114 protein-coding genes, 4 tRNA genes and 1 other RNA gene (2 of these 119 only partly in view) are annotated in these 115,343 nt (G+C 32.1%); 54 read left to right on the forward strand and 65 right to left on the reverse strand.

The features are described 5' to 3' along the window. Positions 1 to 429 carry the 3' portion of a ribonuclease D gene (locus HA151_RS08600; protein WP_209107028.1) on the forward strand. Its footprint begins 207 nt before the window's first position, so only the last 429 of its 636 coding nucleotides appear in the window; its start codon lies beyond the left edge, outside the window; it ends in the stop codon at positions 427 to 429. Positions 430 to 433: 4 nt separating this feature from the next. Here HA151_RS08600 and HA151_RS08605 read toward each other — a convergent pair whose 3' ends face one another. Then, positions 434 to 700 (reverse strand): hypothetical protein, encoded by a 267-nt coding sequence (locus HA151_RS08605; RefSeq protein ID WP_209107029.1) that lies wholly within the window; start codon positions 698 to 700, stop codon positions 434 to 436. A gap of 35 nt (positions 701 to 735) precedes the next feature. Then, a complete protein-coding gene (locus HA151_RS08610) occupies positions 736 to 1,965 on the reverse strand; it encodes a lipid-A-disaccharide synthase-related protein (protein WP_348535627.1) in 1,230 nt (409 codons plus the stop codon). Positions 1,966 to 2,007: 42 nt separating this feature from the next. On the opposite strand from HA151_RS08610, the gene HA151_RS08615 reads away from it, so the two are divergent. Then, positions 2,008 to 2,078 (forward strand) — tRNA-Cys (locus HA151_RS08615). Between the two features lie 205 nt (positions 2,079 to 2,283). Here HA151_RS08615 and HA151_RS08620 read toward each other — a convergent pair. The 3 genes from HA151_RS08620 to purM form a co-directional block, all read right to left on the reverse strand. Continuing rightward, on the reverse strand, positions 2,284 to 2,451 hold the full coding sequence (locus HA151_RS08620) for a hypothetical protein (RefSeq protein WP_209107030.1): 168 nt from the start codon (positions 2,449 to 2,451) through the stop codon (positions 2,284 to 2,286). Next, positions 2,438 to 3,082, reverse strand: a complete 645-nt coding sequence (locus tag HA151_RS08625; protein ID WP_209107031.1) for a histidine phosphotransferase — start codon at positions 3,080 to 3,082, stop codon at positions 2,438 to 2,440. The genes HA151_RS08620 and HA151_RS08625 overlap by 14 nt, the downstream gene beginning before the upstream one ends. Positions 3,083 to 3,214: 132 nt before the next feature. Continuing rightward, positions 3,215 to 4,258, reverse strand: a complete 1,044-nt coding sequence (purM, locus tag HA151_RS08630) for a phosphoribosylformylglycinamidine cyclo-ligase (protein WP_209107032.1) — start codon at positions 4,256 to 4,258, stop codon at positions 3,215 to 3,217. A gap of 98 nt (positions 4,259 to 4,356) precedes the next feature. Between purM and HA151_RS08635 the strand changes: the two genes are divergently transcribed. Continuing rightward, positions 4,357 to 5,889, forward strand: coding sequence for a bifunctional pantoate--beta-alanine ligase/(d)CMP kinase (locus HA151_RS08635; RefSeq protein ID WP_209107033.1), 1,533 nt, complete (start codon positions 4,357 to 4,359; stop codon positions 5,887 to 5,889). 2 nt (positions 5,890 to 5,891) lie between these two features. Here the strand turns inward: HA151_RS08635 and HA151_RS08640 are convergent, their stop codons facing one another. From HA151_RS08640 to HA151_RS08660, 5 genes are read right to left on the reverse strand one after another with little or no spacing between them, the layout of a single operon-like run. Beyond that, positions 5,892 to 6,365 carry a low molecular weight protein-tyrosine-phosphatase gene (locus tag HA151_RS08640; protein WP_209107034.1) on the reverse strand — a complete coding sequence of 158 codons (474 nt, stop codon included), beginning with the start codon at positions 6,363 to 6,365 and terminating at the stop codon, positions 5,892 to 5,894. Positions 6,366 to 6,397: 32 nt separating this feature from the next. Beyond that, positions 6,398 to 7,159, reverse strand: coding sequence for a phycoerythrobilin:ferredoxin oxidoreductase (locus tag HA151_RS08645; protein ID WP_209107035.1), 762 nt, complete (start codon positions 7,157 to 7,159; stop codon positions 6,398 to 6,400). Then, positions 7,160 to 7,870, reverse strand: coding sequence for a 15,16-dihydrobiliverdin:ferredoxin oxidoreductase (locus HA151_RS08650; RefSeq protein WP_209107036.1), 711 nt, complete (start codon positions 7,868 to 7,870; stop codon positions 7,160 to 7,162). It abuts the gene before it with no gap. A 3-nt stretch (positions 7,871 to 7,873) separates the two neighbouring features. Next, entirely contained in the window at positions 7,874 to 8,587 is a 714-nt protein-coding gene (locus HA151_RS08655) for a heme oxygenase (biliverdin-producing) (RefSeq protein WP_209107037.1), read from the reverse strand. Between the two features lie 57 nt (positions 8,588 to 8,644). Beyond that, on the reverse strand, positions 8,645 to 9,076 hold the full coding sequence (locus HA151_RS08660; protein WP_209107038.1) for a hypothetical protein: 432 nt from the start codon (positions 9,074 to 9,076) through the stop codon (positions 8,645 to 8,647). Positions 9,077 to 9,286: 210 nt separating this feature from the next. Between HA151_RS08660 and HA151_RS08665 the strand changes: the two genes are divergently transcribed. Continuing rightward, the gene (locus HA151_RS08665; protein WP_209107039.1) at positions 9,287 to 10,711 is read left to right on the forward strand and encodes an NADP-dependent isocitrate dehydrogenase; all 1,425 of its coding nucleotides are present in this window, start codon (positions 9,287 to 9,289) and stop codon (positions 10,709 to 10,711) included. A gap of 2 nt (positions 10,712 to 10,713) precedes the next feature. Here HA151_RS08665 and HA151_RS08670 read toward each other — a convergent pair whose 3' ends face one another. From HA151_RS08670 to HA151_RS08685, 4 genes are read right to left on the reverse strand one after another with little or no spacing between them, the layout of a single operon-like run. Next, positions 10,714 to 12,063: a four-carbon acid sugar kinase family protein gene (locus tag HA151_RS08670; RefSeq protein WP_209107040.1), complete on the reverse strand. Its 1,350-nt coding sequence runs from the start codon at positions 12,061 to 12,063 to the stop codon at positions 10,714 to 10,716. A gap of 13 nt (positions 12,064 to 12,076) precedes the next feature. Then, on the reverse strand, positions 12,077 to 12,931 hold the full coding sequence (locus tag HA151_RS08675) for a galactose mutarotase (protein ID WP_209107041.1): 855 nt from the start codon (positions 12,929 to 12,931) through the stop codon (positions 12,077 to 12,079). A gap of 9 nt (positions 12,932 to 12,940) precedes the next feature. Beyond that, positions 12,941 to 13,840: an alpha/beta fold hydrolase gene (locus tag HA151_RS08680; protein WP_209107042.1), complete on the reverse strand. Its 900-nt coding sequence runs from the start codon at positions 13,838 to 13,840 to the stop codon at positions 12,941 to 12,943. A gap of 44 nt (positions 13,841 to 13,884) precedes the next feature. Continuing rightward, on the reverse strand, positions 13,885 to 15,252 hold the full coding sequence (locus HA151_RS08685) for a cation:proton antiporter (RefSeq protein WP_025893630.1): 1,368 nt from the start codon (positions 15,250 to 15,252) through the stop codon (positions 13,885 to 13,887). Positions 15,253 to 15,401: 149 nt separating this feature from the next. On the opposite strand from HA151_RS08685, the gene HA151_RS08690 reads away from it, so the two are divergent. Further along, complete coding sequence (locus HA151_RS08690; protein ID WP_209107162.1) at positions 15,402 to 17,948, forward strand: glycogen/starch/alpha-glucan phosphorylase; 2,547 nt, start codon at positions 15,402 to 15,404, stop codon at positions 17,946 to 17,948. Here the strand turns inward: HA151_RS08690 and HA151_RS08695 are convergent. The 3 genes from HA151_RS08695 to HA151_RS08705 form a co-directional block, all read right to left on the reverse strand. Then, entirely contained in the window at positions 17,941 to 18,396 is a 456-nt protein-coding gene (locus HA151_RS08695; RefSeq protein WP_209107043.1) for a hypothetical protein, read from the reverse strand. The two genes, HA151_RS08690 and HA151_RS08695, sit on opposite strands and share 8 nt — an antisense overlap. Before the next feature lie 32 nt (positions 18,397 to 18,428). After that, the gene (locus tag HA151_RS08700; RefSeq protein ID WP_209107044.1) at positions 18,429 to 18,761 is read right to left on the reverse strand and encodes a hypothetical protein; all 333 of its coding nucleotides are present in this window, start codon (positions 18,759 to 18,761) and stop codon (positions 18,429 to 18,431) included. 77 nt (positions 18,762 to 18,838) lie between these two features. Then, positions 18,839 to 18,912, reverse strand: a tRNA-Arg gene (locus tag HA151_RS08705). A 38-nt stretch (positions 18,913 to 18,950) separates the two neighbouring features. On the opposite strand from HA151_RS08705, the gene rnpB reads away from it, so the two are divergent. Further along, positions 18,951 to 19,329: RNase P RNA component class A (gene rnpB / locus HA151_RS08710), an RNA gene on the forward strand. Positions 19,330 to 19,350: 21 nt separating this feature from the next. Beyond that, on the forward strand, positions 19,351 to 20,100 hold the full coding sequence (locus HA151_RS08715) for a ribonuclease III family protein (RefSeq protein ID WP_209107045.1): 750 nt from the start codon (positions 19,351 to 19,353) through the stop codon (positions 20,098 to 20,100). 16 nt (positions 20,101 to 20,116) lie between these two features. Here HA151_RS08715 and HA151_RS08720 read toward each other — a convergent pair whose 3' ends face one another. Then, positions 20,117 to 20,302 (reverse strand): NAD(P)H dehydrogenase subunit NdhS, encoded by a 186-nt coding sequence (locus HA151_RS08720; RefSeq protein WP_025895090.1) that lies wholly within the window; start codon positions 20,300 to 20,302, stop codon positions 20,117 to 20,119. Between the two features lie 24 nt (positions 20,303 to 20,326). Between HA151_RS08720 and rimM the strand changes: the two genes are divergently transcribed. Further along, positions 20,327 to 20,866 carry a ribosome maturation factor RimM gene (gene rimM / locus HA151_RS08725; protein WP_209107046.1) on the forward strand — a complete coding sequence of 180 codons (540 nt, stop codon included), beginning with the start codon at positions 20,327 to 20,329 and terminating at the stop codon, positions 20,864 to 20,866. A 30-nt stretch (positions 20,867 to 20,896) separates the two neighbouring features. On the opposite strand, the gene glmS is transcribed toward rimM, so the two are convergent. After that, positions 20,897 to 22,792 carry a glutamine--fructose-6-phosphate transaminase (isomerizing) gene (gene glmS, locus HA151_RS08730; RefSeq protein ID WP_209107047.1) on the reverse strand — a complete coding sequence of 632 codons (1,896 nt, stop codon included), beginning with the start codon at positions 22,790 to 22,792 and terminating at the stop codon, positions 20,897 to 20,899. An 80-nt stretch (positions 22,793 to 22,872) separates the two neighbouring features. Beyond that, positions 22,873 to 23,118, reverse strand: coding sequence for a photosystem I iron-sulfur center protein PsaC (gene psaC / locus HA151_RS08735; protein ID WP_025954930.1), 246 nt, complete (start codon positions 23,116 to 23,118; stop codon positions 22,873 to 22,875). 133 nt (positions 23,119 to 23,251) lie between these two features. Here psaC and acpP point away from each other — a divergent pair, with 133 nt between their 5' ends. Genes acpP through tkt form a run of 3 tightly spaced genes read left to right on the forward strand, consistent with a single transcriptional unit; the run spans position 23,252 to position 26,793 of the window. Continuing rightward, on the forward strand, positions 23,252 to 23,491 hold the full coding sequence (acpP, locus tag HA151_RS08740) for an acyl carrier protein (protein ID WP_209107048.1): 240 nt from the start codon (positions 23,252 to 23,254) through the stop codon (positions 23,489 to 23,491). A gap of 7 nt (positions 23,492 to 23,498) precedes the next feature. After that, complete coding sequence (gene fabF / locus HA151_RS08745) at positions 23,499 to 24,743, forward strand: beta-ketoacyl-ACP synthase II (RefSeq protein ID WP_209107049.1); 1,245 nt, start codon at positions 23,499 to 23,501, stop codon at positions 24,741 to 24,743. A gap of 43 nt (positions 24,744 to 24,786) precedes the next feature. Beyond that, the gene (tkt, locus tag HA151_RS08750; RefSeq protein WP_209107050.1) at positions 24,787 to 26,793 is read left to right on the forward strand and encodes a transketolase; all 2,007 of its coding nucleotides are present in this window, start codon (positions 24,787 to 24,789) and stop codon (positions 26,791 to 26,793) included. Between the two features lie 13 nt (positions 26,794 to 26,806). On the opposite strand, the gene thiC is transcribed toward tkt, so the two are convergent. From thiC to ruvB, 5 genes are all read right to left on the reverse strand, one after another. Then, a complete protein-coding gene (gene thiC / locus HA151_RS08755; RefSeq protein ID WP_209107051.1) occupies positions 26,807 to 28,177 on the reverse strand; it encodes a phosphomethylpyrimidine synthase ThiC in 1,371 nt (456 codons plus the stop codon). 195 nt (positions 28,178 to 28,372) lie between these two features. Next, entirely contained in the window at positions 28,373 to 28,588 is a 216-nt protein-coding gene (locus HA151_RS08760; RefSeq protein WP_209107052.1) for a DUF3188 domain-containing protein, read from the reverse strand. Continuing rightward, positions 28,585 to 29,769 carry an amidohydrolase gene (locus tag HA151_RS08765; protein ID WP_209107053.1) on the reverse strand — a complete coding sequence of 395 codons (1,185 nt, stop codon included), beginning with the start codon at positions 29,767 to 29,769 and terminating at the stop codon, positions 28,585 to 28,587. Before HA151_RS08765 ends, HA151_RS08760 begins: the two co-directional genes overlap by 4 nt. A 3-nt stretch (positions 29,770 to 29,772) precedes the next feature. After that, complete coding sequence (locus tag HA151_RS08770; protein WP_209107054.1) at positions 29,773 to 30,561, reverse strand: tetratricopeptide repeat protein; 789 nt, start codon at positions 30,559 to 30,561, stop codon at positions 29,773 to 29,775. Continuing rightward, the gene (ruvB, locus tag HA151_RS08775; protein ID WP_209107055.1) at positions 30,548 to 31,606 is read right to left on the reverse strand and encodes a Holliday junction branch migration DNA helicase RuvB; all 1,059 of its coding nucleotides are present in this window, start codon (positions 31,604 to 31,606) and stop codon (positions 30,548 to 30,550) included. Before ruvB ends, HA151_RS08770 begins: the two co-directional genes overlap by 14 nt. 52 nt (positions 31,607 to 31,658) lie before the next feature. Here ruvB and smpB point away from each other — a divergent pair, with 52 nt between their 5' ends. Next, entirely contained in the window at positions 31,659 to 32,153 is a 495-nt protein-coding gene (smpB, locus tag HA151_RS08780; RefSeq protein WP_209107056.1) for an SsrA-binding protein SmpB, read from the forward strand. Between the two features lie 23 nt (positions 32,154 to 32,176). Here smpB and HA151_RS08785 read toward each other — a convergent pair whose 3' ends face one another. From HA151_RS08785 to HA151_RS08810, 6 genes are all read right to left on the reverse strand, one after another. After that, complete coding sequence (locus HA151_RS08785; protein ID WP_209107057.1) at positions 32,177 to 32,425, reverse strand: hypothetical protein; 249 nt, start codon at positions 32,423 to 32,425, stop codon at positions 32,177 to 32,179. 28 nt (positions 32,426 to 32,453) lie between these two features. Continuing rightward, positions 32,454 to 33,986 carry a lysine--tRNA ligase gene (lysS, locus tag HA151_RS08790; protein WP_209107058.1) on the reverse strand — a complete coding sequence of 511 codons (1,533 nt, stop codon included), beginning with the start codon at positions 33,984 to 33,986 and terminating at the stop codon, positions 32,454 to 32,456. Positions 33,987 to 34,036: 50 nt separating this feature from the next. Then, a complete protein-coding gene (gene rpaB / locus HA151_RS08795; protein ID WP_075536992.1) occupies positions 34,037 to 34,783 on the reverse strand; it encodes a response regulator transcription factor RpaB in 747 nt (248 codons plus the stop codon). Positions 34,784 to 34,965: 182 nt separating this feature from the next. After that, positions 34,966 to 35,481 (reverse strand): hypothetical protein, encoded by a 516-nt coding sequence (locus tag HA151_RS08800; RefSeq protein WP_209107059.1) that lies wholly within the window; start codon positions 35,479 to 35,481, stop codon positions 34,966 to 34,968. Then, positions 35,481 to 36,230 carry a rod shape-determining protein MreC gene (gene mreC, locus HA151_RS08805; RefSeq protein ID WP_209107060.1) on the reverse strand — a complete coding sequence of 250 codons (750 nt, stop codon included), beginning with the start codon at positions 36,228 to 36,230 and terminating at the stop codon, positions 35,481 to 35,483. The genes HA151_RS08800 and mreC overlap by 1 nt, the downstream gene beginning before the upstream one ends. A 4-nt stretch (positions 36,231 to 36,234) precedes the next feature. Then, positions 36,235 to 37,287, reverse strand: a complete 1,053-nt coding sequence (locus HA151_RS08810) for a rod shape-determining protein (protein ID WP_348535628.1) — start codon at positions 37,285 to 37,287, stop codon at positions 36,235 to 36,237. A 133-nt stretch (positions 37,288 to 37,420) separates the two neighbouring features. Here HA151_RS08810 and HA151_RS08815 point away from each other — a divergent pair, with 133 nt between their 5' ends. Then, positions 37,421 to 37,792 (forward strand): single-stranded DNA-binding protein, encoded by a 372-nt coding sequence (locus HA151_RS08815; RefSeq protein WP_209107061.1) that lies wholly within the window; start codon positions 37,421 to 37,423, stop codon positions 37,790 to 37,792. Here HA151_RS08815 and HA151_RS08820 read toward each other — a convergent pair. After that, positions 37,789 to 38,448 (reverse strand): DedA family protein, encoded by a 660-nt coding sequence (locus tag HA151_RS08820; protein ID WP_209107062.1) that lies wholly within the window; start codon positions 38,446 to 38,448, stop codon positions 37,789 to 37,791. The genes HA151_RS08815 and HA151_RS08820 overlap by 4 nt on opposite strands. 2 nt (positions 38,449 to 38,450) lie before the next feature. Next, positions 38,451 to 39,869 (reverse strand): adenosylhomocysteinase, encoded by a 1,419-nt coding sequence (ahcY, locus tag HA151_RS08825; protein ID WP_209107063.1) that lies wholly within the window; start codon positions 39,867 to 39,869, stop codon positions 38,451 to 38,453. Between the two features lie 51 nt (positions 39,870 to 39,920). On the opposite strand from ahcY, the gene tsaE reads away from it, so the two are divergent. Beyond that, complete coding sequence (gene tsaE, locus HA151_RS08830; protein WP_209107064.1) at positions 39,921 to 40,358, forward strand: tRNA (adenosine(37)-N6)-threonylcarbamoyltransferase complex ATPase subunit type 1 TsaE; 438 nt, start codon at positions 39,921 to 39,923, stop codon at positions 40,356 to 40,358. Here the strand turns inward: tsaE and HA151_RS08835 are convergent. Further along, the gene (locus HA151_RS08835) at positions 40,316 to 41,314 is read right to left on the reverse strand and encodes a carbohydrate kinase family protein (protein WP_209107065.1); all 999 of its coding nucleotides are present in this window, start codon (positions 41,312 to 41,314) and stop codon (positions 40,316 to 40,318) included. The two genes, tsaE and HA151_RS08835, sit on opposite strands and share 43 nt — an antisense overlap. 91 nt (positions 41,315 to 41,405) lie before the next feature. Here HA151_RS08835 and HA151_RS08840 point away from each other — a divergent pair, with 91 nt between their 5' ends. Beyond that, positions 41,406 to 42,320 (forward strand): alpha/beta fold hydrolase, encoded by a 915-nt coding sequence (locus tag HA151_RS08840; protein ID WP_209107066.1) that lies wholly within the window; start codon positions 41,406 to 41,408, stop codon positions 42,318 to 42,320. Here HA151_RS08840 and HA151_RS08845 read toward each other — a convergent pair. From HA151_RS08845 to gyrB, 6 genes are all read right to left on the reverse strand, one after another. After that, positions 42,305 to 43,306 (reverse strand): RpoD/SigA family RNA polymerase sigma factor, encoded by a 1,002-nt coding sequence (locus HA151_RS08845; protein WP_209107067.1) that lies wholly within the window; start codon positions 43,304 to 43,306, stop codon positions 42,305 to 42,307. The two genes, HA151_RS08840 and HA151_RS08845, sit on opposite strands and share 16 nt — an antisense overlap. A gap of 101 nt (positions 43,307 to 43,407) precedes the next feature. After that, positions 43,408 to 44,814, reverse strand: coding sequence for a magnesium transporter (gene mgtE, locus HA151_RS08850; RefSeq protein ID WP_209107068.1), 1,407 nt, complete (start codon positions 44,812 to 44,814; stop codon positions 43,408 to 43,410). A gap of 43 nt (positions 44,815 to 44,857) precedes the next feature. Continuing rightward, the gene (locus tag HA151_RS09385) at positions 44,858 to 45,187 is read right to left on the reverse strand and encodes a CrcB family protein (RefSeq protein WP_348535629.1); all 330 of its coding nucleotides are present in this window, start codon (positions 45,185 to 45,187) and stop codon (positions 44,858 to 44,860) included. Beyond that, positions 45,184 to 45,555: a fluoride efflux transporter FluC gene (locus HA151_RS08855; RefSeq protein ID WP_209107069.1), complete on the reverse strand. Its 372-nt coding sequence runs from the start codon at positions 45,553 to 45,555 to the stop codon at positions 45,184 to 45,186. The genes HA151_RS09385 and HA151_RS08855 overlap by 4 nt, the downstream gene beginning before the upstream one ends. Positions 45,556 to 45,558: 3 nt before the next feature. Next, positions 45,559 to 45,888, reverse strand: coding sequence for a hypothetical protein (locus HA151_RS08860; protein WP_209107164.1), 330 nt, complete (start codon positions 45,886 to 45,888; stop codon positions 45,559 to 45,561). Then, positions 45,885 to 47,852: a DNA topoisomerase (ATP-hydrolyzing) subunit B gene (gyrB, locus tag HA151_RS08865; protein WP_209107070.1), complete on the reverse strand. Its 1,968-nt coding sequence runs from the start codon at positions 47,850 to 47,852 to the stop codon at positions 45,885 to 45,887. Before gyrB ends, HA151_RS08860 begins: the two co-directional genes overlap by 4 nt. A 150-nt stretch (positions 47,853 to 48,002) precedes the next feature. Between gyrB and miaA the strand changes: the two genes are divergently transcribed. The 4 genes from miaA (at position 48,003) to cysE (ending at position 51,335) form a co-directional block, all read left to right on the forward strand. Further along, positions 48,003 to 48,902, forward strand: coding sequence for a tRNA (adenosine(37)-N6)-dimethylallyltransferase MiaA (gene miaA, locus HA151_RS08870; protein ID WP_209107071.1), 900 nt, complete (start codon positions 48,003 to 48,005; stop codon positions 48,900 to 48,902). 54 nt (positions 48,903 to 48,956) lie between these two features. Next, positions 48,957 to 49,529 (forward strand): translation initiation factor IF-3, encoded by a 573-nt coding sequence (infC, locus tag HA151_RS08875; RefSeq protein ID WP_209107072.1) that lies wholly within the window; start codon positions 48,957 to 48,959, stop codon positions 49,527 to 49,529. Between the two features lie 78 nt (positions 49,530 to 49,607). Further along, a complete protein-coding gene (locus tag HA151_RS08880) occupies positions 49,608 to 50,594 on the forward strand; it encodes a GntR family transcriptional regulator (protein ID WP_209107073.1) in 987 nt (328 codons plus the stop codon). Between the two features lie 6 nt (positions 50,595 to 50,600). Then, entirely contained in the window at positions 50,601 to 51,335 is a 735-nt protein-coding gene (gene cysE, locus HA151_RS08885) for a serine O-acetyltransferase (RefSeq protein WP_209107074.1), read from the forward strand. A gap of 8 nt (positions 51,336 to 51,343) precedes the next feature. Here cysE and secA read toward each other — a convergent pair whose 3' ends face one another. Beyond that, positions 51,344 to 54,175 carry a preprotein translocase subunit SecA gene (gene secA / locus HA151_RS08890; protein ID WP_209107075.1) on the reverse strand — a complete coding sequence of 944 codons (2,832 nt, stop codon included), beginning with the start codon at positions 54,173 to 54,175 and terminating at the stop codon, positions 51,344 to 51,346. A gap of 170 nt (positions 54,176 to 54,345) precedes the next feature. Between secA and HA151_RS08895 the strand changes: the two genes are divergently transcribed. After that, complete coding sequence (locus tag HA151_RS08895) at positions 54,346 to 54,801, forward strand: GNAT family N-acetyltransferase (protein ID WP_209107076.1); 456 nt, start codon at positions 54,346 to 54,348, stop codon at positions 54,799 to 54,801. 22 nt (positions 54,802 to 54,823) lie between these two features. On the opposite strand, the gene HA151_RS08900 is transcribed toward HA151_RS08895, so the two are convergent. From HA151_RS08900 to psbZ, 4 genes are all read right to left on the reverse strand, one after another. Beyond that, positions 54,824 to 55,255 (reverse strand): nuclear transport factor 2 family protein, encoded by a 432-nt coding sequence (locus HA151_RS08900; protein WP_209107077.1) that lies wholly within the window; start codon positions 55,253 to 55,255, stop codon positions 54,824 to 54,826. A gap of 45 nt (positions 55,256 to 55,300) precedes the next feature. Continuing rightward, positions 55,301 to 55,372: transfer RNA gene (locus HA151_RS08905), tRNA-Gly, on the reverse strand. A 61-nt stretch (positions 55,373 to 55,433) separates the two neighbouring features. Beyond that, the gene (gene ribH, locus HA151_RS08910) at positions 55,434 to 55,910 is read right to left on the reverse strand and encodes a 6,7-dimethyl-8-ribityllumazine synthase (protein WP_209107078.1); all 477 of its coding nucleotides are present in this window, start codon (positions 55,908 to 55,910) and stop codon (positions 55,434 to 55,436) included. Between the two features lie 49 nt (positions 55,911 to 55,959). After that, positions 55,960 to 56,157 (reverse strand): photosystem II reaction center protein PsbZ, encoded by a 198-nt coding sequence (gene psbZ / locus HA151_RS08915; RefSeq protein WP_002807211.1) that lies wholly within the window; start codon positions 56,155 to 56,157, stop codon positions 55,960 to 55,962. Between the two features lie 141 nt (positions 56,158 to 56,298). Between psbZ and mutS the strand changes: the two genes are divergently transcribed. Continuing rightward, positions 56,299 to 59,040 (forward strand): DNA mismatch repair protein MutS, encoded by a 2,742-nt coding sequence (gene mutS / locus HA151_RS08920; RefSeq protein WP_209107079.1) that lies wholly within the window; start codon positions 56,299 to 56,301, stop codon positions 59,038 to 59,040. Between the two features lie 30 nt (positions 59,041 to 59,070). Here the strand turns inward: mutS and HA151_RS08925 are convergent, their stop codons facing one another. Further along, positions 59,071 to 59,694, reverse strand: coding sequence for a precorrin-8X methylmutase (locus HA151_RS08925; protein WP_209107080.1), 624 nt, complete (start codon positions 59,692 to 59,694; stop codon positions 59,071 to 59,073). A 58-nt stretch (positions 59,695 to 59,752) separates the two neighbouring features. Between HA151_RS08925 and holA the strand changes: the two genes are divergently transcribed. Both holA and HA151_RS08935 read left to right on the forward strand, forming a co-directional pair. Beyond that, positions 59,753 to 60,754, forward strand: a complete 1,002-nt coding sequence (holA, locus tag HA151_RS08930; RefSeq protein ID WP_209107081.1) for a DNA polymerase III subunit delta — start codon at positions 59,753 to 59,755, stop codon at positions 60,752 to 60,754. Between the two features lie 39 nt (positions 60,755 to 60,793). After that, positions 60,794 to 62,554, forward strand: coding sequence for an aspartate kinase (locus HA151_RS08935; protein ID WP_209107082.1), 1,761 nt, complete (start codon positions 60,794 to 60,796; stop codon positions 62,552 to 62,554). Positions 62,555 to 62,561: 7 nt separating this feature from the next. Here HA151_RS08935 and uvrB read toward each other — a convergent pair whose 3' ends face one another. Both uvrB and HA151_RS08945 read right to left on the reverse strand, forming a co-directional pair. Then, on the reverse strand, positions 62,562 to 64,601 hold the full coding sequence (gene uvrB, locus HA151_RS08940) for an excinuclease ABC subunit UvrB (protein WP_209107083.1): 2,040 nt from the start codon (positions 64,599 to 64,601) through the stop codon (positions 62,562 to 62,564). A 29-nt stretch (positions 64,602 to 64,630) separates the two neighbouring features. Then, positions 64,631 to 65,407 carry a DUF561 domain-containing protein gene (locus tag HA151_RS08945; RefSeq protein ID WP_209107084.1) on the reverse strand — a complete coding sequence of 259 codons (777 nt, stop codon included), beginning with the start codon at positions 65,405 to 65,407 and terminating at the stop codon, positions 64,631 to 64,633. A gap of 85 nt (positions 65,408 to 65,492) precedes the next feature. Here HA151_RS08945 and tilS point away from each other — a divergent pair, with 85 nt between their 5' ends. After that, complete coding sequence (gene tilS / locus HA151_RS08950; protein ID WP_209107085.1) at positions 65,493 to 66,509, forward strand: tRNA lysidine(34) synthetase TilS; 1,017 nt, start codon at positions 65,493 to 65,495, stop codon at positions 66,507 to 66,509. Here the strand turns inward: tilS and HA151_RS08955 are convergent. The 3 genes from HA151_RS08955 to HA151_RS08965 all read right to left on the reverse strand — a co-directional run bounded on the left by HA151_RS08955 (position 66,499) and on the right by HA151_RS08965 (position 70,495). After that, positions 66,499 to 68,484: a ribonuclease J gene (locus HA151_RS08955; protein ID WP_209107086.1), complete on the reverse strand. Its 1,986-nt coding sequence runs from the start codon at positions 68,482 to 68,484 to the stop codon at positions 66,499 to 66,501. The genes tilS and HA151_RS08955 overlap by 11 nt on opposite strands. Before the next feature lie 80 nt (positions 68,485 to 68,564). After that, on the reverse strand, positions 68,565 to 69,467 hold the full coding sequence (gene dapA, locus HA151_RS08960) for a 4-hydroxy-tetrahydrodipicolinate synthase (RefSeq protein ID WP_209107087.1): 903 nt from the start codon (positions 69,465 to 69,467) through the stop codon (positions 68,565 to 68,567). Next, positions 69,464 to 70,495, reverse strand: a complete 1,032-nt coding sequence (locus HA151_RS08965) for an aspartate-semialdehyde dehydrogenase (protein ID WP_209107088.1) — start codon at positions 70,493 to 70,495, stop codon at positions 69,464 to 69,466. Before HA151_RS08965 ends, dapA begins: the two co-directional genes overlap by 4 nt. A 124-nt stretch (positions 70,496 to 70,619) precedes the next feature. Between HA151_RS08965 and tig the strand changes: the two genes are divergently transcribed. From tig to HA151_RS08985, 4 genes are all read left to right on the forward strand, one after another. Then, the gene (tig, locus tag HA151_RS08970) at positions 70,620 to 72,053 is read left to right on the forward strand and encodes a trigger factor (RefSeq protein ID WP_209107089.1); all 1,434 of its coding nucleotides are present in this window, start codon (positions 70,620 to 70,622) and stop codon (positions 72,051 to 72,053) included. A 65-nt stretch (positions 72,054 to 72,118) separates the two neighbouring features. Next, on the forward strand, positions 72,119 to 72,763 hold the full coding sequence (gene clpP / locus HA151_RS08975) for an ATP-dependent Clp endopeptidase proteolytic subunit ClpP (protein ID WP_373922060.1): 645 nt from the start codon (positions 72,119 to 72,121) through the stop codon (positions 72,761 to 72,763). 105 nt (positions 72,764 to 72,868) lie between these two features. Then, a complete protein-coding gene (gene clpX, locus HA151_RS08980; protein ID WP_209107090.1) occupies positions 72,869 to 74,236 on the forward strand; it encodes an ATP-dependent protease ATP-binding subunit ClpX in 1,368 nt (455 codons plus the stop codon). Positions 74,237 to 74,292: 56 nt separating this feature from the next. Next, positions 74,293 to 76,056 (forward strand): DNA polymerase III subunit gamma/tau, encoded by a 1,764-nt coding sequence (locus HA151_RS08985; protein WP_209107091.1) that lies wholly within the window; start codon positions 74,293 to 74,295, stop codon positions 76,054 to 76,056. Between the two features lies 1 nt (position 76,057). On the opposite strand, the gene HA151_RS08990 is transcribed toward HA151_RS08985, so the two are convergent. Together HA151_RS08990 and HA151_RS08995 are read right to left on the reverse strand one after the other, a co-directional pair. Further along, positions 76,058 to 77,359 (reverse strand): glycosyltransferase family 2 protein, encoded by a 1,302-nt coding sequence (locus tag HA151_RS08990; RefSeq protein ID WP_209107092.1) that lies wholly within the window; start codon positions 77,357 to 77,359, stop codon positions 76,058 to 76,060. A 27-nt stretch (positions 77,360 to 77,386) separates the two neighbouring features. Beyond that, entirely contained in the window at positions 77,387 to 78,925 is a 1,539-nt protein-coding gene (locus HA151_RS08995) for a SpoIID/LytB domain-containing protein (protein ID WP_209107093.1), read from the reverse strand. A 91-nt stretch (positions 78,926 to 79,016) separates the two neighbouring features. Here HA151_RS08995 and rpmI point away from each other — a divergent pair, with 91 nt between their 5' ends. The 6 genes from rpmI (at position 79,017) to HA151_RS09025 (ending at position 83,506) form a co-directional block, all read left to right on the forward strand. Further along, positions 79,017 to 79,214 (forward strand): 50S ribosomal protein L35, encoded by a 198-nt coding sequence (rpmI, locus tag HA151_RS09000; protein ID WP_209107094.1) that lies wholly within the window; start codon positions 79,017 to 79,019, stop codon positions 79,212 to 79,214. Between the two features lie 28 nt (positions 79,215 to 79,242). Beyond that, positions 79,243 to 79,590, forward strand: a complete 348-nt coding sequence (rplT, locus tag HA151_RS09005; RefSeq protein WP_025895195.1) for a 50S ribosomal protein L20 — start codon at positions 79,243 to 79,245, stop codon at positions 79,588 to 79,590. 36 nt (positions 79,591 to 79,626) lie between these two features. Continuing rightward, a complete protein-coding gene (locus HA151_RS09010) occupies positions 79,627 to 80,184 on the forward strand; it encodes a tetratricopeptide repeat protein (protein ID WP_209107095.1) in 558 nt (185 codons plus the stop codon). A gap of 2 nt (positions 80,185 to 80,186) precedes the next feature. After that, entirely contained in the window at positions 80,187 to 80,981 is a 795-nt protein-coding gene (locus tag HA151_RS09015; RefSeq protein ID WP_209107096.1) for a thiazole synthase, read from the forward strand. A gap of 170 nt (positions 80,982 to 81,151) precedes the next feature. Then, positions 81,152 to 82,345, forward strand: coding sequence for an NAD-dependent epimerase/dehydratase family protein (locus tag HA151_RS09020; RefSeq protein WP_209107097.1), 1,194 nt, complete (start codon positions 81,152 to 81,154; stop codon positions 82,343 to 82,345). A gap of 27 nt (positions 82,346 to 82,372) precedes the next feature. Beyond that, on the forward strand, positions 82,373 to 83,506 hold the full coding sequence (locus tag HA151_RS09025) for a glycosyltransferase family 4 protein (protein WP_209107098.1): 1,134 nt from the start codon (positions 82,373 to 82,375) through the stop codon (positions 83,504 to 83,506). Positions 83,507 to 83,518: 12 nt separating this feature from the next. Here the strand turns inward: HA151_RS09025 and HA151_RS09030 are convergent, their stop codons facing one another. From HA151_RS09030 to HA151_RS09050, 5 genes are all read right to left on the reverse strand, one after another. Next, positions 83,519 to 83,767, reverse strand: a complete 249-nt coding sequence (locus HA151_RS09030) for a hypothetical protein (RefSeq protein WP_209107099.1) — start codon at positions 83,765 to 83,767, stop codon at positions 83,519 to 83,521. A 128-nt stretch (positions 83,768 to 83,895) separates the two neighbouring features. Further along, entirely contained in the window at positions 83,896 to 86,805 is a 2,910-nt protein-coding gene (gcvP, locus tag HA151_RS09035) for an aminomethyl-transferring glycine dehydrogenase (RefSeq protein ID WP_209107100.1), read from the reverse strand. Positions 86,806 to 86,850: 45 nt separating this feature from the next. Further along, on the reverse strand, positions 86,851 to 87,240 hold the full coding sequence (gcvH, locus tag HA151_RS09040) for a glycine cleavage system protein GcvH (RefSeq protein ID WP_209107101.1): 390 nt from the start codon (positions 87,238 to 87,240) through the stop codon (positions 86,851 to 86,853). 2 nt (positions 87,241 to 87,242) lie between these two features. Next, positions 87,243 to 88,535, reverse strand: coding sequence for an aminotransferase class I/II-fold pyridoxal phosphate-dependent enzyme (locus HA151_RS09045; protein WP_209107102.1), 1,293 nt, complete (start codon positions 88,533 to 88,535; stop codon positions 87,243 to 87,245). 17 nt (positions 88,536 to 88,552) lie between these two features. After that, positions 88,553 to 89,251: a hypothetical protein gene (locus tag HA151_RS09050; RefSeq protein ID WP_209107103.1), complete on the reverse strand. Its 699-nt coding sequence runs from the start codon at positions 89,249 to 89,251 to the stop codon at positions 88,553 to 88,555. Positions 89,252 to 89,326: 75 nt separating this feature from the next. Between HA151_RS09050 and HA151_RS09055 the strand changes: the two genes are divergently transcribed. Genes HA151_RS09055 through HA151_RS09075 form a run of 5 tightly spaced genes read left to right on the forward strand, consistent with a single transcriptional unit; the run spans position 89,327 to position 94,787 of the window. Next, positions 89,327 to 90,265: an acyl-CoA desaturase gene (locus HA151_RS09055; RefSeq protein WP_209107104.1), complete on the forward strand. Its 939-nt coding sequence runs from the start codon at positions 89,327 to 89,329 to the stop codon at positions 90,263 to 90,265. A gap of 20 nt (positions 90,266 to 90,285) precedes the next feature. Next, positions 90,286 to 90,741 carry a 50S ribosomal protein L9 gene (rplI, locus tag HA151_RS09060; RefSeq protein WP_011863768.1) on the forward strand — a complete coding sequence of 152 codons (456 nt, stop codon included), beginning with the start codon at positions 90,286 to 90,288 and terminating at the stop codon, positions 90,739 to 90,741. A 58-nt stretch (positions 90,742 to 90,799) separates the two neighbouring features. Beyond that, positions 90,800 to 92,182 carry a replicative DNA helicase gene (gene dnaB / locus HA151_RS09065; protein WP_209107105.1) on the forward strand — a complete coding sequence of 461 codons (1,383 nt, stop codon included), beginning with the start codon at positions 90,800 to 90,802 and terminating at the stop codon, positions 92,180 to 92,182. A 13-nt stretch (positions 92,183 to 92,195) separates the two neighbouring features. Next, a complete protein-coding gene (gene mnmG / locus HA151_RS09070; RefSeq protein WP_209107106.1) occupies positions 92,196 to 94,163 on the forward strand; it encodes a tRNA uridine-5-carboxymethylaminomethyl(34) synthesis enzyme MnmG in 1,968 nt (655 codons plus the stop codon). Between the two features lie 48 nt (positions 94,164 to 94,211). Continuing rightward, entirely contained in the window at positions 94,212 to 94,787 is a 576-nt protein-coding gene (locus HA151_RS09075) for a chorismate lyase (protein WP_209107166.1), read from the forward strand. Here HA151_RS09075 and HA151_RS09080 read toward each other — a convergent pair. Further along, positions 94,767 to 95,330: an RNA helicase gene (locus HA151_RS09080; protein WP_209107107.1), complete on the reverse strand. Its 564-nt coding sequence runs from the start codon at positions 95,328 to 95,330 to the stop codon at positions 94,767 to 94,769. The two genes, HA151_RS09075 and HA151_RS09080, sit on opposite strands and share 21 nt — an antisense overlap. 83 nt (positions 95,331 to 95,413) lie before the next feature. After that, positions 95,414 to 95,941, reverse strand: a complete 528-nt coding sequence (locus HA151_RS09085) for a SprT family zinc-dependent metalloprotease (RefSeq protein ID WP_209107108.1) — start codon at positions 95,939 to 95,941, stop codon at positions 95,414 to 95,416. 84 nt (positions 95,942 to 96,025) lie between these two features. Here HA151_RS09085 and HA151_RS09090 point away from each other — a divergent pair, with 84 nt between their 5' ends. From HA151_RS09090 to HA151_RS09100, 3 genes are all read left to right on the forward strand, one after another. Then, positions 96,026 to 96,445, forward strand: coding sequence for a hypothetical protein (locus HA151_RS09090; protein WP_011819289.1), 420 nt, complete (start codon positions 96,026 to 96,028; stop codon positions 96,443 to 96,445). Positions 96,446 to 96,469: 24 nt separating this feature from the next. After that, positions 96,470 to 97,783, forward strand: a complete 1,314-nt coding sequence (locus HA151_RS09095) for an RNA ligase family protein (RefSeq protein ID WP_209107167.1) — start codon at positions 96,470 to 96,472, stop codon at positions 97,781 to 97,783. A gap of 114 nt (positions 97,784 to 97,897) precedes the next feature. Beyond that, on the forward strand, positions 97,898 to 98,050 hold the full coding sequence (locus HA151_RS09100; protein ID WP_209107109.1) for a hypothetical protein: 153 nt from the start codon (positions 97,898 to 97,900) through the stop codon (positions 98,048 to 98,050). Between the two features lie 4 nt (positions 98,051 to 98,054). Here HA151_RS09100 and HA151_RS09105 read toward each other — a convergent pair whose 3' ends face one another. From HA151_RS09105 to HA151_RS09120, 4 genes are all read right to left on the reverse strand, one after another. Next, positions 98,055 to 98,651, reverse strand: a complete 597-nt coding sequence (locus HA151_RS09105; protein ID WP_209107110.1) for a TVP38/TMEM64 family protein — start codon at positions 98,649 to 98,651, stop codon at positions 98,055 to 98,057. A gap of 2 nt (positions 98,652 to 98,653) precedes the next feature. Further along, positions 98,654 to 101,407 (reverse strand): valine--tRNA ligase, encoded by a 2,754-nt coding sequence (locus HA151_RS09110; protein WP_209107111.1) that lies wholly within the window; start codon positions 101,405 to 101,407, stop codon positions 98,654 to 98,656. 97 nt (positions 101,408 to 101,504) lie between these two features. After that, positions 101,505 to 101,846 carry an AIR synthase gene (locus tag HA151_RS09115; protein ID WP_209107112.1) on the reverse strand — a complete coding sequence of 114 codons (342 nt, stop codon included), beginning with the start codon at positions 101,844 to 101,846 and terminating at the stop codon, positions 101,505 to 101,507. A 15-nt stretch (positions 101,847 to 101,861) separates the two neighbouring features. Then, positions 101,862 to 101,933: transfer RNA gene (locus tag HA151_RS09120), tRNA-Val, on the reverse strand. A gap of 98 nt (positions 101,934 to 102,031) precedes the next feature. On the opposite strand from HA151_RS09120, the gene mazG reads away from it, so the two are divergent. The 10 genes from mazG (at position 102,032) to HA151_RS09170 (ending at position 112,834) form a co-directional block, all read left to right on the forward strand. After that, positions 102,032 to 102,877, forward strand: a complete 846-nt coding sequence (mazG, locus tag HA151_RS09125) for a nucleoside triphosphate pyrophosphohydrolase (RefSeq protein ID WP_209107113.1) — start codon at positions 102,032 to 102,034, stop codon at positions 102,875 to 102,877. Positions 102,878 to 102,884: 7 nt separating this feature from the next. Beyond that, positions 102,885 to 103,736, forward strand: a complete 852-nt coding sequence (gene speE, locus HA151_RS09130; RefSeq protein WP_209107114.1) for a polyamine aminopropyltransferase — start codon at positions 102,885 to 102,887, stop codon at positions 103,734 to 103,736. 1 nt (position 103,737) lies between these two features. Beyond that, positions 103,738 to 104,619 (forward strand): agmatinase, encoded by an 882-nt coding sequence (gene speB / locus HA151_RS09135; RefSeq protein WP_209107115.1) that lies wholly within the window; start codon positions 103,738 to 103,740, stop codon positions 104,617 to 104,619. Positions 104,620 to 104,669: 50 nt separating this feature from the next. Further along, positions 104,670 to 105,782, forward strand: a complete 1,113-nt coding sequence (gene gcvT / locus HA151_RS09140) for a glycine cleavage system aminomethyltransferase GcvT (RefSeq protein ID WP_209107116.1) — start codon at positions 104,670 to 104,672, stop codon at positions 105,780 to 105,782. 55 nt (positions 105,783 to 105,837) lie between these two features. Beyond that, a complete protein-coding gene (aspS, locus tag HA151_RS09145; RefSeq protein ID WP_209107117.1) occupies positions 105,838 to 107,634 on the forward strand; it encodes an aspartate--tRNA ligase in 1,797 nt (598 codons plus the stop codon). A 75-nt stretch (positions 107,635 to 107,709) separates the two neighbouring features. Then, positions 107,710 to 109,320: a CTP synthase gene (locus HA151_RS09150; RefSeq protein ID WP_209107118.1), complete on the forward strand. Its 1,611-nt coding sequence runs from the start codon at positions 107,710 to 107,712 to the stop codon at positions 109,318 to 109,320. Between the two features lie 24 nt (positions 109,321 to 109,344). Continuing rightward, complete coding sequence (locus HA151_RS09155) at positions 109,345 to 110,016, forward strand: 7-carboxy-7-deazaguanine synthase QueE (RefSeq protein ID WP_209107119.1); 672 nt, start codon at positions 109,345 to 109,347, stop codon at positions 110,014 to 110,016. Positions 110,017 to 110,022: 6 nt separating this feature from the next. Next, positions 110,023 to 110,697, forward strand: a complete 675-nt coding sequence (gene queC / locus HA151_RS09160; RefSeq protein WP_209107120.1) for a 7-cyano-7-deazaguanine synthase QueC — start codon at positions 110,023 to 110,025, stop codon at positions 110,695 to 110,697. Next, entirely contained in the window at positions 110,694 to 112,010 is a 1,317-nt protein-coding gene (locus HA151_RS09165; RefSeq protein ID WP_209107121.1) for an anthranilate synthase component I family protein, read from the forward strand. Before queC ends, HA151_RS09165 begins: the two co-directional genes overlap by 4 nt. Next, positions 112,007 to 112,834 carry an aminotransferase class IV gene (locus tag HA151_RS09170; RefSeq protein WP_209107122.1) on the forward strand — a complete coding sequence of 276 codons (828 nt, stop codon included), beginning with the start codon at positions 112,007 to 112,009 and terminating at the stop codon, positions 112,832 to 112,834. Before HA151_RS09165 ends, HA151_RS09170 begins: the two co-directional genes overlap by 4 nt. Here HA151_RS09170 and cobA read toward each other — a convergent pair. Further along, entirely contained in the window at positions 112,807 to 113,610 is an 804-nt protein-coding gene (cobA, locus tag HA151_RS09175) for a uroporphyrinogen-III C-methyltransferase (protein WP_209107168.1), read from the reverse strand. The genes HA151_RS09170 and cobA overlap by 28 nt on opposite strands. A gap of 57 nt (positions 113,611 to 113,667) precedes the next feature. Here cobA and HA151_RS09180 point away from each other — a divergent pair, with 57 nt between their 5' ends. Continuing rightward, entirely contained in the window at positions 113,668 to 114,936 is a 1,269-nt protein-coding gene (locus HA151_RS09180) for an MFS transporter (RefSeq protein WP_209107123.1), read from the forward strand. Then, a protein-coding gene (gene ppk1, locus HA151_RS09185) for a polyphosphate kinase 1 (RefSeq protein WP_209107124.1) crosses the window boundary here: on the forward strand, positions 114,936 to 115,343 show its start. 1,671 nt of this gene lie beyond the right edge of the window; only the first 408 of its 2,079 coding nucleotides appear in the window; its start codon is at positions 114,936 to 114,938; the stop codon falls past the right edge of the window. Before HA151_RS09180 ends, ppk1 begins: the two co-directional genes overlap by 1 nt.

Consider the following 115,343-nt stretch of genomic DNA (forward strand, 5'->3'; position numbering starts at 1 on the left):
CCTCATTTAAAAGCACTTCTCGAAGATGAGAAAATTACAAAAATTTTTCACTATGCTAGGTTTGATGTAGCAGCGCTAAAATGCAATCTTGGAATAAATACAAAAAATATTTTCTGTACAAAAATTGCTAGTAAATTAGCCAGAACTTATACAAATAAACACGGTTTAAAAGATTTAATTAATGAATTGTTAGGCATAGAATTGGATAAAAGCTCACAAAGCAGTGATTGGGGTAGCAAGGAAGATTTAACAAAAGATCAATTATATTATGCAGCAAATGATGTTAGATATTTAATTGAAGCTATGCATAAATTAAAAGTTATCTTAGAAAGAGAGAATAGATATGAATTAGCTAAAAAATGTTTCGAAACAGTTCCTGTTCATGCTGATTTAGACATACTTAAATTCTCAAATATATTTGAACATTAAAAAATCAATCTTCAGTTAAAAAATTATCTTCACCATCAAGAGTTTCCATTAGCTTATCAAGTAATCTTGAAGAACTTAATTTATCTCCATCATTTTTTTCACAAATTTCTAATACTTTTTGCGCAACTTGTATTTTTTCTTGAATAGTTTTCGAGCCTTCTTTTGCAATTTGAATTTCTACTTTCTTCTTTGCAGAAGATAAGCTTATACTCATAATTTTTGCAATTTCTGCGCAAATTTTTAGATATTGCCGATCATTTATTGGATACATAAAAAAATTAATAATTAATACGCTAGTCCCATTTACTAAGATAACAAATGCAGGTTTATATAATCTACAATTTTCTTACTAGCGCCGGATTCTCCCATTCTCTTCTTTCCAATTTTTGCTTGTTCTAACCTATCAACTTTTTCTTTCAAAAGTAAACTTAAACGTCTTAAAAGGATTTTTTTATTCTTACAGACTAAAACACTACCTCCCAGTAATCTTGATTGCCTTTTTGCAAATGATTTTGTAAATTGTGGTCCAGATCCCGGTAGAGAAAGAGATGGAATTCCAAGGCCAGTAATTTGCTCTGTAGCAGTTCCTGCATTAGACAAGCCAACTTCTGCCATATTGGCCCATAAATTGAATTTTCCTTTTCCAATCAATATGTATTGACCTTCCCTTTTCCATACTGAATCTTCATCAATTAGAAATTTAACTTTACTCTGTTTTTTAAAACCATATTTATTTAAATAACTTTGAATTTTAATTACATTGGCATTAATGCTCAAAGGCAAAAGTATTACCAAATCCTTTGATAAATATAAATCTTGCAAACAACTTAGAAAATTATCAAGATTTTTAAAAGCCTCAGGGTATCTACTTCCAACTAATAAAATAATTCTATTAAAAGAAATAATCTTTGATAAATTCTCATTTTTTGTATTAACAAAATCCATCATCGGATTACCCAAATATTTTGCATCAATATTTTTTCTTTTCAAATTACTAGCCGTGATTTCGTCTCTCATAATTAAATTTTTACATCTTGGAGATGTCATTAAAAACATTTCCCATGGATCCCATTCAGAACCTTTTAACTTATGATAAAAATCGCTTAAATCCCAACCGGGGCCACTACTCCAAGTATGATCACTTTTGGGAGTTCCAATAAAACTAAATTCGCATTCTGAACTCCAGGCATAAAGTAATGGCAAGAAATCGCCTACTGCAACAATTTTGTAGTTATGTTTTGACTTTTGTTTTACAAGTAAAAAATTCCTTAAATTATCAATTAAAAATCCTGCAAACAAATCAAGCAAAAATCCCTTCAGACTTTGATTACTAAAACCTCCACTAGGTAGCTCTTTTAAATATCCTATTTTACGAAAATTCTTTGATTTAATTGAATTAAATACATCTCCATTCCCTACTAACGGTAAAACTTCAATACTTTTATTTTTTATTTTTTTTAGTAATCTTTTGATTATTTCCAATGCTATTACATCTTCTCCATGACCATTACATATAAATAATAGAGAATGAGACACCTTACTGTTAAGATCATAAAAAGATTCAATCGAATCTTTTTCGGCGGCATGGCCAAGTGGTAAGGCAGAGGATTGCAAATCCTTTATCCCCAGTTCGAATCTGGGTGCCGCCTTATTTAATTTTTTTACGCTCTTAATTATGAAGTTTTCGAAGAACTTCAATTTCAAATAAAGGGTATCAAGTTTCAATTACTTATTGATATAAAAAAATAATCTTTTTTATTATTGATAAATAATACCTTATATCCATTAATAAATAAAATTAAATGAAATTATTAATTATTTAATCAGATTATTTATATATAAATTTGAATTATTTTAGTAATCATTATCTGCTACACACATTCCTAAACATCTAACACCATTTGATGCAGTCCTTTTGCAATGATTACATAAAATGGGTTCTTTCTCTGAAGTAAGGTTAATTTTTGAATTATTTTTGTCCTTAAATCTTGTTAACTCTTGTGTTGAATCAAATAGAGTCATTCTTGGAATCATCACTTGAATCGATACTAACAACAAGTGAAGCATTTGTGTTGGAAGAGGGTATATCCATAATTTTTACAGTTTCTTTAGGCTCATTAATAACTTGATTTTCTTCAGAACTCTCATCAACTGCACAAGCTTCGAGAGCCTCCCGAAGTAGTGAATCAAAAGTTGCTCCAGGCAATCTATGTCTAGCAACCTCAAGAAAAGTTCTCGGTAACGATTCAGATGCAGCATCTCGTAAAGCAGGATTATTCTTTCTATGTTCTTGTTCTTCTTCTATTGATTTAATAAACCTCAGTGTGACATCTCTTTTGGTAGAGGCTTTTATCAGAGTATCATTTTCAGGATTACTAACACTAGGTTCATTTTCAAGATCATTCAGTCTTTTTTCCAAACTATTTAAAACTTCATTAGCTTCCTTACTAATATGAGCTAATTGACCATCGGACAAATTGGGTAAATCAGCGACAAAAACTTTCCCATGATCTCTTAGTGTCAAGAAAGTTGGTCTTGGGCCTTGAGCCTGCCTACCAAATGATTCAGAATTATTAGCTATTGGTCTTTTTGGAGGTGTAGGGCCAGCTGAACTCCTTCTACGTGTAATTCTTTGATTATTTGCAAAGGGCATTGAATAAAGGTTAAATCTTAATACTTAAACTTCCGATATAATTCGGCGGTAATCTTATTATATTACACCTAACTTTTTCATTTGGGTATAAAAAATAATTTTTTAAAACTCATTTAAAAAAGATAAAAAAATTCAAGTTAAAATTTCTGGCAAAAATTTACTAATTTTTGAATCATTTTTTCGCACTATCTTTCCAATTTCCCAACTATCTAAGTCATGATCTTTACAAATACTTAATACCGCATCCTTAAATTGATTATCAATAATTAGACAAAATCCAACTCCAAGATTGAAAGTATTCCAAAAATCTTTTTCAGGAATCGATCCTTTATCTTTCAGGAATTTAAATAAAATAGGTATTTCCCAAGAACTAGTATTGATATAAGGAATAAAATCAGGCGGAATACATCTCGGTAAATTTTCTGGGATTCCTCCTCCAGTAATATGCGACATTGCTTTAATTTCTACATTTTCAGATAACATTTGGTTAATTACATTATTGTAAATTTTTGTAGGTTTCAGTAACTCATCATAAAAATTTAAGTGAGAAACTTTTTCAAATTCTTTATCTATTTGATTATTTTTTTGAATAATTTTTCTTACTAAACTAAAGCCATTACTATGAACTCCATTACTTTTTAAAGCAATTATTAAGTCATTTTCAGATACTTTTTTACCATTAATAAGCTTATCCTCATCAACTATCCCAACACAAAATCCTGCAAGATCATACTTATTTTTTGAATAGAATCCAGGCATTTCAGCAGTTTCTCCGCCGAGTAATGAACAGTTATTTTCTCTGCAGCCATATGAAATTCCCTGAACAACCCTCAATAGTTGTTTCTTATCAAGTTTACCAGTAGCAATATAATCCAGAAAAAATAAAGGTTTTGCCCCACTTGTAATGATATCGTTCATGCACATAGCAACTAAATCTATACCAACTTCAAAGTGAAAGTCTTTACTTTGGGCTAATTCTAATTTTGTTCCAACACCATCAGTTCCTGAAACAAGAACTGGTTTTTTAAAACTATCGATAGGAATTCTAAACAAACCTCCGAAACCACCAATACCCTCAATCACATTAGATGTATGAGTTCCTTCAACTGCCTGTTTAATTTCGGAAACAAATTCTCGCCCAGCTTCTATATCAACACCTGATGTTTTGTAATCCATAAAATAAAAATGATAGACTTTCCCTATATAGATATTCCTCCTAAGATTGCTTTTGTCCAGTAATTATTTATCAAATAGATTTATTTTTTAAAAACAAAGTGAAGAAAGTAATCATAAGGAAAACTGAAGATATAGAAAATTGGAGGAGAAATTTAAATAGTGAAATTAACTTTATTCCAACAATGGGTAATCTTCATAATGGACATATAAAACTAATATCAACAGCAAAAAATGACAATTCTAATGTTAATTTAGTAAGTATTTTTATTAATCCACTTCAATTTGATAACAAGTTAGATTTAGAGAATTACCCTAAAACAATTGAAAATGATATAAAAATCTCCTTTTCAAATGGCGCAGATGCCATTTTTATCCCAAGTAATGAAGATATATATCCGCAGGATGATAAAAATATTAAATTCCTAAAAGCTCCAATAGAATTAACTTCTGCATTATGTGGATTAAATCGAATTGGACATTTTGATGGAGTTTGTACAGTAGTTTATAGATTTCTTAATCTCATCAAGCCAAAAAATCTTTACTTAGGAGAAAAAGATTGGCAACAACTTTTAATTTTAAAAAATCTTGTCCTAAGCAAAAAATTAAATGTTGCTATTAGATCTATTCCTACACAAAGAGATTTTGATGGAATTCCTTTCAGTTCACGTAATGTACATTTATCAAAAAGCGAAAGAAAATTGATTCAGTTTTTTTCAAGTGAATTATTAGAAGCCAAAAAAATTTTTCAACAAGAAAAAAAGATCAATTTAAACAAAATAATTAAAAAGCTATCAGCAAAAAAAATTTCAATTGAATATTTAGAACATTTACACCCTTATACACTCCAAAAAGCAAGACTTGAGGATAACATTTCGTTACTGGCTGGTGCGATAAAATGTGGAGAGACAAGATTAATTGATCACGTTTTTCTTATGAAAAGAAGGCCGATTATCGCAATTGATGGTCCTGCAGGGTCAGGTAAAAGTACTGTAACAAAGTTAATAGCGAAGAAACTTAATCTTTTATATTTAGATACTGGAGCAATGTATAGGGCATTGAGTTGGCTTATGCTAAAGGAAAATATTGATTATAAAAAAGAAATAAAATTACAGAATATTCTTAAAGATATATCTATTGTTTTCAAGTCGAATACAAATTCACATCAGGATGTTTATGTAAATAACTACTGTGTTACTGAAGAAATTAGATCGCAAAAGATAAGTTCCATCGTTTCAAAAATTTCCTCAATAAAAGAAGTAAGAAAATTCTTAGTAGAAGAACAAAGAAAAATTGGAGAATCAGGCGGACTTGTAGCTGAGGGAAGAGATATAGGAACTACTGTTTTTCCTCATGCAGAACTTAAAATATTTTTAACTGCTAGCATCGATGAAAGAGCGAAAAGAAGAAAATCTGATAAAAATAGTAAAGACTCCCAAGAAATAGACCTCCATACATTAAAAGAACTTATAAAGAAAAGAGATTTTGAAGATTCAAATAGGGAAATTTCACCTCTAATAAAAGCGAATAACGCAATAGAAATTATTACGGATGGATATTCAATTAATGAGGTGGTAGATAAAATTATTGATCTTTATAATGACAAGATTCCTAAAGAGACTGAGATCAAATAAATTCAAGAAATACTTTCTAAAAAACCATTTACAGAGTCTTCTAAAATATCAAGGACATAATCAAAGCCCTCATCACCTCCAAAATATGGGTCAGGAACTTCTTGCTCATTAAAAACTGATCTAAAATCTTGTATTTTTTTTATTGATGCAAAATCAGTTGAATCTGTTCTATTTTTTAGATCTTGAATATTTCTAAAATTTGAGTCGTCCATCGCAAGAATATAGTTAAATTTTTCAAAATCTTTGATAGTAATTTGACGAGCCCTGCTTAAGATATTAATATCTCTTCTTTCTGCCGCAATTCTCATCCTAGAGTCAGCTTTTTTTCCAATATGCCAACTCCCAGTTCCTGCAGAATCGACAATAAAGCCATCTGTTAATCCCTTACTTTCAATTAGACTTATAAAGATAGCTTCTGCTGCAGGAGACCTACAAATATTTCCCAAACATACAAAAAGAACAGAAATTTTTTTCATATGATTTCAAATTTCAATAAATTATAAGACTTTTAAGTAGTAAATAATACTTCTTCTATTAAAGATTCAGTAAATTCTTTACCAAACAAACTCGATAACATTGGCCTTGCTGGATCGTTATCTCTTCTATATTTCAAATAATTATTTTGACCATTTATTAATTCTTGTTGTAGTTCTATATTGGCTTCTTTGCTTTCGAAAAGAATTTCCAAATACAAATCAAAATATTCCTTAAATGAGTTATAAAGCTGATTGTCAATTAAAAAATCACTTCTTTCTTCTTTTGGTAATTTTGACCAGATTACTCCTGGAGAAAAAAAACTAGCTACATCTGCAGACATTTTTTTAGCTAATGGAAGTGATAAATGACAATTATTTTTGAGTTTTATAAGTTTTTCTAATAACTCATCATTGTATTGATTTTGTATTTTTAATGAAGGCTGAAAATCTAATACTAATAAATGACTATTAGGAAGAGAAACAAAATCTACTCCAAAAAATGGAACATTATAAATAGTTTTAGGAATAATTAAAAAATTTAAAACAGAATAATTTGGACTATTTATGCACACTGCTCTTGCGAATTGAATTCTTTTTTTATGCGTTACACCCCAAGTAGAGAGATTCACATTTTTTTTTGATTTTTTTGAACCATAAGTTGATTCTTTATAACAATATTCCGAGGGAATTTTTTTTTCTAAACAGTTATGCTTACATAAATTATTAGTTAAATATTTTAGAAAATTATGCCATCTCCAATCTGGCCTGTAAAAAATAGAATCCTTTATTAACATTCAGTGAATAATCTCATTGTTTAATGTAAAAAGAAATTTATTAATAAATTTTTTTGTCCATTTTTCTCCAAAAAAAGATTTAAACAATTTATCTGCAGGGTCTTTTTCAAAACTGTACTTATCATATTTAATTTGATTAATCTTTATTTCTTCTGCATTTAAAAATTGATTAACAGGATTCGATTTATAAATGTTTAAATAGTTCTTTACAAATGAATGGAAAATATTATTTAAATCTTTATCAAGATTTAATTTACTTCCTCTACATATAATCACCCACGGGGAAAAATACTTTTTTGAATCATATATCTTCTTCATTTTATTATTATCAAATGCAGAATATTTTTTCTTAATACTACCTAAACTTGAACAATATTTTTCAAGATATTTGCCTTCTTGAATTAAAGGTTGATAATCAAGTATTGCTAATAACTTTTGAGAAGTTCCAAACCATAAAATATCAGCTCCTAAAATAGGCATTTCACTATCAAAATTTGGATATGCGACCGTATTAAACACTTGCAGTTTTTTACCTCCATCTAATCTTGTTATTCGCCACTTTCTATATTCTGGAGATGAATAAAGCCAATTTTTAATAATATATTTTGAGTCTTCATTATGATGTTCTTTAAATTCGCTAGATATTTCTAATTCATGACCACTTAATTCATCAATATTGGTTTTAAGGAAATCAACTAATGAATCAAACATAAATTACATGGTCTCTGTGCTTCCTTTTCTTACTTTTTTTGTAATGTAATTAAATACAATCTTGCCTAAAACAGCAATCAAGTTACCTTCAAGCTCCTTAAACATTTTCATATTGTAATTAAAAGCTTGATTAGCTTCATCAATAATTTGATCAGCAGTCTTTTGATTTATTGGAAGTTGATTCAAAGTAAGGGAATATTCTTCCTTGAATTTCTTTTCATCAGCAATTAATTCAAACTCATAAAAATTTAAACCATCATTTCCCTGCAAATTTAATGCTTTTTTAGCGATCGTTTTCAAAATTTGCCCTCCAGATAAATCTCCTATATAGCGAGTATAGTGGTGACCAACCAATAGCTCTGGTGTATTTTTTGCGACCTCTCTGATTCTGTCAACATATTCTTTTGCTGAGTGAGAAATATTAATTTCATTCTTCCAGTTTTCACCAAAATAAAATTTAAGATCTTTTACAAGAGTTTCTTTTCTGAATAATGATTTAAAACCTATAGGTTTTATTATGGGATGTTCCTCATTGACCAGTCTTTCAATTTCTTCTTCCATAGCTTCATAAACAAAATATAAATCACTAATTAATTTTCTATAAGATTTTTTTTCAACAACTCCTTTTAAAAAACAAGCCACAAAGCCGGTATTTTCTGCCATAGTATGGGATTTTTTTGTCCCTTCTCTTAATTGTCCTGCAAGAGCGACTGCCATATTTTTTGAATTTTTTTTGTAAGTGTATTTAATCTACAAGGAAAATACATAAAACAGCTAATTTTTGTTACCAGCGGATGTTGTAGAGAATAGCTTATAAAGTTCTTTACAAACCAAAAAAAGGTTATCTTTTTGTTCCTTTTGCGGGAGATGAGTGCCAGTCATTTCCCAATCACCGATGGTAGCCACTCTCCATCTTTCGGAGGGAACAATCATACCTCGCATTATTATTCCCAACAATTTCGGGACTCTATCATTATTATCGTTTTCAATTCTTAGTTGTAAGAGTATTGCTCTACATTCAATAAGAGGGCTCCAACCAGGGAAATGAAACGCAAAATCAATACTGTCTTGCATGAATTCTTTATTTGAATTATCCCAAGGGCTAAAATTTACACTTGCATCTGGAAAATATTTCCGAAACAAAGCTGCAGTAGAAGCAATTTTATTAGCTATTTCAACATTACTTACATTTGAACTTGCATTCATAAGTAGCTGAGTATTTTTTTGAAAATGACATAATTTGCTTTAACTTGCTTATTAACTACTTTTTCTTTTAATAAAGATGTTGAAATGCTGATCAATAAAGTATTCTCTATTCACATTTGAATAATAAATTTCTAGGTTTTAAAGAAAAGAACTCATCGCAAATTAAAATACGGGGAACTTCAAGGAGTTATCTTTTATTAATTCAATGCTATGCCAAAATTTGAAAAATTAACTTTACCTAATGAAGGCGAGATAATAACATTTAATAAAGGCAAACCAAATGTTCCGAATAATCCAATTGTCCCATTTATTAGGGGTGATGGGACTGGAGTTGATATTTGGCCTGCCACTCAAATCGTTCTCGATTCAGCGATTAAAAAAAGCTATGGGGATGAAAGAAAAATTAATTGGTTTAAAGTCTATGCAGGCGATGAAGCTTGTGAACTTTATGGAACATATAATTATCTCCCTCAAGATACTATTGAAGCAATTAAACACTATGGTGTAGCCATCAAAGGTCCTTTAACGACACCCATCGGTGGAGGTATTAGATCTCTTAATGTTGCATTAAGACAAATCTTTGATTTATATAGCTGTGTTAGACCATGCAAATATTATTCAGGAACTCCAAGCCCTCACAAAAATCCCCAAAATTTAGACGTTATTGTTTATCGAGAAAATACTGAGGATATCTACATGGGAATTGAATGGGCAGCGGAGGATAATGATTGTCTTGAATTAATTAATCACTTAAATAACGTTGTCATACCAAAAAGTAAAAATTTAAAAAATAGATCCATACCAAACGGATCAGGTATTGGAATAAAACCGGTGAGTAAATCTGGTAGCCAAAGGCATATTAAAAAAGCTATTGAGCATGCTAAAAGATTATCAGGAGATAAAAGGCATGTAACTCTTGTACATAAAGGCAATATTATGAAATATACAGAAGGTGCATTTAGGGATTGGGGATATGAATTAGCAGTAAATGAATTTAGAGAAGATTGCATTACAGAAAGAGAAAGCTGGATTTTAGATAATATTCAGAAAAATCCAGAAATTACAATTGAAAATAATGCTCGAAAAATTGAACCAGGGTTTGACAAGCTTACAAATAACAAAAAAGCATTCATCTGCGAAGAAATTAAAGAAGTTATTGCATCAATATCAAATTCTCACGGAGATGGAAAATGGAAAGAACTTATTCTTGTTGATGATCGTATAGCTGATAGTATATTTCAACAAATTCAAACCAGACCTCAAGAATATTCAATTCTTGCAACATTAAACCTTAATGGAGACTATGTTTCTGATGCAGCTGCAGCAATTGTTGGAGGCCTAGGTATGGCTCCCGGTGCAAATATTGGAGATAATGCAGCAATTTTCGAAGCTACGCACGGTACCGCTCCAAAACATGCAGGCTTAAATAAGATTAATCCAGGTTCAGTAATTCTCAGTGGTGTAATGATGCTTGAATATTTTGGTTGGGATGAAGCAGCTAACTTAATTACTAGTGGTTTAAGTAAGGCAATTGAGCAAAAAAAAGTCACCTATGATCTAGCACGCTTAATGGAACCAAAAGTAGAACCCTTATCCTGCAGCAGTTTTGCTGAAGAAATTATTTCAAATTTCTAATTTTAAAAATTATTTTTATTTTCAAAAACCTTCCAAATATTAACCAGTGAATCTTTAGTGCCAATGTTTCCAGGATGGGTAACAATAGGAAGTTTTTCGCCATTTTTTAGGTTGTAAGTCACCACTGAAATACCTGAAAAAATCTGTCCTTCAAGATGAACATAATCTGCATTAAGTCCATTACTAAGAATCAAATTAGTTGTTATTCCACCTTTTGAAATCAAATATCCTATTTCATACTTTAAATCTGCGACTAATTCAGCAATAAAACAAGCAACCAAATTATAAAAACTAAATAGTTTAGAAGAATCTAAAGACATAAATTTTCTTGAAGTAAACAAAACAGGAGTTTTTCCTTTTTCAAAAGAATATCTAATTTCTTTCAAAAATTTATTTTTAAGTAAATTCCTTCGCTTCTGATTATTATCTGATGAAGAAATTCTAAAAAATTCAAAAACATCTAATTCAACTGGATTGCAATTACTTATCTCTAATAAATTATTCAATTGTATTGTTGAAAGTTCTACATAAGATCCAACAATTATCAGTCCTGGAAGAAAACTATTTGCTTTATTTCTTATTCTTAAACTAGAGAAAAATATTTCACTCTGAGGAACACTTTTTTTATCAGAAATTGAACTTATAAAACTTGCTGCAGTTCGAAAAAGGAACTTTTTGTGTTTAATTAATTTTTTAATTACTAAAGAAAATTTTCTTAGTTGAGAATAATTTTCTACATCTACAATTACATGTTTATTATTCTTCAACTTCTTTAATTTTTGAAAAACAATATTATTTTCATCATCATTTAGCATTTCGATATCTGACAATAAAAGATTTTGAATATCTTCGAAATTTATTTGAGATTTACTCTGCTGAAATAAAAGATTCTTGACATTACTTGTCTCATATCCAAAAATTTTATCTGTTGCAAAAATTGTTTGACTTATAGGGACTTTATCAACAAAATGAGATCCATTAATTGTTAATCTTTTACCCTCTATGAAAGCTGGAATATGAAAAGTAGCATCAAAAGGACCTAAGTAACTATTTAGAGAACTTGGCTCTAAAAAGTTATGTCCTCGAAGAGTAGAGTCTCCTCTACTTATAAAAATAATTTCTTCTTCATAGGCTTGGGAAGTAATAACAGTCTTAAGATTTTTGCAAATTTTCTCTATTGTTAATTTCGCATCATTTTCCGATAGTGACCTTGTATTAGCCAAAATGAAAAATAAATTTGATTTAGATTCAAAACCTTTGACTAAAGTTGAGCAGTCCCACTTAAGCAGTAATAAGCAATCCTGAACAGTTTGAGAGCCTGTTGGATCATCATCTATAACGACAAATTTCATAAGTATTGTATATTTACTTCAAAGATTTTATTTGTATTGAGGCATTAAACCTTTTACAATCATTTGAAGGAATCATAATGTTTCTAAATCCATCAACAAAAGAATTTCGAGGACTAGTCCAAGGTTCGAGACATATCATTTTTCTTGGAGGATCACTCCAAATAACACCTAAATCAAAAGGATATGGATGATTTAAAGTTACCTCTCTTTTAAAAATTTTATCTCGAAAAGAGCTTCTACCGGAAGTATACATAAGCAGATCAACTCCTAAATTAATTTTGTTTAATTCATCCAAAGTATTACTTATAGTATTTCTCTCTTGATCCTGACAATTAAGTGGATAATCTATAAAATCTAAATTTTTGAAATCTGAAACATTAAAATAAGGATGCAAACCAAAATTTACAGGCATAGCTAAGTCTGTTTTGTTTTGGATTGTAATTTTAAATTCTAAAAAGTTAATCTTTAAGTTAACTTCTATTCTTAGTTCGAAATCGAAAGGATAATATTTTTTAGTTTTTTCAGATGCATTTAAGAATAAGCATAAAAAATTTTCATTTTCATTGAAGGAGTATTGCCATTGCAAATCTCTAGCGAAACCATGCTGTGGTAATTGCAAATAACCATTTCCAAATACTGAACTTGAGTTCTTGAGATTTCCACATATTGGAAACAAGATTGGAATACCTCCCCTAATACTTTTTGTCTTGTCCATAAATCTTTTTTCATCGAAATAAAGTATTTCATTACCATCGGAAACCCAATTTGTTATGACTCCTCCTCTTTCAGGACAAAATTTAATGTAGTTATTTTTATCTAATTGAAATACAAAAATCCCTTGGTCTTTATTGGATAATACAAGTTTCACAGTTGTTACTTAAAGAGAATCAACCCAATCCAATATATGCTGATTAACTAATTCTGGTATCTCATCATGAGGACAATGTCCTGCATCAAGAATAATTTCTTTTGTATTCTTTGGTGTAAATTTTTTATATAGATTTCTTTTTTTTGGAGTGTTCATCCATGGATCTTTCCCTCCCCAAAGAAGTAATAATGGTGCATTTAGCTTTGCGAATAACTTATCCAACGGCAATCCCTGAGGACCTGATGGGTTAAATACACTTCTAAAAACATTAAAAGCTCCGAAATCTAGCGAAGGCTTCCTTATAGACTCAACTAAAAAGTCATCAACATTTTTTTTATCAACATAAACTTGATTCAAAGTTTTTTTTATATTTTTTGGATTTCTCATATTCTCAAAAATCAAACGTTGAAGAACAATATTTTTCAAAAATATACCAGCAATTGTTTCAATTGAAGTCTGCAACATATTCTTTTTAATAGTTTTTTCTTCACTAAAATATCCAGCAGCATTAAGTAATATCACTCCTGCGTTTAGCTCATTTAATTCTGCTCCAGCTGCTAATGCTGCATAACCACCTAATGAATTTCCAACAACAATTGTAGGTTTTTTTATTTTCTCTTTTACATAAGCGACAACCTGATCTTTCCATAAAGATCCTGAGTATTCGACGTCTTGAGGCTTAGGACTTTTTCCAAAACCTAGTAAATCCATAGCATGGACTTCGTATTTTGTACTCAAAACAGGGATATTAAATCTCCAATGCTCCGTAGAAGCACCAAAACCATGAATTAATAAAATTGCGTAATCTTTTGATGTTTGTTCAGGATTAGCTGAAACAGTATGTATTGGGTAATTTAAAAAATTCCAGTCATAATTCACATCACTATTTATCAGAGCTGATTTTTCCATTTATTAAAAATCTTTTTGTTATTTGATTCTAATAAACTTATTTCCTAAAGAAGACCCACAGGATCAGCTGCAACATCATCTGAAATTTTATTGCCATCGTTAGGGGGCTTATCTTTTAAAACAATTCTCAAGAGAACAGGTGCAAGAAATGTAGTTCCAATAACCATTAACAAAATAGCTGCTTCAAGAGAAGGAGTTAACAACTTAGCGCTTGTTCCTAATCCTAGAAAAATTAAACCAACCTCTCCTCTAGGCATCATACCCAAACCTACAACTAATCTATTTGTAGGTTTATCACTTGAAAATACCCATCCTGCTGCAATTTTTCCAATAATTGCTACAACTAATAAAAATCCTGCGACTACCAGAGCTGATCTACTTGTTGGATCAAGTGGATTGATAACTGATAAATCCATTCCAGCTCCCACTAATACGAAGAAAATTGTTGCGAATAGGGATACTAAAGGTAAAACAGATTGTTGAATTGCGTGATTATTTTTAGAACTACTAAGAATTAATCCAGCTGCAAAAGCACCTAAAGCTGCTTCCAATCCAATTGCTGTTGCTACAAAACAACACAAAACTAGTATCACAAAAGAGGCTACTACTACGGCTCCTGGGGCCTTTAATCTATCTAATAACCAATCAAAACCTGGGGCTGCTGTTCTACTTAATGCGATAGCAGCAATAACAAATACTACAGCTGCAGCAACTAATTTGACGATAGGAGCAATTTCTAAGGAACCTCCTGCAGCAAGGGCGACTACAACAGCAAGAATCACAATACCCAAAATATCATCCAAAACAGCCGCTCCAATAACAATCTGTCCTTCTCTAGTTTTTAAATATCCCAACTCACCAAATACACTTGCAGTAATTCCTATACTTGTTGCCGTCATAGATGCTCCAGCAAAAACTGCTGGAATTAGATCTACTTGGAAAATAAACATTAATCCAAGAGTTCCAAAGGCAAACGGTAAAATTACACCAGCCATAGCAACTGTGAAAGCCTGAGCTCCCACGGCTACTAATTCCTCTAACTCACTTTCTAATCCAGTTAAAAATAAAAGAGCATATAACCCGAGAGTTGCTACTGCTTGGAGAGATGGAAAACTTTCAAAATAAACATCAGGTACAGCTTCTGGGGGGATTGACGCTAATGAACTAATAACATTGACAAGTCCTTCATTTAATTCAGTTCCAGCTGAGGGCGGTATCAATAAATGGAATCCTGATGCTCCTATTACAACCCCTGCAAGAAGCTCACCTACAATAGTTGGTAAACTTAGTCTTACTAATACTTCTGCTAATGCTCTTGCTGCTAAAAAGATCATTAGAAATCTTATAACTCCTATCAACGTTTCAGCAACTTCTAAATCATGTGCACTTAATTCAGCAAGTAAAGAGTACATTTAAGTGTAAAAATAAACTATCTTATTGGAAGATAGTTTATTGAGGGCCCACTTTAAGAAATATGTAAGAAAAAAGCAAAAATACTCAACAAGTGTGGATCTGAAGTTACAACAAAGAAATTTTCTAAAAAATGGCTATTGTCTGTTATATGGCTAATCCAACGAACTCCAACGAACCCTTTGATCTACGTTTGCCTACTCCAGGGTGCTACCTAGATCCTGAGAAAGCTGGCATGGATTCTGATGCTGTTTTTCAAGGAATGACAGCCCACCTCTTTTACACTCTTGGAAAGTTAGCTACTTCTGCAAGTCATCATGACTTATATATGGCTTTAAGTTACGCAGTTAAAGATAGGCTAATGACAAGATATTTAGCCAGTCAAGAAGTCATTAGAAAAAAACCACAAAAAACAGTCGCCTACCTTTCAGCTGAATTTTTAATAGGCCCTCAATTAAGTAATAATCTTCTCAATCTTGGAATAACTCAAGAAGCAGAAGATGCTTTAAAGAGATTTGGCATTGAATCATTATCAACAATACTTGAAGTTGAAGAGGAGCCCGGATTGGGTAATGGTGGACTTGGGAGACTTGCAGCGTGTTACATGGAATCATTAGCTTCTCTACAAGTTCCAGCAGTTGGTTATGGTATTAGATATGAATTTGGCATATTTAATCAGTTAATTAGAGATGGTTGGCAGGTTGAAGTAACTGATAAGTGGCTTAAAGGTGGATGGCCATGGGAACTTCCACAACCGGACGAATCATGTTTCGTCGGATTTGGAGGCAGAACCGAAAGCTACAGAGATGATAGAGGAAACTATAGATCACGGTGGATCCCCTCAGAACATGCAATTGGAGTACCTCACGATGTTCCAGTTTTAGGATATAGAGTAAATACATGTGACAGATTAAGATTATGGAGAGCAGATGCAACAGAAAGTTTTGATTTTTATGCATTCAATATTGGTGATTATTACGGTGCCGTAGAAGAAAAAGTTGCATCTGAAACTCTTTCAAAAGTTCTATATCCAAATGATGGAACCGACGAAGGTAGAAGATTAAGACTCAAACAACAACACTTTTTTGTAAGTTGTTCTCTTCAGGATATGTTGAGAAGCCTGGAAAAAAGATCGATACCAATAACTGAATTTTCTAAGCATTGGACAGTCCAACTGAATGATACTCATCCTGCTATTGCAGTTGCAGAGTTGATGAGACTTCTTATTGACCAATATCAAATAGGTTGGGATAAAGCATGGAACATAACAACTTCCTCAGTTGCTTATACCAATCACACCTTACTACCAGAAGCTTTAGAGAAGTGGGATTTAGGTTTATTTAATGATCTTCTTCCTCGTCATCTAGAAATTATTTATGAAATAAATTGGAGATTCCTACAACAATTAAGACTACGTTATCCTGGTGATGACAAAATCCTCCAAAAACTCTCGATAATTGATGAAGAAGGCTCCAAATCAGTTCGTATGGCTCACTTAGCGACAATTGGTGCACATCATATTAATGGTGTAGCGGCTCTTCACTCAGATCTTATAAAAAGACAACTTCTTCCTGAATTCGCAGAGCTATGGCCTGAAAAATTTACAAATGTAACTAATGGTGTTACTCCAAGGAGATGGGTTGCGTTATCTAATCCATCATTATCTAACCTTCTAGAAGAAGAAGTTGGTCCCAATTGGATAACAAATATGGAACTTCTTAAGAAATTAGAAGAGAAAAAAGATGACAACAATTTTTTACACAAATTTGAGGAAACTAAATTAAATGGCAAAAGAAAATTAGCTAGTTTTATTCATTCAAAAACTGGAATACTTGTAGATCCGTCAAGTTTATTTGATGTTCAAGTAAAAAGAATCCATCAATATAAAAGGCAACATTTAAATGCTCTACAAATTATTGCTCAGTATTTAAGAATCAAAAATGGTACAAACACTTATGAAGTCCCAAGAACAATAATCTTTGGAGGTAAAGCTGCACCAGGTTATTTTATGGCGAAGCTAATGATTAGATTCATTAATGGTATTGCTGATGTAGTTAATTCTGATCCAGATATGGAAGGTTTATTAAGAGTTGTTTTTCTTCCAGACTACAACGTTAAACTTGGTGAAATAGTTTATCCTGCAACTGATCTATCAGAACAAATTTCAACTGCTGGAAAAGAAGCATCAGGAACTGGAAATATGAAGTTTGCTATGAATGGAGCATTAACTATTGGCACCTTAGATGGAGCAAATGTGGAATTAAGAGATCTTGTAAAAAAAGAGAATTTCTTTCTTTTTGGTAAAACTGAAAGCGAAATTATGAATTTAAAAAATAATAATTATTCACCCAGGGCTTTTATTGAACAATGCCCAGAGCTTAAAGAGGTTATTCGCCTAATTGAAATTGGACATTTTAGCAATGGAGATAAAGAATTATTTAAACCTTTATTAAATAGCTTGACTGGACATGACCCGTTTTTTGTTATGGCTGATTTTGAAGATTACTTAAAGAAGCAGGATGTAGTTAGTGAATGCTGGAATAATAAAAAATCTTGGAATAAAATGGCATTATTAAATACTGCTAGATCAGGATATTTTTCTTCAGATAGATCTATTAGAGAGTACTGTAAAAGTATTTGGAAAGTCTCTCCAATGCCAGTAGAAATTACTTGCGATGTCGAAGAATTAACTAATTAATATTTTTCTTATCTGGTGAATCTGGAGTTTGATGAAATAATCTATTTAAAATTAATCGATCCATATTTAATGGATCTGGTGCTAATTCGTTCGCAATTTCTTTAAATTTTGATTCAATATTGTTTGAAATTTTTGTATCAAATATTCTTTCCATTAATGCTTCAATTGAATATAAATAAGCATTTACAGTTTCAAGTTCATCTAAAGCTTCAGTAATATCTGTATCAGAAATATGTTTTTCTTCTTGACTGTTATCTTCATGTAATTTTTTTTCAGATAATTTTGTCTGCAACTCTTCAGTAACTTTGCCACATAGAGTTCTAAAAGATTGAATTGATGCCCAATTTAATTCCTGTTGCTGTTTGAATGTTGGAAATTCTCTAATCAGACGATCATGCTCTTTATAAAATCTCTGACAATCAGGGCATTGGCATGGTTCTTCAGTCAAAAGAAAAAAATAACTCTCGTAATATCATCTCATTATTTAGGCAAAATTGTAGGACCATCCAATAATTCGTCATTTTCATCAAGCGAATCTGGACTTTCTGGTAAAGGTATTTCAATACTAGTTACTAAGTTTATAACGTCTCTTAATCTCATTGAATCAGCAAACCATCCCATTGCTTGTTCGGCATCTCCTCTCTTTTCTGCATCATTTGCTTGGTCTTCATGAGCTTCTGCCAACAAAGCAAGCCAGCATAAGCATCTTGCTTGAACTATTGAAAGATCTAAATCATTAGGTTGGGATTTAGAAATACGTTCATGCTCTTGTTGTATTAAGAGCTTTAAACGTGCATCATGCAACTTAGCCATAAAAGATTTATTACTAATTATACGCTAGCTAGAGAGTAGTAGGTTTGCACACGTACTACATATAGTTTATTACTTTACGGGACTGGCGGGAGTCGAACCCACGACCTACGGTTTAGGAAACCGTTGCTCTATCCTGCTGAGCTACAGCCCCAATAGATGATTTTTGGACTAATAAGCACTATGCTAAATGAAAGCAGGAGAGGCAATCGCAAAAAAGTTTTGTTTTGAAAAGAAAACAAAACTTTTTTGAGGAAAGTCCGGGCTCCCATATGGTCAGGCTTGCTGGGTAATTCCCAGTGCGGGTAACCGTGAGGATAGTGCCACAGAAACATACCGCCTAATACTATTTGTATGGTAAGGGTGCAAGGGTGCGGTAAGAGCGCACCAGCAACATTGAGAGGTGTTGGCTAGGTAAACCCCGGCTGGGAGCAAGGCTAAGTAGATTTATGACCATTACACAATCTACTTTTAAGCGCCGCTTGAGACTGCGAAGTAATTCCAGTCCTAGATAGATGATTGCCCATCTTTTTTAGATGAACAGAACCCGGCTTATGACCTGCTTTCTAATTGTTGTGATTATTTCAATCAAATGAATAACACTATTGACGGAAACAGAATTAATCAAATAATAAATTTTTTAAAATCTTTAAAAATTAGATCAAAAAGGTTTTCTGAAATAACTAATAAAGAAAATATTTCAATAATTCAAAATTTTAATCAAGCATTAATCCACTCCTCAGATGACAATGAAATAAATTATGAGACATTAGAGTTCTTTGGAGATGCAGTTCTCAGATTAGCCGCTTCAAATTTTATTGAAAATAAATATCCGCAAATGAGTGTTGGAGAAAGATCAGAACTAAGATCACAAATTGTAAGTGATGCATGGTTAACTAAATTAGGGAAAAAAATTGGCATAGAGAACCTAATAATTAAAGGTCCTAAAGCTCTTGGTGATGAAAATTCAAGAAATACCATTATTGGGGAAGCTACAGAAGCATTAATTGGTGCCCTTTATAAGTCCTTTAACTCAATTCATGAAGTTAATTTATGGCTAGATGATATTTGGGAAGAAGATGCAGAGATCTTTTTAAAAGCCCCATATAAATTCAAACCTAAAACAGTATTACAAGAGTGGTGTCAAAGGAAAGGTTTAGATTTGCCGGTCTATCAGTTGATTGAGGCCTCTAAAGTGAATGGAGACCCAAAAAGATTCTTTTGCGATATATTTATCGATGGATTAAAAGAATCATCTGGATTTGGGAAGTCCCACAAACAAGCAGAAACAAATGCAGCTAGGGAATTAATAGAAAAATTTAAAACCCTAGGCAAAATTTAACAATAAGAACTAGTTTTTAAACTATTTCTAAATTAGTTATTTGAAATGTTATGAGTTTATCCCAATTACCACCTTCAAATAAAACAGCCGCTCTTTTTTTTGTAACTCTTTGTACAAAACCTTTATATCCTCTGTATATGGAGTTAGTGTCTTTTACAACAACAAAAGAACCGGGCAATATGGGTTTAGTAGATAATTCCATAAAAAACACTTTCTAATACAATATATGATAAACAAAGATGAATGGTTGATTATTGGATTGATAACATCATGTCATGGAATTAATGGACAGGTAAAAGTTAAATCTCTAAGTGATTTTGAAGAAAGATTTTTAAAACCTGGAATGCGATGGTTGCAAAAAGATAATGAACCTCCTTCAAAAATAGAACTTTTATCTGGTTTTAAACAGCCTGGTAAAGAAACCTTTATAGTTAAGTTCCAGGGAATTAATACAAGAAATAATGCAGAGCAACTGAAGAATTCTAAAATTCTTGTCAAAACCGATAAACTACCCAAATTAAAAAAGGAAGAATTCCACTTCTTGGAACTTATAAACCTAGAGGTCAAGACTCTAGAAAATGATGAATTAAAAACAATTGGGAAAGTTATAAATCTAGAAAATGAAAAAAATAATTTACTTGTTATTGAACTATTTAAAAATCAAAAAGAAGTTTTTATACCATTTGTTAAAGAAATAGTCCCATTAATAGATATAAAAAATAATTTTATAATAATTAGTCCACCAAATGGACTTTTAGAACTATAAATTTAAAAATAAAAATTTGTTAGAAACTCATCATTCCACAGTTACACTTTTAGCTAAATTTCTTGGTTGATCCACGTCAAGTCCTCTATGAGCTGCAATATGGTAACTCAATAATTGTAGAGGCACTATGTTAAGTAAAGGTGAAATCCATTCATTAGAGGAAGGAACTTTCATTAAATAATCAAAAATTTCAGTTCCATTACATTCAGGGGCAATCCCAATTAAAAATGAATCTCTAGCTTTTGCTTCTTGAGCATTACTGATCACTTTATCGAAAACTTCACCAGGAGAAGCAATAGAAATAACGGGGACTTTTTTATCTAACAAAGCTATTGGGCCATGTTTCATCTCACCAGCTGGATATCCAGCCGCATGAATATAACTAATTTCTTTGAGTTTTAACGCTCCTTCAAGAGCAATAGGATAATTAATACCCCTTCCTAAAAAAATAACATCTTTAATATTAAAAAAATCATGTGCTAGCTTTTCTGAAGATTTATTATGTTGCTCTAAAAGATTTTCTATTAATGGAGGCAGTTTTATAAGATCAGTTATTAAATTATTTATTTCATTTAGGCTTCGACTACCTTTAATTTCTGCAAATTTTATAGCTAAGCCATAAAAAGAAAGTAATTGAGCAAAAAAAGTTTTTGTAGCTGCAACTCCCACTTCTATTCCTGCACAAATATCAATTAAATTTGAAACCTGCCTTCCTATCGAGCTCTCTTTTCTATTTGTTATAGCAATAAGATTAGGTTTAAAATTTTTATCTTCAATCGAAGACCGTCTTTTAATTTCCATATCAATAGCTGCAATTGTATCAGCAGTTTCTCCAGATTGTGTGACTCCAATAGTTAATGTATTTGGCAGCAATGGAGGTGGTGAATATCGAAATTCACTTGCGTAAAAAACATTCGTGGGAATACCTGAAAATTGTTCTAGTAAAAAACTACCAACCATTGCAGCATGTTTACTTGTACCACAAGCGATAATTTCAATTCTTTCTATTGATTCTAAAAACTTTGTATCAAAAGGATAATTAATTTGATATTTGCCATCTTCTAAGTTTTGAATTAAATAATTTTCCAACCAGTTTTTTACGGTCTGTGGTTGATCATATATCTCCTTTAACATGTAGTGTTTAAAATTCATCTTATCCATTATTTGCTCTGAAACTTTGAGAGAAACTGGATTTCGATATTGCCTCTCATTGTTCGTGTCATATATTTCTATTCCAAGCGGAGTCAACAAAGCTATTTCTTCATCCTCCATAGGCAAAATAATATTTGTGAAATTAGCAATAGCTGGAGTATCACTTGCACAAATAAATTCACCTTCACCCAAACCAATAATCAAGGGTGCTTGTCTTCTTGCAACTACCAAAGAGGTTGGAGCATCAGCCCATAAAACGGCTAGGGCATAAGATCCTTCCAAATCAGATATTACATTTCTCACAGCAACTAATAATGTTGAGCCATTATTTTCAAGGTTAAGTTTACTTAATGTATTTAATTCTCTTTTTATTAGATGAGGAATTACCTCAGTGTCTGTATCAGAGTTAAAAATAATGCCTTCTTGTTCTAATTTATTTTTTAAATCTTGAAAATTTTCAATAATTCCATTTTGAACAACTGCTATATTTCCTGAACTATCAGTATGAGGATGTGCATTTTTAACCTCAGGTTTACCATGAGTTGCCCATCGTGTATGACCTATACCCACAGTTCCAGGTATATTGTGATCTTTAAGATTACTTATTAAATTCTTGAGTTTTCCTTCTGCTTTGTTACAAGATATAGAATTTGTTTCGGAATTTATTATTGCAATACCTGCAGAATCATAACCTCTATATTCAAGTTTTTCTAAACCATTCATTAATAATGGTAAAGCTTTTTTATATCCAGTAACAGCAACTATTCCACACATACGAACTTTTTTTTCAATTATATTGAAATAAATTGCGTATTTATTAAAACATGGACTCTCTTAAAACTGCACTATAAAAATCAATATGCTAGGCCCATACTCCTTGAAGTCTCATCCCCTAAATAAACACGAATACTTAAGAAATCAGTTGGACAGGCTGTTTCACATCTTTTGCAACCTACACAATCTTCTGTTCTAGGAGAAGAAGCTATTTGTCCAGCTTTACAGCCTTCCCAGGGAACCATTTCTAAAACATCAAGTGGGCAAGCCCTTACGCATTGGGTACAACCAATGCAAGTGTCATAAATTTTAACTGCGTGTGACATGTAAAAATTGTCTTTTGAACCTCGTTTTATAATACTATTGTCTTACAAAGAAATTAAAAAAATTAAGATATGCTTCACTCTTGTTAACTCTAGGGCATAAAATCAGATAGATAATTAGTAATTTCCATAAACTATGTCACAAGAAATCCTTGAAAAAGTCTGTTCTATTGTTTCAGAACAATTAAGTGTTGAATCAACAGAAGTAAAATCAGATTCAAATTTCCAAAATGATTTAGGAGCAGATTCTCTAGATACAGTTGAACTCGTTATGGCTTTAGAAGAAGCATTTGACATTGAAATTCCAGATGAGGCAGCTGAAGGAATCGCAACTGTTGGCGATGCTGTAAAATTCATCGAAGAAAAAAAAGGTTAATTAAAGAATGCCAAATTTCCATCGAGTAGTTATTACTGGTATCGGAGCAGTAACTCCAATTGGTAATAACATTGATGAATATTTAGTCGGTCTTCAAACAGGTACTAATGGGGTCTCAGATATTACTCTCTTTGATCCTGTACAACATCCGTGCAAATTTGCTGCAGAAGTAAAAAATCTTCAATCTGAAAATTTTATTGAAGCTAAAGAATCCAAAAGATGGGATCGTTTTTCCCAGTTTGGAGTTATTGCTGCAAAGCAAGCCTTTAATGATTCTGGACTAGAAATTACAGAAGCTAATGCTTCAAGAATTGGAGTGATTATTGGTTCTGGTGTTGGAGGCTTGCTAACTATGGAAAGTCAAGCTCAAATATTAAGTCATAAAGGACCTAAAAGAGTAAGTCCATTTACAGTCCCAATGATGATTCCAAATATGGCAACTGGATTGGCTGCCATCGCTTTGGGTGCAAAAGGACCAAGTTCCGCTGTTTCAACAGCTTGCGCTGCCGGTTCAAATGCAATTGGTGATTCTTTTAGATTACTCCAACTTGGAAAGGCAGATGCAATGATCTGTGGAGGAGCAGAAGCAAGTATTACGCCCCTTGGAGTAGCTGGTTTTGCTAGTGCTAAAGCTCTTTCATTCAGAAATGACAGCCCTCAAACAGCTAGCAGACCTTTTGACGCTGAAAGAGATGGATTTGTTATTGGAGAGGGATCTGGAATTCTTGTTTTAGAAACTTTAGAAAATGCGCAAAAAAGGAATGCGAGAATTTATGCAGAAATAATTGGATATGGAACAACATGTGATGCACATCATATTACTGCTCCATCTCCAGGCGGTGTAGGAGGAGCCGAAGCTATCAAATTAGCAATTGAAGACGCTTGTCTCAGCCTTGAAAAAGTTGATTACATAAATGCTCATGGAACAAGTACATCAGCTAATGATAAAAATGAAACTTCTGCAATTAAATCTATTTTTAAAGACAGATCTTACCTCATTCCTGTAAGCTCTACTAAGTCGATGACTGGTCATCTCCTAGGAGGCTCAGGAGGTATAGAGGCTGTAGCTTGTATACTTTCTTTGACACATAATTTTATCCCTCCTACAATTAACTACGTCAATCCAGATCCTGAATGTGATCTTGATTATGTACCAAATAACGCAAGAGAAGCTCAAGTAGGAGTTGCTCTTTCTAATTCTTTCGGCTTTGGTGGTCACAATGTTTGTCTTGCTTTCAGCAAAATGAATTGAAGACAACCAATTCTATATTTCCAACTTAACTTACTTAAAAACAATGGTCGCTGCATCTGTCTCATTAGAATCACTTTGTGTAAATAGTATAAGAATGCTTGCTGTAGATGCAGTAAATAAATCTAATAGTGGACATCCTGGATTACCGATGGGGTGTGCTCCTATGGGTTATGCATTATGGCAAAACATACTAAATCACAACCCCAATAACCCAAAATGGTTCAATAGAGATCGTTTTGTATTATCAGCTGGTCATGGCTGCATGCTGTTATATTCTTTGCTGCATTTGACAGGATATAAATCAGTTTCTATAGAAGATATTAAAGAATTCAGACAATGGGGATCAAAAACTCCTGGACATCCAGAAACATTCGAAACTGAAGGTGTTGAAGTCACAGCTGGGCCTCTTGGAGCCGGGATTTCAAACGCTGTTGGTTTAGCAATAGCTGAAACTCACTTAGCAGCAAAATTTAATAAGCCCGATTGTAATATCGTTGATCACTACACCTACGTAATAATGGGTGACGGATGTAATCAAGAGGGTATCGCATCAGAGGCTTGCTCATTAGCTGGTCATCTAAAGCTTGGAAAATTAATTGCGCTCTATGACGATAATCAAATTACAATTGATGGGCGAACCGATGTTTCTTTCACCGAAGATGTTTTAAAAAGATATGAAGCTTATGGATGGCACGTACAACATGTTGAAGATGGTAATCATGATGTCAAAGGAATAACTGAAGCTATCGAAAAAGCAAAATTAATAACAGACAAACCTTCAATTATAAAAATTTCTACAACCATAGGTTATGGTTCACCCAATAAATCAGATACTGCTGGAATTCATGGAGCAGCTGTTGGAGAGGAAGAAGCTGCATTAACTAGAGAGTTTCTAAATTGGGAATACCCTCCCTTTGAAATACCAGATGAAGTTTATACGCATTTTAGAAAATCAATTAATAAAGGAGAAAACTTAGAGAAAGATTGGGATTCTAAATTTGAAGAATATCAGAAAAAATATCCCTCTGAAGGAGCCGAGTTAAAAAGAATGTTGGAGGGTAAATTACCAGAGAATTGGGATTCAGATCTCCCCTCTTATACACCTGATGATAAAGGGTTAGCCACCAGAAAGCATTCACAAATATGTTTAGGTGCTTTAGGACCTAACCTGCCTGAATTAATTGGTGGATCAGCAGATTTAACTCACTCTAACTACACAGATATCAAAGGAGAAACTGGATCATTCCAGCCTCATAGTCCTGAAAAAAGATATTTGCATTTTGGCGTACGTGAACATGCAATGGCAGCCGTACTTAATGGTATTGCCTATCACAATAGTGGTCTTATTCCATACGGTGGAACTTTCCTTGTTTTCGCTGATTACATGAGAGGTTCAATGAGGCTTTCAGCACTCAGCGAATTAGGAGTAATCTATGTATTAACACATGATTCAATTGGTGTAGGAGAAGACGGTCCAACCCACCAACCTATTGAAACTATCCCCTCTCTTCGTGCCATGCCTAACATGCTAGTTTTTCGACCAGGAGATGGAAATGAAACGAGTGGTGCTTATAAGCTTGCAATTAAAAACCGAAAAAGACCCTCTGCCCTTTGTTTAAGCAGACAAGGTATGCCTAATCAAGAAAATACTTCAATTGACAAAGTTGCATTTGGCGGATATGTAGTTTCTGATTGCGAAGGAACACCAGATTTAATTTTTATTGGCACTGGAAGCGAACTAAATCTTTGTATTGAAGCAAGTAAGCAGATTTCAAACTTAGGTAAAAAAACTAGGGTTGTCTCTATGCCTTGCGTAGAACTGTTCGAAGAGCAAGACGAATCTTACAAAGAAAGTGTTTTACCTAGTAGTGTTTCCAAGAGAGTTGTAGTAGAAGCTGCTCATTCATTTGGTTGGCATAAATATACAGGTTTTGATGGGATTTGTATTACTATGGATAGATTTGGTGCATCAGCACCGGGTGGAGAGTGTATGAAAAATTTTGGATTTACAGTTGAAAACGTTGTTAATAAGACGAAGGAAATTCTATAAATTTATTGAATAACTAAACTGAAGTATTACATTCTTCAAGTTTATCTTTTAACTGATCGAGAGATTCATTAGAAATTTTTGAATTCATTGGACAATGTTTAGGGCCGCACATTGAACAAAATTCAGCCTTTTTGAAGATTTCTTCAGGTAGTGTTTCATCATGATATTGCTTTGCCCTTTCAGGATCTAATGAAAGTTCAAATTGTTTATTCCAATCAAAGTTATATCTTGCATGGCTAAGTTCATCATCTCTGTTACGAGCTCCAGCTCGATGCCTTGCAATATCAGCAGCATGTGCAGCTATCTTATAAGCAATTAATCCTTCGCGTACATCTTCTGCATTTGGAAGACCTAAATGTTCTTTTGGAGTTACATAACATAACATTGAAGTCCCATACCATCCTGCCATTGCTGCACCAATAGCACTGGATATATGGTCATAACCAGGAGATATATCTGTTACCAATGGACCAAGTACATAGAAGGGAGCTTCTGAACATTCTTCCATTTGTTTTCTCACGTTAAACTCAATTTGGTCCATAGGTACATGGCCAGGGCCCTCAACCATTACTTGAACATTATGCTCCCATGCTCTTCGAGTAAGCTCTCCTAAAGTCTTCAATTCAGCTAGCTGAGCATCATCAGAGGCATCATGCAAACATCCAGGTCTTAGGGAATCTCCTAGAGAAAAAGTACAATCATATTTCTTAAAAATCTCACAAATATCATCAAACCTTGTATATAGGGGATTTTGCTTAAAATGATGCAACATCCATTGAGCTAAAATACCTCCCCCTCTACTTACAATTCCAGTGATTCTTCCTTTAACTTTTGGTAAATGCTCTATTAATAGCCCAGCATGAATAGTTTGATAATCTACGCCTTGCTGGCAATGTTTTTCAATAATGTGAAGAAAATCGTCTTCAGTTAGTCTATCTATTGAACCATGTACACTTTCTAAAGCTTGATAAACAGGAACTGTGCCTATAGGAACAGTAGATTCTTGAATAATTGCTTGCCGCACTTCATCTAAATTTACTCCTCCTGTAGAAAGATCCATAACTGTATCAGCGCCATATTTAACGGCTAGCTTAAGCTTCTCTACTTCTTCATTAATATCACTTGCATTAGGGGAAGCACCAATATTTGCATTAACTTTGCATCTAGAAGCAATACCTATAGACATTGGCTCAAGATTCAAATGATTAATATTAGCTGGAATAATTAATCTTCCTCTTGCCACCTCTTCCATTATTAAAGAAGCAGGTAGATTCTCTTTTTTAGCAACAAAATCCATTTCTTCAGTGATATAGCCATTTCTCGCAAAGTTCATCTGAGTTACATTTTCTTTCCCAAGGCGAGGCTTAATCCAGGAACTTCTCATAAATTTAAAAATTTCTAAAAGTGGTATAACTAAAAGTTGATCAAATCTCCACTTCCCTGGACCAGGATTTATGATTCAGGTTCAAAGGGTATGATCTCAGCCAAGTTAAATGTCTCAGCACCCCTAGTATTAATCTTATTAATAGCTATTTTCTAAAAAATAGTCATCACATATTTCGTAAAAGTTAAATAAAATTTATTTAACTTTTTTATAAGTCTTTATTTTTTTTAAAATATTTTTCCTTTCCAATCTTCTTCTTATATCTTTCTCCAGAATAACTGAAACGCCCACTAAGCCAACAGGTAAATAAAAAATCTTCCTAGAATTATCTCTCAATATCAAGCCAATAGCAGAAATAAGGATCATGAAAGGAGCCACAAAAGACAAAATAAATCTTTTATCAATTTTCATTTATCAACTTTATTAACTATTTCATTATTTAATTTTACTATGGATTCTGTTATCACTTTAATTCCAACAGCAATAGCTTTTTCATCTGGATCAAATTTGGAACTATGTAAAGGTGCGCATCCATTTGAACTAGAAACGCCAAGCCTAAACATAGCCCCTGGGATCTCATTCAAGAATTCTGCGAAGTCCTCAGCACCCAATGATGGTTTTTGTAATTCGATAACATTTTCTTTACCCAAAACTTTAATTCCTGAATCTCTGAGGACTCTATTAATTTCAGAATTATTATTAACTGGTGGAGTAATCTCTCTAAATATTACTTTTGCATCAGCTCCGCAACTATTAGCTAAAGAAGTGATGTTTTCATTGAGCCAATTACCCATTTTCTTAAATAATTTAAAGTTTGTGCATCTAACCGTACCAATTAATGAAACTTTTTCAGCAAGAATATTGAAGGCATTACCACCATTAATTTTCCCAAAAGTTATTACTACGGGATCTAAAGGATCTAACTTCCTTGTTATTGATTCTTGAACTCCTGAGATAATTTTAGAGGCAACCCATATAGCATCAACCCCTTCATGAGGTCGAGCACCATGTCCTGATTTTCCTTGGATCTCCACCTTGAGTTCTCCAGCTGCTGCAGTTAAACTTCCCTCTTTAATTCCAATAGTCCCTACAGATAAATCAGGGTAGACATGAACGCCTAAAATATGGGTTAAACCATTAGTTGCTCCATCCTTAATCATCCATCTAGCTCCGCTTGCGATCTCTTCAGCAGGCTGAAAAATTATCCTAGTCCCAAAATTAAGTTTCAAATCCTTAACAATTTTTGCTACACCCAAACCAATCGATATATGTAAATCGTGACCACACGCATGCATAACACCATCTACTTTTGAAGAAAATGTAAGTTTAGTTTCCTCATGTATTGGTAAGGCATCCATATCCACTCTTAATCCTATGATGCCTTTATCTAAGGGACCTAATTCAGCTACAACACCAGTTCTACCTATAGATTCTCTGACATTCCAACCAATATTTTTTAAAAAACCACTTATCAAAATCGCTGTTTGATTTTCTAGTCCGCTTAATTCCGGATGTGCATGGATATGTCTTCTTAAATTAATTAACTCATCACTAAACGAATCAATTTTTTTAAAAAGCTGATCTTTACTCATTACTTATTTTAAATCAATAAAGTTCATCAATTCTTTAATTGGTCTTGGAGGCCATCTCCTTATTTTTTTTAACCACTCTTCATCACTATACCTAGAATCTAATTCAGTTACTGCTATCCAATTACTCTCTGCTTTACCAGATTCGCCTTTGGACCAATTTAATGCTGTTAAAGCAGCCCTAGCATCTGCAAAAGTGGGATAACGTCTGATTAATTTTTTTAATTCTTCTTCAGATTCATCAATATTCCCCAACTGAAAATCTGCTAAAGCCATACTTGACCTTGCCATAGCAAATCCAGGATTATAAAAAGAAGCTTTTGAAAATAAATCTCTTGCTTTTTCCCATTGTGATGTAGAACCTTCAACGTTTGCCAAATTATATAATGCAGAAAAATTATTACTATCTTGCGAAATAACAAACATATAATCTTTTTTCGCTTGCGACCATAGACCCAATGCTTCCTCAGCTATACCTCTATTAATGTAAGGATCTATTTCACTTGGATTTAGATTTATTGCCTTGTTTTGGTCTTCTATTGATCCTTTTATATCTCCAATTACAAGTCTTATATTTCCCCTATTGCTCAAACCTGCAGCATCATCGGGATATGAATCAAGATAGCGATTCCATTCTTTCAAAGCGAGATCAAATTTTCCGCTTGAACTTAAATTTAAGGCATTTTCAAACAAATCCTCTCTTAAAGAAGATGAAAAGCATGGTGCAATATAAAAAATATTGGCAACAACAAAAAGCAATATAAAGCAAACCTTAATTTTTTTAAAAGTTACCATTTTTTGCATCAATGTACTTTTTACCTGAAGCAGTAAGCAATCTTCCTCGAGGAGTTCTTGTAATGAAACCAATTTGGATTAGATATGGCTCAACTACAAATTCTAACATTGCAGAATCATCCCCCAATCCAGCTGCAATCGAATCCAGGCCAGTTGGAGAGTTATTGTTTTTGTTTAGAAAAGATAAATATTGTCTATCTAAAGAATCCAATCCTTTTTGGTCTATTTGATAAGAATTTAGAGCTTTTTTTATTAAGTTCATAGAGATAACATTTGTGTCTTTTACAACTTGAGCATAATCTCTAACACGTCTCAATAGCCTTAAAGCAATTCTTGGAGTACCACGGGATATCTTTGCCAAATCATATGATGCGTTTTCATCTAAATGTAGGTTTATTAATACTGAGAAATTAACAATTATTTGTTTTAATTCATCAATTGTATAAAATTCAAATTTATGAGATATACCAAATCTATCTCTTAAAGGGGCGCTAATCGAGGCTAATTTAGTGGTCGCTCCAATCAGAGTAAATTTGGGAAGATTAATTGTTCTGCAACGTGCTCCTCTATTTGCTCCCATTGTTAAATCTAGTCTAAAATCTTCCATTGCAGAATATAACAATTCTTCAGTCAACCTATTTAAGCGATGTATCTCATCTATAAATAAAACTTCACCTTCTTTTAATCCAAGCAGTAAGCCAACAATATCCCTAGGTCTTTCAATTGCCGGTGCAGTAGCTATCCTGCATTTTGTATTCAATTCATTAGCAATCAGAAATGCCAGTGTGGTTTTACCTAAGCCCGGCTGTCCATATAAAAGAATATGTTCCAAAGGTTCTTTTCTGTAAATTGAAGCATCTATAGCTATTCTTAAAGAGGACATAAGTTGTTCTTGGCCAATAAATTCTTGTAAACTTACAGGCCGAGCTAAATTAAGATTATTTTTTCTTTTTTCTTCTGGTGTGATTTTTGAATCAACTAACCTAAGCTCTTTTTTACGAAGAGAAAAATCATCATCGCTTATATTAGAGGAAATTATTGCCATAATAAAAGGTTAATTGTAATTGTTATGAGTAGAAAGATTTTTTACATCTAAAATGGCAAAAAATTCAAAAAAAGTTCAAAAAAATACTGAAAAGGGAAATAATTTCAAACGTCTAGCTGATAATAGATATGCAAAATTTCAATACACTATAAATGAAACAATCGAAGCTGGTATTGAACTTTTAGGTACTGAAGTAAAGTCTATTAGAAACGGAAAAGCAAATTTAAGAGATGGATACTGCTCATTCAGAGATGGTGAGATTTTATTATTAAATGTTCACATTTCACCACACACTAATGTAGGTTCTTTTTTTAATCATGATCCATTAAGAAATAGAAAGTTGCTTCTACATAAAAAAGAAATCATAAAACTGAAATTCAATACTGAAAAAAAAGGAATGACTATTATTCCACTATCTCTTTATCTAAAAGGCTCATGGATAAAAGTAACTATAGGAGTCGGCAAAGGAAAAAAATTACACGACAAAAGACAATACGAAAAGGAAAGGAGTATAAATAAGGAAATCAATTCTGCACTAAAAAGGTAAAAATATCACTCAGATTTATTCAACTATGAATCTAAACTTACTGAACTTGGAGGAGGAGAAGGGTCTGGATCTGCAATTAACATATGCTGTAACACTGTTTCAGGTCTCTCACTGTCTCTCCAGCGAATTTTATAAGCAGGCATTTTTGTACCTCTACTGGTAGTTTGTTCTACTGGTTCAATAACCCATCCTCTCCTTGATCGGCCTTGAGGATTTCTTTTAACTATTGCATCCGCGCGTTTAAAACGGAAACCAACACGTTCACCACTCATTTAAAAATTTCGTATTGGATCAATTCTCCTATTTTACTTCATTCAAGGGTAATTTTTCATTTTTATTTGAATTTTTTTCTGGTTTTAATAACGGGAAAGGTATTACATCTCTAATTGACGGGCTATTAGTAATTAACATAATAAGTCTGTCAATTCCTATGCCTAATCCTCCTGTAGGAGGCATTCCAATTTCTAAAGCATTCAAAAAATCTTCATCTATACAATGAGCTTCCAAATCTCCTTCATCTCTAAGAGATTGCTGTAATTGCATTCTTTCTCTTTGATCTACTGGATCTATCAATTCGCTAAAAGCATTTGCGAGCTCCCGACCAACAATAAATAATTCAAATCTCTGAACCATTTCTTTGTTATCTTGATGAGCCCTAGCTAGGGGAGAAATTTCAACAGGATAATCGAAAACAAAAGTGGGTTCTATAAGCTCTGACTCTACTTTTTGCTCAAATACCTCATTAAGAAGTCTTCCCATAGTATTAACTTTAGTTGGAAATTCAACATTTATCCTTTTAAAAGCTTTTTTTGCAGCTTCAAAGTCTCCACTGAAAGAATCAAAATCAATCCCTGTATATTTCTTGACTATTTCTTTCATAGATACTCTTGACCAAGGTTTAGAAAAATCAATTTCTCTATTTTGATAATTTATAACTAAAGATCCACATGCATCAACTACGATGTCTTTTATAAGTTCTTCTGTGAGGTCCATCATATCAACATAATTTGAAAAAGCTTGATAAATTTCAACTGAAGTAAATTCTGGATTATGTTTTGTACTTATTCCCTCATTACGGAAGATTCTTCCTAATTCATACACTTTCTCAAATCCTCCAACAACCATCCGTTTCAAATGTAATTCTGTTGCTATTCTTAGATACAGCGGGATATCTAAAGTATTATGGTGAGTAATAAATGGTCGCGCTTCAGCTCCACCTGCTTCAGATTGCAGAATTGGAGTCTCTATCTCTAAAAAATTTCTTTTATCTAACCATTTTCTTATAAAGCTTATACATTTTGCTCTTGTTTTAAATACATTTTTAGAGAGAGGATTGACTATTAAATCTAGATAACGTTGTCTATATCTTTTTTCAATATCAGTTAATCCATGCCATTTATCAGGTAAAGGCTGTAATGATTTGGATAGCATTTCCCATTTTTCTACTTTAATTGAAAGCTCACCCTTATTAGTTTTTTTAATAGTTCCACATACACCTATCCAATCACCAATATCTACTAATTCCTTAATATCATCGAAAGAAAGTAATTTTTGGTTTTCAAAATTTATAATTCTTTTATCCAAATAAAGCTGAATCTGACCTTCTTGATCACTTATTGTAAAAAAGGCAATTTTACCCATTACCCTTTTTGCCATCACTCTACCAGCTACTTTGACACTAAAATCTTGCTCTTGACCATTTTCTAGATAATCAAATTTTTGAAAAAGAAATTTGGTAGTATGAGTGACTTTAAAACTTTCTGCGTAAGAATCAAATCCTTTACTAACTAGTTTATTAGCTTTTTGTAAGCGGGCTTCTCTTATTTCAGACAAAATTTATCTCAATATGATTGCTTTATTTAATTAAATTATCAGAATAAGGTTCAACTTGCCAAAGATGTTGCTGTTTCACCAACTCTCTGAGATGCATAACCGATACCACGAACAGTTAGTATTAATTCAGGATTTCTTGGATCTGGCTCTAATTTACCTCTTAATCTCGCTACATAAACATCTACCACTCTTAAATCTGCAGCTCTCCTTGGGGGATAACCCCAAAGCTGCTCTAAAATCTCGGCTCGTGGAACAACTTTCCCAGGTTCATCGAATAATAATTCCAAAAGGCTAAATTCAGTATAAGTTAAACTAATTCTTTCACCTGCTCTAGAAACTTGCCTTCGATTAGTATCAACAACTAAACTTCCAAATTTCATAACACCTTTACCAGATGGAACCTCTTTAGTTTCAGTAACTGATACAGTTGGACCCATTCTTCTTAAAATAGTAGCTATCCTAGCTTCTAACTCTTTTGGGCTAAATGGTTTAGATAAGTAATCATCAGCCCCTAAATCTAAACCTGCAACTCTTTCTGAAATCGCCTCTAGAGCAGTCAAAAATATTATCGGAACCACAGATTCAGCTCTTATTCTTCTACAAACTGCGAATCCATCCATTTTTGGAAGCATTACATCTAGAACTATCAAGTCTGGAGAATCTCTGTGAAAAGATTCAAGGGCTTCTTCTCCGTTAGTGGCTGAATAAACTTGGTAGCCTGCAAGTTGAAGTCTTGTAACTAATACCTTCAAAACCGCTGGCTCATCATCAACAACTAAAATTCTTGCTTTTGACATAGTTAAATAAGATTTCCAGATATTTCAAAGCAAAGAATTATTGCAATGAATATTTATTCTAACAATTAAAAATATAACATTACGAACCCTCAATGAGATATTCCATAGGTTTAAAAATTTTAAAATAATTTTAAGGATATGAATTTATTAGCAAATTTTTAATTTTTTTGAGAAATTCATTATCATACTTTTCTCACTGAAGATTTAAAGATTCTCAAAAGTTGGGTACATATTAGAGGAGCAAAAAAACCTGTCAGAAAAATTTCAGCTAATATATTTTGAACACCAGGGATAAAAAGTAAGAAAGAACTATCTGAAAAATTTTTAAATAAAATTTGCAAAAAATGTAGAGTTCCGCATAAAAAGCTTCCAAAAGAACAAACCAATCCATACCTAAAATGTCCGACTAAAAAATGCCTATGAAATTTAATTCTCCCAAACAGAAATCCGCATATAACTAAGCCTGGTATTTGAGTGACACTACTATCCAAAGTTAAAGAATCTAAAATTAAACCTAAAAACAAACCACATATAAGTCCATTAATTGATCCATTAATCATTGACCAAGGCAACAACCAAAACAAAGGCCAATATGGCTGAACACCCAAAAACCCGAGCCAATTTGGGTGCCATAAAAAAATAATTGGAATAATAATTAAAAAAAATATAGGCAATCTTTTTAAGAAAAATTTATTCATTAAATTTTTACTTTTAAAATTTGCACCCAATCAATTGCGTAAGGGTTTGCTAAAAGTGATATCTTTGCTGTTTTTTTTGCTTTAGATGGCTTATCTACAGATTGAATAATACCAATTGGGATATTTGGTGGTAATAAAGTGCTTGCTGGAGAAGATGATACAAAATCTCCAACTTTTATATCAGCATTTTTTGTATATAGTATCAAGCTGGGGTAATCATCTCCGACTCCAACTAATAAACCATTTATTTGAATTCTGTCCAACCACACGCCAACTTTACTTTCTGGTGAGGTTAACAATATTACTGATGCAGTAAATAAAGAAGTGTTATTTACTCTTCCCAATAATCCACCTGGACCAATAACAATACTACCAATTTCAACTCCGTCTTTTGAGCCTTTATTCAATATAATTTGTCTCCACCAACTTCCTGTTTTTCTAGAAATAACTGCAGCTGAAATAATATCATCAATGGATGTATCTTGAAGAGATAAAATTTCACGCAATCTTTTATTATCCTTTTTTAGGAGATTTAAGTTTATTAATAATTCTTGGTTGGTACTTTTAATAATAACTTCTTTTTGGAATTTACCAGGCCAAAAAGGCTTTGAAATAAAATAATAAATATCCTTATAAACAGATCCTTTTGATATTCTTATAAACAATAACAATAAAAAGGTTCCAAAGAATATCCAATTTTTCTTTTTGTGCCACCAACGACTATTAGAAATTCGTCGGATATCGAACATAGTATTAATCTCTTATCGCGTTCCTTATAAAGTCTGGAGTATCAACCACTCTTTTAAGTTTTTTAAAATCATCCAAAACCTCTCCACAACCATTAACCACACAAAGAAGTGGGTTTTCTGCTATGTGAGTAAAAATTCCCGTTTCATCACTCAATAAATCATTAATACCTCTTACTAAAGCTCCACCTCCTGCAAGCATAATTCCCCTATCAACAATATCTGCAGCAAGTTCAGGAGGGGTTCGCTCTAAAGTTCTTTTAACAGCTTCAACTATTTTACTAAGTGTTTCAGCCATAGCTTCTCTTATTTCCCCAGATGTCAAAGTTACTGACCTAGGTAAACCTGACAATAAATGTAGACCTCTCACCTCATAAGTAGTTTTATCAAAATCATCATCTGGGAATGCAGATCCAATTTTGATCTTAATGTCTTCTGCTGTTCTTTCTCCAACAACTAAATTGTGTACTTTTTTAAGATATAGAGCAATTGATTCATTGATTTCGTCACCAGCTATTCGAACAGATTCACTTAATACAGTTCCGCCTAAACTTAATACTGCAACCTCAGTAGTGCCACCACCAATATCAACAATCATAGTTCCAATTGGCTCAGTGACTGGTAATGATGCTCCTATTGCAGCTGCAACGGGTTCATCAATCAAGTGTACTTCTCTAGCTCCTGCTAATCCAGCTTCTCTTACAGCTCTTCTCTCAACACTGGTCACTCCACTTGGAATACCAATAACTATTCTTGGGGCTACTATACCTTTACCCTCATTACATTTTTGAATAAATGTCTTTATCATTTGTTCTGCCGCATCAAAATCTGCTATGACCCCATCTCGTAGTGGTCTTACAGCTCTTATATTGCCAGGTGTTCTTCCTAGCATTAACTTTGCTTCTTTACCAACAGCCAATGGAATCCCTTCTTCTAAATCCATTGCTACTACTGAAGGCTCTTGTAAAACAACTCCCTTACCTGATACGTGTATAAGAGTATTGGCCGTTCCTAAATCTATGCCAATGTCTCTAGAAAATTTAAATCTGTTAAAAATCACAATAAGAATTCTTTTTTCTAAATAATATATCTATTTTTTGTTAAGCTCTCACAATTATCTTGTTTAGTTATGAATAGCACGCAAAACTTTAAGCAAAAACTAAAAAAATGAGTAGTATTAAAAAAAAATAATTATGGAAATTAACACTATTAATCTAGTTGGCAGAGCTGGAAGAGAACCAGACGTAAGATATTTTGAATCTGGTACAATCGTAGCAAATTTCACTATTGCAGTTAACAGAAGAAGTCGAGATGAGGAGCCAGACTGGTTTAATTTAGAAATATGGGGCAAACAAGCTCAAATAGCAGCAGATTATGTTAAAAAAGGATCTTTAATTGGCATTACAGGAAGTTTTAAAATTGACAGTTGGAAAGATAAAAATACTGGGGAAGATAGATACAAACCTGTAGTTAGAGTTGATAGATTGAACTTACTAGGCTCTCGAAAAGATTCTGAAAATAACCAATATACAAGTAGCAGTAATTCTAGTGAAATTCCTTTTTAGGCTTTATTTCTCTTAATAATTCTAATAAGTAACTTTATGAAAAAATATAAAAAAATTAAAACTAATATTGGCTTAACCACATATTTAATTTGATCCAAATAAGTTTCAATAACTGGATAATTTTCACCAAATAAATAACCGGCATAAGTTAGAATTACAACCCATATTAGGCTACCGAATGTAGTCCAAATCAAAAATTTTCTTAATGGCATAAGTTCTATTCCAGCAGGAACAGAAATTAAAGTTCTTATGCCTGGCACTAATCGACCCCAAAAAACTAAAGAGACCCCGTATTTTTCAAACCACCTTTTACTTTTAGCCAAATCATTCGAGGAAATTCCTAAATATTTCCCCTTTTTATCTAAAAAATTTGAAAGTTTTTTTTCATTTACTAATCTGCCTAAGTAATACCAAGGTAAAGATCCCAAGAGCGTTCCAAATAAGCCCCAGAAAACTAAAATAAAAAAATTTAATTTTTGTTGATAAACGAAAAACCCTCCTAATGGCATTATTATTTCCGACGGAATTGGGGGTATTACATTTTCTAAAAACATAGCCAAACAAATAGTAAGGTATGCAATTGTTGCATTTTTTTCGACAGCCAAACTTATAAAGTCAGGAATTGAAGTGAGAAAATTTTCCGGGATTAGATTCAAACTTAATATCTATACAATTCTGGTTTATAAGGTCCATCAACTGAAACGTTAATATAATCAGCCTGTTTTTTAGTTAACTTTGTTAGTTTTGCACCAATTTTATCTAAATGTAATCTAGCTACCATTTCATCTAAATGTTTTGGTAAAACATAGACCTCCTTAGCATATTGATCTGACTTATTGAAAAGTTCAATTTGAGCTAATACTTGATTAGTGAAAGAATTACTCATAACAAAACTTGGATGACCAGTAGCACAACCCAAGTTAACTAATCTACCTTCGGCTAAAAGAATAATTTTGTTTCCGCTCGGTAAAGTTATGTGATCAACCTGCGGCTTAATATTTTCCCAAGAATATTTTTTTAATGAAGCTACATCGATTTCATTATCAAAATGGCCGATATTACAAACTATGGCTTCGTCCTTCATCTTGACAAGATTTTCATGGGTAATTACCTGATAATTACCAGTGGCAGTAACAAATATGTCTATATCTTCGACAACATCATCTAACCTAACTACGCTATAACCTTCCATTGCCGCTTGTAGCGCGCAAATTGGATCAACTTCAGCAACTTTTACAATGGCACCAAGTCCTCTTAATGACTGAGCTGAGCCTTTACCTACATCACCAAATCCCATTACTAACGCAACTTTGCCCGCAATCATTACATCAGTCGCTCGCTTAATGCTATCAACTAAAGATTCCCGACAGCCATATAAATTGTCAAATTTGCTTTTTGTTACTGAATCATTAACATTTATAGCTGGAAATGGTAAAGCGTTTTGCTTTTGAAGTTGATAAAGTCTAGCAACACCAGTAGTAGTTTCTTCAGTAACACCAATAATTTTACTTTTGATTCTGGAATAGAAGCTGCCATCAATTTGCAACTTAGACTTAATAGAATTGAATAAAGCAATTTCTTCTTCATTATTAGGATTATCTAAAACAGACAAATCTTTTTCTGCTTTACTACCAAGTATCAATAGGCCTGTTGCATCACCTCCATCATCAAGAATCATATTTGGAGAATCTGAACCCCAATCAAGTATGTAGTGGGTGTACTGCCAATATTCATCAAGAGTCTCACCTTTCTTTGCATATACCGGAATCCCTTGATCAGCAATAGCTGCAGCCGCATGATCTTGGGTTGAAAAAATATTGCATGAAGCCCATTTAACTTGTGCGCCAAGATCAACAAGAGTTTCTATTAGTACAGCTGTCTGAATTGTCATATGTAAACTTCCAGCTATTTTTGCACCTTTGAGTGGCTTTTCGTTCTTGTATTTATCTCTGAGTGCCATTAATCCTGGCATCTCTGTTTCAGCGATTTTAATTTCTTTACGTCCAAAATTTGATAATGAAATATCAGAGATTACGAAACTAGGAACCGTTGTTTTAATTGAATTTGCGATAACCATATCTTGTAAATACCTTTTCTACTAAACTATATATGATTTTTGGGTAATTTTGTGTTTGTTGAGAACTTAAAAGAGACTTTAAATTTAGGGGAAAAACTCTCACAAAAATTAAATCCACAATCAATTGTTTTATTAAAGGGTCCAATTGGAGCAGGCAAAACTTCATTTGTACAAGGTATTGCCAGAGGTTTATCTATCTCTGAGGATATTACAAGCCCTACTTTTGCTTTATCGCATCACTATAGTTCGGGAAAAATTCCACTAATTCACCTTGATTTATACAGACTAGAACATAGTTCTTCAGCCAAAGAAGTTTTCTTTTCTGAAGAAGAAGAGGCATTACAAAGCGAAGCTATATTAGTTGTTGAATGGCCAGAATTAATAGAACCACTTATTAAAGATTTCTGGAAAATAGAAATTAGTTACGCTAAAAATTTCGGAAGACACTATGAAATAAGAGATCCTAAAAATTTTTTAACCTTTTCATAATCTGGTTGTTGCTCGATTGCACCTTCACCAAGACAAGTTAATAGTCCACAAACACTTGCGAAATTAACACAGTCTTGGATTGCTAATTCATTTAAAGGATAACCAGAAGAAATTAATTTTGAAATTAATCCAGCTAGAAAGGCGTCACCAGCACCAGTAGTATCGACAATTTTTTGTGAATCAGGAGTTTCTGTAGTGCCCTGAAATCCATTTATAAACCATTCAACAGGATTTTTTCCATCAGTTATTATTACATCTGGTCTTTCTGACATTTGTTGAGATATAAGCATTGAATTTTCGTTCTTAAAAAACAAAGTAGCTTCTTCCTTAGCAAGTTTTAAAACATGAGCATGATTTAAAAAATTTTTAATTAAATTCACTCGCGCTGTATTACTAATTTCTGATGAAAAATCCGAATAATCCCAAAAGACCTCTCTCCAATTTAAATCGATAATTACCTTAACTTCATATTTATTAGCAAGTTCAATAAGAAAAAAAATAGTCTCAGCAGAAACTTTAGATGAAATTATATTGGTTCCTGTAACTAAATATTTTGTTTCTAGAAATAATTTCTCCAAATTTGGAAGTTGATTTTCGATTAAGTTCTTACTAAGAGCTTCATCAGCAAAGTATGAATTAGATTTTGCTTCAAATCCTGAAAAAAAACGATCTCCAAATTGATCTCGATCGACATTAACGATCCGAGTAGAAGCATCATTATCCAATTGTAAAAAATCTGAGTTAACCTCCAATTCTTTAAATTGCTTAATAAATTTTTTTCCATAATCATCTTTTCCTAAACGTCCAATAAATGTAGAATCTATTTCTAATTTTTTTAATGCACAAGAAACATTAGCCGGTGCGCCACCCAAAAAATCTGTATATCCTTGATTTGACTTATTACGGATCCTGTCTATTAAAGCCTCTCCAATACATACAACTTTATTCTTTTCCATAAGATGAAACCCTTTTTTCTTATCTAAGAATAATTAATCAATAACAAATATTTTTTTTTTGAATTAAAGTTTAATTAATATCTTATTCGCAGTGTATTTTAATAAATCTGAAATTTGGAAATGGAAAAATTGGGACATTTCATGGTCTTTATCAAAAAAATCTTCTGACGAAAATAACATTACTATTTTATTAGTACATGGATTTGGAGCATCTAAGAAACATTGGAGACACAATCAAAATTTTCTTGGACAATTTTTTAATTGCTACGCAATTGACCTCATAGGATTCGGAGAAAGCAGTCAGCCCATTGCCCTATTAAATTACGAAGCTTATAAACAAAATTCAATTAAATATTCATTTGATTTATGGAGTAATCAAATTACAAAATTTTGTTCAGAGATAATAAAATCTCCCGTTTACTTAGTAGGAAACTCAATTGGAGGGGTTATTTCATTAAAAGCTGCTGAAATTCTCAAAAATAATTGTAAAGGTGTCATTTTGATTGATTGTGCTCAAAGAACTATGGATGATAAACGCTTGAAAAAAGGTGATATTTTAATGAATTTACTCAGGCCTGTATTAAAAACAGTCGTCAGACAAAGGTTAATTAGTAATACACTGTTTACGAGAGCAGCTAATCCAAAAGTTATAAAAAAAATCCTTGAACAAGCTTACCCCTCCGGAAAAAATATTGATGAAGAATTAATTGAAATACTTTATAAACCCGCTAAACGGGAAAACTCTAAAGAAGCATTTCGTGGATTTATCAACCTATTTGATGACTATCTTGCTACAGACCTTTTTGATAAAATTAATATTCCAATACAACTAATTTGGGGAGAGAAAGATCCCTGGGAATCTTTGAGCGAAGCAAAAGCTTGGAAGAAAAACTATGAAAATATCACAAGGTTAGATGTAATTAAGGGTGCTGGTCATTGTCCCCACGATGAAGAACCTGAACAAACGAATAAATTAATCTGTGAATTTATTCAAGAAACGAAATAGGCCTCTACATTATCACTAAGCCTTCTCAAACCTCTTAATCCATCTCTTTCAAGGTTTCTTACACGATCCCTACTTATTCCAAGTACCCTTCCTATACCTGTAAGAGACATTGGCTCATCACCATCCATACCGTATCTCATTCTTAAAACCCTGCATTGCAAATCTGGAAGTTGATGCAAAAGAGAATGAAGATCACCTCTCATGCAATCCATCTCTATTTGTTCATCTGGTAAATCCTCTCCTCCTGCCAATAAATCTAATAAAACAGTGTCTTCACCATCACCAACTTTTGTCTCAAGACTTACTGGCTGTCCAGCTTTGCACATTAAATCTTTAACATCATCTTCTGGAAGTTCTACATATTTAGCAAGTTCACTTACGGTTGGAGTTCTAGACATTTCTTGACTCAACTCTCTTTGACCTTTTTTCAACTTGTTCAACATTTCAGTGATGTGAATTGGAAGCCTTATAGCCCTACTTTTTTCAGCAATTGCTCTAGTGATTCCCTGTCTAATCCACCAATAGGCGTATGTAGAAAATTTATAGCCTCTAGCTGGATCAAATTTTTCAACCCCTCTAACCAACCCTATTGTTCCCTCCTGAATTAAGTCTAATAATTCCATATTTCTTTTAGTATATTTTTTTGCAACACTTACTACTAATCTCAAATTAGCTGCAACCATTCTTTCTTTAGCACGCTGTCCAGCTCTCAGCCTTTTCTTTATTTGGGAGGAAGAAAGATTTAGTTTTTTTGCTAATTCATCAATGTTTGGCTTATCACCAGTTAATTCAATTATTTCAAGTTCTGCCCTTTCTACTTGAACGTATTCTTGAACTTGTCTACCAAGAGTAATTTCTTGTTCATGAGATAGTAATGGAACTCTTCCAATATCTCTTAAATATGAACGAACTAGATCTACATCATTGCTAGCTTTTAAATTTGAAATTGATGCTAATTTATTCTCGCTTATTGTTTCAGTAGACATGAAATAAGGATGATGTTTTGTAAACAATACCATTAAGAATTGTAAAGTTAAACAAAAAAATCCACATTTTCACAAAAATGAGAATAAATACCTAGTTAAATCTATATAAATTTCGAAGCTAATAGCCATTTTGCAGTACTTAAATAAATAAATACACCTGCTATGTCAGTTACTGTTGTTATAAAGGGAGATGACATTAAAGCTGGGTCCAATCTCATTTTGTCAAATAACAAAGGAAGAATAGCTCCAGTGGTAGCTGCCAATGTAGTTATAGAAATAAGACTTATGCCCACGGCAGCTGCTATTAAAGGCCCCTCTCCTTGCCACCAAGCAAAAGGAAGCACAACTAGCATCATCAAGATTCCTAAAAGAGCGCCTGTTATTGACTCTCTAACTACTGCCTTAATGGCACCAAGAGACTTTAATTTTTGAGTACTTAAACCTCTAATTACAACAGTCGAGCTTTGAGCACCAACATTTCCCCCAGTACCTATTAGCAATGGAATAAATGCAGCTAGTAAAACTATTTCTTTTAATATTTGATCATTCATTGCAATAACTTTTGTAGTTAAACCATTTGCAAGAACTAAAATTAATAACCAAAGAATTCGTCGTCGAGTTATCGTGAATAAACTACTTTGAAAATAATCATCCTCATCACTAGGCTGTATAGCACCCGCTGCATAAATATCTCGAGTTGCTTCCTGTTCCATGACATCAATTAAATCATCAACAGTTACTATTCCGACAAGTCTTTTTTCTTTATCAACAACTGGAAGGGCTAAAAAATCATATCTTTGTATTGCTCGTGCGACTTCTTCTTGATTAGTATTGGTTGAAATATTAACTACATCTTTTGTCATTACATCTCCTATAGGTTTGGCAGGATCAGCTGTCACAAGGTCTCTAAGAGAAAGAATTCCTGTTAAATGTCTTTCTTTATCCGTTACATATAAGCTATAAATAGTTTCTGTAAATGGAGCTCTTTTTCTCACCAAAGATAGAGCTTCAGCCGCTGTTTGCATCTCTTTAAGATCTATAAATTCAGTAGTCATTAATCTTCCAGCAGTTTCTGGCTCATATCCAAGTAATTCAGCTGTTACTTTTCTTTCACCAGGACTAAGTGCAGATAAAAATTTTCGTACAACTTTTGCAGGTAACTCATCAAAAAGTTGCACCCTATCGTCAGGTGACATTTTTTCTACAATTTCTAGAACTTCTCCCGAACGAAGTCTGTCTAATAAAGTTTGCTGAACTATTGGATCTAAATATTCATAAACTTCAATTGCCTCATTTTTCTTTAACAATCGGAATGCCAATGCTTGCAGTATTAATGGAAGACTTCCAATAGCATCAGCAATATCGACAGGCTGGGAAGGCTCAAGAAGTAACTTTGCTTCATCATAATTTCCTGCTACTAGTAATTCTTCAAGTTGAATAGTAATTTTTTCTCTATTACTTATTTCTGAAGAAAAGGATCTAATCGATTCAAGTCTACTCTCATTCATTGATATAATTCCTAGTCAAGGTCTTAACAACATTATAAGAAATCTAAGTAATTTTTCTACTGATCCAAAACCCACAAATCATTATAAATAAATTAGTGATGATTATTAAATTAAAAAATATTATGAATTTTATCCATTCTCCTTGATGAAGAATTTCATATAAAAGAAATACGAATCCAGTGAAAGAAGTAAAACAAGAAAAAAAACCAGTTAATAAAATTTTTTTACTTAAGTCATTTAATCTTTTTCTAATTATAAAACCAAAGAAAAATGATCCAACTAGTGAAATAATTAAGTTATCGTCTATTAGCAATCTTAATAAAGTCGCTAAATAGCATGCTAAGAGGATATAAATATAATATTTTATTTTCACATTAATAAAAATTTAACTAGAAAATAACCTAAATAAAATAAAATAAAAGCAATAAACATTACCTCTAAATAATGAAAAAATAAACTTAAGAATTTTCTCTTTTGAAATAAAATAAATAGTTGATATATAAAAGAAGAAAATGTACTAAAAGATCCTAAAAAACCAGCATAAAATAACATTAATAAGTTGTTATTACTAAAATTTAATGCCACAAAAATTCCTAAAAAGAAGGATCCTATAAAATTTACTACTGAAATATTTTGAATGTCAAAACCTAAATTTATTTTTAAATTATTTTGTATGATTATTCTAAGTATTAATCCTAAAGTACTACCAAGAAAAACTATTCTTATTGAATGAAAATCCAAAATTTACATTTTTATCCAGCCTTTTGTAATTTTATAAGGATCGTCCAAAAATTTATTAGAAGCTAATTCAACCCTTACCCAAACTTCGCTTTCGCTAACTTTCCAATTACGTAAAACTGATAATGTAGTACCTATATCAAGAACTAATAATTCTTTTGCATAAATTTTAGGAAAAGAATAAAGAGAAGTATTTGATGTCAATATAATTTCGTTTGTATTACTATAAAACTGATGTTGACTTAAATTTTTTTGAATTCCCCCAGCAGGTAAGGTAATCGGACCTATTAACGCAAATATAATTAAACAAATATTCTTTAGCAGATTATTCATTATATATCTAAAGTTGCCAAATCTAAGTTACTACTATGAGTTTCAATAAACTCTCTTCTTGGACCAACTTTATCTCCCATTAATATATTAAATATTCTATCAGCTTCAAGAGCATCTTCTATTTCAACCCTCTTCATCATCCTGGTCTGAGGATTCATTGTGGTATCCCACAATTGTTTTGGCATCATTTCACCTAACCCTTTAAATCTTTGAATATTATAGTTAGCATTTTCTCCGAATCCTTCAATTGTATCCTTTAATTGATTCTCGTTATAGCAATATTTATGATTTTTTCCTCTTTCTACTTTATAGAGTGGAGGACAAGCTATGTATATAAAACCTTTCTCAACCAGTTCTCTCTGGTATCTATAAAAGAATGTCAATAATAAAGTCCTAATATGAGCACCGTCAACATCCGCATCAGTCATAATAACGACTCTATGGTATCTTAAGGAGCTAACATCAAACTCCTCACCTTTAATTCCTAACCCTAGAGCCGTAATTAACGACTGAATTTCTGTATTTTTGTATATTTTAGTATCATCGGTTTTTTCAATATTAAGAATTTTACCTCTTAAGGGCAATATAGCTTGAAAATTTCTATCTCTTCCTTGTTTTGCCGAACCTCCCGCAGAATCTCCCTCAACAATATAAATTTCTGATTCTGAGGGATCTCTGGAACTACAATCAGCTAATTTGCCAGGCAAAGTCGAACTTTCCAAAACACTCTTTCTTCTTACTAATTCTCTCGCTCTTCTTGCAGCTTCTGCTGCATTAAACGATTGAATTGCTTTTTCAAGAATCAAGTCCAAAATTCCAGGATTAAATTCCATATATTTTGTGAGAGCCTCCCCTATAAGAGAATCAACAATTCCTCTTACTTCGGTATTACCTAATTTTGTTTTTGTCTGACCTTCAAACTCGGGATCTGGAACTTTGACTGATAAAACTACAGTCAAGCCCTCTCTAATATTTTCGCCAGCTAAATTTTTTTCACCATCCTTTCTTTTGCCTCTTTTTTTTGAAAGATTATTAAAAGTTCTTGTCAAAACTGTTTTTAGCCCCTCAATATGAGTGCCTCCATCGATTGTTCTTATGTTATTAGCAAAGCCTAAAATATTGTCTGAATATACATCAGAACACCATTGTAAAGCTGCTTCTACGTAAACGTTTTCTCTCTGTGAATCAACATAAATTATCTCAGGATGAATTGACTCTTTTTCTGCATTCATATACTCAACATATTCTTTAATGCCTCCTTGGTATAGGTAAATTTCTTCTTTAAAAGAACCATCTGATAATTCATTTCTCTCATCTCTAAAAACAATTTTTACGCCACCATTAAGATAAGCAAGTTCTCTTAACCTGGAAGAAAGCAGAGCAAATTCAAATTCTATTCCTCCAGAAAAAATTGTTTTATCGGGTTTAAAACAAATAGTAGTGCCTTTTTTAAAAGGTTTTATAGTCTGCTTTTTAGTGTGCAATTCACCCTTTGATACCCCTTTTTCAAATCTTTGATTAAACTCACTGCCATCCCTATAAACAGTAACGTTAACCCATTCGCTTAAAGCATTAACCACAGATATTCCTACTCCATGCAAGCCGCCAGAAACTTTATAACCTCCACTTCCAAATTTACCTCCTGCGTGAAGAACAGTAAGTACAGTTTCTAAAGCACTTTTCCCTGTCCTTGGATGAATATCTGTAGGTATACCACGGCCATTATCTGAGATTAAAGCTGATCCATCTGATTGAAGAACAATTTCAATATGATCACAATGTCCTGCAAGTGCTTCGTCAACTGAGTTATCAACAACCTCGTATACCAAATGATGTAAACCTCTTGGGCCCGTAGAGCCTATATACATTCCAGGGCGTTTACGAACGGGCTCTAACCCTTCTAAAACCTGAATCTGTTCTGCACCATAGTCATTTGAGATTTTATTAGATCTTTTGTCCTCACTCATTTAATAAAAAAAAAACATTAATCTTTTAAAATGTTATTTTTAAAAGGTCTTTAATTAAACTTATCACTGTAATTAAAGAAAGGCTCGAAGTATATGAAAAATTTAATTACTTTAATTATATAGCCAATAAAATATTCTTCAGAAATTAACATGATTTCTAATTCACCTCATGTAATAGTTTTAATAGGGCCCACAGCGAGTGGTAAAACAGAATTAGCTATAGAAGTTGCAGAATATTTTAAAACTTATATACATAATATCGATTCAAGACAAATATATAAATATATGGATATTGGCACAGCGAAACCATCTAAGAGTCAACAAAAAAAAATAAAGCATTTTTTATTAGATATTAAAGAGCCCTCTAGTCCAATTAATGTAAAACAATTTCAAGAAATTGCTCAAAAATCTATAGAAAGAGAAATTAAACTAAAAAATCTACCTTTCCTTGTGGGAGGAAGTGGTTTGTATATGAACGCAATAACAAAAGGGTTTTTTGTGCCAGATATTCCCCCACAGAATTATTTGAGGAGACAATTAGAAGATCTTGGTCAGAAAGAATGTTGGGAAATTTTAAAGAATTGTGATCCAAAATCAACAAAAAAAATTAATTCTGGTGATCAGATTAGAACAATAAGAGCTTTGGAAGTCCTTTATGTAACGGGTAAACCTTTATCAACTCAAATAGTGCAGAAACCACCTGACTGGAGAATACTAGAGCTTGGAATAGATAGAAATAATTTAAAAGAGAGAATTTTACAAAGAACAAAAAATATGTTTAATACTGGAATTATTGAAGAAACAAAACATCTTATTTTTCAATATGGATCTGACTTGCCAATACTAAAAACCATTGGTTATCGGGAAGCTAAGGAAGTCCTAAATAACAATTTAACGATAAATCAGGCAATTGAATTAACTTCTATAAAAACTATCCAATTTGCCAAAAGACAAAAAACATGGTTTCGAAATAAAAATAATCCTATTTGGCTTAATAACAAAAACCTGCTAAAAGATGCAATAATTAAAATAGAGTCTTTTTTAGGCTAAATTTATAAATATTAGAATTTGCTCATCATCCAATCATTTTATTAATTCAACTGAATGCCACCACGCCCACGCTTTGACCGCCGCGCTCCTGTAAGAGAGCTCCCAAATATCAATGAAAGAATAAAATACCCTCAATTGAGAGTTGTTGATTCAGATGGAAAACAATTAGGTGTCATAGATAGATTGAAAGCATTAGACATCGCCTCTCAAAGAGAACTTGATCTAGTTTTGGTAAGCGAAAAAGCTAACCCTCCTGTTTGTAGAATCATGGACTATGGAAAATATAAATTTGAACAAGAAAAAAAAGCAAAAGAGGCAAGAAAAAAATCTCATCAAACAGAAGTTAAAGAAGTAAAAATGAGGTACAAAATTGACAAGCATGATTATGACGTCCGTATAGGTCAAGCTACTAGATTTTTAAAATCTGGAGATAAAGTAAAATGCACGGTAATTTTTAGGGGTAGGGAAATTCAACACTCAAATTTAGCGGAAACACTTCTTTTAAAAATGGCTAATGATTTAGAAGAACAATCCGAAGTGCAACAAAAGCCAAAAAGAGAAGGTAGAAATATGATTATGTTTTTAAGCCCTAGAAAAACTCCCCTTATTAAGAAAGATTCCGAGTGAAAAATTATTATCGAAAATCTATGACGAATGTTAAAGTGTCACCATATATAAAAATTAATTAGTAAGGATTTTTCTAAAGTGAGATTCCATATTCAGCAAGAAAGTGATATACCAGCATCGACACAACTCTATAATCAAATTTGCTTTGCAATAGCTGCTAGACATTATCCTCCCGGTCATAGACTTCCAAGCACCAGGCAGCTTGCAATGCAAACTGGACTTCATCGTAATACTATAAGCAAAGTTTATAGACAGCTTGAAATAGATGGTGTAGTAGAAGCTATAGCTGGATCAGGCATCTATGTAAGAGATAATTTAACTAAAAAAGACTTCAAAAAATCAATTTACTCAAAAGAAAAAATAAGTAAACCACCAGATCAAGAAGCAAAGAAAGCTATTGATAGCTTTATAAATATTGGCTGCACCTTACAAGAAACTAGAGAAATATTAACCAATGAAATTGATTGGCGTATTAAATGTGGAGGAAGAATTTTAGTAAGTACTCCAAGAGAGGATATTGGTGCTTCTATGCTCATTGCAGAAGACCTCTCTCCAAAAATTAATGTGCCAGTAGAAGTTGTTCCCATGGAAGAACTAGAAAAAGTTTTAAGTAATTCAAATAATGGAACTATCGTAACAAGCAGATATTTTTTACAACCTCTAGAAAAAGTTGCTAAACAGCATGGAGTACGAGCTATTGCAGTGGACTTGAGCGACTTTCAAAAGGAATTAAAAATCCTACAAGAATTTCATACTGGAAGTTGTGTAGGTATTGTTAGCATAAGTCCAGGATTATTGAGAGCTGCAGAAGTTATCATCCACAGCATGAGAGGTAGCGAATTAATTCTTATGACAGCAGTTTCAGATAATAACAGTAGATTACTATCACTTTTAAAGACTTCAAACCTAATAGTTTGTGATGGGCCGAGTTTATCAGTCGTAGAAAATACTTTATTAAAAAATAGGTCTCAGCTTATTAGATTACCTCAAATAATATGTGCTAAAAATTATTTAAGTATCGAAACAATAAATCACTTAAAAAAAGAGATTGGAGTCATCAATTAAATTATTATGTTAACGACATTTAAATCAGATATAGAAATAATCAAAGAGAGAGATCCCGCTGCCAGAGGGATAATTGAGATCTTTCTTTGTTACCCAGGATTTCAATCAATAGTTATTCATAGATTTACCCATAAATTATGGAACTTAAAAATTCCTCTAATTCCACGCTTGTTAAGTCATCTGAATAGGTTAGCAACTGGAATTGAAATCCATCCAGGGGCCAAAATTGGTAAGCGAGTTTTCATAGATCATGGAATGGGAGTCGTAATTGGTGAAACAGCTGAGATAGGAAATAACTGTCTGCTTTATCAAGGTGTGACATTAGGGGGTACTGGGAAAAGTCATGGGAAAAGACACCCAACCCTAATGGAAAATGTTGTGGTGGGAGCAGGTGCAAAAGTTCTTGGATCCATCACAGTAGGATCTAATACACGTATAGGTGCTGGTTCAGTTGTTGTTCGGAATGTAGAGGGTAACAGTACTGTAGTTGGAGTTCCTGGAAGAGTAGTACATCAAAGTGGAGTCAAAGTAAATCCATTGGCTCATTCAGCTTTACCAGATGCAGAAGCTAATGTGATAAAAAATTTGATGGATAGGATAGATTTTCTTGAAAATGAAATTCTTAAATTGCAAAAAACTATACAATGTATTGCTAACTCAGAATCTATTGATATATCTAAACTCGGAGATTCTCAAAATATTAAAGACAAAGAAATTATTGAATTTCTTGGAGATGAATAAAACTTGATTTATTTTTTGTCTTCCGTATCAGTTTTAGGTTGAAACATAAACATTGAATAAATAACATTCCGTCTCATATTAGTCATCATTTCAAGAAACATATCATATCCCTCGTTTTTATATTCGATTAAAGGATCTTTTTGGCCATACCCTCTTAGGCCAACTGATTCTCTTAAGGAATCCATGGATTGCAGATGTTCTCGCCACAAATTATCAATTTGCTGCAAAATGAAGAATCTTTCAGCTTCTCTCATTAATCCTGGACGAATCTTTTCAATTTGAGATTCTTTTAAATCATAAGCTATTCGCAACTGCTCCTGAAGATAGCTTTTTAATTCTTCTACGGAAAGTAAATTAATATCATCAGCTTTTAGGTCATCTAATAAGTAAATAAATTCTTTAACTTTAGAAATCAATTGATCAATATTCCATTCTTCAGGAGGAAGATCGGGATTAATATAAGCTTCTACAATTTCACTCATTGTTTTTTCTCCATATCCTATTACTTGCTTTTTTAAATCAATTCCTTGCAGAACTCTTAGTCTTTCGCTGTAAACTGCTTTTCTTTGATTGTTCATTACCTCATCATATTCAAAAACTTGTTTTCTAATATCGTAATAATATGTCTCCACTTTCTTTTGAGCACTTTCTAAAGATCTAGTAAGCATTCCTGATTCTATAGGCATATCTTCATCAACTCTAAATGCATTCATTAAATTTGCTACCCTGTCGCCTCCAAAAATCCTTAAAAGATTATCTTCTAAAGATAAAAAGAATCTGGTACTTCCTAGATCTCCTTGTCTTCCTGCTCGGCCTCTAAGTTGATTATCCACTCTTCTTGATTCATGTCTTTCAGTACCAATGACATGTAATCCGCCAGCTTGTCTTACTTTTTCCTCTTCATGAATCAAAACTTTTTCATATTCTTTTTTTACTTCTGATAAGGATTCTCTCAAAAGCTTTATTGAGTTATCTTCGGTGGGTGCTTTTTCTGCAGCTGTAGCTATCCTGTCATCTAGCTCTAAGAGAGAAAGTTGTCTATCACCCCAATCCTTGATGAGTTCATTTGATAAGAGAGAGAGTTTCTTTTCAATTTCTTCATCCAGTTTACAAGGGAAAAGACTTATTGAAGAATTTGAAGCTTTCTTTTTTAACTTGGAGCCATTTTTTGAAGAAAAACCGCCTTTCACTTTTGAATTTCTTTGTTTAGGGATAGGTGGCTTATGCTCATTTTCCGGCTTTACTAGCAAAGGAACTAAAATCTCTTTTAATTTAAGTCTTGCCATATAGTCACTGTTACCACCAAGAATTATATCTGTTCCCCTTCCCGCCATATTAGTTGCGATAGTAACAGCACCTGCTCTTCCTGCCTGGGCTATAATTTCAGCCTCACGTTCAACATTCTCTGGCTTAGCATTTAATAAATTATGTGGAATTTTTTCTTCAGATAGAAGTGAACTTAATAACTCACTTTTTTCAACACTTGTTGTACCAACTAAAACAGGTCTGCCATCTCTATGAATTTGTGTAGTTTCTTTAGCAACGGCTTTCCACTTACCAATCTCTGTCTTAAAAACTTGATCGGACCAATCTTGTCTCTTCCTTATTTGGTTTGTAGGGATAACTGTTGATTCTAATTTATAAGTTTTCTCAAATTCAACTTCCTCTGTTTTTGCAGTACCGGTCATTCCTGCTAAACCAGGATATAAGAGGAAAAAATTTTGATAAGTTATGGATGCTAATGTTTGTGTCTCAGGCTGAATTTTAAGACTCTCTTTTGCTTCTATTGCCTGATGCTGACCATCACTCCAGCGCCTTCCAGGCATTACCCTACCAGTAAATTCATCCACTATGACAGCTTCCTCATTTTTAATAATGTAATTTACATCTTTAACAAACAATTCTTTGGCTTTTAAAGCGTTAGTTATATAATGTGCCCAAGGATCTTGAGGATTATATAAATCACTTACTCCTAGATAGTCTTCGCATTTTGCAAAACCGTCATCAGTTAATATGCAACTTCTCTGCTTTTCATCAACTTCATAATCACCTTCTGGATCAATACCATCTTTACTTAATTCTTTTGCTTTAATTAAAACCTGAGATAATTCCGCAGCTTTTTGATATTTTTCTTGCGGTCTTTCAACTTGACCAGAAATAATTAGAGGTGTTCTTGCTTCATCAATGAGTATTGAATCAACTTCATCTATCACACAATAATTAAAGTTTCTTTGCACTACCTCATTTATATCAGTAGACATATTATCTCTTAAATAATCAAATCCTAATTCAGAATTTGTAGCATAAGTGATATCACAAGCATAATTTTTCTTTCTCTCAACTGGGTTCATATCTTGCTGAATTAAACCAACAGATAAACCTAAAAAACGATGGACTTGTCCCATCCACTCAGCATCTCTTCTAGCTAAATAATCATTGACCGTGACGACATGAACGCCTTTCCCAGTCAAAGCATTTAAATAACAAGGTAATGTTGCAACAAGCGTTTTTCCTTCTCCAGTCTTCATTTCGGCAATTTGACATTCGTGTAAAACCATTCCACCTATTAATTGAACATCAAAATGTCTCATATCAAGAACACGTTTGCTAGCTTCTCGAACAATTGCAAAAGCTTTTGGAAGAAATTCTTCTAAGAGTGCCTTTTGTTTTTTTATATCTAATTCTGATGAGATAGTTGATTTTAGGTTATTAGTTTCTTTTCTTAACTCATCATCTGTTAAATCAGAAGTTTCCTTTTCTAAAAAATTTATCTCTTCCACTATTGGTTGATAGCGCTTTAACTTTCGTGCATTCGGATCTCCCAACAAAAGTTTTAGCATAAGTAACAGTCCTTAAAAAATTCATCTTATAACAAACATTATAAATTAGTGCGTTACAACAGAATGAAGAAAAATCATATCTCTTTATTTTATAGAAATGATCGACTAAGGTATTTAAAAACAAATCAAAAAAACGGGATTATCATCAATTTCTTCAACTTTTTTTAAAAATGAAAGCAATATCTCTTTTAAACCATTCCAAGGGAGCTTTAGGGTTAAGATTTTTTGGATTAGGTCCTAATCTAAAACCCACTAATGGATTAAAAAAACTTCAAAAATTGCTACATAATAATACTTTTTGGGCGAAAAATAGAACAATTAATGATCTAAAAAAATGTCTTGCTAACAGTGACGTTGTAATAAGCATTTGGGTTGGCAACGAAATAGTTGGTTTTGGCAGAGCTTTAACAGATGGGATTTATCGTGGGGTGCTTTGGGATATTGTTATAGATCAAAATCATCAAGGCAAAGGTTTTGGCAAATTAATTGTAAATAATCTTTTATCTTCAAAAGAAATTAAAAGTACAAAGAAAATATATTTAATGACGACAAATAAAAAATTGTTTTATTCTCAAATGGACTTCAAAGAAGTTACTTCTCAAAATTTGTTAATTCGTGAAATATAAAGTTCTCTTTATAGAAATTAAATCAAGAAACAAATTTACTATAAAGCCATCTTATAAAAGGACCTAGAATAGGAACTGGTCCAAAAGTTGGACCACAAAAATCAAAGTAATCTCTATGCTCTTTTATTAATCCATTTTCTCCAAATAATAAACGAGTAGTTCCAGGATAAATAAATTCTTTACCCATAATTTTTAAACCCATTGTCCATTCAACGAATCCACAATTTTCAGTAATGGAAATCGCATGAGTTTCTAAAAAAACATCATCACATCTTTTAACCAGCTTTTCTTGAGCTTTAATATAAGAATCTAAGCCTTCTGTTTCCTGCGTTGGGTCTACAAAAATTACATTCTCATTATAAAATTCAGCCCATTTTTGTTTTGTTGGTGCATCTGTGCCATAAGGTTTAGTAAATAATCCCTTTAAATCCTCTATAGAAATTACTCTTGTCATTACAAAATGATTGTTGTAAATATTTTAAAGGATACAAACACTAAAAGCGGATGAAGAGATTCGAACTCTCGACATTCTCCTTGGCAAGGAGATGCTCTACCACTGAGCTACATCCGCATAACTTTTTTATTTTATCTCAAAGAAGGGATCAATGATAGAAATAATAAAATTTTTTCAATTAATTTAAATTTTTAATCAAGGATCCCATCTCAATTGCTTGTAAAGCATAATTCCAACCAAGATTATTTTTAATCCCTGCTCTTTCTAGAGCCTGCTGCATAGTATCAGTAGTCAAAACTCCAAAAATAATTGGAACATTATTTTCATATGAAACTTGTGAAATACCTTTACTCGCCTCAGATATAACTACATCATAGTGGGAAGTTTCCCCACGTATCACAGCTCCAAGAGCAATTACAACGTCATAACTCTTTTTTTTCATGAGGGTTTTAGCTGCGATTGGTAATTCAAATGAACCAGGAACCCAAACGATATCTACTTGATTGCTTAATTCAGAAGTATCTAAGCCATGTCTTTTTAAACAATCAAGACAACCAGATAAAATTTTATTTGTAATTAAATCATTAAATCTTGCTATTACAATCCCAACTTTTAAAGAAGATGCATTAGTAAAAGATCCCTCAAAAATAGCCATTAAATTTTACTTCGATATATTAATAGATTCTCACGAAAAGGTATTTAGTTCAAACTAATGAAGAAACAATTCCTGTAACAAAAACCAAAACAACCCAAACAGCAGCAATAGAATAAATTTTTCTCCTACTTTCTCGCTGTCCTTCCTCAGTAGAAGGTTGAGTCACATATAAAACGGGTACTCCAACTACCGCAATTAAAGAAGCAAATAATAGAGCATTTACGAAAAAAAAGTTAACAGCCTGCATAATTCAGTCTTAGGTTTCAAATTATTATAAATACTATAATCTCATGAAAATGATAATTTTTAGAGAAAATTTACATACTTTAGCTACATTAAATGCAAAAAAAAAATTTCTTCCTAATATCTATTTAGGAATTAAAAAAGTATGCAAGAAGATACGATAATTCAAAAGAATTTATTTGCGATTGGTAATGAAAATAATGAGCAAGAAAAAATAACAAAAATTCCAGAAGATTTATCTTGGGAAGATTTAAAAAAAGAATCGAAAAAAAGACCTAGACAAAGAAAAAATTCAACTAATTTAATAAATAAATTTAAGACTGATTTAATTTCAAATAACAAAAATGTTTGCATCAATGAAGAATCTTATAGCTATAAAACAGTTTCAAAACTGAAATTAACTCCTGTAATGAAGCATTATGTAACTCTAAAAGAGGAAAATAAAGATAGGTTATTACTTTATAGATTAGGAGATTTTTTTGAATGTTTTTTTGAGGATGCTGTATTAATATCTAACCTTTTAGAAATAACACTTACCAGTAAAGATGCTGGCAAAGAGATTGGTAAGATCCCTATGGCAGGAGTTCCCTATCATGCAATGGAGAGATATTGTGCTGATTTAATTAAAAAAAATTATTCTGTGGTTATATGCGACCAATTAGAAAAAAGTTCTGGCAATTATGGGACCCCAATTAAAAGAGGAATAACAAGAATAATTACTCCTGGAACTGTAATTGAAGAGGGGATGTTGATAGCAAAGAAAAATAATTGGATTACTGCTATTTACTTATCAGAAAAAAACTCAGATGAATCCTATGAATGGGGTATATCAAAAGCTGATGTAAGCACGGGAGAATTAATAACTTTAGAAGGTCAATCTCTGTCAAAACTATTTGATGAAATTGTTAAATTAGATTCTTCAGAAATCATTGTAGGAAGCAATGAAGTAAGAAATTTATTAATTAAGGAAAATAGTCAAATAACATATACTGTTTCTCAAGAGACTAATTTTGGCATTAATGAAGCAAATTATCTAATAAAAAAATATTTCCAAATTGCAAACCTAGAAGGAATAGGACTTAAAAATTTAAACAATGCGACTAGATCTCTTGGAGGATTATTAAATTATTTAGAAAAAATTAATCCTTCAAATTTAGATAAAGATTCTTCTGTAAAAATCTCATTAGACTTTCCACAAATTCAATTTGGTCACAACAAATTAATTATTGATTATCAAACTCAAAAAAACTTAGAAATCAAAAATACACAAAGAGAAAACAATTATGTTGGTTCGCTACTATGGAGCATTGATAGGACTTATACTTGCATGGGTGCAAGGTGTTTAAGAAGGTGGATAGATTCACCACTATTAAACGTTAATGAAATTTATAAAAGACAAAATATAATTAAAAACTTTATTGAATCTAAACAATTACGTATAGATACCCAAAATTTACTTAGAGCAATGGGGGATTTAGAAAGACTTGCAGGTAGAGCTTGTGCAGGTCATGCAAGTCCTAGAGACTTAATTGCAATAGCGGAAGGTTTAAAAAAATTGCCTAGACTAAAATCTATAATTGAATTATTTAAATATGATATCCCAAATTGGACTGATCAATTAAAAAATATTGATGCAGGACTCTTAGAATTAGCTGAAACTATAAGTTTTAAACTAATAGAAAATCCTCCTTTAAATATTAGTGAAGGAGGCATGATCCACGATGGTGTTGACAATATATTAGATGGTTTACGTAATTTAATGGATGATTACTCTGAGTGGCTTAATAAAGAGGAATTAAAAGAAAGAAAAATTAGCAAAATTTCAAACCTAAAAATTCAATTTCATAAAAATTTTGGGTACTACATTTCTATAAATAAATCAAAAGTTAATTTAGCTCCACAACATTGGATCAAAAGGCAAACACTTACTAATGAAGAAAGGTATATCACTTCAGAAATTAAAAATAAAGAAAATAAGATTTTCCAAATAAAAAGCAGAGCTTCATCAAGAGAATATGAAATTTTCTGCGAATTAAGAAATTTAGTTGCTGAAAAAACAAAACAAATAAGATCAATCGCAAAATCTATAGCATCTCTTGATGCATTGCTTGGTTTATCAATTACTTCAGTTGAAAACAATTTTATAAAACCTTCATTAATGCCAATAAATGATTCAATGACAAAAAAAAGTACGAAAATTATTGCAGGAAGAAATCCAATTGTAGAGCAATTATTAAATGATAAAAAATTTATAGCGAACGATATCTCTTTTGATGATAATCAAAAATTAATTATATTAACCGGACCCAATGCAAGCGGAAAAAGTTGCTTTATAAGGCAACTTGGTTTAATACAAATTCTCGCACAAATTGGTAGCTTTGTTCCTGCTAATAATGCTGAGATCAAGATTGCAGATAGGATTTTTACAAGAATTGGGGCGGTTGATGATCAATCATCTGGACAATCAACATTTATGGTAGAAATGTCTGAAACTGCATCAATTCTCAATCAGGCAACTTCTAGCTCACTAGTTTTACTTGATGAGATAGGTAGAGGGACATCTACTTTTGATGGACTTTCAATAGCTTGGTCAGTAAGTGAATATCTTGCAAAAAAAATTCAATGTAATACTATTTTTGCTACGCACTATCATGAGCTGAATTATTTAAAAAATTCAAATAAGAATATTCAAAATTTTCAAGTTTTAGTAGAACAAAAAAATGATCAGCTATTTTTTACTCACAGAATTGTCAAAGGGGGCTCAAACAAAAGCTACGGTATCGAAGCAGCTAAATTAGCAGGAGTTCCAAAAGATGTTATAGAAAAAGCAAAATCAGTTTTAAATTCTTTAGAAGAAAATAATAAATATAATTATGATATTCCGTAGATTTTTGACATTTTCTAAAATAGATACTTTTTAGATAGTTTCCCTCAATAAAGCGTTAACTGCAGCTGCTGCCATGGCAGCACCCCCTCTTGTTGAATTCAAAACTATTCTAGGAAGATCAGTAGAAATCAGTTTGTTTTTGCTTTTCTCTACTCCAATAAATCCAACGGGCATTCCGATAATTAAACTAGGTAAATCATTTGCATTTTCTAAAATATCAATTAAATAAGTTAAAGCTGTGGGCGAACTGCCAATAACTACAATAGGTGATTTGCTTCCAGAATTTATAGCAGATAACTCCTTCCAACCTTCACTTAAGCCATATGCAGTTTTAGTTAACTCTATATGCTTATTTTCTCCAAACCACATTCCCGCCGTGAATACTTTATTCCTAGTGGTATTCTCTGCCATAGATTTTATAGCTGCTGCTGCCATATCGGTATCAGTTAAAATAGGAGCACCATTTCTAAGTGCCTGAAGCCCCTTTTCGCAAGCACCTTCACTAAAATTAATAAGATTTTGTATAGAAAAATCTCCTGAAGTATGGACTAATCTCTCTAAAACTTTTTTTTCCAAATAATTTAGATCATTGGCTCCTAAATGAGATCTTATAAATCTGATGCTTTCCAAAAAAATTGGATGATCTATAACCATTAAATTTAATTTGTGTTAGAAGTAATCATAGTTAAAATATGGTTTTTATTGAGCGATTATGCCAATACAAATATTATGGGGTAATGATCTAAATGCTCAAAATACATTTATTCAAAAATTAATTGATAAAGAAGTATCCAAAGAATGGAAGGAAATAAACGTAACTAATTTAAATGGAGATGATGATGAGCAAGTCAATAAAGCTTTTGATGAAGTTCTTACACCTCCTTTTGGAGATGGATACAGAATAGTTACATTGAAAAATAATCCAATTTTTACCGCAAAAAATGAGGATCTAAGAATTAAATTTGAAAAAATTTTTGAAAATATACCTCAAAATACTTATTTGATTTTACAAAATACAAAAAAACCAGACTCACGACTAAAGAGTACTAAATTTTTACAAAAACTTATCAAAAATAATTTAGCCAAAGAAAAATCATTTTCTTTACCAGAAATCTGGGACTATGAAGGACAAAAAAGATTCTTAGAAGATGCAGCAAATGAAATGAATATTAAACTTGATAAAAATGCAGCTGAATTAATTATTGATTCTGTTGGGAATGATAGCTTTAAATTAATAAATGAATTAACTAAAGCAAAAACATACCTTTCTGCATTATCAAGTGATTTAAATTCACAACTTTTTCTCAAAAGTAATGATGTAAAAAAAATATTTAGTGATCATCAATCCAACATTTTCAAAATCATTGATCTTCTCTTACAAAAAAACATTTATGAAAGCCTCATTGAAATAAATTATTGCATACAGAAAGGAGAACCTCCTTTAAGACTAAATGCAGGTTTAATTAGTCAGATAAGAATTCATACAATTATAAAATTAGCAGTTAATTCAGAAAACGATAATACAGAAAAGATTTGCAATCTTGCAGGCATTTCTAATCCAAAAAGAATTTTTTTTATTCGTAGAAAAGTCAAAAATGTATCTCAAGAATATTTAATAAATTTAATGAGTAATTTATTAGATATTGAATCATTACTAAAACAAGGTAATAATCCTATAAATGTTTTTACAGAGAATTTAATTAATTTAAGTTAACCAAATTATAAGTTTAAGAATTTACATTATGATTTAAATATGGCTTTACTAGTAAAAAAATTTGGCGGTACTTCTGTCGGTGATATTAAAAAAATTAAAAATATTGCAAGTAGAATTTGTCAAAGTAGAGAAGCAGGAAATGAAATTGTCGTAGTTGTCTCTGCAATGGGACAAACTACAGATGATTTAAATTGTTTAGCGGAATCAATTAGTAAAAATCCTAATAGAAGAGAATTGGATATGCTTCTCTCAACTGGAGAGCAAGTAACCATAGCTCTTCTCTCAATGGCATTAAACGAATACGGAATTCCTGCAATTTCAATGACAGGTAGCCAAGTTGGGATTATTACTGAATCACTTCATGGGAAAGCGAGAATTCTGGATATTAAAACAGAAAGAATCAAAAATTATATAAATCAGGGTTTTGTTGTTGTAGTGGCTGGATTTCAAGGCACGACATTAAGCCATACGGGTTCAATGGAAATTACAACTTTGGGTAGAGGTGGTTCAGATACATCCGCAGTAGCTTTATCAACAGCTTTAGGAGCTGAGACTTGCGAAATTTATACAGACGTTCCAGGGGTTCTTACTACTGATCCCAGAATTGTTCCTAATGCAAAACTCTTAGATGAAATTAGCTGTGAGGAAATGCTTGAACTTGCAAGTGTCGGTGCTTCAGTTCTGCATCCAAGAGCAGTAGAAATTGCTCGTAACTATGGAATTAAATTATGTGTCAAATCAAGCCAAAGTGACTCAAGAGGGACTCTCCTAGAAAGTCAAATCCAACCTCTCCCGCTAAAAAGAGGAAGCTTAGAATTAACAAAAACAGTCAATAGTCTTGAAGTATTAGAAAACCAAGCAGTATTCAGTCTCTCAAATATTCCGGATAGACCTGGGATTGCTGCACAAATATTTGAAAAACTATCAGAAGCAAGTATTAATGTAGATTTAATCATACAAGCTACAAATGATGGAAATAATAACGATATTACATTTACTGTTAGTGAATTGGAAGTTAAAAAGACTGCAGAACAATGTGAACTTATAACTAGTCAATTAGGAGGAAAATATAACCTAAAAACAAACATGACTAAATTAAGTATCCAAGGAGCGGGAATTATGGGTAGACCTAGTGTTTCAGCTGATTTATTTGATACTTTATCTAAAGCGAATATAAATATCAGGTTAATAGCTACTAGTGAAATTAAAGTCAGCTGCGTAATTGAAATTAATAATATTCCAAAAGCTATTAGATTTGTTGCTGAGAAATTTAAGTTATCCGATACACAAATATTTGTTAATCCAATCAACGAAAAACAAGATATACCTGAAGTAAGAGGAATTGCATTAGATAAAAACCAAGTTCAAGTAAGTTTTCGAAAACTGCCTGATCGTCCGGGTGTAGCCGCATCGATATGTTTAGCATTAGCTGAAAATAATTTACTTTTTGATACTATCGTTCAGTCTGAGAGAATTTCCTCTTTAAAAACTAAGGATATTAGCCTTACAATGAATAAACAAGATAGAGAAAAAGCTAACTTAGTTTTTGAGGCCTTAACAAAAAAATTACCCGGATCATACATTGAAGATGGACCTGCTATAGCGAAAGTAAGTACTGTTGGAGCAGGAATGGCATTTAAGGTTGGAACGGCTGGAAAAATATTTAGAGCATTGGCAGATCAAAATATCAATATTGAAATGATTGCTACTAGTGAAATCAGAACTTCATGTATTGTCTTAGAAAAAGATTGTGACAAAGCAGTGAATGCTATTCATAATCATTTCGAATTAGAAAAATAAGTTCTTTTTAATTATTTCTTGCCAATTTTTGTCTTAATTTTTTGATTCTATCCCGCAAATTTGCTGCTTCTTCAAAATTTAACTCTTTTGCCGCATCTTTCATTTTAATTTCTAACTTTTCTATTAAGTCAGGCAATTCTTCTAGTAAACATTGATTATCACTAGAATTGAGAATTGCATCAGTTTTGTTATTGACTATATTTATTAAATCTTTAGATAAACCACCAGCATCTAATTTTCTAGAAAGTTCTAGAAAAGATAATATTGAATTTTCTATTTTTTTGCCTGCAGGTTTTGGAGTAATACCATTAACTTGGTTATATTTTTTTTGAATAGTTCTTCTTCTTTCAGTTTCAGATATTGCCTTTTTCATTGAATCTGTGAAGTTATCTGCATAAAGCAAGGCAACTCCTTCAACATGTCTTGCAGCTCTTCCTATTGTTTGAATCAATGACCTTTCTGCCCTCAGAAAACCTTCTTTATCAGCATCTAAAATGGCAACTAAGGATACTTCAGGAAGATCTAATCCCTCTCTTAATAAATTAACTCCTACCAACACATCATATTCGCCCATTCTTAGATCTTGAATAATTTCAATTCTTTCAATTGAATGAATTTCGGAATGCAAATATCTAACTCTTACTTTATTTTCAGATAAAAAATCAGTTAGATCTTCAGCCATTCTCTTAGTAAGTGTTGTCACTAGTACTCTTTGATTCTTTTCAGATCTAATTCTTATTTCAGATAAAAGATCTTCTATTTGGCCCTTACTAGGTCTTACATCAATTACAGGGTCTAGTACACCAGTTGGTCTGATAACTTGCTCAATAAATTCACCATCACATTGATCTAATTCCCATTGACCGGGAGTTGCACTTATAAATAATGTCTGTTTTGATTTTTCCCAAAACTCTTCACATTTTAAAGGTCTATTATCTGCAGCACTTGGCAGTCTAAAACCATGATCTATTAAAACTTTTTTTCTAGATTGATCACCGTTGTACATCGCATGAAGTTGAGGACATGTTACATGACTCTCATCGACTACTAACAACCAATCTTCAGGAAAGTAATCTATTAAGCATTCTGGAGGTGACCCTTCCTCCCTGCCTGATAAATGACGAGCATAATTCTCAACCCCATTACAATAACCAACCTCTTTCAGCATTTCTAAATCATATTTTGTGCGTTGTTCTAAACGTTGAGCCTCTAATAATTTTCCTTCGTATGTAAATTTATCGAGTTGAGTTTTTAATTCACTTCTAATTGCACTGATTGCACTCTCAAGTCTTTCTTTTGGGGTAACAAAATGCTTCGCAGGATAAACACTTACTTGTTCTAAACTTTCAAGTATTTCACCAGTAGTAGGGTCAACATATCTAATAGCCTCTACTTCATCACCAAATAATTCGATTCTTATTAATCTATCTTCATAGGCTGGACCAATTTCTAAAACATCACCTTTAATTCTGAATCTACCTCTAGTTATTTCAATATCATTTCTAGTATATTGATTTTCAACAAGAGATCTTAAAGAGGAACGAAGATTGATAGATTTTCCAACTTCAAATTTAACTGCAGCTTTTAAATATTCACTTGGTATACCCAGACCATAAATGCAACTTATAGATGCCACTACAATTACGTCTTTTCTCTCAAACAAAGAGCGTGTTGCAGAATGCCTGAGCATATCTATTTCTTCATTAATTGAAGCAGTTTTAGCTATGTAAGTATCACTTACAGGCACATAAGCTTCAGGTTGATAATAATCGTAATAAGAAATGAAGTACTCGACAGCATTTTTTGGAAAAAATTCCCTTAATTCATTACATAGTTGTGCGGCTAACGTTTTGTTATGGGCTAATACAAGTGCTGGTCTTCCTGTTTGTTGAATTACATTCGCAATGGTAAATGTTTTACCAGTCCCAGTAGCTCCTAAAAGAGTCTGAAACTCTTTACCATTATTAACGCCTTTAACTAATTTTTTAATAGCCTCTGGTTGATCTCCATTTGGTTCGTAAGGAGCTTGAAGCTTATAATTGTTCATCAAGCTAATAGCTAAAGGATATTGCTATACTAAGAAATTTTTTCTCCGATTATTGAATTTTTCAAAGATTCTTTTAAGCCCCTAACAACCGCAATCATTGATATTAAATCATCTAATTTATTAACTACAGATCCAACGCCAACTGCTGAGGCTCCAGAGGATATTGCTAATGGACAAGTTACTTGGCTTAATCCAGAGGCGCTCATGATTGGTATATTCAGAGATTGTTTCTTAAATTCTTGATAAATAGCATAGGTAGCTGCAAGAGTTGGTACTGATTTTTCAAAAAAACCTTGAATACCTGGAGAGTAAGGAGTAGAACTGGTGCCACCTTCTGTTTGAATAATATCAACACCTTCTTCTACAAGCTTTACAGCAAGATCAACTTGTTTATCAATAGGCATAGTATGAGGAACAGTTACTGATAAAGGAACATTAGGCAATAAATCCCTCGTCTCTTTTGTAATGTTTAAAACTTTTTTATCTGAAAAATTAATTCCTTTTTCATAAAAAGTATCGTAATTTCCTATCTCAATTAATGATGCTCCTGCTTTTACAGATTCTTGAAAAGATCGAGGCACTACTGAACTAACACAAACAGGTAATGTTGAATTCTTAAGTGCTAAATCAACAAGTTCAGGTTTACAAGCAATATCGACAAGATCTGCACCTCCTAATGAAGCAGCCTCAACGATTTTTTTAACCGATTGAACATCAAAATTATTCAATCCTGAAATAACTTTGAGTAAAGATTTGCTTCTTAACTCTTCTTTGATTTTTTGTGGCAAAAGATTAATCAGACTCATTTGCTTAATGAATTTATTACCCGATTGTGACATTCTTTTAGTAAAACAGTGAATTTTTTAAAAAATATTATCTGAGAAACACAAAATGTCTGACAAAAAATTAACTCAGAAAAATTGGTCATCATGGCATCATAAGCTTCATAAAGAGATTCTTAGCCAAAAAATATTAATTCCCAAAGGATCGAATATTTTAATAAGTGTCTCCGGGGGACAAGACTCGATGGTCTTATTAACCCTAATTAATGACCTAAAAAAACTTCATAATTGGTCTATTAGTGTTTGGCATGGTGATCATCAGTGGCACGAAAAATCCTCAGTATATGCTCTTGAATTAAAAAGTTATTGCGAAGATAAAAATATTTCATTCTATTTTGATCAAGCAAATAAAGAAAATATTTCCTCAGAAGAAAAAGCACGAGAATGGAGATATAAAAAATTATGTGAAAGGGCCAAAACTTTATTAACTAAAAACCAGCAAGAACATAATATTTATTTGTTAACTGGCCACACGAGTAGTGATAATGCTGAAACATTTATCCTCAATTTATCTAGAGGGAGCAATTTTGCCGGTCTGAGTAATATTGAGAGCAAAAGATTACTAGAAAATCAAATTTTTTTAATAAGGCCAATATTAATTTTCAGTAGAGAAGATACAAAACAAATTTGTAATGATATGAAAATCCCAGTCTGGGAAGATCCCACAAATACAGATCTTAAATTAAAAAGAAATTTTATTAGAAAAAAAATTATTCCTGCTTTAGAGGTTATCTATCCAGGTTGTTCTGAAAGGATAAATAATTTTTCCAAAAAAATGAGCAACTACAATAATGAACGTAATGATCTTAGTGAACTAGCATACCTATATTGTAAAGATGTAAAAGGTATCAATAGAAATCTCTTAAATAATATGTGTATTGAAGCGAGGTGCACAATTTTAAATAAATTTTTAAAAGAAATATCTGCAAAGCAATGTAGTTCTAAAAATCTCACAAAATTAGCAGCTTCAATTTATGAAAAAAATAAAGGTCAAATAAACTTGCAAGAATTTTTAAAAATCGTTTGGAATAAAAACTATATAAATTTTGAAAAAGTTAAGATGTAACAGCAGATCTTCTTCTTCTTGTTCTCCCTTCAAATGAATCTTCTTTAGCAGTCTCAGCTGATAGATTCTGTGAAACTTTTGGACTTTTTTGAGTATTTTGTAGGTTATTTGAACTATTCGGGTGATTATTATGTGATTTCTTATGGAAATTATTATTATTTCTATTTCTATTGGAAAAATTTTGCTCTTCGGTGATCTTTGGAATATAAGCACGAGTTCCACTTGGAGCAGGTTGAACCAAACACAAAATAAGTGGTTCAACTTGTAATTCTCTTCTCATTCTTCTCGATAAACCATTTTCAATTTCTCTTTGTACACCAATCCAATCTACCTCAAAATTATTCGGCCCAGTTTGTCTGGATAATTGTTTCCATCTATTTTCTAAGACCCAGCTTATTTCTCGTTCAGTCCACATAGACATTTTTCTTGGCTCTGCAGTAGTAACAACTCCTCTTAAATTCACTCTGGGAGGCGCGACCATCTTCCCATCAGTACTAATAGGAGCTAATACAGTTACTACACCATCCCCAGCTAATTGCTGTCTTTCTTTTAATACTCGAGCATCTACTATCCCATTTCGTGAGTTATCAAGCAGTTCAACACCAGCTTTTACAGGATCACCCTTTTGAATAGAATTAGGTGTTAACTCAACTACATCTCCATTTTCAATAATTAAGATATTGTCCTTTGGAACCCCCATAGTTTGTGCACTCTTGCCATGACAAACAAGCATTCTATGTTCTCCATGAACAGGAACAAAAAACTTAGGTTTTGCGAGTGCCAACATTAACTTTTGATCTTCTTGAAAACCATGACCAGAAACATGAATATTCTCACCCTTTCCATAAACAACCTTTGCTCCGAGCTTCATTAATCTATCTATTGTATTAACAACAGAAATAGTATTACCAGGAATTGGGCTGGCTGAAAATATTACAGTATCTGTAGTCTTAAGACGAACATGCTGATGTTCACCACGAGAGATTCTGCTTAACGCTGCGAGGGGTTCTCCTTGACTTCCCGTCATTAATAATAAGGTCTCCCTATCTGGCAAATCTCTAATTTGCTTGATAGGAACGAACAAATCATCTGGGCATTTCATATAACCAATATCTCTTGCCTTAGCAATAACATTTATCATCGACCTACCTAACAAACCAACCTTTCTTCCATGTTTCATGGCCAATTCTAAGATCATTGTCACTCTATGAACAGAACTAGCAAAAGTGGTCAGGATAACTCGTTCTTTTGCCTCTGCAATATGTTTTTCTAAAGAAGGATAGATAGTCTTCTCAGAAGGACAAAAACCTGGAACTTCGGCATTAGTCGAATCACTGAACATGCATAAAACACCCTTCTCTCCATAATGCACCATTCTTTCAATATCAAATTGCTCTCCATCTACTGGCATATGATCAAACTTAAAATCTCCCGTGAAAATAATTGTGCCAACAGGTGTTGTAACTGCTAAAGAAAAGCTGTCGCAAATAGAATGGGTATTTCGAATAAATTCAACGGAAAAATGTTGTCCTACTTTTACAACATCTCTTGGATTTACTGTCTGTATGGTTGTTCTATCAGATACACCTGCTTCCTCCATTTTTCCTCTAAGCATTGACATTGCCAGTCTTGGGCCATAAATAATCGGAATATTAAAATGCTTTAGATGATGAGAAATACCTCCAATGTGATCTTCATGCCCGTGAGTGACAATCATGCCTTTTATTCTTCTTTGATTTTCTTTTAAAAAAGTTGTGTCAGGCATAACAACATTTACGCCATGCATACCATCAGACGGGAAAGCTAGGCCAGCATCAACAAGCATTAATTCATCACCATATTCAAAAACGCAAGTGTTTTTTCCTATTTCATGTAGTCCTCCAAGAGGTATTACTCGTAGAGCTGGCGTATTACTTTTAGATCTAGATGAATCATGAGTAGATCTATTTAAAGTTGAATTTGTACTTGATTGCATAATTTTGAAATTTATGAAGGCCTGCTTGTAATCAAATAAGGTTTATTTAAATTTAATTATCAAGTTAAATATAATCCCTATTATAGGGATTTCAGGATAAAAGATAGTTGCTTTTTCATGTCATTGGTTAATGGTGACAATGGACTTCTAGGATTACCTACATCCCATCCCGATAGCTCCAAAGCAGCCTTAATTGGGATTGGATTAGTAGTCATAAAGAGTGCTTTGAAAAGAGGCTGAAGTTTTTCATGAATAGCAAGAGCATTAGAAACCTTTCCACTTTGAAAAGAATGAATCATCTCTTTCAATTGCAATCCAACTAAATGACTTGCAACACTTACAACTCCTACAGCACCTACAGATAACATTGGAAGTAACAATGAATCGTCGCCACTATATACAGAGAGCTCAGAGCCACAAATAGCCCTCAGTTCTGTTACTTCTTCTATTCTACCGCTTGCAGCTTTAATACTGAGAATATTTGAGAAATCCATAAGTTTCTTCACAGTATCAGGTAATAAATTGCATCCTGTCCTGCCAGGAATGTTGTAGAGCATAAGAGGTAAATCATTTGCAGATTTAGCAATAGAACTGAAATGTTTATAAAGACCTTCTTGAGGCGGCTTATTGTAATAAGGAACAACTACCAAAGCACCGTCAGCACCAGAGTCGTAAGCTTTTTTTGTGGCTTCCACAGCTTCGCTTGTACAATTGCTACCAGTGCCAACTATTACTTTACAGCTTGCATCCAAAGATCCTTTTACCGCAATAAATAAATCATGCTGTTCCGCCCATGAAAGAGTGGGAGATTCTCCAGTAGTACCGCATAACACAATTCCATCGGAACCATTCTCAAAAAGATAATTTGAAAGTTTTATGGCTAGTTCATAATCTACATCTCCATTCTCAGTAAATGGAGTAACCATTGCAGTCAATATTCTTCCAAATAGTGGATTATTACACTCAGTTTTGTCTGTAATCATTTTTTTGGAATTAATAACTCAGCTATTTGAACAGCATTCAAAGCTGCTCCTTTTCTTATTTGATCTCCACATAACCATAATTCTAATCCATGAGGCTGACTTATATCAGTTCTTAGCCTGCCAACAGCAACATTATCCCTTCCCATAACGTCATTTGGCATAGGAAATCTATTATTTTTGTAATCCTCAATAACTTCAATTCCAGGAGATTTTTTTAATTCTTCAAGAGCATATTTAGGCTCAACTACATCGGCAAATTCAATATTGATCGATTCAGAATGTGCTCTCAGTACTGGGACTCGAACGCATGTAGCAGAGAGCTTTAAATCAGCAATATTTAATATTTTCCTAGTCTCATTAACCATTTTCATCTCTTCTTCGCAGTAATTATTTGAAAGCATAGGGGAATTATGTAAAAACAAATTAAAAGCAAGGGAGTATGGCAAAACTTCACTTTTTTGAGGATTTCCTTGAAGATATTGTTCAGTTAAAAGTTTTAGTTCCTCCATCGCCAGTTGGCCTGCACCACTGACAGATTGATATGTTGAGACAATAACTCTTTGAATAGTAGAAAGTTTGTTTAATGGAGCTAAAACTAATGTCAGCAAAATGGTAGTGCAGTTTGGATTCGCTATTACCCCATCATGATTAAGTACTTCACTAGCATTAACTTCAGGAACTATAAGAGGAACATTCTTATCTAATCTGAAAGCACTTGAATTATCTATCAATAAAGCATTTTGATCAATAATGGTAGACAACCATTTTTTTGAAATACTTCCACCAGCTGAAGCCAAAACTAAATCAAGATTCTTAAATTCTTCCTTAGTTGTTTTTTTTGTAACTAATTCTTCATCTTTCCAAATAATTTTTTTTCCTTCTGACCGCTCTGATGAAAGCAATACCAATTCTGATATTGGGAAATCACGTTGTTCAAGAATTTTTAGCAATTCAGATCCCACAGCACCTGAAGAACCTAAAACAGCAACTTTTAATGGCCTATTAGGCAAATACGGAGATTGTCTCACTCTTTAAAATGATTTTTATAAATAGATTGACTATTTTTTTTACTTTATCAAAAAATTAACTTTCAAGGAAATCACATAATGTGAAATAATTAAGATTCGGCTCATAGTAATAACTTAGAAAAACATGGCTAAAGATGCACTAATAGTCAAAACAACACCTCTGCCTCAAAGTAGAATTTCATTCGAATTAGAAATACCATCTGAGACATGCAAAACGTGTGTAAATGAAACAATCACTACCATTAGTCGTTCGGCTAAAATTCCAGGGTTTAGACTTGGGAAGATTCCTAAACAAGTCTTAATCCAAAGAATTGGCATCACACAATTACATGCTTCTGCTCTAGAAAAAATCATTGATAAATCCTGGCAAGAAGCATTAAAAATCAAATCTATAGAGCCACTTAGTGAGCCAGAGTTGGTAGATGGATTTGAATCTTTACTTGCAAAGTTTAGTCCTGATAAATCACTTAAGGTTACTCTTCAAACTGATGTTGCACCCGAATTAAAACTAAAAAAATCAAAAGGACTTAGTGTTGAAATCTCAAAAACTAAATTTGATCCAAAGTCAATAGATGAAGCTCTAGAAAAATCTAGAAATCAGTTTGCAAACATTATTCCAGTTACCAACAGAGCAGCAAAATTAGGGGATATTGCTGTAGTTAGTTTCAAAGGTAAATATAAAGATTCTGGTAAAGAGATTGATGGTGGTACGAGTGAATCAATGGATCTTGAGTTAGAAAAGAACAAAATGATTCCTGGATTCGTTGAGGGAATCGTAAAGATGAAAATTGGTGATACGAAAACACTTAACCTTAAATTCCCTGAAGATTATTCTCATGAAGATTCAAGAGGCAAAGAAGCAATCTTTGAAGTAAATCTTAAGGATCTTAAGGAAAAAGAATTACCTGAGCTTAATGACGATTTTGCAAAACAATCTGGAAATAAGGAATCATTAAAAGAGTTAAAGAAAGATATTGAAAAACAACTTAAAGACAATTTTGAAAAAACTCAAAAAGATATCAAAATTGAAGCTTTACTAGATGCCTTAACAAACGAATTGGTTACTGAAATCCCAAAATCTATGATTGATATAGAAGTGAGAAATAATATTGAACAAACAGCGCAAAGGTTTGCTCAACAAGGTCTTGATGTTAAATCTACTTTCACTCCTGAATTAGTTAAGTCATTAGCAGAGTCTACAAGACCTCAGGCTGAAAAAAATGTTCAAAGAAATTTAGCTCTTAAAGCATTAGCAGAAAAAGAAAACATAACAATTAATAAAAGTGAAATTGATTTAAAAATGAAAGAATATGAAGATGCAATCTCTCAATCTTCAAAACAAATAGATATTAAAAAATTAACAGAAGTAATAAGTAACGATTTACTTAAAGAAAAATTGATAATTTGGCTTGAAGAAAATTCTGAAATAAAAGAAAAAACTACAAAAACTTCTCAAGCAACCAAAACCTCCAAAACAACAAAAGCTACAAAAACTGCAACAAAAAAAACAAAAACTACAAAAACTACAAAAACTCAAAATAAAAAAGAAAAAAAATAATTTATGAAATTTCCTACTAATTAAACAAAAACCCCTTAAATTACCTATAAGACGAAAACTAATTTGTGAACTCAGAAAAAAAACATTTAATCCAAAGCTCAATAAGTTCTTACGAAAGTAATAATAAAACTATTGCTGCTATTCCTACGGTTATAGAACAATCAGGTAGAGGAGAAAGAGCTTTTGATATATATTCAAGACTATTGAGGGAGAGAATTATTTTTTTAGGTACTGGTATTAATGATCAAGTTTCTGACTCACTTGTCGCACAATTACTATTTCTTGAAGCTGAAGATCCCGAAAAAGATATCCAAATTTATATCAATTCTCCTGGAGGCTCAGTAACTGCAGGAATGGCCATATACGATACTATGCAACAAATATCCCCTGATGTAGTGACAATATGCTTTGGAGTGGCCGCAAGTATGGGGGCATTTCTACTTTCTGGAGGAGCAAAGGGGAAAAGATTGGCTTTACCTAATTCTAGAATTATGATTCATCAGCCTCTTGGAGGTGCGCAAGGTCAAGCAGTAGAGATTGAAATACAAGCTAAAGAAATACTTTTTCTCAAGAAAACATTAAATTCGCTTTTAGCCGAACATACTGGTCAACCTTTAGAAAAAATTAATGAAGATACAGAAAGAGATTACTTTTTATCTCCCTCAGAAGCAGTCGAATATGGATTAATTGATAAAGTTATCAAAAAGTGACAAGGAATACTTATTTTTTAAGAATATGATGACGAATCGATATTTATAAGCAATCCTAGTGAATAGGGAATATTTAACACCTTTCACTTTAAAAACTTATAATCGATGGCTAAATTCGACGCCCATCTTAAATGTTCATTTTGCGGGAAATCACAAGACCAAGTAAGAAAGCTTATTGCTGGTCCTGGTGTTTATATCTGTGATGAGTGCATAGATCTTTGTAATGAAATTCTCGATGAAGAGCTACTTGATAATCAAGCGAACACTAACAACTCTCCGCAAGTAAAAAAGAAATTACCAACTGATAATCCAAAAAAATCTGTTCCTTTAGAATTAACCTCAATTCCGAAGCCATTAGAAATTAAAAGTTTTCTAGATAATCAAGTTGTTGGACAAGAATCTGCAAAAAAAATATTATCAGTAGCTGTATACAATCACTACAAGCGATTAGCTTGGAAAGTTAAAGAAGATTGTAAAAATAACAATTCAACAGATTCACAAGCAACTAAATTACAAAAATCAAATATTTTACTCATTGGCCCTACTGGAAGTGGGAAAACATTATTGGCGCAAACTTTAGCAGAGTTTCTGGATGTGCCTTTTGCAGTAGCTGATGCAACGACTTTGACAGAAGCTGGATATGTTGGGGAGGATGTTGAAAATATACTTTTAAGACTTCTACAGAAATCAGAAATGAATGTAGAACTAGCTCAAAGAGGAATTATATATATTGATGAAATAGATAAAATTGCAAGAAAAAGCGAAAATCCTTCAATTACTAGAGATGTCTCTGGTGAAGGAGTACAGCAAGCATTATTAAAAATGCTTGAAGGAACAATTGCTAATGTGCCACCACAAGGAGGAAGAAAACATCCTTATCATGACTGCATCCAAATTGATACGAGTCAAATATTATTTATTTGTGGGGGAGCTTTTATAGGTTTAGAAGATATCGTTCAAAAGCGAATGGGTAAAAACTCTATAGGATTTACCACCAATTCAGATCAAAACAAAGTTGATACAAAAAAAATAGTAGATCCAAGAGATTCCCTGAAAAATTTAGAATTAGATGACTTAGTGAAATATGGCCTAATTCCAGAATTTATTGGCAGAATTCCGGTTTGTGCTGTACTAGATCGTCTTACAAAAGAAACTTTAGAATCTATTTTAACTCAACCAAGAGATGCATTAGTAAAACAATTCAAAACTTTGCTAAGTATGGATAATGTTGAATTATCATTTGAGCCTGATTCTGTTGAAGCAATAGCAAATGAAGCATATAAAAGAAAAACAGGTGCAAGAGCATTAAGGTCAATAATTGAAGAGCTAATGCTAGACATAATGTACACTTTACCTTCTGAAGAAAATGTAAAAGAATTCACAATTACGAAAAAAATGGTAGATAATTTGTTCTCATCTAAAATTGTTAAACTACCTTCAGGATCAAAAAGAATCATTAAAGAGTCTGCATAAAATTAGAGTTTAATTTTTTAATTGAATCCCGAATTTTTCTAATTAATGAAAAATAAATGCCAAATATACATAAGCCTTTTCATCAAAAATATAGACCAAACAACTTAGACGAACTGGTTGGGCAAAAATTTATATCCATTACACTCAAGCAAGCACTATTAACAAAAAAAATTGCTCCTGCATATCTTTTTAATGGTCCAAGAGGCACTGGAAAAACATCAAGTGCAAGAATATTTGCAAAATCACTAAATTGCCAGGCATTCGACCAACCTACGATAACTCCTTGTTGTAAATGTGACTTATGCAGACAAATTACAGATGGGAGCGCTCTAGATATTATCGAGATTGATGCTGCATCAAATACAGGAGTAGAAAATATAAGAGAAATTATAGAAAGAGCGAGATTTGCACCTGCTCAAGCGAGATGGAAAGTATATGTTATTGATGAATGTCATATGCTTTCAACGGCAGCTTCAAATGCTTTACTAAAAACTATTGAAGAACCGCCCTCAAGAGTTGTATTTATCCTTGCGACCACGAATCCTGAGAGAGTATTAAATACAATACAAAGTAGATGCCAAAAGTTCGATTTTAGAAGAATAAGCCCCAATGACATTTTTCAACATTTATCAGAAATAGCAGAAAAAGAGTCCATTAAGTACGAAGATCAGGCTTTAAAAATGATTGCGAAAAGATCTAATGGAGGCATGCGAGATGCACAAAGCCTCCTTGAACAACTTAATCTTTTACCTGAAGGTATAACAATTAATAATATCCAAAACTTACTAGGAGAAGTATCAGAAATTGAATTAACAAATCTAATTAAATCATTGGTTGAGAATAATCCTGAGTCATTAATTATCACCTGCAACAAATTATATGATAGTGGAAACGAACCCCTTCAAATAATTATCGGATTATTAAATATAACACGAGATCTACTGCTATATACTACAAATAATCAATATTCAGACCTTTATTATACCTCTGATGAATTTCAAGATGAATTGGATAAAATCTCAAAAAGAATAAATAAATCAACAATAATTAAGTGGCATAATAACCTGAGGAATATTGAATATCAAATTAAAACAAGTGATAATCCCAGGCTTTGGTTTGAAATACATTTAACTGGCCTTCTAGATTATCAAGAGATAAATAGTTCTAAAAATAAGGAAGAAAGTAACAATAATGAGACTGAAGAGATGCATGAAAGCATAAAAAACATTGGAACAATTAATAAAGAAAATATTTCTGATGAAATTCAAAAACCAATTATCAAAAAAGAGATGAGGCAAGAGAAATTGATCGAAAAAAAAGACGACAAATTAGAAAAATTTGAAGTTCTTGAAAAAGAAAATATGAGAAATTTTTCTGACAATAACCAAACTAATCCTGAATCAAATAATTTAAAAGATAAATGGGAATTAATTCTTTCTAAAGTAGAATTACCATCGACAAGAATGTTACTTTCACAACAAGCCGAACTTGAAAGTTTTGATTCGGAGAAAATAACCATTGCATTATCTCCAAACTGGGAAAATATGATTAAAAGCAGAAAAGTTATAATTGAAAATACTGTAAAAAAGATATTTGGAGATCAAATAATACTTAATTTCTCTACCAAACAATTAAATAAAAGTAACCAAAGAAGTACCACAGAAATGACCCAAAATGAAGTAAATAATTCTCGACCAATAAAAAAAATAGAACCAAAAACCAATTCGACAACAAAAATATCTAACGAAGAAACTTATGATGATAGTTCAAAAAACTTAGCAAATTTTTTTAATGGAGAAATTATAGACCTTGATGAATAAATTAAACTCCAGTATGAATAGTTTTTCGCCAGAGTATCTTTTTGGGAAAAATAGACATCTTTATTGTTACCCAAGGGATTACTAAAAACCAATGTGATAAATAAAAAACCGATAGAAATACCATCAAAAAATTGGATTTTTGCAATACCGGTACTTCACTTTTACAAGAAGAACCGTACCAAAAAGCAATTCCAGATAACATAAAAGCTGTAAATGAAATAGGCCAGTAAATTGGTGAATCCAATAAAGCAATACTGAAAACTAAATCAAAGATAGAAATAATTGGTAGTGCATATTGCAAGATGAAGAAGTAAGTTAAATCAAATTTCTGCAAATAATCAATTTTATTGGTAAATAATTGATCTCCATAATCAAAAAATCTTTGCAAACCCCCTTCTGCCCATCTTTGCCTTTGCGCTAATAAAGCATTTAAATTCTCAACTGCTTCCTCCATGACTGGGGGATCCCACAAGATTCCAATTCTAGATTTTGATAATAATAACCTTAAACTTAAATCAAGATCATCTGTAACTGTATCTTCATTAAAGGAACCACATGCTAATAATGTTTTTTTCTTAATTAATTGGCCATTTCCTCTTAATTCAGAAACTCCCGCAACTGATAATCTTCCATATTGAAAAATTGCGTCCATAGCCATCTCCATTGACTGACAGGAAGTTAAAAAATTCTTACTTACATTTGTTACTGATTTTCTTAGTTGAACTGCAGACCAACCACCTTCTTCTACAAAACTAAATAACCTTATCAAAGAATCTTGTTTTAATTCTGCATCAGCATCCAAAACTAATAACCATTCACCATGAGTAAACTGCAAGGCATAATTCAAAGCTCCTGACTTTCCACCGCCTGCATTTGGAGAACGACTTACGACTTTTAGCTTGTCATATTGTCTAGATAATCGATTTAAAATTAAAGGCGTCTTGTCAGAACTACCATCATCGATTATGAAAATATTTAATTTATTTGTTGGATAATCTAAACGAAATAATCTTTCAATTAATCTTGCTATGACATTCTCTTCATCTCTAGCTGCGACTAAAATATCAAGCACAGGTAACTCTTTATTGCTAATTCTTCTGCTCACAGTATTTAAAACGTTGTTCCTTTTGAAATTTCTAGAAATAACTATTAAACCGTAAAAAACAATCAAAAAAGAAAGAGTCAATAGAATGTAAAAGAAATTTTCGATATTAAAAGCATGAGGAAAAAAAGCTACTAAAATACAAGCACTAATAAATATAAACGACTTCAATCTTCGATTTTTATAAAAACCTTTACTCATAAAAGTAAATTTTTAATTACCTAACTTTCATTGAGACAATATCTCAAATTTTTTCAGTTTTGCATCATGATAGTAATGATTCAATATTTGTTCATAAGAAAATCCTAATTTAGCCATTTCAATTGCTCCGGACTGAGATAAACCTACACCATGACCGAAGCCTCCTCCTCTAAAAAGCCATAAATCATCATTTAATTTATTAATAGTAAACAAATTACTAGGTATAAAATTTAATACCCGTCGAATATCATCTTTAATTAGAACAATAGATTTGTTACCTTTATCCGTTTGTATTTCCAATTTTGTCACTCTGCCACTAGACCCACGCTCTATAGAATTTAAATCCAAAACGTCTTCATTAATATTTATAAGTTTGTTTTTAATTAACTTTTCTTTAATTTCAAGACTAGAAATTTTCTTATTCCATCGAAAAAGAGAATGCTTACTTCCATAAAACTGTTTTTTATCAAAATCTAAAAAATTATTTAAATCAGATTCATTTGTAATTGGGAGTTTAAAATTTTTTCTTAATGATTTAGAACCATCAATAATTGAATGGAAATAAGAATAATCTTGAATTTGCCAAGACTCACCTGCAGTAGCAGATACTCCACCATTAGAACCATGGTAAAAAGCATTTATTGGTTGATTTCTATGAGTGAGAATTAAATTTGAAGTTGCGTCTATAGCGTTTTGCACTTTTTTATTTGTAATTTTAGGAGGCTTATAAACTTGACATTGAGTGGTGATACATAAATGATATTTATCCATATTAAATCTATCAGAATTAAAAATTCCCCAAGTCCTTGCAATGACTGCTTGTGCCTTAAGTGCTTCTAAAGGAGAATTAGGTCCAATTTCGTATGGCAAAACACCTGCCAAATAATCATCAAACTCAATTTTTTGAACTAATGTCCAAGTTCCATATAAATCTCTCAATAAATAGAAATTTTTGCCAAAATTAACACCATTTATTTTGATGTCCTCTTGAGCATAAATATATATAGGACCTTCAAGTTTCATCCCACTGTAGTCATTTCTAAGAACGGGAGTAATTTGAAAATTTTTTATTTTTTTGAAAATCTTATTTTTTAATTCAAACTCTGGCAGATCATCTTGAAATGGAATCCATACTTCCCAATTTTTAGGGTAGGCAACAGTCGTCTCAAATCCTTGATCTCTTAGTTTCTTTGATTGTTTTTTTGCCGATTCATAGCTAGCAAAAGGACCAAAAACAATTCTTTCAATTGTTTTTGGATTTTTGACAGGAATATCCGCCCAGGTAATATTTATCTGTTTTGATTTATGTTTAATACCGTTGGACGATATCAAGTTTAAAAAACCTTTATTAGTTGTAAAATTTATATTCTTTTTCTCCGAAAAACTATCATTCTCCCCGCCTAAATATTGCTTTAAACCAATTAAAAATTTTCCTTTTTTAATTTCATTATGGAGTTCAACCTTTAGCAATTCTTCTCCTTTTGCATTGGAAATAAATTTAGTGTTTATTATTAAAAGAGAAATACAGCCTAAAAAAAAGTTTAAAAAGGTAAATTTAAGTTTCATAAATTAGAACATTCCTTATCAATTAAGGACTTTAATTTGCACCAATGCATATAAAGGTTTAGATTATCCTAATTAAACACATTTGACTTAAATGTCTAAACTAAAAACTCGTAAATCAGCTGCCAAAAGATTTAAAGCTACTGCGACGGGTAAATTCATGAGAAGAAGAGCTTTCCATAATCATTTACTTGATCATAAAAGCTCAAAATTAAAAAGACATCTATCAACAAAAGCCGTAGTTGATGAAAGAGATGCTGATAATGTAAGATTAATGGTTCCATACGCATAAATCTTTAACCAATTTTTATTAGATATTCATGGCACGGGTAAAAAGAGGCAACATAGCCAGAAAAAGAAGAAACAAAATCTTAAATCTTGCAAAAGGTTTCAGAGGCGGCAACAAAAATCTTTTCAGAACCGCTAATCAAAGAGTGATGAAAGCTCTTTGTAATGCTTATAGGGATAGAAGAAGAAGAAAAAGAGATTTTAGAAGACTTTGGATCTCTAGAATTAACGCATCTGCGAGGATAAATGGAACAAACTATAGCAAGTTAATAAATGGCATGAAAAATTCAGAAATTATCATTAACAGAAAAATGCTTGCTCAATTAGCCTTAAACGATCCTAAGTGTTTTGAAAAAATTGTTTCTTCCGTTAGTAAGTAGAAAAAAGAATATAATCTAGAAAAGTAATTATAAATAATGGAAATATCTTCCTTTCAATCTTATTTAGTAATTCTTTTTATTGTTTTAATAATAATTTCTATTTTTGTATTTAGACAATTTCTAAAAACAAGAAGTGAAGAATTAAATTTAGTAAAATTCGAGCAGAAAGGTTTAGATTCTCTCACTGAAGCTACAGAATTATATGAATTTGGGTCCATTCAGATAAAAAAAAGATTATATTCTGAAGCTACTAAAACTTTTTTAAAAGCAATTGAAAATTATGAAAATGAACCTGATGAAGCCAAAGCGATAATAAATAATGCTTTAGGATTTTCTTATGCTGCTCAAAATGAATTTAAAAAAGCAATTAAACACTATAACTCTGCAATAAAATCACTTCCAAAATATCCTATAGCCCTAAATAACCTCGCATCAGCACAACAGCGTTTACTTGAGTACGACTTGGCATATGAAACTTATCAAAAGGTTTTGGTGATAGATCCAAAGAACAAAACAGCAATTAAAAAAAGTAAGGAGTTAGAAAAAAGAAATAATTATAAACCTTATAAAGGTATTAAAGATAAGGGATTCTAAATATGGAAAATTATTCTTCTTTACTGATTGGTGGAAAACAATTTTCCAGTAGATTAATGGTTGGTACTGGCAAATACAAATCTACTAAAGATATGATGGAAAGTCTGTCAAATTCTGAAACGGAAATTATAACCGTCGCTGTTAGAAGAATTAAAAATTATCAAACCGGAGAAAATTTACTCGAAAAGATCAACTGGGAAAAATATTGGATGCTTCCTAATACAGCTGGTTGTGTTAATTCCGATGAGGCAGTCAGAATAGCAATTTTAGGAAGAGAGCTTGCAAAATTATCTGGTCAAGAAGAAAATAATTTTGTAAAGTTAGAAGTTATTCCTGACAAAAAGTATTTGCTACCAGATCCAATAGAAACTCTTAAAGCAGCCGAAATTTTAATAAAAAAGGGTTTCGCTGTACTACCTTATATCAATGCAGATCCTATTCTTGCAAAAAGACTAGAAGAAATAGGTTGTGCAACTGTAATGCCATTGGGCTCGCCCATTGGCTCGGGGCAAGGTTTGTTAAATTTATCAAATATAAGAATAATTATTGAGAATGCAAAAGTGCCAGTAATAATTGACGCAGGAATTGGGGTGCCTAGTGAAGCATCTCAAGCTATGGAAATTGGAGCTGATGGTGTTTTAATCAATAGTGCGATAGCGCAAGCTGCAAATCCTCCCCTAATGGCTCAAGCGATAAATTATAGTGTGAAAGCTGGCAGGCAAGCTTTTCTGGCAGGAAGAATTCACAAACAAGACTTTGCAGTAGCAAGTTCGCCGGAAAAAAACATATCTATCTAATTCTCTTAATTAAGAAAAGTTTAAAAAGAAAGTAAAAATTTATGATTTGCTTTATTTATCGTAATTAAGAAAGAAGATTTGAAACTATTTACAATATTTTTTCGCAAAGTGGAAGCACACTGTAGTAATTTAATAAATATATTATGAATCTTTTAATTCTGGAGTTCTGAGTGAAAGTTATTGTTCTAGGTGGAGATGGTTTTTGCGGTTGGCCTTGTGCGGTGAATTTAGCAGAGCAAAATCATGATGTTATTATTGTCGACAATTTAAGTCGTAGAAAAATTGATATTGATCTAGAGGTAGAATCTTTAACTCCAATTGCTTCGATAACAGAACGACTTTCTGCATGGGAAGAGACTGGAGGTAAGCCTATGAGATTTCTTAAGATGGATATCTCTAAACAATATCAAAAATTACTTAATTTGCTAATTGATGAAAAACCAGATTCCGTGATCCATTTTGCAGAACAAAGAGCAGCACCTTACTCTATGAAATCAAGTTTCACCAAAAGATATACAGTGGATAATAATGTTAATGGCACCCACAACCTTCTTGCTGCAATAGTAGAGAGTAATTTAGATATTCATGTTGTTCATTTAGGAACAATGGGAGTCTATGGATATGGATCACATAGAGGTGCAACAATTCCAGAAGGTTATCTAAAAGTTGAAGTTCCACAACCAGATGGAAGTCGATTTGAAGAAGAAATATTACACCCTGCCAGTCCAGGTAGTGTTTACCATATGACTAAAACCTTAGATCAATTATTATTTCTTTACTACAACAAAAATGATCTTGTAAGGATTACTGATTTACATCAAGGCATTGTTTGGGGAACAAATACAGAAGCAACTTTAAAAGATCCTAGATTGACAAACCGATTTGACTATGACGGAGATTATGGAACTGTTTTAAACAGATTTCTAATGCAAGCTGCAATTGGATATCCATTAAGTGTTCATGGGACAGGCGGGCAAACAAGAGCATTTATACATATAAAAGACTCTGTAAAATGCGTACAACTTGCTCTTGAAAATCCTCCAAAATCCGGAGAACGAGTCAAAATCTTTAATCAAATGACTGAGAGTCATCAAGTTGGAGAACTAGCTAAAAAAGTAGCTTCTCTAACAGGAGCTGATATTAATTATTTACCAAATCCAAGGAATGAAGCGGTAGAAAATGATCTTATTGTTGATAATAAATGTTTTATAGAATTAGGTTTAAACCCAACGACTCTTGATAATGGCTTATTAGAAGAAGTTGTTGAAGTTGCCAAAAAATACTCCAATAGATGTGATCTTAAGCGGATACCTTGTGTTTCATCCTGGACTAAAAAACAAGCTGAGGCAATAAAGACAAATTAAAATTTCCAAAATAGTTACTCTAAGAAAGTGAAAATTGCATTGTTTACTGAAACTTTTTTACCTAAAGTTGATGGCATAGTCACAAGATTGACTAAAACAATTGAATTTTTAATAAAAAATGGTGATGAAGTTATAATTTTTTGTCCAGAAGGGTGTCCAGAATCATATATGGGTGCAACTGTAGTTGGAGTTGCTGCAATGCCATTACCCTTATACCCAGAGTTGAAGCTTGGTTTGCCGGGTCCTGCAGTCTCAGATAAGTTAGAAAAATTTAAGCCAGATTTGATACATGTTGTTAATCCAGCTGTACTTGGCTTAGGTGGCATATGGTTAGCGAAAACTAATAATATTCCTTTAATTGCGAGTTACCATACTCATCTTCCAAAATATCTGGAACATTACGGTATGGGTATGTTAGAGCCACTTTTGTGGGAATTACTTAAAGCAGCTCATAATCAAGCATTGTTAAATTTATGTACTTCCACCGCTATGGTCAATGAGTTAAAAGATAAAGGTATTCAAAGGACTGCTCTATGGCAAAGGGGAGTAGATACTTTCAGTTTCAGACCAGATTTGAGAAGTGAGAAAATGAGAAAAAAATTATTTGGGAAATATAACGACGCTAATTACTTATTGATTTATGTAGGAAGATTATCAGCAGAAAAACAAATTGAGAGAATTAAACCAGTCTTAGAAAGTATTCCTAATGCTTGCCTTGCACTTGTAGGTGACGGACCATATAGAAACCAGCTTGAAAAAATCTTCGAAAATACAAAGACTAATTTCATAGGATACTTATCTGGCGATGAACTTGCTAGCGCCTATGCCTCTGGAGATATATTTTTATTTCCATCTAGTACAGAAACACTTGGGTTAGTTTTACTAGAAGCAATGGCAGCAGGATGTCCAGTTATCGGAGCCAACAAGGGGGGGATTCCAGATATTATTAGTGATGGGATTAATGGTTGTTTATATGATCCTGATGAAAAAGATAATGGGAAACAAAGTTTGATTAAAGCGACAAAAAAAATTCTAGAGAATGAAGATAAAAGAGAAGTTATGAGAAAAGAGGCACGAAACGAAGCAGAAAAATGGGATTGGAATCAAGCAACACTACAACTGCAAAATTATTATGCAGATACTCTCAAAGAAATAGATTAAAATTAATCTTAATTATGCTACGTGTGGAGGTGTGGGATTATTATACGAACTTAAAGGAAGTATTAGAGTAGCGATATTTTGATTCTTTTCAGGCCTTTTTTTCTTTGAAAACTTTTTACCAAAGGGTACTCTTATAACATTGGTTCCCTCAATGGAAGAAATGTTTGAGTTATCTCCTGAAAAATTATTGACAAAATTTGGTAAATCTACGTTTTTAACTGGCAGGTGCTTAACATTACCAGATTTAAAATCTTTGGTCATAGCTTCAAATACCCCAAAAAATTTGATGCTCGAATATTTTAATAAAAAAATTTAAAAAAATTCTATAAGAAAATATTAAATTTTTATTCTCACTGATAATAACTAAGTAAATATAAGGATGCTAGTCCTTATGCACATTTTTTTTCTTCGAAAGTCTCGCCTTGATTTACATTGCAAGAACAAATTAAATTGCGATCGCCATATGCATTATTGATCCTAGAAACTGAAGACCAAAACTTAATAGACGTTGGAGTTTTATAAGGAAAAGAAGCTTTTTCTTTTGAATAAGGATAATGCCAGTTATCAGCAATTAACTCCTTCAGCGTATGAGGAGCGTTACTTATTACATTGTTATTCTTTAATGCATCATTTTTTTCTATTTCGCTGATTTCTTCTCCAATCAATAGCATAGCCTCGCAAAATCTATCCAATTCAACCAAACTTTCACTTTCAGTAGGCTCTATCATTATCGTCTCTGGAACAGGCCAACTTATAGTTGGGGCATGAAAACTATAATCTATTAATCGTTTAGCTAAATCATTAACACTCAAACCAGTTTTAGATTTTAAATCCCTGAAATCTAGAATACATTCATGTGCGACAAAATTATTTTTTCCTTTATAAAGAATCTTGAATTTATGTTTTAAAGTATGCGCAATATAATTTGCAGATAAAATTGCATGCGCAGTAGCTTTCCTTAAACCACTAAGACCAGCCATTTTTATGTACATCCAACTTATTGGAAGAATACTTGCACTCCCATGCTTGGCAGAAGATACGTAATTGGAACTAATAGATAAATTATTATCCATTAAAGAATGAGTAGGAAGAAATGGGCTTAAAATTTCTGATGCAGCAACTGGACCTACTCCTGGACCACCACCTCCATGTGGAATGCAGAATGTTTTATGTAAATTCAAATGACAAACATCAACACCATAATTCCCCGGTTTACATAATCCAACCTGAGCGTTCAAATTTGCTCCATCTAAATAGACAAATCCTCCCACAGAGTGAATTAAATCACATATGTTTCTGATTTGTAATTCAAAAACTCCATGAGTAGAAGGATAAGTCAACATAAGAGCCCCTATTTGGTTATCAAATTTCTTGACCTTAATTGACAAATCTTGAAAATCAATATTTCCTTCGTCATCACATTCAACAGTTAACACGTCAAAACCTGCCATAACTGCACTAGCAGGATTTGTTCCATGAGCACTTTTTGGAATTAAACATTTTTTTCTTAACAAGTCACCTTTTGATTCAAAATAAGAATTTATTGCCAATAAACCTGCAAACTCTCCTTGAGAACCTGCATTTGGTTGAAAAGAAACTGATTTTAAACCAACAATCTCACTTATCCATTTTTCTAAGTCAGATATAATTTTTGAATAGCCTTTAGTTTGATCTGGTGGGGAAAAAGGATGAATGGAAGATAAATTAGCCCAAGAGACTGGATTTAACTCTGCTGCAGAATTTAACTTCATGGTGCAGCTTCCCAATGGCATCATCCCATCAACCAAAGAAAAATCTTTTTCTGCAAGTCGGAATATATATCTCATTAATTCAGTTTCACTTTGGTAATTTGTGAATATATCTTGCTGCATCCATGCACTGGATCTCAAAGCTAAACTTTCAAGATGAAATTCTTTATCAAATTTTATATGTTCTAAATATTCTTCTTTTTCTATAAGGTTTGCTATGAAAGTCAAAATATCTTTTATTTCTTTTTCATTACTAAGCTCATCTAAAGAGATCCCAAAACCAGTTGAATTTTCAATAGTTGATCCCAACGGCAAAATTCTTAAGTTATAGCCGTTTTTTAAAGCCTCATTATGGATCCTTTGGGAGTGCTCAGAATAAACATCAATACTATCAAATCTAATCCCATCAGGAATATCAAAACCTAAAGCAACTAAACTTGATTCTAAATTTATTCGCAACTCAACTAATCTCTTAGCAATTTGCGTTAATCCAGAGGGTCCATGATAAATAGCATAAAAAGAAGAAATTATAGCTAACAAAGATTGAGCAGTACAAATATTACTAGTGGCCTTTTCCCTTCTAATATGTTGCTCTCTTGTTTGCAATGCTAGTCTTAGTGACTTTTCTCCATTTTTAGATAGACTTTCCCCAACTATTCTTCCTGGTATCAGCCTTTTATATTTTTCGCTACAAGCAAAATATGCTGCATGAGGGCCACCAAAACCCATTGGAACACCAAATCTTTGCATACTCCCCACTGCTACATCAACACCAAATTCAGAAATTGGTTTAATCAAAACTTGTGCCAGTGGATCAATACATGCCGTAACAATAATTTCTGATCTATGTGCTTGGGATATTAAGAATGTAGGATCATATAATTGTCCGTTTTTACCAGGTAATTGCAACAACATTCCAAAAACATCATCAAGATTAGGAAGGTTGCTTTGAGTAAAGCGTTTTAAAGTTATTCCCAAAGGTTTTGCTCTGGTTTGTAGAACATTAAAAGTATGATCAAAAACATTTGACTCCACTAAGTACACTTTTGAAGATTTATTTTTTCTTGCGGAAAAACTCATGGCCATGGCTTCTGCTGCTGCAGTACCCTCATCCAACAAAGATGCATTGGCGACAGGGAATCCTGTTAGTTCACAAACAATAGTCTGAAAATTAAATAGAGCTTCTAATCTTCCTTGTGCAATTTCTGCTTGATATGGAGTATAGGACGTGTACCACCTTGGATTCTCAAGAACATGTCTTTGGATTACTTTAGGCATATGATTGTCATAATAACCAAGGCCGATAAGTGATCTCATTTTTGTATTTTTATTCGTAATCTCTTCTAATTCGTTTAAAGCCTCAATTTCTGAACAACCTTGGGGCAATATTTCTGAAGATTTATCTTTAAGCTGTATATCTTCAGGGATAACTTGATTTATAAATTGATCAATATTATTAAAACCAAGCTTGTTCAGCATAATTCTTTCATCATTATCTCCTAACCCAAGATGCCTATCTATAAACAAATCAGACCCAAATTTGGATGTCATATTAAAATATTTTTCTTTAAAATAGCTCTTTTTAGAAAGTTTGCCTTATTTTGGTACAACCTTTGATTGATATTCTTCAGAAGTCATCAAATCAGCAATTGATGCTTTTGATTCTGGTTTCAAAATGACTAACCAACCGTCTCCAATCGGATCATTCTGTAAAAGCTCAGGGTTCTCAACAACACTTTCATTTACAGATACTATTTCTCCTGAAAAAGGCAGGTAAACTTCCTCTACGGCCTTAACTGATTCTATTGTTCCAAAAGTCTCGCCTTTCTCTAAAGTCGCCCCTTCATCAGCTAATTCAACAAAAACGATATCTCCTAATTGATCTATAGCGAATTCACTAACTCCAATTTTTAATAATCCATTTTCTTCTAAGACATATTCATGAGTATCAGCATAGTTGAGGTTGTCTGGAAACTTGTAAGACATGATTAAGTAGATAAAGGAAGTAGAGAATCCTTTGAAATTAATTCTTCCTCTAATAGTTCAGATAATAATCGAATTAATGCAATTTTGATGTGAGCTATGTGAGAACCACCTTGAACAAAAATATTGTAAGGATCTCTTAGAGGGGCATCAGCAGAAAATTCACTTGTACTACCTTCAATAAAGGTACCTCCTGCCATTAATAATTTTGAATCATATCCATCCATTGATGATGGAACAACATTCAGAAAAGAATCTACAGGTGAAGAATTTTGAAATGATTGACAAACTTTTTGTACCAAATCAGGATTATTCAATCTTACTGACTGAATAAGATCAGATCTATAAGTTGCTGGCTCTGGTAAAACCTTAAATCCCAAATTTTTAAAGACTGCTGCAACCATATCAGCACCCTTTAGTGATTCGTGAACAATTTGTGGTGCTAAAAACAAACCCTGCAAAATTAATCTTCCTAGTCCAAAATTTATTCCTGCAGAAGAACCAATGCCTGGTGAGGTTAATCTAGAACATGCCATCTCAACCAACTCTGCATCTCCTGCAACGTATCCACCAGTAGGAACGATTGTTCCTCCCAAATTTTTAATCAAAGATCCAGCAATTATATTTGCCCCTTTAGAAATTGGTTCACTATCTTCAACAAGCTCCCCATAACAGTTATCAACAAAACATATACAATTAGGATCAAGAGAATGAATAAGACTACAAATTTTTTCTATCTGATGATTCGTAAGAGACTTTCTCCAACTATATCCACAACTTTTTTGTATGAATACTAATTTGCATGAATTTTCTTTAAAAGAATGAACAATTTTTTCTTCAAAAGAATCAAAATTCTCGCAAATATTTATTTGCTTATATTCAATGTCAAAATCTTTAAGTGAGCCTTTTCCTCCTCCCCTTATTCCTATGACTTCTTCTAACGTGTCATATGGTTGTCCCGTAATAGATAACATTACATCTCCAGGTCGAAGAATTCCAAATAAGACAGAACTTATTGCATGCGTTCCGCTTACAAATTGCATCCTCACAGCAGCCTTTTCAGCAAGAAACAATCTTGCAAAAACTGCATCAATTTTTTCTCTAGATATATCATCATGTCCACTACCAGAAGATTGATTGAAATGACTAGTAGAAACTTTTTCTTCCTTAAAAATTGTCAAAATATTTTCTAATTTCTGGAAAACCTGATTAGACCTTTCTTGGAAAACTTTACTTAAACTTTCTTCGACAGAAAGAATAGAGTTTTCAGCGAGTTTTAAGTTATTGTCAGGAGTCATTAATTAAAAAAATAATCTTATTTTTCAGAAGCTAAATTTCTTAATTCTGCGAGGAAAGCATTAGGTCCCCTGCCATGAAAATAAGAAAGATTTTTTGAAGCCTCATATAAATCAAGAAGTTCTCCATCTAATTCTTCTGCAGTATAATCTCTAATTCCTGCAATTACCTCAGCAAAACGTTCTCTACGGGCAGATTTATTGACAGCATAGGCTTTCATTACTTGCATTTTACATGATCTCCAAGCCTTATTCTGGCAAAAATGTACTGAAAGAGCATCACTCAAAGCAGAAGCTTCTTCATCTTCTATGTACCAGTCAAAAGATGAAGGTAGAGGTTTTAATCCTGAAAATATCTCGAATAATTCCCCCGCCGACAATGGATGACCAGAATCATTTTTAAGGGGTAATGCAGACTCTTCCAAAGATTTCCATAACTCTGGGTAATCACTTTCAAAACGATCCCTGATTTTTTCAATACCTTGATCAAGAATCGTATTAACTTGAGCTAAAGCTAGAAAAACTTCAGGACCTGGCGAAGATAACTTCCCATTCCTAAGATTAGAAATTTGTGAATTATGAACTTTGCCTAAATCAAGAACTTCAGAAAGTAATGGCAAAACTCTGTGTGACCATCCATTTCTTTCATGCCAGAGATGTATCAAATGAGCCATAGCCCTTCGACCTCTAGATAATTTATCGCGATATCCGAGACTCACAGATAATTAAACTTATCAATAGTATAGTATGATAATATTACATATCGGCAATTTTGAAAATAGCATTTCAATATCATGAATTCAGTGATTTTCCAAGAAACAGCAAAATTAAAAAAACCTGTTCCAGCTGAAAAAGTTATAGAACTCTCAGAAAAATTACTTGAACCTTCCAGTCATTCAAAAAGATATCCTCCAAGACTACATAAAACTTGGGGAACGATAATTTTCATGGTTGCAATTCATATTCTTTCTCTTGTAGCTATACAACCAAAATTTTGGAGTCTCCCTGCAGTAGTATCACTATTATTTTTTTATTGGGTAACTGCTTGTTTAGGAGTCACCCTTGGATATCACAGATTGTTATCTCATAGATCATTCATCGTTCCAAGATGGTTAGAAAGATTTTTTGCTACCTGTGGGGCTATAAGTTGCCAGCATGGACCAATAGATTGGGTAGGTTTACACAGGCATCACCACTCCTTTTCAGATACTGAAGTTGATCATCACAATAGTAAAAGGGGGTTTTGGTGGAGTCATATGGGTTGGATGTTTAAAGACGTTGAAGCTCTAAAAGCTGTTCCAAAACTAAGTGCAGATTTAATTAAGGATCCATACTATAGATTTCTAAATAAATATTTTTTATTCTTACAAATTCCTATTGCACTCTCTTTGTACGCAATAGGTCAAAAATTAGGAGTTGGAGGATGGGCTCTAGTCCTTTGGGGAATTCCATTAAGGCTTGTAGTTGTTTATCACATAACTTGGCTAGTAAACTCTGCGACGCATTGTTGGGGTAAAGCACCATTCGAGAGTGGTGATTCATCTAAAAACAATGCGTGGGTTGCAGCATTAACATTTGGAGAAGGTTGGCATAATAATCATCATGCATTTCCCAATTCGGCAAAACAGGGATTATTTAGAGGTCAGATAGATTTAACATGGGAACATATTAAGATTCTTGCGAAATTTGGTCTTGCAAAAAAAGTAAAGTTACCCTCTAGGTCTTATTATTAACTATATTGTTCAATATTTTCATGGCAAAAAGAGTACAAGTCGCATTAACTGAATCAATCGCTTCACTAGGTAAAGAAGGAGATCTAGTTGAAGTAGCACCTGGATACGCAAGAAATTTTTTATTACCTTATGGCAAGGCAATGAATGTAACACCGGCAGTCCTTAAACAAATTGAAAGGAAGAAAGAAAAAGAAAAAATCGCTGCTGATAAGTTAAAGCAAGAAGCATTAGATTTCCAAACTGCATTATCTACCATAGGTAGGTTTACTATCAAAAAACAGGTTGGAGAAGATGGTGTTCTTTTTGGAACTGTTACCAATGGGGATGTTGCCGAAGCAATAGAAGCGGCAACTAAAAAAGAAATTGATAGAAGAAACATCACAGTTCCTGATATTCATAATTTAGGTTCTTTTACTGCAAAAATAAAATTGCATCCAGAAGTAAATGCAGAAGTGAATATTGAAGTAACAAGTTAATCAATTTGTTGCATTATTTTGAAAAGTAGCCAGAGTATATATCTAAGCAATTAAAGATATGGTTTCAGTACCTTTTCCAAATAATGGGCAAAATAAAAATTTTAAAAAGGATTTTAATAGTGAAAATGCTGGACTAGTCCCTCCTCAAAACGTTCAAGCAGAGGAAGCTGTTCTTGGTGGCATACTTCTTGATCCAGACGCGATCGGAAGAATTGCAGACCTAATTAAACCTGAAGCTTTTTATATAAATGCCCATCAAGAGATTTATAGAACGGCATTAATGTTGCATACCCAGGGTAAACCAACTGATTTAACATCAATGAGTGCTTGGTTAGCAGATAATGGATCACTAGAAAAAATTGGAGGGAACAACAAACTAGTAGAATTAGTTGAAAATGTTTCCTCTACAGCATCCATAGAACAAGTTGCTAATTTAATTAACGACAAATTCATGAGAAGGCAACTTATCAGATCTGGAAATGAGGTGGTTCAACTAGGTTTTGATCAAACTCAAGATACCAATGAAGTGCTAGATAAAGCGGAGCAAAAAATTTTTGAAATAAGTCAAGAAAAACCTTCAAAAGGTCTTACTCAAGCAGCTGAAATCCTTACAAGTACTTTCAATGAAATAGAGTCGAGATCATTAGGTACTTCAGTAGCTGGAATTCCAGTAAATTTTTACGACCTTGATGCGATGACTCAAGGATTTCAAAGAAGTGATTTAATAATTGTTGCTGGAAGACCTTCAATGGGAAAAACTTCAATAGTTCTTAATCTGGCTAAAAATGTTGCACAATCTCAAGATTTACCTGTGTGCGTATTTAGCCTTGAAATGAGTAAAGAACAGTTGACATATAGATTACTCTCTATGGAAGTTGGAATTGAGAGTGGCAGATTAAGAACAGGAAGATTACAGCAAGATGAATGGCCTTTGCTTGGAGAAGGTATCAATTCATTAGGTCAATTACCAATATTTATAGATGACAAACCTAACTTAAGTGTTTTAGAGATGAGATCTCTGTGCAGAAGATTAATAGCTGAACAAAAAAAAGAATTAGGATTAATTGTTATTGATTACCTCCAGCTGATGGAAGGATCAACCCCTGATAATAGGGTGCAAGAACTTTCACGAATAACAAGAGGTCTTAAAAGCATGGCTAGAGAATTAAAAGTGCCAGTAGTAGCTTTATCTCAGCTTAGTAGAGGAGTAGAGTCTAGAACAAATAAAAGACCAATGTTAAGCGATCTAAGAGAATCAGGATCTATTGAACAAGACGCAGATTTAGTATTAATGATTTACAGAGATGAATATTATAATCCAGAGACTGAAGATAGAGGAATTACAGAAATCATTGTCACTAAACATAGAAATGGACCCGTAGGAACTGTTAAATTATTATTTGAACCTCAATTTACTAGATTTAGGAATTTAGCTAATTAAATCGATCCTCATAATGCAAGATCATCACTCAACAAATGAATCTTTTGACATTATCGTCATTGGAGGGGGACATGCGGGATGTGAAGCTGCTATAACAACGGCAAAATTAGGATTTTCTACAGCCTTATTCACAATCAATTTAGATAGGATTGCTTGGCAACCTTGTAATCCTGCAGTTGGTGGTCCAGCAAAAAGTCAGTTAGTGCATGAAGTTGATGCATTAGGAGGAATCATTGGAAAATTAGCTGATAAAACAGCAATTCAAAAAAGAATATTAAATGCAAGTAGAGGACCAGCTGTATGGGCATTAAGAGCTCAAACAGATAAAAGAGAATACTCAAAAAAGATGATCGAAATTCTTCAAAATACAGATAATTTATCTTTAAAAGAAGCAATGATTACTGAACTGGATATTGCAAAAACTGAAGAAATTGGATTGAACTCAAAAAAAATCGTAAAAAAAAGAATAAAAGGTGTTAGGACTTTTTTTGGTAGTTATTATTCAGCAAAATCAGTTATCATTACAGCCGGTACATTCTTAGAAGGAAGAATATGGATAGGAAATAAATCAATGTCAGCTGGGAGATCAGGCGAACAAGCAGCAAAAGGTCTTACTCAAAACTTGCACGAAATTGGTATTAAAACAGAACGTTTAAAAACAGGAACTCCAGCAAGAGTTGATAAAAGAAGTATTATTTTTGATGAATTAGATATTCAACCAAGTACTGCAGCAGATAAATATTTTTCGTTTGACCCAGATATAAAAAATAATATGCCCCAAGTTAGTTGTCACATCACAAGAACAACTACCAAAACACATCAACTAATTCGAGACAATTTACATTTAACTCCTATTTACGGGGGTTTTATTGATAGTAAGGGGCCGAGATATTGTCCATCAATTGAAGATAAAATCGTTAAATTTGCTGATAAAGAATCACATCAAATTTTCTTAGAACCAGAAGGAATTAATACCCCTGAAATATATGTTCAAGGATTCTCTACAGGTTTACCCGAAAATATTCAATTAGAACTTTTAAGAACCTTACCTGGATTAAGTGAATGTAAAATGTTGCGACCAGCATATGCTGTCGAGTATGACTATATCCCTGCAACACAACTCCAACCAACACTCGAAACGAAAGAAATTAAATATTTATTTAGCGCTGGACAAATCAATGGAACTACTGGTTATGAAGAGGCAGCAGCACAAGGATTAGTTGCAGGAGTCAATGCAACAAGAAAACTAAACAAAAAAGATCCAATAATCTTCACTAGAGAAAGCAGCTATATAGGGACAATGATCAATGATTTAATTACCAAAGATCTCAAAGAACCATATAGAGTTCTTACTAGTAGAAGTGAATACAGGTTGACCCTGAGAGGAGATAATGCAGATAGGAGATTAACCCCATTAGGTTATGAACTTGGGCTAATTGATGAGAAAAGATGGTCGTTCTATCAAGAAAAAATGAAACTCCTTGAAGAAGAGAAATTAAGATTAAAAAACACTCGTTTAAAAAATACGGATGAAATATCAAAAAAAATTGAATTAGACACGGGATCAAAAATCAAAGGCTCAACAACTTTGAAAGAACTTTTAAAAAGACCAAACTTTCATTATTCAGATCTAATTAAATATAATTTGACTGAAAAAAATATAGCTTCTTCAATACAGGAAGGTGTTGAAATAGATATTAAATACGAGGGTTATCTTAAAAGACAAAAAAACAATATTGAACAAATAAATCGTCAAAGCTGTAAATCTCTGCCTCAAGAAATAAATTATGAAAAGATAGATACATTATCATTAGAAGCTAGAGAAAATTTGAATAAGATAAAGCCAAAGAATTTTGGTGATGCTTCAAAAATTCCGGGAGTAAGCAAAGCAGATTTAACTGCATTACTTGTTTGGCTAAAAATAAGAGAAATAAATAAAGAAAAGGCAAATATTTTTGTCGAAAAAAAGTTATCATCTTAAAAGCAATCGTTCAGAGCACTGAATAATAAACTTTTTAACTCACCAAAAATTTTATGGGAAGAAAAAGCTTCTACTTTTTTAGTGAAAAATTCACTCCCAGAAATATCTGGTTCATGGAAATTAATGTTGCTTGGGGATGGAAGTCCAACTAGACATCTACAGCTTTTAACTAATCAAGAGACGAAAATTAAATTAATTTCAATGCAAGTAGATCCTCTATGCATTCAAGAAGGTCCCAAAGAATTAAATCAGTTAAATGGCCCCTTAATTAGAAGACAAGTATGGATTAAAAACAATAATAAAAACCTAGCATGGGCTGAAAGTTGGTGGAATGCAGAACAAGTGAGTGAAAATTTAAAAGCCAAAGAAGAGCCAATTTGGAAGAATTTGACACAAGACAGATCAGAATTGTTTAGAGAAGTTGACCGAATTTCTCTTGTAAATTCAAATTGGTTAGAAGATCAATTTTGTTTTAAAGGACCATTCTGGTCAAGAAATTATAGATTTTTTCGAGACAAAAAGCCCTTAACGATTATTAGAGAAGTCTTTAATCCTCATTTAGAAAATTTATTAGGTTATTCAGGAATTAAAGAATTTACAAAACTATACTCTTCTTCTTCTTGATCTAGGAAGATTCCTTGATTTTGATTGACCTTGTTGGTTTAATTGATTTCTTGATAAATTATGTTCTTTTTCTGAATCTCTTTGCCATCTTTCAACTTTGAAATCCATTTCATCTGGCCAATCTTCGTTTATACTCTCTTTCCCATAAGGTAATTTTTTTTGCTCAGTTGTTTGTAAATTTTTTGGTTGCCTTAAAGATATTGCTTCTAGAGGTCTTTTTAAATAAGGTTTAGTAAATTCATAAGAATTGGATTCTCTAGTAAATGTCTTAATGTCGCTGTTATCACCGTAAAAATTATCATCATTCCAATCATCGTTATCTTCATCAAAAAATAAATCTACTTTTTCTGATACCCATTTTCCTACTTTTTTAACACTCTTACTTGAGATTCCTTGAAAATCTGAGTTCCTCCTTTTACCTGGCCTAGCCCCAGATACTCCATCGACGAATTGTCTTCCAGTTTCAAAAATTTTATCAACTTGTTTATCAACAATATTTCTATCAAAACTATTTCTAAGATTTCTAATTCTCCTTGAATCCATAAATTATTATGCTTTTTAAAATATAAATTACATTAAAAAATTAAATAATTCCAAATATAGAAACAAAAACACATCTTATATTTTTAATCAAACAAAATTAAACATTTTTTGTTCCATGATCCATTAAAGAAATTTACACAACATTTTTTACATGCAATATTCTTTATTCTTTTCCTATAGAAAAATTTTTCACCACAATTTTGACAAGTTCCTATGTATTTTAATTCTCTCCTCTCAATAGGAAATGAGTGCCTTACAGAAATTTGAAAATTCTTCTCTTTCTCATTAATTTCATTCATTTTTGCTAAGAAATTTGGGCCATGTATCTCATTTTTTTTTAATATCCTATCTACCCATGCATGAATCATCTCATGACATAAAGTACTGTTTATTTCACTAGTAGATAATTTACTCAAAATAGGTTTCGATAAGATAATTTCAGAATCCATAAGGCCATTAATTCGTTTTCTTTTATAAAAACCAGCAGTAGTTTTTAATCTATTGTCACTCCATCTAACTTTTACTAAAGGTTGATTATTAACGGCTAAGGAATTTTCAAAATATTGGCTATTAAATCTATGAAATAAAGGTAGAAGAGGAATTACAGACATTATGGATTAAAATTAGTATTATTTTGACAAAAAAAGCCATCAAAAACGATTTCTTTTCTTAAAGTAATAAAAACTCAAATCAACATGGATGCAACACTAGTAAAAGATATCGGAATTAAAGCCTTATTAGTTGGCGGAGCAGTACTAGTTTCTTTTTGGACTTTTAATGCAGTCAAATTAGTTATAAGCGCCAGAGGAATTAATCCATTAGTAAGAAAGTTTTTTGATCAAATAGCTGCTGGCAGAATTGATGCAGCTTATGGTTTGACTACAAAAACTTATAAAACTCATGTTAAACGCCAAGACTTTCTTAAATTTTTAGCTAGTTTAAACCTCAATAAATACAGAAATTTAAAATCAGGAAGACCTAGAGTCCAAGAAGATCAAATCATAATAACTTTAAATTTAAAGTCAGAAGACAAACAAGATGAGCTTCCATTAGATTTTACTTTCGCAAAAACTGATAATGATTGGAAAATAGACAGAATAGCTAAAGTGAATTAATCATTTCTTGTGAGGCAAAAAGAATTGTTTAAAGAAGAAATAATACATCAATTAGAATTACATCCAAGTAGGTTAGATAAAGAAAAAATCATCTTAAAAGCAATGGAAGAAGGTCTAGATGATTTTTTTGAAGGAATCCGAATGGCACTTAATCCATTGGTGACTTTTGGTGTGAAAATTGTTCCTGAAAAAGAGACTGAAAAAAGTCAAAAATTTTTATGGGAAGATTTTAGAAAATTAGCCAATAAGCTTATTCAAAGAGAACTTACTGGTCACGCTGCTCGCGATGCAATTCTTACCGCTATGGAATCTGCAAAAAAAGAAGAATGGAATGGATTTTATAGACGAGTTTTAATTAAAGATCTTAGATGTGGTGTATCTGAAAAAACAATCAACAAGATAGCAAAGAAATTTCCAAAATATGCTATTCCTATTTTTTCTTGTCCTCTAGCTCATGACAGTGCAAATCATGAAAAAAAAATGATAGGAAAAAAGCAAATTGAAATTAAATTAGATGGTGTACGCGTCTTAACTATTATTAGACAAAATAAAGTAGAAATGTTTTCTCGTAATGGGAAACAGTTCCATAATTTTGGTCATATTATCTCAGAAATAGAAAACGTCTTAAAAGAAGACCCAGCACCTTATGACTTAGTACTCGATGGTGAAGTAATGAGCGCTAACTTTCAAGATTTAATGAAACAGGTACATAGAAAAGATGGCAAACAAACCAAAGACGCAGTGCTCCACCTATTTGACTTGTGTCCCCTTGAAAACTTTCAAAAAGGGAGATGGAACACTAGTCAAACAAAAAGAAGTTTATTAGTAAAAGAATGGGTAGCAAAACATTCTATGCTTCTAAAACATATACAAACACTTGAATGGGAAAATGTTGATCTCGATACTATTGAGGGACAGAAAAGATTTGTTGAGCTTAATAAATCTGCCGTGGAGGGTGGATATGAAGGAGTAATGATTAAAGACCCAGATGCAATTTATGAATGTAAAAGAACACACAGTTGGTTAAAAGCAAAACCTTTCATTGAAGTCACTTTGAAAGTTGTATCGGTTGAAGAAGGTACAGGTCGCAATAAAGGTAGGCTGGGAGCAATCTTTGTAGAGGGAGAAGATGATGGGTATGAATACAGTCTGAGTTGCGGAAGCGGATTTAGTGATATCCAACGTGAAGAATATTGGTCAAAACGTAATCATCTCGTTGGTCAACTTGTAGAAATCAGAGCTGATGCTAAAACTAAATCAAAGGATGCAGTGGCTTTTAGTCTTAGATTTCCTAGATTCAAATGCTTTAGAGGATTTAAATCTGGAGAAAAAATTTAAATTTTAAAAAATACTATTCAAAAAATTAGTCTATATAAATGTAGTTTTTAATTAAAAACTTTGTATTTTAGCTGTAAAATATAAGAAAAATCATCTGAACTTTTTGCGAGACTTATGACAAAGAAAAAAGTTTTCAACTACATAAAAACACCCTGTGGACAAGCAAAATATATCGAATTAGAAGCCACCAAAACTTTACTAGGAAAATTTAGGCTTTTGTGGTTTATCCTAATTGCATCTATAAGAGATTGGAATATTAAAGATTAAATTCTTAGGAGTTTTCAAAATATTCTTTAGAGTATTTAGCTAAAAAATATGCAACTAAAGATGTTGAGACAACTCCAATGATAGTCATATATAAATTATTTGGTGATTGCACATTTTTTAACTCCTGGAGACTTTTTGCCAAACTACCTATTGAGCAATACAGAAAAGTTCCTGGAATTATTCCAATAAGACCAAGAGTGAAATCTCTAAACTTAACATTATTCAAACCATAAAAATAATTAAGAATACTGAAAGGAAATATCGGCGATAATCTCGCTAAAAAAATTAATTTAAGTCCGCCTTTTTCTACTACTTTTTCCATAATACTTAATTTTGGATAACGGCTAAAAAGATTTTTTAATTTTTTTGCAAAAAAACTTTTTGATATAAAAAAAGCAACTGATGCTCCTATGAAAGCGGAAACGAAAACGATAATTGATCCTAAATATGAGCCATATAAAAAACCTGATAATAAAGATAACCAAGAAGCTGGAAGTATTAATAAAACAATTAAAATATAAATACAAACAAAAGAAAAGATACCAATTCCAGTATTAAAAAAAAACGACAAATTATAAATATTTTCAAGGACTATATTCATTCTCAACTCAAAAGTTCGAGTTTTTTAGTAATTCTCTCCATTTGTGCCGAACCTTCGTTTAATTTAAATCTGCATTCCTCAACAATATCTTTTGGAGCCTTATCAACAAAATTTTTATTAGATAATCTCTTATTTAAAGTTTCTAATTCAATAGTCACCTTTTTTAAATCCTTGTTTAACCTTTCCTTTAATGCATCTATATTTACAAAATCCTGAAAAGGTAAGTAAACCTCTAAATCACTTATTATCCCAGAAAAAGATTTAGCAAACTCTTTTTTATCAACAGCATTAGTTTTAAAAATAAATACTTCAGAAGATTTGGTTAAGGTTTGAATATCATCAACTAAATTTTTTAAAAAATTAATCAATTCATCATTATCTGAAATTAAGTAAACAGGAACTTTTTCTGATGGCTTGAGTCCTAATTCAGCTCTCAAATTTCTAATCAATCTAATAATTTCAAAGAGTTGCTGAAAGGAATTATCAAGCTTATTATCAACAAATTTATTTTCTTGGGTTGGCCATTTTTGAAGAGATAATAATTCTTTATCTGGTTTAAGTTGCAGAGCATGCCAAAGTTCTTCAGTAATGTGCGGCATAAAAGGATGAATCATCACCAAAATATCATTGAGCACTTTTATTAAAACCTTCTCGGATATTTGTCTATTTTTAGTCTCTTTATTATTAAACCTTTGTTTAGCAAACTCTACATACCAGTCACAAAAATCATTCCATGCAAATTCATATAGTAATTTCGCAGATTCTCCCAATTTATATTCTTTCAACAAAGCAGAGACCTTTATATTTACCTGATTCAATTTAGATAAAATCCACTTATCACATAATTCTAAAGAAATTTCATCATTCTTATTAAGTAAATTGCTATGAGAAGTCTTATTAATTAAGACAAATTTAGTTGCATTCCATAATTTATTCGCAAAATTTCTTGAAGCTTCAACAGTTGAAGATGTGTCTTTTTTCCTATCAAAATCAAGCCGGATATCTTGTCCAGCGCCTGCAACTTCTCGAATTAAAGCAAATCGCAAGGCATCAGAACCATATTTATCTATTAAAAGTATTGGATCAATACCATTACCTGAACTTTTACTCATTTTTTTATTATTTTCATCTCGAACAAGACCATGAATATACACATCCTTAAAAGGAATATTATTTGTGAAAGTATTTCCCATCATTGTCATTCTCGCCACCCAGAAGAAAATAATATCGAAACCAGTAACAAGAACACTATTTGGATACCATTTTTTAAAATCCGGATTATTTGTATTTGGCCAACCAAGAGTTGAGAAAGGCCATAAACCACTTGAAAACCAAGTATCTAAAACATCTTTATCTCTAACCAATTTAATATTTGCTCCAAATTTTTTATTAGCTTCGCTTAAGGCATCCTTTTCATTTCTTGCAACAATATATGGAGTATTTTGTTCTATTGAATCTTGAGAGTCATCTAAAACGTACCATGCTGGTATTTGGTGGCCCCACCATAATTGCCTGCTTATACACCAATCATTAATATTCTCTAACCAATCCTTATAAACTTTCTCCCAGCGTGGAGGAATAAAAGATGGTTTTTTAGAATCCATTTCATTAAGACATCCTTGGGATATATCATCCATTTTCAAAAACCATTGTGTTGACAATAAAGGTTCAACTGGCACCTTACCTCTATCAGAAAAAGGAACAGTATGTTTATAATCCTCTATCTTTGTCAAAAGGCCTAAGTTATCCAATTCTTTGATAATTTTCTTTCTAGCCTCATATCTATCTAAATTTTGAAATTTGCCTGCATTAATATTTAAAGTTCCATCTTTGTTCATTACATTAATCTGTTTTAAATTATGCCTTTTTCCAATTGCAAAATCATTTGGATCGTGGGCTGGAGTAACCTTGACACATCCAGTACCAAAATCTTTATCAACATGTGAATCAGCGATAATAGGTATTTCTCTATCAACGAAAGGGACTTTTAATTTGACACCAATGAATTCTTTATATCTATCATCATCAGGATTAACTGCAACAGCAGTATCACCCAAAAGAGTTTCTGGTCTTGTTGTCGCAACTTCTAAATACTTATCTAACTGTTCACCACTTTCAGATATTAAAGGGTATTTAAAATGCCATAAATGACCATTTACTTCTTGCATTTCAACTTCCAGATCACTTACGGCAGATTGAGATTCAGGACACCAATTAACTAAATATTCACCTCTATAAATTAAATTCTTTTTATAAAGAATATTAAAAGCCTCAATAACCGCCTCGTTTAATTTTTGATCCAGAGTAAATCTTTCTCTAGTCCAGTCAACTGAATATCCTATCCTCTTTAATTGAGAAACTATTCTGCCACCACTTTGTTCTTTCCAGTTCCATGCTCTTTTCAGAAATTCAACTCTTCCAATATCCTCACTTGTTTTGCCTTCACTTTTTAATTGTTTTTCGAGAATAGTTTGAACAGCTATTGAAGCATGATCTGTTCCTGGTAAACATAAAACATTCTTCCCTAAAAGTCTTTGAAAACGTACTACAACATCAATCAAAGCTGTATTAAATGCATGTCCCATATGCAAAGATCCAGTTACATTTGGTGGCGGAATAACTATACAAAAAGGCTCTCCATCATCCTCAGGGTCAGGACTAAAGGCATTTAAACTTGCCCATTTCTCTTGCCACTTTTTCTCTACTTCAAAAGGTGAATAATTCTCTAAGGATAATTGATCATTCATCTTTGTCATATGCAAATTTTATTTCAAGAAACTTTTTGTTTATTTTATCTTGATAGCAGCCAATTAATGGAAATAATATTAGATTGCAAAAAAAGGCTCATTAATTCTACAAAAGTTTGAAACCAGAACCGCAGGAACAACGTTTTGCATTTTTTGGTGTTGAAATAAGAAATCCACCACCGCTTAAATCACCGTAATAATCTAATTTTAAATCTTTAAGTAAATTAAACTTTTTTACATCCGCATATAAAGTGACACCTTCTGTTCTTGAGATAGGGGATCCATTACATGTTCCTGGCCTTAGTTTAATATGCATCCATCCTTCGGAACAATTTTTATCCTCAACCAAATCAATTGACATTTCTCCAGGAGAACCTCCGAAAGAAGCTTGCCTAGATAGTTCTGAAGCAGCTCTTTGACTGATTGAAAGATTGCCGATCTCAGTCATTTAAAAAAAAATAAATGGGCGATCCAGGGTTCGAACCAGGGACATCCTGCTTGTAAGGCAGGCGCTCTACCGCTGAGCTAATCGCCCTTATAATAAACCATTCTAATAGATGAAGTTGAAATATTTATACTAAGTATTTAAATATTTCATGATTGAGGCAAAATTAAATTAATAAAATATATCCTATGTCCTTAAACGATAGATATAACTTGCAAAAAAATTCCGATTTAGAGATTATTAAAAACTTTCAAATTTTAATATCTTATATCAAATCATTAAAAGATAAAACTTGGGGATGCCCTTGGCAGAAAATACAGTCTCATAAATCGTTGATCCCATTTTTACATGAAGAAAGTAGTGAATTGATAGATGCGATATATGAAAAAAATGCGGATAACATATGTGAAGAGTTAGGAGATCTTTTATTACAAGTAATGCTTCATGCTGAAATCGGTTATGAAAAAAAAGAATTTGAACTAAATGATGTTATAAAAAATCTAAACAAGAAAATTGTTAATAGACATCCATATATTTTCAAAAAAAAAGAAAAAGTATCTCTAGAAAAATCGCAACAGATTTGGGGAAATATTAAAAATTCAGGAAAAGAAGCACCTCATATGAAATCATCAATTAGTAAAAATTTAAATTTGAAAATCAAAAATTTACCGCCAACGGTTGGAACAGAGAAAATCACAAATGTTGTTAAAGAATATGGTTTTAAATGGGAGAGTACCGATCAGATTTTTAAAAAGTTAGAAGAAGAGATTAATGAATTAAAGGAAGCAATAAAAAGTAATAATGATTCAAGCATAAAAAATGAATTTGGAGATATTTACTTTACGCTTCTGAATATTTCAAACTTTTTAAAAATAAATCCGGAATCAGCTCTTCAAAAAACTAATAAAAAATTTTTAGACAGATTTTCAATCATTGAACATCATGCAGGAGATAATATTAAAAAACAAACTCCTAAAGACTTTCAACGACTTTGGCAACTAGCCAAGCAAAAAATTAAAAGAAAAAATTCTTAGCAATCAAATGACTAATACTTCAAAATGGATAGATGAATATCATAAAGGATCAAGATTCGGACTAAATGGAGAAATTTTAATTAAACAAAAATCAAAATATCAAGAAATTATTGTCATTGAAAATGAATATTATGGCAAAGCTTTAATGCTAGATGGTTGTTGGATGACATCATTAAAAGACGAAAAATATTATCATGAATGCCTTGTGCATCCAGCATTAAGTAGGATTGATGAAAAATCTAATGTACTAATTATTGGTGGAGGAGACGGGGGTACAGCAAGAGAATGCCTTAAATACTCTCAAATATCACAAATTGATCTGGTAGAGATTGATGAGGAAGTAATCAAAATATCTAAAAAATTTTTAAACGAAATTGGAGGCGAAGCATGGAATGACAAAAGATTAAAAATTCATATTGATGATGGTGTTCAATGGGTAAAAAAAACAAGAGATAATTTTTACGACTTTATATTTATAGATTGCTCAGATCCCTCAGAATTTTCAAATTTATTATTTTCAGATTCGTTTTATAGAGAATGCAAAAGAATTCTTACAAAAGATGGTATCTTAGCAACGCAAAGCGAATCACCTGAATCCTTCAAAAATATTCACATAAGTATTTTGAAAACCCTGAAAAAAATATTTACTGTCTCTGAAACTATGTATTCTTTTGTTCCTATATATCCAAGCGGTATTTGGAGTTGGACATTCGCTTCTGAAAGAGTTTTAGATTTATCAAAGCAAAATTACGATGAAGCCCTCAGAATAGAAAAAGGATGTGAAATTTGGAATTTAAATTTTCAAAATGCAGCATTCAAAATGATGCCAAATAAAATTGTAAAAGAACTCAATTCATAGAATGATAAAAAATTTATTTGACAACGAAAATGCGATTTTTATGGGAGCAAAAAGAAGCCCTGATGATTGCGCAATTGGTATATTTGGAGTCAATTATGATGGGACATGTTCTTTCAAACCAGGAGCTAGATTTGGGCCAGAAGCAATAAGACAAGTAAGTTCTTGTTTAGAAACATATTGTCCTAAATTAAACAAAGACTTAGAAGAAATTATGTATGTTGATTTTGGGTCAATACTAATTGATAAAAACGACTCAAAGTCCGTTATTGAATCGGTTAAATCAGCAACAAATTATTTAATTAATAAACGCCTTAGTCCTATTATGCTTGGGGGCGAACACTCTATTACCAGAGGGGCTATTGAGGCATTAGTAAAAAAATATCCAGATTTGATATTGATTCAACTTGATGCTCATGCAGATTTAAGAGAATCATATATAGGCAATAAACATAGTCATGCTTGTGCCATGAAAAGATGCTTAGAAGTGCTACCTAGAAAGAAAATTTTGCAAGTAGGAATAAGAAGTGGGACTAAAGAAGAATTTCAAATCATGCATAACAACAATCAGTTAGTTAACTTTTGTCCTGGGGGAAATGCACAAGAGTTAAAACAAGCCCTTCTACCATACTCTAAATCTCCAATCTATTTAACAATAGATTTAGATTGGTTTGATCCCAGTTTATTATCAGGGACAGGAACTCCAGAACCGGGAGGATTTTTTTGGAAAGATTTTGAAGAAATCCTGATAACTTTAAAAGACTTTAGAATTGTGGCTTCAGATATTGTTGAATTATCTCCAGAAATTGATAAAAGCGGCGTAAGTAGCATAGTTGCAGCAAAAATACTTAGAAGCTTAATTTTGTCATTAGAAAATATGCAATAAAAAATTTCTAAACTAAAGTATAAAAATACTAAATAAAAACTAAATATTTCATGGATTTGCTTAAAAGTCCTCTGTATTCAAAATATATTCAATCCAGTGCAAAATTAGTGGATTTTGCAGGTTGGGAAATGCCCATATCATTTTCAGGATTAATCAAAGAGCATGAATCAGTTAGATCTTCAGCAGGATTGTTTGATATTTCTCACATGGGAGTAATCTCTATTAGAGGAATCAATCCAAAGGATTATATTCAAAAATTTTTTCCTACTAATTTATACTCCTTTTCTGAAGGCCAGGGACTTTATACAGTAATGCTCAATAATGAAGGGGGAATTATAGATGACTTAATAATTTATGACATTGGAATACAAGAAAATGACATATCAGAATTATTGTTAATAGTTAATGCAAGTAGATATGAAGTAGATTTTCAGTGGATAAAAAGTAATTTAAATCAATATGAAATTTCAATAACAAATTTTAAAAAAGACAAAGTACTTTTAGCACTACAAGGGAAAAACTCATTCGATTTATTTGAAGAATGGATTGAATCTTCTATCTCAAATATCCCTAACTTTGGATGTGAATATAAAATTTTTGAACATATTTCTCCTAAAGAAAAAATTTTCGTTTCCAAGACAGGATATACAGGGGAAAATGGTCTAGAAATACTTTTATCTAAAAAAGCAGCAATTAATTTATGGGATTTCACAATTTCCAAAAATGTTGCGCCTTGTGGCTTAGGAGCTAGAGATACTCTTAGACTTGAAGCAGGCATGCATCTTTATGGTCAAGACATAGATGAAAAAACTTCTCCATATGAAGCAGGATTAGGCTGGCTTGTACATCTAGAAAATAATCACGAATTCTTTGGAAGAAAATTTCTTGAAGAGCAGTCAAGATTAGGCATTCAAAAAAAGTTAGTTGGTCTCTCTATAGAAGGTAAAGCAATAGGAAGAAAAGGTTGCGCAGTATTTAAAGGTGAAGAAAATATTGGAATTATAACTAGCGGCAGTTGGTCTCCAACTAAACAAAAAGCTATAGCTTTTGCATACATCAATGCTTCGCATGCCTTAGTAAATAATGAAGTTCAAATATTAATAAGAGGTAAAAAATTTAAAGGGGTTATAACAAAAAGAACGTTTTATAAAAAGAATTATTAACTAAATTTACCCTCAAAGAATTATTATAAGTTATTGATAAATAAATCATACATAGATGAGAAACAAAATTTGCGAAGAACTCAATAATACAGATATTGGTAAATTAGTTAATCTATGCGGATGGGTAGATAGAAGAAGAGATCATGGTGGTGTAATTTTTATTGATTTAAGAGACCATAGTGGATTCCTACAAATAACAATTAACCCCGATGATGGAGCAAATCTATTTAAACAGGCAGAAACTCTAAGAAATGAGACGGTAATAATGGTTAGCGGAATTATTAATAAAAGGCCTAAAGACTCAATCAATAAAAATTTAAGTACTGGAGAGTTAGAGCTTAAGGTTAAAGAGTTGCAAATTCTCAACCAAATTAAAAAAAACTTACCTTTTCCAGTGTCTATACATGATTATGAAAATACAAAAGAGGAACTGAGATTAAAATATAGATATCTTGATTTAAGAAGGGGCAAATTACTAGAAAATTTAAAAACAAGACACAAGATTATTAAAGTTGCAAGAGAATTTCTTGATAATTTTGGATTTACAGAAGTAGAGACTCCATTACTTACAAAATCAACTCCAGAAGGCGCTCGCGATTTTCTTGTTCCTGCTCGTCTTTCGAATGGAGAATTTTTTGCTCTACCTCAATCCCCACAACTATTTAAACAACTTTTAATGGTGGGAGGCTTAGATAAGTATTATCAAATCGCAAAATGTTTCCGTGATGAAGACTTGAGGGCAGATAGACAGCCAGAGTTTACGCAATTAGACATTGAAATGAGCTTTATTAATGAAGAAGAAATAATCTCTTTTAATGAAAGTCTTATAAAAAAAATATGGAAAGAAGTATTAAATATTGATTTTGATAATGCTTTTCCAAGAATGTCATGGCAAGCAGCAATAGATAATTACGGCACTGATAGACCAGACACTAGATATAAAATGTTATTAAAAGATTTAGGAGAAGTATTAGGTGATATTGGCTTTAATATTTTCACCAAGGCAATTAAGTCAGGAGGTTCTATAAAATCCATAACAGTCAAAGGAGGTAATTTAAGTATTAGCAACGTAAGAATTAAACCCGGAGGTGATATCTTCCAAGTAGCTCAAGATGCAGGAGCTGGTGGTTTAGCCTTTATCAGGGTCAAAGGAGATGAGCTTGAGACTATTGGAGCAATTAAAAATAATCTAAATGAAGAGCATATAGCTGATATTTTAAGAATCACCGAAGCGCAAGATGGAGACTTAATCCTCTTGGGTGCTGGAGATAAACAAATTGTTAACCAGTCATTAGATAGAGTGAGACAATACATCGCAAAAGACTTAAATCTCATAGATAAAAGTAAATGGAATTTCTTATGGGTAACTGATTTCCCGATGTTTGAGAGAAATGAAGAGGAAAATAGATATGTTGCTTTACATCATCCTTTTTGTTCTCCGAAAAATATAAAATCTAAAGATCCTGAAAACTTGCAAAAAGAAATTGAGGACTCTATAGCAAATGCTTATGACTTAGTTCTTAATGGATTGGAATTAGGAGGTGGCTCTTTACGTATTCATGAAGCAAACTTGCAAAGAGAGGTTTTGAAAACAGTAGGACTTACTGCTAAAGATATTGATGAAAAATTTGGATTTTTAATAGAAGCCTTAGAAATGGGTGCTCCTCCTCATGGTGGAATAGCATTTGGATTAGATCGTATTACAATGCTGATCATAGGTGCAGATTCAATCAGAGAAACAATAGCTTTTCCAAAAAATCAACAAGCAAAATGTCTTCTTACAAATGCGCCTTCAAATGTCTCAGAATCACAATTAAAAGAATTAGAAATTGAAATAACAATTGATGAATAAGAATATATATGGATGTTCTAAAAGTTTTTTGTTTAAATAAAATATAAGGAGGCAGTGCTTAATTAAAAATATTCAATGTCAAAATTTGTTTTTGTCACCGGAGGAGTAGTTTCTAGCATTGGTAAGGGAATTGTAGCTGCAAGCTTAGGTAGATTATTAAAGTCTAGAGGATATAGTGTTTCAATATTAAAACTAGATCCATATTTAAATGTTGATCCAGGCACAATGAGCCCCTTTCAACATGGAGAAGTATTTGTAACCGAAGATGGGGCTGAAACCGATCTAGATTTAGGTCACTACGAAAGATTTACAGATACTGCAATGACTAGGTTGAATAGTGTAACAACGGGATCTATTTATCAAGCAGTCATTAATAAAGAAAGAAGAGGTAATTATAACGGTGGAACTGTGCAAGTAATACCTCACATAACGGGAGAAATTAGAGAAAGGATTCATAGAGTAGCCGCTAACAGCAATGCAGATATTATTATTACTGAAATTGGTGGAACAGTTGGTGACATTGAATCTCTACCTTTTTTAGAGGCAATAAGAGAATTCAAAAATGATGTCAATAGGAACGATGTTGCATACATACACGTAACATTACTTCCTTACATCAAAACCTCTGGCGAAATAAAAACTAAACCAACACAACATTCAGTGAAAGAATTAAGATCAATTGGAATTCAGCCAGATCTACTTGTATGCCGAAGTGATAAATCTATCAATGAAGCTCTTAAAAAAAAGCTTAGTGGTTTTTGCGGTGTAAGTATCGACTCTGTAATTGAAGCTTTAGACGCAGACAGTATTTATTCTGTACCTCTTTCTTTAAAAAAAGAAGGTTTATGCAAAGAAACCCTAAAGTATTTAGGCCTTGAAGATAAAAAATGTGATTTGAAAAATTGGGAGCAATTAATACACAACCTAAGAAATCCTGGAGATCCAATAAAAATTGCCCTTGTAGGCAAATATATTGAACTTGGAGATGCATATTTATCCGTTGTTGAAGCTTTAAGACATGCATGCATTGAACAAAAGGCTTTATTAGATTTACATTGGGTAAGTGCTGAAATGATAGAAAAAAATTCAGCAGAAACTTACTTAAATGAAGTTGATGCAATTGTCGTACCCGGAGGATTTGGCAATAGAGGAGTCAATGGAAAAATTTCGGCTATAAAATTCGCAAGAGAAAATAAAATTCCCTTTTTAGGTTTGTGCCTGGGTATGCAATGTGCAGTTATAGAATGGGCTAGGAATGTGGCTAATCTTCCAAATGCATCTAGTTCAGAACTAGACCCAAACACTCCAAATCCAGTGATACATTTATTACCAGAACAGGAAGATGTAGTTGATTTAGGTGGGACAATGAGACTTGGAGTTTATCCATGTAGATTGACAAAAAACACAACTGGAAAAAACTTATATGCTGAGGATGTTATTTATGAGAGACATCGACATAGATACGAATTTAATAATTACTACAAACAAAGTTTTTTAGATTCTGGATATAAAATTAGTGGTACATCACCAGATGGCAGATTAGTTGAGTTAATTGAGTTAGAAAATCATCCATACTTCTTAGCCTGTCAATATCATCCTGAGTTTTTATCACGACCTGGCAAACCTCATCCTTTATTTAAAGGATTAATAAAAGCCGCTCAAGATAAGTTAACTCAATCAAATTAATATTCTTTATTTTTTTGAATGAAAATGACAAATTTTTTACCCTTAGTCGAACAATTTCATTCATTACAAGGTGAAGGTTATCACGCTGGAAAAAGTGCTTTTTTTGTAAGATTAGCCGGATGTAAAGTTGGATGTACGTGGTGCGATACCAAGAATTCATGGGACGAGAAAAAACACCCTTCTATATCAATTGAAAAAATAATAGATCGCATAAAAATTGCCAGAAAAAAAGGAGCATCTTTTTGCGTTATTACAGGTGGAGAACCTTTGCAACATAACTTGGATAATTTTTGCAAAGCCATAAAAAAAATGACGATGGGAGAAGAACAAAAGCCAATGAAGATTCATATTGAGACAAGTGGAGTTAATTCGATATCAGGAAGCTATGACTGGATTACTTTATCTCCTAAAAGACACTCACCACCAAAAAATTATTTTTTAAAAAACTGTAATGAAATCAAAATAATCATAAATGATATAGAAGATATTGAATTTGCTATGCAAATAAAAAAAGAAACTTTAAAACAATATCAACTCTCTAAAAGCGAAGATGACTTAAAAAAAGAAGATAAAATTTTTTATTTACAGCCAGCATGGAACAATGCAAATGGTTTTTCTCTTGCTATCGATTTCGTGAAAAATAACCCCGATTGGAAATTGAGTCTTCAAACTCACAAATACTTAAAAATTAATTGAAATCATATGACTCTTAAAAATAAATCGATAGTAGTTTTATTATCTGGAGGTTTAGATTCTTCTACAGTTACTGGTATCGCTAAAAAATCCGAAGCTAAAATTTTTGGCCTTTCATTTGACTACGGTCAACGTCATAAAAAAGAATTAAATTCTGCATCAATAATTGCAAACCACTTTGATATCGAAGAATTTAAAATCATTAAGCTTGACTTATCTTTATGGGGAGGCTCGTCATTAACTGATACTCAAAAAAATATTCCAATAGAAGGAGTACAAACTAATAAAATTCCTAATACTTATGTTCCTGGGAGAAATACTATATTTATTTCCGTTGCACTAAGTTATGCCGAAGCAATAGATGCTGATTTTATAGGCTTAGGAGTTAATGCACTAGATTATTCTGGTTATCCAGATTGCAGACCTGACTACATAAAAAAATTTCAAGAGTTAGCAGATTTAGCTAATAAAAGAGGAAGAGAAAATAATCCAATAAAACTTTGGACACCACTATTAGATTTAAATAAAGAGGAAATTATTAAATTAGCTTTTGATAATCATGTCCCTTTAGATAAAACATGGAGTTGTTATTCGGGAAATTCAAAACCATGCGGTAAGTGTGATAGCTGCAGAATTAGAAATGCTGCTTTTGAAAAATGGCTTAATAAAAATAATAAAAAATGAAAATAAAAAAAATAATTCTAGAAAAATGGATAAATCCAGCACTGATTACGCATCATCTAACAAAAAAATTCGGAGATAAAGGATTAGCTTGGCTAGACAGTGATGGCAAAGAAAATGGGGAATGGTCAATAATAGGAATTAAACCTAAAAAAATAATCCAATCAAGAGATATCAATAATTTAGACAAAACTAATAATCCATTTAACAATTTAAGAAATATTGAAAAAGGATTTTGGATCGGATGGTTAAGTTATGAAGCTGGAGTTTTCATAGAACCCAAAAACCCATGGCGAAAATCTAATATGGCAACTTTATGGATTGCATCATATGATCCAATCATTAAATGTAATTTAATAAAAAAAGAAATAATTATCGAAGGCACAAACTCATCTGAACTGATGAATTACAAAAACATAATCAACAATATTAAAAATATCGAAGAAGAAAATATTATTAAAACAAATTTGAATTTTGATTTTTCAAAAATTAATTTGGACGAAATGGCTGAAGAATTTCAGAAAAATATTCTAAAATTGAAAAAATTAATTTCCTTAGGAGATATATTTCAAGCAAACCTAACAACTAAATGCGAAATTGAATCTTCCAAAAACTATAATCCTCTAGATATTTATTTGAAAATAAGAAGGAAATTAAGAGCTCCCTTTGGAGGAATAATAATAAATAATGATAATTATAAAGAGGCTGTATTATCAACCTCGCCAGAAAGATTTATAAAAATAGATAATAAAAATTTTGTAGAATCAAGACCAATCAAAGGAACTAGATCAAGAGATAAGGATTTAAATCAAGACGCTCTTAATGCTATCGATTTAATAACGAACGAAAAAGATAGAGCCGAAAATATTATGATTGTTGACCTAATAAGAAATGATTTAAGTAAAGTTTGCGAAACAGGAAGTATTATGGTGCCAGAAATATTAAAGCTTGAAAGTTTCTCAAAAGTTCATCATCTAACATCAGTAATCAGAGGCAAATTAAAAAAAGACAAAGACTGGATTGATTTACTAAAAGCTTGTTGGCCTGGGGGCTCTATAACTGGAGCACCTAAATTAAGATCATGCCAGAGACTTTTTGAATTAGAAGAATGTGAACGTGGACCATACTGTGGCTCATTTTTGAAGCTTGACTGGAATGGAGAGTTTGACAGCAATATTCTAATAAGATCATTTTTAATTAAAGACAAAAAAATCAATATATATGCTGGTTGCGGAATAGTTATTGACTCAAACCCTGAAGAGGAAACTAATGAACTAAAGTGGAAACTTTTACCGTTAATTGATTCACTCAAATGATTGAAACATTAGGCTGGCACAAGGATCAATGGTTGGATATTGATAGAATATTTATTGCCGCTAATAATAGAGGATTAAAATTTGCTGATGGTATATTTGAGACCATTTTGATAAAAGAAAACAAACCTATTCTTTTTGATGAACATCTGAAAAGATTAGAAAAAAGTAGCAAGATTTTAAATATTAATCTCAAAATAAATAAATTAACTTTGAGACAACTTATTCACGATGGAATTAGAAAGTTATCGCTTAAAAATGATCAATTTGCTTCAGTAAGAATAAACTATAGTCGAGGAACTAATAAAGGTCGAAAACTAACAATTGATAGCACTTCAGAGACAAAAGATTTGGACAATATATGGCTTGAGTTCTATAGAATCAAACCAAATTTTAATCCAATAAGCGTTTGCATTAGTCAAACAGAAAAAATAAATGAATTCAGTCTTATAAGTAAATGCAAAACATTTTCATATAATCAGGCAATACAAGTTTTGAGAGAAGCTAATGAAAAATCATTTGATGATTCTATCCTTTTGAATACGTCAGGTGAACTTTGTTGTGGAAGTACATTTAATCTTCTAATTAAAAGAAATAATCAATGGATAACTCCTAGAAAAGAGAGCGGCTGTTTGGAGGGGATTATGATTTCTAAAGCTTTAAAATTGAAAATTGTAAAAGAAGAATTAATTCCTCCAGAATTTCAAAATGATGACATAATAGTTGCAATTAATAGCTTATCTTGCAGACAAATTAATCAAGTTAATGATTTAAAGCTTAAACCTAAATTCGATCCAATTTATTTTTGGGATTTATTATATAGTTGAACTTTATTAATATCTGGTAAATAGACATCAGATACTTTAGTTATATTGTTATTAACCTTAAATTCAACAATTTTCCCAATAATGATAATTGATGGAGCTGAAAATTCTTTAACTTTGATTTTATCTGGAAGATTATTTAATTTCTCTATCAAACATTTTTGATTTTTTAAAGTAGCTTCTTGAATCACAGCGCATTTAGTATTCTTATCTAAACCACCGAGAATTAATTCTTCTACAATATATTTAATATTTTTTATACCCATAAAAATTACTAAGCTATCTGATGATTTAGCTAAATCTCTCCAATTAACTGTCTTTTTTTCCTTATCTACACGCTCATGTCCAGTGACGAAAGTTACAGAACTAGCAGCATCTCTATGGGTTAGTGGAATACCAAAATATGTGGGTGCTGCTATCCCAGAAGTAATACCAGGAACGATTTCAACTGAAATTCCATTTTTTTCTAAAATCGATACCTCTTCACCACCTCTAGAAAAAACGAATGGATCTCCCCCTTTAAGCCTTACGACATTTTTGCCTTCTTTTGCCAATTTCAAAATAAGAGCATTAGTTTCAACCTGAGGTACAGAACACTTCCCAGCTCTTTTGCCTACATGGAAAATTTCTGTATTTTTTCCTGCCTCTTTTGTTATTTCATCCGGAATTAAAGCATCATGAACTAATGCATCACAATTTTTTATTAAGCGTAAAGCTTTAAGAGTCAAAAGCTCAGGGTCACCAGGACCTGCTCCAACCAAATAAACAATGCCAGGCACAATAGTCTCCATTAACAAGTATGGTAGTAAAAGTTAATCGAAATGAAGGTAAATATTATGAAAGAAAGTTTATTAAAACCAAATAAAAAATTTACTCTCCTTAGTGCGTTTATCACTCTTCTAAATGATCGTTTAAGTGAAAGTATACTGTTACCTATATTACCCTCTTTTGTTCTACTTTTTGATTCTAAAGCAAGTACATATGGTTTATTATCATGCACTTATCAATTAGCTCAATTTACAGCTTCACCTTTTATAGGACTTATGAGTGATAGATATGGAAGAAGACCTGTCACTCTTTTTTGTATTACTGGCTCAGTCATAGGAATATCAATATTATCTTTTACAGTTCTTTTTAATTGGTCAAATTCAATAGCCTCTATCCCGTTATTTTTATTATTTTTAGCGAGACTAATTGACGGTTTAAGTGGGGGGACTGCAGCTACTGCAACAACAATTCTTGCAGATATTTCAAGCCCTGAAAAAAGAGCAAAAACATTTGGGCTTATTGGTGTAGCTTTTGGTTTAAGTTTTTTCTTAGGTAATATTTTTGTTGTAATTTTTGCAAGAAATACAAATAATAATTTTATTATTCCAGTTTTGATAGCCTCAATCATTCCAATAATAAATTTTCTACTTGTATTTTTTTACTTACCAGAAACCAAGCCTAATAGTGACTCAAGTAAATCAAAAACTATTTTAAAAAACCCTTTAAAAGCTCTTTTTACAGTTTTCAAAGAAGAAAAGATTAAAAAATTATCATTAGCTTTTTTTATTTACTTTATTGCTTTTACTGGATTGACCAATATCCTAATATTTTTCCTTCAAGAATCTTTAAACTGGACGACCAAAGCATCAAGTGGAACTCTTGTTGTAGTAGGAATTATTGCAATTATCGTTCAGGGGGGATTAATTGGGCCCCTGGTAAAGCAATTTGGCGAAATGCGATTAACACTCGTCGGATCAGGCTTTATTCTTGTGGCATGTGCTCTTTTAATAACTACCCCAAAAGAAAATGCGACAATTAATATTTATTCAGCAGTTTCATTTTTAGCCGTTGGGGCAGGGTTAATTACGCCCACGTTAAGAGCACTAATATCTAAGAAATTAGACATTGATAAACAAGGATCAATTTTAAGTAACCTTCAGGGTCTACAAAGTCTTGGAGGAGTTTTAGGAATTGCATTGGCAGGAAGGGTTTATGATAGCTTTGGTCCTAAATCACCTTTTATAGCTGGTTCCGTTATCTTACTTTTCATGATATACCTTATTGCAGAGGGTAAAAATAATAATTCTTTTAAAAATCAAAAATTAAAAGTTTTTTAATGAAAAGCCAAACTGATATTTACATTAATAGAGAATTAAGTTGGATTGAATTTAATAAAAGAGTACTCCTTACCGGTATGGAAAAGGAATACAAAATTCTAGATAAAGTGAAATTTTGTTCTATTTTTAGTAATAATCTTGATGAGTTTTTTATGGTAAGAGTAGCTTCATTAAAGGCTCAAGTTGAAGCAGGAATTACTAAAAAAAGTATTGACGGACTTACCCCTAAAGAGCAATTAAAAAAAATCAATAATGAAATCAAAAAGTTAACTATTCTCCAAGAAAACTTTTTAAATAATGAATTAAAAAATGAATTAAAAGAAAAAGGTGTGATTTTAAAAAAATATAAGGACCTAAGTGAAAATCAAAGAAACTGGAGTAATAACTTCTTTACAACATCTATTTTC

The organism is Prochlorococcus marinus XMU1419 (genome assembly GCF_017695955.1).
Classification (GTDB): Bacteria; Cyanobacteriota; Cyanobacteriia; order PCC-6307; family Cyanobiaceae; genus Prochlorococcus_A; species Prochlorococcus_A marinus_AD.

What these genes read in the sequence shown, in the direction of transcription:
- HA151_RS08815 (WP_209107061.1), top strand. Translation starts at nt 37,421, where the DNA reads ATGGAAATTAACACTATTAATCTAGTTGGCAGAGCTGGAAGAGAACCA.
- HA151_RS08895 (WP_209107076.1), top strand. Translation starts at nt 54,346, where the DNA reads ATGAAAGCAATATCTCTTTTAAACCATTCCAAGGGAGCTTTAGGGTTA.
- speB (WP_209107115.1), top strand. Translation starts at nt 103,738, where the DNA reads ATGATAAAAAATTTATTTGACAACGAAAATGCGATTTTTATGGGAGCA.
- rpaB (WP_075536992.1), bottom strand. Translation starts at nt 34,783, where the DNA reads ATGTCAAAAGCAAGAATTTTAGTTGTTGATGATGAGCCAGCGGTTTTG.
- gyrB (WP_209107070.1), bottom strand. Translation starts at nt 47,852, where the DNA reads ATGAGTGAGGACAAAAGATCTAATAAAATCTCAAATGACTATGGTGCA.
- HA151_RS08605 (WP_209107029.1), bottom strand. Translation starts at nt 700, where the DNA reads ATGTATCCAATAAATGATCGGCAATATCTAAAAATTTGCGCAGAAATT.
- acpP (WP_209107048.1), top strand. Translation starts at nt 23,252, where the DNA reads ATGTCACAAGAAATCCTTGAAAAAGTCTGTTCTATTGTTTCAGAACAA.
- HA151_RS09110 (WP_209107111.1), bottom strand. Translation starts at nt 101,407, where the DNA reads ATGACAAAGATGAATGATCAATTATCCTTAGAGAATTATTCACCTTTT.
- tkt (WP_209107050.1), top strand. Translation starts at nt 24,787, where the DNA reads ATGGTCGCTGCATCTGTCTCATTAGAATCACTTTGTGTAAATAGTATA.
- HA151_RS08995 (WP_209107093.1), bottom strand. Translation starts at nt 78,925, where the DNA reads ATGAAACTTAAATTTACCTTTTTAAACTTTTTTTTAGGCTGTATTTCT.
- ruvB (WP_209107055.1), bottom strand. Translation starts at nt 31,606, where the DNA reads ATGGCAATAATTTCCTCTAATATAAGCGATGATGATTTTTCTCTTCGT.
- fabF (WP_209107049.1), top strand. Translation starts at nt 23,499, where the DNA reads ATGCCAAATTTCCATCGAGTAGTTATTACTGGTATCGGAGCAGTAACT.
- HA151_RS08800 (WP_209107059.1), bottom strand. Translation starts at nt 35,481, where the DNA reads ATGAATAAATTTTTCTTAAAAAGATTGCCTATATTTTTTTTAATTATT.
- miaA (WP_209107071.1), top strand. Translation starts at nt 48,003, where the DNA reads ATGATTTCTAATTCACCTCATGTAATAGTTTTAATAGGGCCCACAGCG.
- HA151_RS08985 (WP_209107091.1), top strand. Translation starts at nt 74,293, where the DNA reads ATGCCAAATATACATAAGCCTTTTCATCAAAAATATAGACCAAACAAC.
- HA151_RS08625 (WP_209107031.1), bottom strand. Translation starts at nt 3,082, where the DNA reads ATGCCCTTTGCAAATAATCAAAGAATTACACGTAGAAGGAGTTCAGCT.
- holA (WP_209107081.1), top strand. Translation starts at nt 59,753, where the DNA reads ATGCCAATACAAATATTATGGGGTAATGATCTAAATGCTCAAAATACA.
- HA151_RS09105 (WP_209107110.1), bottom strand. Translation starts at nt 98,651, where the DNA reads ATGAATATAGTCCTTGAAAATATTTATAATTTGTCGTTTTTTTTTAAT.
- HA151_RS09080 (WP_209107107.1), bottom strand. Translation starts at nt 95,330, where the DNA reads ATGGATTCAAGGAGAATTAGAAATCTTAGAAATAGTTTTGATAGAAAT.
- HA151_RS08935 (WP_209107082.1), top strand. Translation starts at nt 60,794, where the DNA reads ATGGCTTTACTAGTAAAAAAATTTGGCGGTACTTCTGTCGGTGATATT.
- HA151_RS09165 (WP_209107121.1), top strand. Translation starts at nt 110,694, where the DNA reads ATGAAAATAAAAAAAATAATTCTAGAAAAATGGATAAATCCAGCACTG.
- HA151_RS08785 (WP_209107057.1), bottom strand. Translation starts at nt 32,425, where the DNA reads ATGAGTGGTGAACGTGTTGGTTTCCGTTTTAAACGCGCGGATGCAATA.
- HA151_RS09170 (WP_209107122.1), top strand. Translation starts at nt 112,007, where the DNA reads ATGATTGAAACATTAGGCTGGCACAAGGATCAATGGTTGGATATTGAT.
- HA151_RS08640 (WP_209107034.1), bottom strand. Translation starts at nt 6,365, where the DNA reads ATGAAAAAAATTTCTGTTCTTTTTGTATGTTTGGGAAATATTTGTAGG.
- psbZ (WP_002807211.1), bottom strand. Translation starts at nt 56,157, where the DNA reads ATGCAGGCTGTTAACTTTTTTTTCGTAAATGCTCTATTATTTGCTTCT.
- HA151_RS08765 (WP_209107053.1), bottom strand. Translation starts at nt 29,769, where the DNA reads ATGAGTAAAGATCAGCTTTTTAAAAAAATTGATTCGTTTAGTGATGAG.
- purM (WP_209107032.1), bottom strand. Translation starts at nt 4,258, where the DNA reads ATGGATTACAAAACATCAGGTGTTGATATAGAAGCTGGGCGAGAATTT.
- HA151_RS08690 (WP_209107162.1), top strand. Translation starts at nt 15,402, where the DNA reads ATGGCTAATCCAACGAACTCCAACGAACCCTTTGATCTACGTTTGCCT.
- tig (WP_209107089.1), top strand. Translation starts at nt 70,620, where the DNA reads ATGGCTAAAGATGCACTAATAGTCAAAACAACACCTCTGCCTCAAAGT.
- HA151_RS09115 (WP_209107112.1), bottom strand. Translation starts at nt 101,846, where the DNA reads ATGACTGAGATCGGCAATCTTTCAATCAGTCAAAGAGCTGCTTCAGAA.
- HA151_RS08835 (WP_209107065.1), bottom strand. Translation starts at nt 41,314, where the DNA reads ATGGAAAAGAATAAAGTTGTATGTATTGGAGAGGCTTTAATAGACAGG.
- HA151_RS08680 (WP_209107042.1), bottom strand. Translation starts at nt 13,840, where the DNA reads ATGGAAAAATCAGCTCTGATAAATAGTGATGTGAATTATGACTGGAAT.
- HA151_RS08945 (WP_209107084.1), bottom strand. Translation starts at nt 65,407, where the DNA reads ATGAGTCTGATTAATCTTTTGCCACAAAAAATCAAAGAAGAGTTAAGA.
- HA151_RS09150 (WP_209107118.1), top strand. Translation starts at nt 107,710, where the DNA reads ATGTCAAAATTTGTTTTTGTCACCGGAGGAGTAGTTTCTAGCATTGGT.
- HA151_RS08925 (WP_209107080.1), bottom strand. Translation starts at nt 59,694, where the DNA reads ATGGTTATAGATCATCCAATTTTTTTGGAAAGCATCAGATTTATAAGA.
- HA151_RS09100 (WP_209107109.1), top strand. Translation starts at nt 97,898, where the DNA reads ATGACAAAGAAAAAAGTTTTCAACTACATAAAAACACCCTGTGGACAA.
- HA151_RS09010 (WP_209107095.1), top strand. Translation starts at nt 79,627, where the DNA reads ATGGAAATATCTTCCTTTCAATCTTATTTAGTAATTCTTTTTATTGTT.
- HA151_RS08645 (WP_209107035.1), bottom strand. Translation starts at nt 7,159, where the DNA reads ATGTTAATAAAGGATTCTATTTTTTACAGGCCAGATTGGAGATGGCAT.
- HA151_RS08900 (WP_209107077.1), bottom strand. Translation starts at nt 55,255, where the DNA reads ATGACAAGAGTAATTTCTATAGAGGATTTAAAGGGATTATTTACTAAA.
- HA151_RS08670 (WP_209107040.1), bottom strand. Translation starts at nt 12,063, where the DNA reads ATGAAATTTGTCGTTATAGATGATGATCCAACAGGCTCTCAAACTGTT.
- smpB (WP_209107056.1), top strand. Translation starts at nt 31,659, where the DNA reads ATGGCAAAAAATTCAAAAAAAGTTCAAAAAAATACTGAAAAGGGAAAT.
- rimM (WP_209107046.1), top strand. Translation starts at nt 20,327, where the DNA reads ATGATAAACAAAGATGAATGGTTGATTATTGGATTGATAACATCATGT.
- HA151_RS08685 (WP_025893630.1), bottom strand. Translation starts at nt 15,252, where the DNA reads ATGTACTCTTTACTTGCTGAATTAAGTGCACATGATTTAGAAGTTGCT.
- thiC (WP_209107051.1), bottom strand. Translation starts at nt 28,177, where the DNA reads ATGAGAAGTTCCTGGATTAAGCCTCGCCTTGGGAAAGAAAATGTAACT.
- rplI (WP_011863768.1), top strand. Translation starts at nt 90,286, where the DNA reads ATGGCAAAAAGAGTACAAGTCGCATTAACTGAATCAATCGCTTCACTA.
- queC (WP_209107120.1), top strand. Translation starts at nt 110,023, where the DNA reads ATGACTCTTAAAAATAAATCGATAGTAGTTTTATTATCTGGAGGTTTA.
- dapA (WP_209107087.1), bottom strand. Translation starts at nt 69,467, where the DNA reads ATGATTACAGACAAAACTGAGTGTAATAATCCACTATTTGGAAGAATA.
- aspS (WP_209107117.1), top strand. Translation starts at nt 105,838, where the DNA reads ATGAGAAACAAAATTTGCGAAGAACTCAATAATACAGATATTGGTAAA.
- HA151_RS09090 (WP_011819289.1), top strand. Translation starts at nt 96,026, where the DNA reads ATGGATGCAACACTAGTAAAAGATATCGGAATTAAAGCCTTATTAGTT.
- ahcY (WP_209107063.1), bottom strand. Translation starts at nt 39,869, where the DNA reads ATGGTTATCGCAAATTCAATTAAAACAACGGTTCCTAGTTTCGTAATC.
- HA151_RS09045 (WP_209107102.1), bottom strand. Translation starts at nt 88,535, where the DNA reads ATGACTCCTGACAATAACTTAAAACTCGCTGAAAACTCTATTCTTTCT.
- psaC (WP_025954930.1), bottom strand. Translation starts at nt 23,118, where the DNA reads ATGTCACACGCAGTTAAAATTTATGACACTTGCATTGGTTGTACCCAA.
- glmS (WP_209107047.1), bottom strand. Translation starts at nt 22,792, where the DNA reads ATGTGTGGAATAGTTGCTGTTACTGGATATAAAAAAGCTTTACCATTA.
- HA151_RS08620 (WP_209107030.1), bottom strand. Translation starts at nt 2,451, where the DNA reads ATGACTCTATTTGATTCAACACAAGAGTTAACAAGATTTAAGGACAAA.
- HA151_RS08665 (WP_209107039.1), top strand. Translation starts at nt 9,287, where the DNA reads ATGCCAAAATTTGAAAAATTAACTTTACCTAATGAAGGCGAGATAATA.
- mazG (WP_209107113.1), top strand. Translation starts at nt 102,032, where the DNA reads ATGTCCTTAAACGATAGATATAACTTGCAAAAAAATTCCGATTTAGAG.
- HA151_RS08660 (WP_209107038.1), bottom strand. Translation starts at nt 9,076, where the DNA reads ATGAATGCAAGTTCAAATGTAAGTAATGTTGAAATAGCTAATAAAATT.
- HA151_RS08955 (WP_209107086.1), bottom strand. Translation starts at nt 68,484, where the DNA reads ATGCAATCAAGTACAAATTCAACTTTAAATAGATCTACTCATGATTCA.
- dnaB (WP_209107105.1), top strand. Translation starts at nt 90,800, where the DNA reads ATGGTTTCAGTACCTTTTCCAAATAATGGGCAAAATAAAAATTTTAAA.
- HA151_RS08700 (WP_209107044.1), bottom strand. Translation starts at nt 18,761, where the DNA reads ATGGCTAAGTTGCATGATGCACGTTTAAAGCTCTTAATACAACAAGAG.
- HA151_RS08655 (WP_209107037.1), bottom strand. Translation starts at nt 8,587, where the DNA reads ATGGCAGTCGCTCTTGCAGGACAATTAAGAGAAGGGACAAAAAAATCC.
- uvrB (WP_209107083.1), bottom strand. Translation starts at nt 64,601, where the DNA reads ATGAACAATTATAAGCTTCAAGCTCCTTACGAACCAAATGGAGATCAA.
- HA151_RS09055 (WP_209107104.1), top strand. Translation starts at nt 89,327, where the DNA reads ATGAATTCAGTGATTTTCCAAGAAACAGCAAAATTAAAAAAACCTGTT.
- secA (WP_209107075.1), bottom strand. Translation starts at nt 54,175, where the DNA reads ATGCTAAAACTTTTGTTGGGAGATCCGAATGCACGAAAGTTAAAGCGC.
- mutS (WP_209107079.1), top strand. Translation starts at nt 56,299, where the DNA reads ATGCAAGAAGATACGATAATTCAAAAGAATTTATTTGCGATTGGTAAT.
- clpX (WP_209107090.1), top strand. Translation starts at nt 72,869, where the DNA reads ATGGCTAAATTCGACGCCCATCTTAAATGTTCATTTTGCGGGAAATCA.
- speE (WP_209107114.1), top strand. Translation starts at nt 102,885, where the DNA reads ATGACTAATACTTCAAAATGGATAGATGAATATCATAAAGGATCAAGA.
- gcvT (WP_209107116.1), top strand. Translation starts at nt 104,670, where the DNA reads ATGGATTTGCTTAAAAGTCCTCTGTATTCAAAATATATTCAATCCAGT.
- ribH (WP_209107078.1), bottom strand. Translation starts at nt 55,910, where the DNA reads ATGGCTATTTTTGAGGGATCTTTTACTAATGCATCTTCTTTAAAAGTT.
- HA151_RS08715 (WP_209107045.1), top strand. Translation starts at nt 19,351, where the DNA reads ATGAATAACACTATTGACGGAAACAGAATTAATCAAATAATAAATTTT.
- HA151_RS09180 (WP_209107123.1), top strand. Translation starts at nt 113,668, where the DNA reads ATGAAAGAAAGTTTATTAAAACCAAATAAAAAATTTACTCTCCTTAGT.
- HA151_RS09155 (WP_209107119.1), top strand. Translation starts at nt 109,345, where the DNA reads ATGACAAATTTTTTACCCTTAGTCGAACAATTTCATTCATTACAAGGT.
- rplT (WP_025895195.1), top strand. Translation starts at nt 79,243, where the DNA reads ATGGCACGGGTAAAAAGAGGCAACATAGCCAGAAAAAGAAGAAACAAA.
- gcvP (WP_209107100.1), bottom strand. Translation starts at nt 86,805, where the DNA reads ATGACATCCAAATTTGGGTCTGATTTGTTTATAGATAGGCATCTTGGG.
- cysE (WP_209107074.1), top strand. Translation starts at nt 50,601, where the DNA reads ATGTTAACGACATTTAAATCAGATATAGAAATAATCAAAGAGAGAGAT.
- mgtE (WP_209107068.1), bottom strand. Translation starts at nt 44,814, where the DNA reads ATGAATGAGAGTAGACTTGAATCGATTAGATCCTTTTCTTCAGAAATA.
- rpmI (WP_209107094.1), top strand. Translation starts at nt 79,017, where the DNA reads ATGTCTAAACTAAAAACTCGTAAATCAGCTGCCAAAAGATTTAAAGCT.
- HA151_RS08650 (WP_209107036.1), bottom strand. Translation starts at nt 7,870, where the DNA reads ATGTTTGATTCATTAGTTGATTTCCTTAAAACCAATATTGATGAATTA.
- HA151_RS08770 (WP_209107054.1), bottom strand. Translation starts at nt 30,561, where the DNA reads ATGGTAACTTTTAAAAAAATTAAGGTTTGCTTTATATTGCTTTTTGTT.
- HA151_RS09085 (WP_209107108.1), bottom strand. Translation starts at nt 95,941, where the DNA reads ATGTCTGTAATTCCTCTTCTACCTTTATTTCATAGATTTAATAGCCAA.
- mreC (WP_209107060.1), bottom strand. Translation starts at nt 36,230, where the DNA reads ATGTTCGATATCCGACGAATTTCTAATAGTCGTTGGTGGCACAAAAAG.
- mnmG (WP_209107106.1), top strand. Translation starts at nt 92,196, where the DNA reads ATGCAAGATCATCACTCAACAAATGAATCTTTTGACATTATCGTCATT.
- HA151_RS08845 (WP_209107067.1), bottom strand. Translation starts at nt 43,306, where the DNA reads ATGTCTACTGAAACAATAAGCGAGAATAAATTAGCATCAATTTCAAAT.
- HA151_RS09015 (WP_209107096.1), top strand. Translation starts at nt 80,187, where the DNA reads ATGGAAAATTATTCTTCTTTACTGATTGGTGGAAAACAATTTTCCAGT.
- HA151_RS08760 (WP_209107052.1), bottom strand. Translation starts at nt 28,588, where the DNA reads ATGAAAATTGATAAAAGATTTATTTTGTCTTTTGTGGCTCCTTTCATG.
- infC (WP_209107072.1), top strand. Translation starts at nt 48,957, where the DNA reads ATGCCACCACGCCCACGCTTTGACCGCCGCGCTCCTGTAAGAGAGCTC.
- HA151_RS08720 (WP_025895090.1), bottom strand. Translation starts at nt 20,302, where the DNA reads ATGGAATTATCTACTAAACCCATATTGCCCGGTTCTTTTGTTGTTGTA.
- HA151_RS09030 (WP_209107099.1), bottom strand. Translation starts at nt 83,767, where the DNA reads ATGACCAAAGATTTTAAATCTGGTAATGTTAAGCACCTGCCAGTTAAA.
- tilS (WP_209107085.1), top strand. Translation starts at nt 65,493, where the DNA reads ATGTCTGACAAAAAATTAACTCAGAAAAATTGGTCATCATGGCATCAT.
- gcvH (WP_209107101.1), bottom strand. Translation starts at nt 87,240, where the DNA reads ATGTCTTACAAGTTTCCAGACAACCTCAACTATGCTGATACTCATGAA.
- HA151_RS08990 (WP_209107092.1), bottom strand. Translation starts at nt 77,359, where the DNA reads ATGAGTAAAGGTTTTTATAAAAATCGAAGATTGAAGTCGTTTATATTT.